Below are 115,343 nucleotides of genomic sequence, written 5' to 3'. Positions count from 1 at the left end.
CGTCAGGATTTACGGCGTTATAATGGAACGGATTAAATTGGTCGAAACTTTATTATTAGATAATCCGGCTATTGCCTCTCCGTTCCAAAGTAGAATTTGCCTTGTTTACGAATTAGCTTTCTGGTGATTAAACCTTCGGCTATGATTAGCAATCCATGTGCGGCCGCGTGTTTCTTTTCAACAGGCATATCTTGCTGCTTCGTCATAAGTTCGTGGACAAAAGCTCTCCTTTTCGGTTCCAATACCCCGAGCATCGAACCGCAAACTTTTTTGTCTCCGACCATAAAAGCCAAAGCCAATGTTTGAGGCGGAGTCTCGTTACAAAGATAATGAAGCGCTAAGTTATCGAAAAAAGATAACTCTTCGAATGATTTGAGAGTTAGTTCCTCGTCTTCTTCCTGGCTCATATGTTACTCCTGTTCCGATATCTTCGAAGAAAGATAATCGACTAAATATTTTGCGTTTGGACTTTCACCAGTCGCTTGAACGACGATTTCATCTGCTTGAAATTTTCTGCCTTTCAGATGAACATTTTCGCGTAACCATCGAAGTAGAGTCGTAGTGTTTCCCGCCCGCAATTCACTTAGAAAATCAGGATGCTTGGATAGGAAACCGGAATAAAGCTGAGCTGCATAGATATTTCCTAACGTATAGGTAGGGAAGTATCCAAAAGCGCCGCCGCTCCAATGGACGTCTTGAAGATAACCTTGGCTATCATTCGGTACTTCTATTCCGAGCAACTCCTTCATGCCGGCATTCCAAGCACCCGACAGATCCTTGAGCTTTAATTCGCGGCGTAGCAGCGCGCGCTCTAATCGGAATCTCAGAATTATATGGAGATTATAGGTGATTTGATCCGCTTCAACTCTAATCAGCGAGGGCTTTGCCCTATTAACGAATTTAAATAACTTAGCGAAAGGAAGATCTTTTTCAGAGATATTCAAGCCGCCGATAAACTCGGGATATACTGCCTCCCAAAACTCTTTAGATCGCCCTACTTGGTTCTCCCAGAGTCTGCTTTGTGATTCGTGAAGTCCGAGAGAAGCGGAATCCTTTAATGGAGAATAAGCTCCTTGGATCGACGAAATTCCCGTTTCATAAAGCGCATGGCCTGTTTCATGTAAGACGGAGTATACCGAGGATAAAGGATCGTCTTCGTCATACCTTGTAGTTATTCGTTTATCAAAGGAACCTAGCGAAGTGGAAAAAGGATGTGTACTTGCATCCAATCGGGAAATATTCTTGGGTAAACCGAGTAGTTCGGGCAATCGTTCATTAAAGGATTTCTGCGAGGAACCGGGGAATTTTCCTGTAAATGGAGAACTTGCATCCTTGGATTTTTTAACGAGCGGAACAAGAGATTTGCGAAGACTTTCAAACAAACTCTCTAAGGACTCAGCCGTTGCTCCTGCTTCGTAATCCTCTAATAAAGAATCGTAAGCTTCGGTTTCATAACCGAGATAATCCGTTTTTTGAAGAGTTAAATCCAGTAACTCCTGGAGGATTTTTATAAAAGCCGTTGAGTCATTTTTTTTTCGCGCATCGGCCCAGATGGAATGCGCTTGGCTAGTCAGCTTTGCAAACTTTTCCACCCACGAACCGGGTACGGAAGAAGCACGTTTTAGATCTCTGAACAAAAGCTCTAATTCCCGGCTTCGCAGTTCCTTTCCGGGAAGATTTTGCTTATTGTTTTCTTCGAAAGCTTTCTCAGCCGAAACTTTAAAAGTATCGATTGTAAAGGCTTCGTGTGCAATTCCCGAGAGCAATCCGATCTGCTCTGCTCGTTCTTCTTGTCCGGCTTCCGGTAAAGTGACTTCCATGTCCCAATGGAGAACGCTCAAAATATTTCGAAGGTGACTGATTCGTTCGAACTCTTTTCGATACTTCCAAAAAGCGGGGAGATCCTTCTCCCAATTCTTCAACTCAATTTCCCACATACAAAAATCACTCTTTTCGATTGACATCCTCCTAACCAACAAAAAACTATCCCTATCTTATCGCGGGCATGGTGTAATGGCTAGCACCGTAGCCTTCCAAGCTTCTAGTGAGGGTTCGAGTCCCTCTGCCCGCAAGTTTTTAGCGTCGACCTAGATCCTAAAATTCTCCCTTTAAAATCCGGGCATTACAGTGCTCTTTTGCAAACGCTGCCCTTAAATCGTTTAAACTTCGACCGGTTTTAAATACTTTATAAAATAAACTTTAATGCGTGATCTCCGCTCAAAAATTGCGGGTCGCGCCAATCCCAAACTCGGGAAGGATTTTCATCGACGCTTTGAGGACTTCGATTCCAGATAGTCGGGCCTAAATCAGCCGAAGCTCGAAAATGAAAAATGAAACTTAGTAAACACGCAATAAACCATAGAGTTCGGAAGGTTTTGCGCGATCGAATTTGTTGAGAAAGTTGTAATATGCCTTTTACAGTAAACCATAGAAAGAACGGAATCGTTTCGGTTAACAATCTCGGCCCGATGGAATGACCTCCCCACCACATATCGAAGCTGGCAAGAAGAATCAAATGTAGCCCTATGCAGATCAGAAACAGGATTGAAATAGGTAAATCCCGATCTTTATTCAATCGAAAAATCCCTACGAGAGATAAAACCAGGAAAGGGGACCAGATAAATAAGCCTCGGCCGGGACTAAAAAGCAATCCGGCAAAAGCTTCTCCGAATTTTTCGAATTGGAAAATTCGACCGGAATGATTCGAATAATAAGCCGGTAAAAAACTTCCATACATATAAAAAGTATAATACATGAAGAGGAGGAGGACGGGGGTTGCGGTAACTAATGTCCAAACCGCCTTTACTCTCTCTTTTGATAATAGAAAGAAGAATGTCGGAATGGAAACCAAAAGGGTCGTTGGGCGAACCCAAATTGCAAAACCGCAGATCAATCCGATCCAGAGAAGTTCTTTCTTTCCATAAATTCCCCGGATTAGAATATACATTAGTGCCGTATTCAATAGAAGGGCGCCGCTTTGTTGCCAGATGGCTCGACCGCCCGTCGATAATGCTGACGTTGCAAATGCAAAAAGAATGGAGAAATAAAACGCTTTTTGATAGCCGAACTTCTGCTTAAAACCCAAAAAGATGAACACCGTAGCCAAAGCCATCCATCCGGCCGCTACGAACTTACCCGCTTCGATAGAGTGGTTTAATATTTCCTTCGATCCGTTTATTTGGGTCATTAGAAATAATTGCGGAATTGCAAGAATCGAGACTCCGATCGGGAAAATATTATATTCTTTGCCTTTGAGGTTTATTAAGCCGTAATCCGTGAATTCTTTACGCAAGTCTTGGAACTCATCCAAATTCGTATCTCCGTGCAGAAGAATGCTCATCCCGGTAGGGATGTTCCAAATCGCATCCGAGCGAGGCGTAACCGGCAAGAGCACGTTTACGAAGAAAACGATAAAAAAGAGAAACGGAATACTATTTTTTTTCATTTAAGACTTTAGCGTTCTTTCATTCAATTAGAGATATTTTAAATTTAAATCGGCTACGAAGCTTCCTTTTCCAGTCTATCCGCTGCAAATGCTTCTTCCAATTGCTTGACAGCATTCTTAGAAAATGCGATGAGCTCTTTTTCATTATGGCGAACTTTGTATTGGCCTAATAGCATATCTTCGTCATACGCTCTGAATTTCTGAAGAATCGCCTCCACCTCGGACGGTAAGAAACCGAGTTCAATGAGAGCTTCTCCCCCTATCTCGAGTGACGAAGCAAAAGTGTCCCTGCGAATCGTCTCCACTCCCAGATCCATTAGATTAAAATAATGTGCTCTGTTTCTGGCGCGAGCAATGATCTGGAGATTCGGGAAGTTTTTCTTCACAAGTTCCGCAATTTTTAGGGATAATTCCATATCCTGTACCGCTAAGATCAGAATGTCGGCCTGAGCAGCTCCGGCTGAAACTAGCAAATCCAAACGACTCGCATCCCCATAATAGATCTTGTGACCGAATTTACGTGCGGCGCTAACTTGCTCGGCATTATGTTCCAACGCGGTGAATCCGATTTTATGTACGTAAAGCATTCTGCCGATGATTTGTCCGACGCGACCGAACCCGGCAATGATGACCCGATTTCTCTCGTCAATTACGTCTGCCGGTATTTCCTCTTCTTCGTTGAAATATGGGTCCAATAGTTTTTCTTTTAAAATCGTAAAGAAGGGGGTTAAAAGCATCGATATCGTAACGACTACGATCGAATATTCCGATATTTGTTTTTCAAGAATTCCGAATTGAACCGCTACATTCAGAATAACGAAAGCGAATTCTCCACCTTGGGAAATATTTAACGATAAGTTGATTGCTGATTCGTTATTTAAATTATTGAATCTACCGATGGCGTAAAGAACCAAGCCTTTGACGAGCATTAGACCGATTGCAATCCCGATTACAAAAAAAGGATTCATCGATAATATGTCCACATTCATCGACATTCCTACAGCCAAGAAAAATAGACCAAGCAGCAGTCCCTTAAACGGTTCTAAGTTTGCCTCCAGTTCGTGACGATATTCGGAATCGGCGAGAAGTACGCCTCCTAAAAACGATCCAAGAGCCATCGACAGGCCGACCATCTCCATAGCTAAGGCAACGCCTAAAACTAGCAAAAGAGAAAGTGCTACGAAAATCTCATGATTTCCGGAGGAAGCGATAATCCGAAATAAGGGCCGTGTCAGGTAGCGACCTCCCAAAACGACTAACAGAATCGCAAGTAAAGCTAAACCGAATTTAGTCGAGTCGAAGGCGACTTGATGGTCGGTAACCGAATTATTAAGTGCAGCAAGGGGAAGGATTGCCATGACGGGAATTACGGCAAGATCCTGGAATAATAGAATGGCAAATGCAGATCGACCGTGAGCAGTAGTTAATTGGTTTTTTTCGGCCAAGGATTGGAGCGCAAATGCAGTAGAAGAAAGAGAAAGACTGAGGCCTAAAAGAGACGCGGCTATCCAACCGATATGAAACGTCCATTCTATCAAAAAAGTTAATATACAAGACGTAATCACGACCTGCGCAAAGCCCATCCCGAAAACAGGTTTTCGAAGGACCCAAAGCGTTTGAGGGCGAAGCTCCAAACCGATTAGAAAAAGAAGTAAAACTACTCCGAACTCCGCAAAATGAAGTATTTCCGCGCCTCCCGTCACTAATCTTATTCCGTACGGACCGATTAGAATTCCTCCGGCTACGTAGCCGATGATGGATCCGATTCCTAATTTCTTAAAGATAGGAACGCAAAAGACCGCTGTTGCCAATAAAATAATCGCCGTGATTAGAATGCTCTGCTGTTCCATTCGAAATTACCTCGTGATTTTTCTCATTTCTGCTTACGAAGACTTCCGATTGACAGGAAGCGGATTGTTCAATCTTCTAAAGTTTAGAATATTCAGGTTATACATAAAAGACTCTAATATCGTATCGATAAAATAGCAATACAGCATATCGATATTAAGTTTAAATTAAGATTCTTTCTTACAATAAAAATAAATAGACTTGGTCTATTTATGAATAATTCTCGGAAACTTAAATCCGAATGTCAGGCTGCAATCCTGCACCGAAGAATTATGAACAATTTAAAAGTATCCATTGCGATCTGCATCTTCGGATTTTTCGTTTTCGGTTCTCCCCTTTTTTCAGAGGAAAATCGGAAGACTATTTCTTCGCCGGACGTAAAAAATTCGGAGAAAAATGAGAATATCCCCCCTGAAACGAAGGAGGTCGATTCTAATTCCTCCAAAGAACTTGAAGTCGATACAGATTCTGGGAAGAAACCTTTTCTTACGGAAAAAGATATCACAAATTCGTCTCCATTGAAGTTAGGATTTTTCGTAGATAGTTACTACAATGCAAGCCTTAATCGGCCAAATTCCAAGGAGGCTTCGTACACTACGCAGGCGACGCGAACCAACGAATTCAATATCAATTTGGCGTATTTGGACGCTAATTTCGAAACAAATAAATATCGGGGTCGGTTTGCCGTGCAGTTCGGAACGTCCGTTGCGGCGAATTACGTGGGGGAAGGAACTACCGGGAAGACAAGTAACGAATTTTCCGTTCGCAATATGCAGGAAGCCTATGGAGGAATCAAACTTGGAAAATCCACATGGTTGGATATGGGTATTTATTTTGGTCATTTGGGATACGAATCCTGGGTATCTCATGACAACTTCGTTTATACGAGATCCCTTTCGTTAGATAACGTACCCTATTACGTTTCCGGTGTTCGTCTAAGCGGAAAAATAACCGATAAACTGAAGTATCAACTACACTTGGACAACGGCTATCAAGTTGTAACGGATAATAACAAGGATGTCTCCGGCGGGTTTCGATTGGAATGGACTCCGTTGAAAAGCCTTATGTTTCGATGGAATACGTTTATGGGAAACGAATTGCCGACGGCGATACCCAAAGAAGTCCGTTACTATAATAATTTTATCGCAGAATGGAAACCTTCCGATTCTTGGATTGTCGCATCTTCGTTCGACGTCGCATATCAACGTAGGGCGGACGATCGCGACTTAATATATCTTCCCAACGGGCCGGCCTACATAAATAGGGATAGTTCCGCTTATCGACAGCTATATGCCGGAAATCTTTGGGTAGCTTATCGGTTTTTACCTGAATGGAGAATCGGTTCCCGCTTCGAAAGATATGTGGACCGAGAGCAGATGATCGTTCAAACCGGAACTTTACACGGTTTTCAAACCGGCGGTGCGACGACGACTTTGGATTATATTCCGAACGAGTTCTTTTTGGTTCGATTTACGTATCAATATCGGCTTTCGAGAGACGTAATCTATCCGAGAGAGGCTAACATGTCGAGATTGGATCGACAATTTATATTCTCCCTATCCATAAAAATCTAATTTTCCCTAAATTGAATATCTACGCGTTTATTCACACCGAGCGACGAAAAGATAGATAAATTTTGTTCGAATTCGGTTTTTGAACTTCAGTCCAACAATTCATTTTTAATAATAGAATTATTAAAAGTTCCTCTTGCAAGAAAAAATAGATTGCAAAAAATTTAATTGTATACAATCTAAATATATAAATCTGGAGAAATTGCACAATGGCGCAGAATCTATACGAATTAACCGCTACTCTGAATAGCGGAAAAGAAAAGAAATTGGAAGATTACAAAGGAAAGGTGCTTCTTATCGTTAACACGGCGAGTGAATGCGCCTTTACCCCGCAGTATAAAGGTCTTCAGGAAATGTACGATAAGTATAAATCTGAAGGATTGGAAATTTTAGGTTTTCCTTGCGATCAATTCGGGCATCAAGAACCTGGAAGCGACGTTGAAATTCAAAATTTCTGTCAGGTTAATTTCGGAGTGCAATTTCCTCTTTTCAAAAAAATAGAAGTAAACGGCGATGGAGCGCATCCTGTTTTTAAATATCTGAAGAAAGAAGCTCCGGGGCTTTTAGGAAAATCCATCAAATGGAATTTTACTAAGTTTCTCGTAGATAAACAAGGCAATGTAATTAAGCGTTTTTCTCCGACTACACCGCCGGAAAAAATCGACGAGAAAGTGAAGGAACTCCTTAAAAAGTGAGAGAGAATTCGTTAAGTCTAGATCGGCAAATATGTTTTCCGCTCTATGCATCCTCTAGGGTGGTGACGGCCTTGTACCGTCCTATCTTGGAGGAATTCGATCTAACGTATCCGCAATATATAGTACTTTTGGTATTGTGGGAAGAGGATGGAATACCGCTAAAAGAAATCGGAGATAAATTATTTTTAGATTCCGGTACGTTAACTCCATTGCTAAAAAAAATGGAAACGCAAGGTCTATTGACAAGGGAACGTTCGAGCGAAGACGAGCGATCACTTGTCGTAAAATTGACCGTGAAAGGGCGAAATCTTCGAAAAAAAGCCGCTTGCATTCCCGAAAGACTTTTTGCAGAATCCGGGCTCACTCAGGAAAAAGTGACTAAATTAAAGCGAGAGCTAGATGAGTTTCTGATATTACTCACGAATAAGCTGGGAAATTCCGCGTGACAAATCCCTTTACTCGGTAAGAATTGATACGCTTTAAAGACCGCCTTGGAAAAGGCATAAAGGAGTGAAGAATGAAAAAAATTCTTTCCATGATCTTGTTTGTTTCAACAATTCTCTTTCTTGGAGATTGCTCTTCCGAGGCGAAAAAAAGCGAACCGGCTTATCAACCTAATTCGGATCTTCGCACAGTAGAAGCTAGCATGATTAAAGAAGGCGATAAAAGGTTGAAGGCCGAAGCATTATTGGGTACGCCGACTGTCGAGGAAAATACTCAAGACGGATCCTTGCTAGAATGGTATCTAGAATCGACTACTTATCAAAAGAATTCTTACAAGACTTTAGCCGAAAAACCTTCTAGAATCAACGATGATACCAAGTTCATTAGAGTTGTCGTCGATAAGAAAGGCGTTATTAAAAAATACGAATATAAACTTTAATTCGCATTTTATACGTTCTATTTTACGAAAGGCCGCTAAACTTTGCGGCCTTCTTTTATCAAATATCGTCTTCTAATATATCTAAACCCGTAAAGCCGATTAGAAAATCCAGCAACTCCGCCAAGTTAAATCCGATACGAATTCCATAGCGAGCCCCTATATAGAGTTCTAATTGAAATAGAAATGCCTTCGGATAATCGTCCTTATTAAGAGGGTTTTCCATTAAAAAGTTTTGAAGTGCTTCGTTCTTTTTATTCGGGTCTAGATTTTCAATATACTTTCGAAAGAAGGCCTCTTTCTTTTGTTTTCGCCTTTCTTCGACGGGAATATTATAGAACTTTAGATATCGTATGTCGAAGCTTTTCGCTTTTTGTCTTTCATCAAGATTGTCTATTTCCGAGTTCTCAGTATTATCATTTTCCTCTTCCGGGAGTTCCGGAAATAGTAATACGGGATTCGCGCTACTATCCTCGGTGGGTTGGACTTCCACATCGGGAGCTTTCGGAACTGGAGCAGCGGCTTTAACTCCTTTAGGAAGTGCATGAAATTTATCGCTTCCTAAGATTCCGAAGATGAGTTGTTGTGAGCGATAGGATCCAATGCTGCCTCCTCGGATTCCGTATCCAGCCCCTAAATTCTTCTTTCCAGGCTCCGTTTCCCCGCCTTGAAAAACGAATCCTGCGGCTAACGGGCCGATTCTAACTCCGAGACCATAACCGGGGTTCTCAATTCCGGCCGTAAATACGTCTTGAAGATCATTCTTTCTTTGTGACCAGTATGTCGCACAATTGAAACAGAAAACGAAACTCAATAAAATCGAAAATATTCGAAAAGGAATTTTCATGAAGTAGGGAGCGGAAAATGATAAGAAGGAAACTTCCCATTCAAAGTATGGCTCTCGAACAAAACTTGGGTCTAATCGCGGGAAGGCAACCTGAAAACTCAAAATTGATTTATTGGTTTTCTTCTCCGAATCTTAAATGAAACTATCCCGGAAGTTAGAATTTTGTTACGGAAAGAACCGATGAGCGAGATAGAAAATTCCGAAATCCTTTATCCAAATGTGGCTGTGTTTGGAGGAGGGCCGATGGGGGTTTTTCTGTCTACCGTCGTTTCTGCAAAGGCCGATCGGGTATTTTTGTGGTATGGGGATCGTAAAAAAGCCGAACGAATACAGAAGGATAGATCGGCGGAACTTCTGGATGATAATGTATCTCTCCCGCATAATGTGACCGTGGTTTATGATACCGATTTTCTATCAACCGAATCTTGGGTTATCGTTTCCGCTGTCCCGTCTAGATTAAAAGAAAACATAATCGACCGTATTTGCGCTTCCCTTTCTCCAAATGAAAATCATCTAATTCTTTCATTTACGAAAGGAATCGTTTCAAGTTCAACTCGACGGAAAACCGGAAGTATTACATTTTCCGATTATTTACTTTATACGAAAGATAGATTGAACATTTCCAATCTCGAATACGCGTCTATAGCGGGGCCCAATCTTCTTTCCGAAATGAGCAAGGATCAACATAGTTTTTTTTCCGTCGCTTCGACCGGAAAAAGAGCTTCTTTTGTCGTGGAAGAATTATTCTCCGGTTCGCATAATCATACGAAGACTTACGATGATATACGCGCGATTGAAATTATAGGCGTTTTAAAAAATCCTATAGCTATCGCTTGCGGTATTGCCAGCGGAATTCCCGAATGTGGGAGCAATTTTGAAGGCGAATTAATCCGTCTCGGATTTTCGGAAATTTTAGATTTACTGAAGGCTTTGGAACTTCCTACGAAATCCGCTATGGAGTTCGGACTTGCAGATCTGATCACGACTTCAACGTCTCGTTCGAGCAGAAACCGAGCGTACGGCCAAAGATTTGTACGTAAACTGATATCCGGGGAAGATGAGCCGAATCTATTGGAGCGGCTGGAGCTCTTTTTTAATCCAAAGGAATTCATTCAAAAAGAGGTGATTCAAAGCGAATCTCATGTAGAAGGAGCATATTCGCTATCGACGATTTTGGATTTAGCTCACGAAAAAAACGTTTCGCTTCCCCTATTCACTACGCTATTCGAAATTTTAACTAGAAAAGTTTCGCCGACACAGATCATTCGATTTGTATCAAAATCCGCTAGCGACGAGATCCGAACGATCTCAAAATTTGCCGGCAAGCGCTCCGGTTTATCTTTAGCTTCGGGGCAGGAGTTTCAATATGCTCTGAGACGAAGAGTTCTCAGACATATAAACTCGCAACCAGGAATGGCCGATCGTATTTTGAAGCAATCGGGCCTACAAATTAAGGCTTTAGAAAAGAGATACGAAGAGGCTATTGAAAATAAATCGGGTACCGATTTTGCGCAACTTCCGAAAGAAATCCAACTTTGGAAAGAGACCAATAGAGCCTACGAAACGAGAGGCGCTAGAGATTTAGAAAGGATCGTCGAATTTTACGTTTCTGAAATTGCGGATGACTATCGCCCATTTTTGCGGGAGTCGTTAATACATTTGGTGGCTCCCGCGCGCTTTGCAATCGGAGGCTTTAAACCGGGAGGAGGTCTTCCTAAGATCGGCGGGTGTGTGAAGGAGGTTAAATCTCTTGCCTCCCGATATGATATTCTCTATACGCCGACTCATAGGTCTCATTTAGATTCCATTGAAGTTGCATTCGGACTTCGATGGTTAGGGTTACCTGTTCCAAGATACGCGGCGGACAAAAAAGTTATGGGAACGCCCGGGTTAGCGAGAGTGCTAAAGGCTCTTGGCGCTTACATGGTAGATAGGAAGAGAAATCGGAACCTTCTATATTTGGATTGTTTGACCCAATATTCTACGATGATGCTGGAAGCTGGAATTCCAACATTGGTCTATCCCGAAGGAACTCGTTCTCGGACAGGCGGAATCATTCCGATAAAGACCGGAATTCTTTCCACTTCGGTGGAAGCATTTAAGCATACCGGTAGCGAAGTGCTAGTGGTTCCAATCGTATTGTCCTATGAGAATGTTCCGGAAGATATCGAATTTACCGGAAAAGAGGAGCATCTTTCGTTTAAGGATTTTTTGTTCAAGAGAACGGAAGTGTTTATGGATCTATGTGAACCGATTCCCGTTTCGAGATATATTCACGAAGACGATCCGACTTTATCCATATCGCTGGAAATAACTCGCTCATGGCAGGCGCATCATCGGATTCTACCGAATCAACTCGTCGCTAAATTAATTATGGAAGAGGGCGGAGAGATCGGTCTGAATGATTTAAGATCGCTCATTTCCGAGACGATTCTATCCCGTAAAGGAAACTATCTTACTAAGGAAGCGGATGAAATTCTAAATCGTGGAATTAAAGTCTTGAAAGGAAGAGGTTTTATACGCGTTGAACGGGATATCGTCGTAGCGAAGGATCGGGAACTCTTGGAATATTACGGGAATATGGTTCCCGATCCTACTTAATCTATTCCACTTTTATCTTGGAAGCGATTAAGATCGCCCTTTTCCTCAACGAAGATATGGATTCTTCTTTGCCCGAATAAGCCAAAGCCACTCCCATTCTCCTGTATTTTCTTGTTAACGGTTTGCCGAAGATTCTAAAATCAGAGTCGGGCATTTCGGAGGCTATATCCAATCCTTTAACTATAGGAACGCTACCATCCGTTTCGGAAAGAATTACTGCGCTTGCTCCTTTCCGAACTAAAGCGATCTCGGGAATCGGTAAACCGAGAATAGCTCTTAAATGCAATTCGAATTCGTTAAAGGTTTGTGTTCCCGCAAGAGTTACCATTCCTGTATCATGAGGACGCGGAGAAAGTTCTGAAAAATAGACTTCACTCCTTGTCAGAAAAAATTCCACACCCCAAATCCCGAAGCCGCCCAATTCTCTCGTGACTTTGTCGGCCATTTCTTGCGCTGCTTTCAATTGCGAATATGAGATTTCTGCGGGTTGCCAACTTTCTTGGTAATCACCCCTTTCTTGTCGATGGCCGATTGGAGGACAAAATAGAGTTTTTCCGGATTTTTGAGTTACCGTTAACAATGTTATTTCCGATTCGAAAGGAATAAATTCCTCCACAATGATTTCAGATGCTCCTGCCCTACCTTTCGTTTGAGACGCCGTCCAGGCATTTTCTATTTCTTGGACGGAGTGTATAACGGATTGTCCTTTTCCGGAAGAGGACATGAGAGGTTTGACTACGCAAGGAATTCCAAGATTCTGCACTGCTTGCTTCAGCTCATCTAGACTAGTTGCGTACGAGTATTTCGCTGTTCTTAAATTGAGGGATTTTGCCGCCAAATCGCGAATGGATTTTCGATTCATCGTAAAATTCGCCGCTTTAGCGCTCGGTACGACGTGATATCCTTTCGATTCATATTCGTACAAACGCTCAGTCCGAATCGCTTCGATTTCCGGAACGATGAGATCGGGTTTGTGTTTTGCGACGATGCGATCCAGCGCCGATCCGTCCAGCATATCGACGATTTCCCTTTCATGGGCGACTTGCATGGCTGGAGCTCCATCATAGCTATCCACTGCGATTACGTATTGCCCGAGTCTTTGGGCTGCGATGACGAATTCTTTTCCCAATTCGCCGGAACCGAGAAGGAGTATTTTCTTTTGCATAGGGTTTGAGGAAAGGATTTCCGAGAGGCGGTAGGAAAGGGAAGGAAAAAATCGGCTTGTTCCGCACAACAAACCGATCAGGATAGATTTGCTATCTGGGATTCTGAACTTTCTTCTTGGTGCTAATTTGAAAGTTTTTATATTCCACAAAATCTATATCCTTTTTATCCAATCGAAAAACCCCTTGCGGAGAGTGAAGGATAAGAGTATCTCCGATTTGGGTAACAATTGCCCCGTTCAATTGAGTTTTATCCGTTTTATGGACCCTTTCGAGGACGTTATAAAAATTATGAATTTCCATTTCCGATTCCAGATTTTTCGAAGCTGCTTCGGATTCAATTTTGGAAAAGGCGGAATTTAGCTTTTTCTCATGGTCTTTGCGAATCGAATCCGTCAACGATATTGATTCGTTTTTATTTTCGGAATTAAGAGTTTGATCGATGAATTCCTGGTCCACGCTTACTAGGGTTTCCAGTTCCGCTTTTTCTTGAGGGCTAATTTCGATAGAATTTTTCGAATAAGATTTCACATATTCTTTCTCATCGATTTCAAGAATCTCGTTTTTCCCTTTGTTCGATTCGATACGTGTCAACACGAGCTGGACTAAATCTTCGAATTTCGGCTTTACGGAAGCTTCTTCATTTTCCGCTATCACGACTTCGTTTTCGGATAGGAATTGCTGGAATTTTTGTAACGAAGGTTTTTGAGCGATCGCTTCTCCCGTTATTTCCTGGCTCATCGGAAGTTTTAGAGTCATTGCAACTAGGCCCTCGTATACTTTGATTTTCGGGAGTTCTCCCTCTCCGATTTCAAATGAAAATGCGGTTCCGCGAACCGCCGCGATTGCAGTCGGTGCGGAAATTCTAAAGCCTTCATTGTTTCTTAATTTTCCGGTCCGAATTAAGACCCCGCCGGCACGAAGCGCTAAGTTCACGTCACGAGATTCATTACTTTGAAATGAGTCCAATCTTAGTTTGCTGAATGGTCGAACGCGAATGATCTGTCCTTCTACGGTTTGAATATCAATCGATCCCGAATTTGTTATGATCTCATCCAGAGGTTGAAGAACCGAGCCGGTTTGCAACGGTAGTTGTTCGGCTTCTCGATAAGCTTGAACAGGGCCTGTATGGAATACTACTACGGCGCCCGACTTCGGGTTTCTTCCGGAGATCCAATTCCTTATTTTAGAACAAGATAATAGAATTCCGATTAGTAGCAAAGTAATCCAGAAGGGACGAACCGCAAAGTTCCAAATTTTCATTTCTTGCGCACCTTTATAACGTAATAAGTAACAACTGGCTCGAGTGTTCTTTTTAGATTTTCTTAGAAAACGGAACTTAACAATAAAAAATTGCCGAAATCGATTCCCGCCGTCTAAAGATGAAATGTCTTGTTTTCGCTCGGTTTATAAGTTATTCCTCGTATTGAGCTTCTTTCTTTGTCTTGCATCGGAAGGAATTGCTGATTCGACTCCTTCCCGAATCGTGCGCTTTTCCGGAACTGCCTACGAGTTGGAAACCGGAAAATTATTGTATAGGGATATGCATGAAGAGTTTTGGGAGAACGGGAAGCATACGCGCTCCGTTGTCCGATATGTAGATCCCGAAGGTAAGATATTTGCTACGAAGCGAATCTCATTCCTAAGAAATCGATCATTACCCGATTTTAATTTACAGGATTTAAGAGACGGCTATTTGGAAGGCGGAGAACTTGAATCAGGAACACGGGTTCGATTGTTTGCAAGACGTAAAAAGGAAGATCCTATTAAAGAGAAAGTTGTGGATGGCGGAGATTTATCCGCTCTCGATGGAGGGTTCGATTATTTTGTGGATGATCATTGGAACGAACTCTTGGCAGGGAAGAGAATTGCCTTTAGAATTTTTGTTCCGGTCGAATTGGATACGTTCCGATTCTACGTGGAAAAAACGAAATCCGAACCATATATGGGAAAGCCGGCGCTCTTCTTACGGATGAGAATCGAAAGCTCGATATTGTCGGTCTTTGTCAAACCGATAGACTTGATTTACGATATGGAAAGTAGACGAATTATGGAATATAAAGGAACTAGCAATATCAATAATGAGAAAGGAAAAAGTTATATTGTGAGAATCGTCTACGACTTTCGATGAGAGTAATTGTAATTCAGGGCTAAAATCCGAATCGCCAGTAAGCAATTCCCAATATTCCGATTTCACGACTTAGTTTAATCCAATCGGTCTCATCTAAAATCAAACTCGATACTTCGAATTCGTTCTCTATCATGTAAATGCCGTCCTCGTTCTGTCCTAACTTTGCCATTCTAATTGAATCCGTTTTTCGAGTTATTATATTCGGTTTTGATCTTCCTTTTTTCCAAGAATATCCGTAGAGAGGAAGACCAAGCCAAATTTGATTAGGGGCATACGTTTTTCTGAGTAAAACCGTATTTTCTTTAGCCCAGGACAATCGAGTGACGGGGCCCGGTTTTGTTCTAGGGGAATGAAAATCGTAAGCCATAAGAACGACTTCATCGACCAGGTTCGCATGAAAAACGCCTTGATGAAACTCAGCAAGGTCGGTCGGAAAATGAATTTGCGGAAACAGAGCGAGAGTCAGAAGCTTACCTTTCTTTCGTAAACTAGGCCGGAGTTCCTTTAGGAAATTCTTAAACTCATCGGATAGGGAAGAGGGTAATCCTTCCACATCTAAATGGATTCCTGCGTATGCCGGATGTTCGGAAAGAAATCGGAGTAAAGCTTCATGCATTTCATGTTTCTTTGCTGCGATCTTGAGCAGTGACGCACCGGTTTTAGGTTTGAATGTAATTAGGGGGATCCAGCGAACCCCTTTGGAAAGCCCTAAAGTTAATAGTTGCTTCGGGGGATTGCTATATCGTATTTTTCCGTCGCCTTGAATTACGGTACCTGTAAAACAAATAGTTACATCGGGGCGCAAATGCTCCTTCCAAAACGACAAATCTTTGCTTTCTAAATCTTCCTCCAGCACATAAAGCCAGATTGGCGAATGTCGTTCGGCTGATAAGGGACATAGAAAAAAGCATGAGACGACAAACAATAAAATATAAAAGAGAGAAAAGCGGATCATTTCTTCGTCCCGTAATATTAGGGAAACCTATTTAGGATTTTTCTTCAATCCTGATTGTCCGTCCTCCGATTTTATAAGAAGGACCGGAACGACGGGATTGGGAAGGATGCGAACGATGGCTCTCATAAACACAGGAACCGAGGAATTAATCCGAGACGGGTTAGAGAGACTCGGATTACTCTCCCCGTCTAAAAAGGCAGAAGTTTCATTTTATTCTTCTAGCCTCTTTGAGCTATATTCGGTCAAGTTACAAGACGGTTCCAGAATCGCGGTAAAAGTCATACCAAAAAAGGAAATGGCCGAAGCGGAAGCGGAAGGTCTTGAGCAACTTTGCAGACTAGGAGTTCGTGTTCCGGAATGTTTTGGAACGGTGAATTTAGGAAAAGTTTCCCTTCTTGCCATGGAATTTGTCGAAACCGGTTCCTCTGCTCGCTTTCGCGAGGATCTGATCGCAAGTCTTAAGAATTTATATCGCGGTGAATTCGGATCCTGGGGTTGGAAACGCGATAATTTTATAGGGTCCCTTCCGCAGCGGAACGGTTGGTTTTCAAGCTTCGAAGAATTTTTCTGGCAAGATCGCCTAAAACCTCAAATAGAATTAGCACAAACTAGAAAGCTCCTCACCGAGAAAGATATAATATCCATCCGAACGGTTTTCGATAAGTTTACCGACGAATGGGGATTAAATCGAATACAGCCGAGAATGATTCACGGAGACTTATGGTCCGGTAATGTATTACAGGGAAAGAATGGGCATGCGTACTTGATCGATCCGTCCGTTGCCTATTCCCACCCCGAACAAGATTTGGCAATGCTGCAGTTGTTCGGTAGCCCTATCAACATAGAAGATATGCAGGATATTATCTCCACTTGCGGATTGGATGATCCTATGCATCTTAAAGATAGAATTCAATTTTGGCAAATCTATCCCGTCTTAGTTCATGTGAATCTTTTCGGCGCATCTTACCTAACCAGCTTACGACATATTCTGCGGTACTACGGTACAATTTAATACTTTTCTTGAAGGATTCTTCCCGTCATAGTCTTTGGGAGGAAGCAATAGATTTTCGGAGAAGATCCGTTTGACCAAATCATTAAAACCTGGGAAGGCAGGGGAGCTTTCCTCTAAAGCAAAACCATCCGAGTTAGAACCGAGAAAGGCTCCCTCTCAAAAGCGCGCCATTCAACGCGTACAAAATATATTGGATGTCGTTGCTTCCCTTTTAGATGAAGTCGGAGCGGAAGCTATCACGACTAATCTGATCGCGCAAAAAGCCGAAATTCCCATCGGTTCCTTATACCAATATTTTCCGAATAAGCATGCGATTTTAAACGCCGTTGGTAAGCGACATCTTGAGCGGGTAAATGCCATGTTCATGGGTTTTCTTTCGGTCGAAGTGGATGATACCGGTTGGCCGGAACTGATTGATAATGTAATCGACGCGTTTGCTAATCTTTACTTAACCGAACCGGGATTCGTGCCTCTTTGGTCGAACATCAAAATGGATCCCGAGTTGGTCGAGATCGACCGAGAAAATAATCGTTACATCGCTTCCAGCGTTTCAAATTTATTTTCTCGGATCGTCCCAGGAATGAAGGAAAATCCGGAGGCAGAAATCATTTCTCGAATCATTGTGGAGGTAACCGATTCAGTTTTATCTCGTTGGTTGCGAGAAAAGGAAGATCCGGTTCTTGCCGAAAGCATTCTGCGAGAACTAAAGGTCATGTTGAAAGCGTATCTGACTCATTATATCGAAGGGAGAACACTGTGAGAGCGTTCATCTTCGAATTTCCGCTTACTGCGTTCTTTGTTTTACTTATTACAATTTCTCAAATCGTACTGAACGCTTTCGTTCCGAACGAAATGCTCGAAGCGTTCTTTATCAGTCGTCCGGGAGAATTCTATCCCTGGAAGTGGATCGGGATGGCGTTCCTTCACGCGGATTTCACCCATTTGTTCTGGAACATGCTTTTTCTTTTTTTCTTGGGAAGAATCGTTGAATATAAAGTGGGAAAAGCAAAGTGGCTTTTGTTTTTCTTTATGGGGGCTTTTATTTCCGGATTTTTAGATTCGTTAGTAAGAGGATTGTTTCTGGACGATTCCAGTCCTGCAATCGGGGCTTCCGGAGCCGTTTCAGGATTAGCCGCCGTTGCCGCTCTTTTGTCCCCCTTTTCTATGCGCATTCGAAAGCGAAACTATCCGTTTCCTATTTTTGCTCTCGCGTGGCTTATGGTATACTCGGATATAACAAACCTATTTGCGAGAGACCAGGTGGCTCATTGGGCCCATCTAGGCGGATTTTTATCAGTAGTATTCGCGGCCTATTTTTTGAATAATAAAGAAAGGCAGCAATTGCATACCGGATTCGTATTGAATCTAGTATTCGTAATCCTGCTTCTAATACTCGGATTTCTCGTAGGAGGCAGATAGTTGGAAATCGTGCAATTTTCAGCATTTGAATACAATCGGGACGATACTTTTTCGGTATCCGAATATCGCATGGAAGGGACGGAGACGGACGGTTGGAAGATTTTCCGCAATCAGGATCTTTACCTCTCTCTTGGGAAAGGATATAAACTTCTTAAAACGGAACTTTGCGGAATATGTTCGACCGATTTAGACCGGCGATTTCTTCCGTTCGCGCTACCGCAAGTCATAGGTCATGAAGTATTGGCTTCCGATCCGGCAACGGGAAAAAAATTCGCATTAGAAATTAATGATACGGTAGTTTCAAGGGGGGAGGAAGAGGATTCGTTTTGTAAGCGAGGTCTTTATACGCATAGTCCCAGTCGTCAAGTTTTAGGCATCGATCGGTTGCCCGGGGGGTTCGGAAAATTCGTATTGGCTCCCGTAGGGGCTTTGGTGGATGTCGAAACTCTTGACGATAGAGAGGCGATTCTACTGGAACCGTTTGCGGCCTCGTTGCATGGCGTGGAAGTTTCCTTGGAGAATGCCTCCGATAAACCGAAACGAATTGCCGTCATAGGCCCAAGACGATTGGGATCATTAGTATTGGCGGGACTCGAGTTATACAGAAAACAAAAAAATCTGGATTATAAAATCGTTGCCATCCTTCGCAGAAGCGAGCTGAAAGCGACGTCTTTTGGGGTCGGTGCGGACGAAGTGTTCGTCTTTCCGGGTTTGGATAGGAATTCGAGAGATTCGCTTAAAGGGGAACGTTATTATAAGGAGTCGTCTTCCAATCCGGAAGAAGTCTCTTGGAACAATCTACACGATACGTTCGATATCGTATTCGATACAACCGGGGCAATCGATGGTCTGGAACTTTGTATGGATTTAACTCGTAAGGAAATCCATCGCAAGACTACGAACGGACAAGCTTCCCTCGGAATTTCAAATTTGACGGAGCTCGTAGTCGATGAACTCTCGATTTTACCGCTACAAAAAGGATTTCAGAATCTTTCTTGGGGAATGAATTCCGCTCCGGAGACTTGGGTCTTTTTAGAGAAGGGAATTCGACTCTCCACCGAAGAACAGAAATGGATCGACGAGGCTCGTGAAGCCCATACCAAATTTTATTCCGGTTCGATCTTAGAAGGGGAATCTTTTTTAAAGTCTCAGGAATTTACCGGTGATCTGCACCGATTTGATTTTGCGATTTTGAAATCGGTTTCCTCATTGGACTTAGCAATCAGGCCCGGCGCTAAGGAAGCCTCTTCCTTGCTTAGGCCGAGAGGTTTTATTCTGATCCCCGTCGATTCGGGAATATCCGAATCCAATCCGTTTCTGCATTGGGTCGTTCGAGGGGGAGTCTTACGAACTAGCCGATGCGGGGATTTTCGCAAAACTCTTTCTTTTCTAGCTCAGGAAAAAGGTTTTTTAAAGAATGTTTCCGACCATCTGCTCGGCGGGGAGTTTTCCGCTTTGGATCTTCCGAAAGCTTATGAAGAGGCGAGAAAACCGACTAAGATAAAAGTGATTGTCAGACACGACCCATATTGATCGATTATCCGAGGTCCCCTTGGAGGGGAAATTTTTGAACAAGCACGGTTTTTTCCAAATTACGCAAAAGGTTTTTTTAAGAAGGGGATCCGAACTTCTGATCCTGAGAGACCGAAAATCGGGATACGGTGATTTGCCCGGCGGACGAATGAATGAGGACGAGTTCTATGGAGATTGGCAGGAAAGTCTTTCTCGGGAACTGGCGGAAGAAATGGGAAACCGATGTGAAATTAAAGTTCATCCGAGACCTCTCTTCGTGCACAAGCACAGAGTAAGTGAAGGCAATCATCCTTGTGTCATCATCGCCTACCATGCCGAGTTTATTGGAGGAGAAATCATGCTCTCGGACGAACATGATTTCATTTCTTGGGTCGATGCAAAAACCTACGATCCACGAGGATTGTTTTTCGAATATATGTTGGATGCGATTTTGTTGTACCAAAAGGAATATGTTCCTCTTTTGCCGAACGGAAAATTAGAATTAGGAGGACGAATCCTTTGAATCCATTTTGGAGAAATGCAATCGCTTCCCTTTTCTTAGTTCCGATTTTTTTCGGAATCGGTTGGCTCTTATCGGGAAAGACGATAGGAGATGAAGATTTTATATCCGGTTTGCCTCGGAATGAGATCCGGTTTTATTCTTCCGGGTATAACCGAAAATCCGGAAACATTCTCTTACTCCAACTGGAATTTAAGCCTGAATATTATTCGAAGGAAGATCGCTTACGGGACTGGCTTGAAAAACCCCTTATTATCGCAAAAGAAAAGGGATTGTTGGACAAATCGACGATCGTCGTTTATCCTCCGGAAATTGGAAATTATTTATTTCTAGTTGGGCAGCGTTCGGAAGTATTCCAAGCGGAATCCGAAATCGGATCCTGGAAGCGAGCGGTTTTTTTTACAAGAATCTCTTATAACGGATTGAGAAACGGTTTATTTTTCGAGGACGAGATCGCTAATTTTCTCGCCAAAACTTCGGTTGAAAGATATCAGCGGATTTTTGCCACGCTTTCGAAAACTTACGGAGTAAATATCCTTGCCGGTTCTATCGTACTTCCTTCCCCGAAGATAGCGGAAGATCTTATTTCGATTGCTCCCGGAAATTGGGAAGAACGAGCTTATCTTTTTACTCCGGAGGGAAAACTCCATAATGACTCCTTAAAAAGAACGAAATTTAAGGACGGTTCGTTATCGCTTTATTTAAATTCCCGATCGAATAAGATCGAGTTCGGAGTCTGGACGATTCCGTTCAATTTTGCCAAGCTGGGTTTTCTTTACGGCGAAGAATTCGGATCTCCGGAGATGGAAGATATCGTAAAGAAAACTTTCGTTTCCCGTTGGGTGGTCTTGGGAGCTCCCACGGAGGAAGGAAAATTTCGGGATTGGATTTCAAAATCAAATTTCGAAACAAGCTGCGAGATATCGTTCTCCGGTAATGCTTGGGATCGAAAACTGCCGGGAACAAGTTTCACAAAAACTAGATATGGTAATCCCGAGCCTAAAGAAAACGAAAGAGGAACGGTTCTTTTGAATATCTATCTTTAACGAATTTTATTTATTTCGAACTTCTTCGTAGAGTTTCAAAAGTGTCCAGTCGTCATCCGTAAATTCCAGGCCGGTCAGATAGAGCCCACCTACCTCCGTCTCACAAAGAATTTTCTCCGGATGAACGATCCAAGTTCTTTCGCATAGCAAGGGCAGCACTTGGCTTTTTCTTAATGGACCCCATAAATGCACTTTACCCGAGTAATTGGATAAGTACTCGTTCTTCGCGTTTAATTTCCACGGATTCGATTCTTTTCTACTTACGGTAAAGAGTTTCGTAACACTGGGTTTCCCTTTACCGTATTGAAGTCTTCTCAAATGGAGGCGGCCGATCGTTCCGCCTAAATAAAAGGCCGAATCACCGGGACCATAATAAAGCAGAGGGCTTATCACTTCTTGATCGAGCTTATCCGCACTTCTCTTATCAGGTTGAAAGTAATAGAGCGTATAGGATCCGGCGTTTCCGGAAAACAGCAGAAAATCCTTTCCAATCGGATATAAAAAGAATCGGGATTTTAGATTCGGAAACGGTGGAACTATTTTCTCCTTACTCAAAACAAGTTTCGGAGTTCTCGGTTCTATCGTCCGTTCTTCATACAATTGATTGTCTACGAAGTAAAAAATCTTAGATCCGTCGTCGGAGATTCCGCCTCGATTACGGCAGGAAATCTGGGCGCCGGATTCGTAAAGCAGGGAATTGTCCGTTAGAGAAATTGCAAATAGTCGGCAGCCGGTCGCCATCGGATATTCGGAAAGCGCAAACTTTGCATTCAGCGAAACCGCCATCGAAGCCGGAATTTCATCCAGTTTTTTAGTTTCCGTTCGTCCTTCTAATAGATCCTTGACGGTCAATTTATTATCTTCCACGTAAACCAAACGCTTTCTATCATGAGAAAGTTCCACGATCCGAACGGATTCGGGCTTTTCCTCCGATAGAATTTCATCGTCCGATTTCGGATGAAGGAGATAGTTCTTTAAGAGCTCGGTAGCTTTCTCGTACTTTTCCTCTTCCACAAGTCCTTGAATTTCTTCGATTAGACTTTCCTGTTTGCTTTTGCAATTCGTTAGAATGAAGAGGAGCAAAATAGGAAGGACAAAAATTCTCCGTAATGAATCGGAATTATTCATGCTGGTCAGGCTATTTCCTCCGCCCATGGTTCGTCAGAAGGAACTGAAATGATTTCTTTTGAAAATACGCTTTGCGCACGACTCGCGATTTTCCGGGTTTCACTGTAAGAGAGACCTCCTGAAACGGCGGAGCCAAGTATCGGGAGCCAAAAATTCTTCTTTTTAACCTTAGGCATTTTTGAGCTACTCAAGGCCTTTGCGACTCCGAGAATTCCTTGGCTGAGCAATTTCCATGTAGCAGGTCTAACTAGTATTCTCGCACCGACTTCTTTTAATAAATTCCTGAAAAAGGAGGTTTTATCTTTAAAGAGACAGTATGCCATCAGTTCGGAAGTAACTTGCGATTCTTTGCCGTATAATGCGGCTATATCTTTTACGAGTTTGCCTTGGATTCGAAGGACCAAAAAAATTTCCGGCGCCACCGTCACGGCTCCGATTCCACCTGTAGGTAACGAGAGAGCAGCGCTTGCAAGAGCAGTTTGGATCGAGGCCCTCTGGGTTAAGCTTTGTATAAAATCGGAGGGTTCGCCGATTGTCTTAGCGTACGGACTTCTATAGGAGTTTAACCCGGACAGAAGTGAGAGGATTCGGTCGGAAACCTCGGAAAGAAGCGAATTATAGTTTTCCATGGAAGAGAGTGGGGTATTAAGGCAATGGGAACCTGTTTCTATGTTAGATAGACTAGAAAAAATACAACAAAAATACCTGAAAATCTCGGATGAACTGACCACAGCGTCCAATCCTGACGATTTAAAGCGGCTTTATAAGGAACGGTCTCGTCTCACTCCTTTATTTGAAAAGATTTCAGAGTACCAAAAATTAATTCAAGATAGAAAAGACGCCGATGAGCTTCTCAAAACGGAAAAAGATGGGGAAATGCGTTCCATGTATGAAGAGGAGAAACGATCGGCTTCGGAACGAATCGAATTCCTTGAAAAAGAACTGGAAGTGATGTTGCTCCCTCCCGACCCAAATTCCGGCAAAAATATTTTGGTGGAAATACGTGCCGGAACCGGCGGTGACGAGGCGGGACTATTTGTAGCCGATTTATACCGGATGTATACCAAATACGCCGATAAACAGGGAATCAAACACGAAATTATCGACTCTTCCCCGACAGGAATCGGCGGGCTAAAAGAAATCGTTTTTGCTTTAGAGAACGAACGAGCCTACGATCTTTTTAAATTCGAAGCGGGAACTCACCGTGTCCAACGTATTCCTGCAACCGAATCAGGTGGACGAATCCATACGAGCGCCGTAACCGTCGCAGTTTTACCGGAAGCCGAAGAATCGGAAATTAATATCAACGAAAACGATCTGCGAATCGACGTTTATCGTTCCTCGGGATCAGGCGGACAGCACGTAAACACTACCGACTCGGCGGTGCGGATCACACATATCCCGACCGGTATCGCTGTCGCCTGCCAAGACGAGAAATCGCAGCATAAGAATAAAGCAAAAGCGATGCGAATTTTAAGCGCTCGTATCTTGGAAAAGCAGGCTGAAGAAAAGAAAGCGGCCGCAGATGCATTGAAAAAGCAAATGGTCGGAACCGGGGATCGTTCGGAAAGAATTCGGACATACAACTTTCCCCAGGGACGCTGCACTGATCATCGCATCGGCTTTACGAGTCATAACCTTTCTGGTATAATGGAAGGCGACTTAGATGATTTAATAGGTGCCTTAACGGAAGAAGATAGAGCCAAGCGACTGGCAGAATCCCAAGCTCATTAGGAAAAGCTTCGGTTTATTGGGTTGAAGTTTCCGGGTTCGGGTTTGCGATGGTAGACGGATCATGTTAAAGGAAGTTGAAGAGTCATTTCGAAGAATTTGCGGCGAAAGAATCCCGTTTTCCAATATTCACGCTGTATCGATGAGCCTTCCCCAGGTGCTAGACGTTGTAGGCTATGAAGAAAAGCGAGTCGAAACTCTTTCCCGTTTAAAGGCCGGTTATCCTAGATTCGTAGCTCATGCTTACGTCGAAAAAATCCTAGATTATAATCGGGAAACAAAAGGAGTCGAGGGTCCTCAATTCATCCTAAATTCTCGAAAAGCCGCCGAGCATATTATCGATCTTTTTAAGATAGAGAACGCTGTCATTTTCGAAGATGAGGGAATCGTTACATTAAAGATTCCCGCCGGGAAAGAGAAAGAGGGCGAGGTTCTCTCCTTTATACAACATACAGGATGTCTTGTCTCTTCTCGGAAGGCAGAGGATTATCTATTTAAGAAAGGACTTATCGATTCTATATATCCTGAAGAAACACGCACGCAGGATGCGGAGAGCCGGATCATTCGCGATCTTAAAGACTTATATCCTGGAAAAAATTTGGAAGTCTTTCTTACGAATTCCGGGATGAACGGAATTTATACCGCCTTCAAAGTTCTTGATGAGATTCGGGCTAAGGAGGGGAAAGATCTTTGGCTTAGACTCGGCTGGCTATATGTGGATAATATTAGAATATTGGAAAAGTATTCACGCGGCTCTCATATTTTTCACGAGGTTGGAGATCTTACCGAGTTAGAGGAATTCCTGGAAAAAGAAGGAGATCACGTCGCGGCGATTTTAACGGAGTCTCCAACTAATCCGCTAATACAAGTTCCGGATTATCCTAAACTTAAGGAATTGCTAGCGCGATACGGAATCCCCTTAGTAGCGGATATTTCAGTAGCCGGATCGGCTGTAGTTGATTTATCTCCGTTTGCCGACGTGATTGTCGAAAGCTTGACTAAGTTCGCGTGCGGGCACGCAGACGTGATGATGGGCGCTGTCTTTTTAAATCCTGCTTCGCGGTATTTTCATCAATTGAAGGATCGATGTCTTGATTTTACCGAGCGACCCTATGTTCGCGATATGCAACGTATGGCTTTCGAGGTGGAAGGATACCAGGAAAGAGTTAAAGCGATCGGTAAAAATGCCGCAATTCTCGCCGAGTTTTTCCAAAAGCATCCTAAAATCAAAGCAGTGCATTGGAGCGGCTCCGAAGAAAATCACGGAAATTTTTCTAAAATCGCCCGAGATAAAAATCTTCACTGCGGTGTGATCACGATAGAACCCGGTATTCCTCTAGAACAGTTTTATAACTCCCTGGAACTTTTAAAAGGTCCAAGCTTCGGCACCGAATTTACATTAAATATGCTTTATATGTATTTGGCGCATTATGAACTCGTCTCCACTGAAGCCGGACGAGGATTCTTGAAAGAAGTCGGACTAGATCCGAGTCTGGTGAGAATTTCGGTCGGGCGAGAAAATCCGGATCTTCTCATGGCCGAATATAAAAAAGCCCTAGGTGATTAAACTAAGGCTTAAATTTTTGAATTATTCTCGATTCAAAGGACTTAGAGAATAACGCTTACACGGCCGATCGGGCGAACGCTTGAGTCGTTCGTGTTTCCGATGGAAGTTGTAAAACCTTTTTGTATAAAAAAGGAAATATTCCGAACTTTCCGATCCCGAATATGTAGATCGCGATGACGGAAGACAGCACGCCGATAAACCAACCTAGCTGGTGAATGAGTAAACTAGAAACAATCGCAAAACCGAGCGAACCTACGAATACCGTCGCAAAGAAAGCGACTGTTGATCCTATCGCCGAAGGTGATGATACGATGGGAAGCTCAGGAGAAACGGAGGTCTCCCATCCTTCCCGTTCGATCTTTAGCAAGGATACGATCAAAGTCGGGATTAGGATAATTCCCATCGCATATAAGGTGATGGCAACGTCCGATAAAAGCCAATGTTGAGCGGTTAACCAAGTCCAATCGTTTTGAAAAGCATCCTTGGTCGGAGAGAAAAATCTCATATAACCGGATCCGTCCCACCCATGAACTAGCAGGAAAAACATTCCGAAATAACCGAGAGGAATTTGAAGATATGCCTGGAAGGCTTTTCCTGCTTTCAGGAGAGCCCAAACTACCCAGAAACCTAAAATTCCCTGTGAAATATTCGTTAAGCCGAATAGCGCTACAAGCCAGCCGGGCATTCCTTTATCGCCGGCATGCATCGTTTCCCAACTTGTAAACTGCCAAACAAGGTACAGACCTGATGGTGCGAATAGCAGCGATAAATACAGCAGATTCGCTATGAAATACGTATTCTTCCAAAAAGAAACCGGCTTTTGTTTTTGAGAAACCGAAGCCAGGCTTCCCGGAGCCGTTTCTCCTTCTTGTAATTTTCTGATTTGCCTGGCGGCTGCGATAGCGTAACCGGCTCCTAATCCGTACGACCAAAAAACGTCTACTTGAACCATTTCAATTATCTCCAAAAGGAATTGAATAAAGAATGACATGTCATTCAGTTTTGTCAATACGGAAATCGTAAAATTAGGGAGTTGGATTTGAAAAAGAGGAGATCCGAGTAAAATCGACTTTACCGAGTTTTCTTAAAAGTCTTAGATGTGGTCATTGGATGGGTTAACTTAGTTAATGAGGTAATCCTGTGAATCGAAAGAAAATATTCGAAATAAAGAGACTCTTCCTTACTTTTCTTTTGCTACTTGGTTCGTGTCGATTTTTGGGTGTGGGTTCCATTCCCTTGAATGAATTGAAATCTAAGTACGCGAATTCCGAATCGAAGTTTGTTCAAATCGACGATCTTAATATCCACTATAAGGATGTGGGAAGCGGCCCGGTAATCGTTTTGTTGCATGGAGTCTGCTCTTCTCTCCATACTTGGGACGCTTGGAGCGAGAAGTTAAAACATAAATACCGCGTCATAAGACTTGATTTACCGGGACACGGATTGACCGGACCTAATTCGGATATCAATAAACTGGATCTTGAGGAAGGAGTTCGAACTCTGAATAAGTTTTTGACCGCATTGAAGGTCGATAAGTTTTACTTGGTCGGTAATTCGATGGGCGGTTATATTTCCTGGAATTATACTCTTCAATTTCCCGGAAAAGTGCAGAAATTGGTCTTAATCGACGCAGTCGGATATGCGCAACCGTTACCGCCTATGATTGCGTTTGGAAGTCATCCGTTGGTAAGTCCTTTCGCAAAGTATGTTCTCCCGAAATTTCTGATAGATTCTAGCGTGGAGCAAGTATACGGAGAAAAGAGCAAGGTCACCCAGGAAATCAAAGACAGGTATTCGGACCTGTCTATGAGGGAAGGCAACCGTAAGGCGTACAATTATTTCTTCGTGCTTGCTCGAGAAAAATTTACGAATCCGAATTTGTCGGCAGGAATTAATCGAATAGCACGACCCATCATGGTAATGTGGGGAACGAAAGATGAATGGCTTACTTACGAATATTTCGGAAATTGGAAGCAGGATTTACCTAGAGCAAGATTCGAAGTATATGAAGGTGCAGGGCATATTCCTATGGAGGAGATTCCGGATAAGACCGTAAAGGATTTCGAGGATTTTATAGCTTCTAAATAAGAGACTGCCAGAACTATGAAGAAGTACCGGGCGAAAAATTCCCGTTCGGTACTTATTTTTTTTTCATCCCTTCCAGCATAAGTTTAGGCATCTCTTCCATCCAACGCCTTGCAAATTTAGGATCCTTACCGGATGAAACGCTGATTCGAATTCCTTCAAACATCATCGCATTAATTGCTTGGGACGCGATCCTCGTATCCAGATCTTTTCGGAGAAATTCTTTTCGAACTCCGTTCTTCAAATAAAGCTCGGTCAGTTTCGCGCTCTTATCGATCCCAAGTCGGACCTTTCTTTGAATCGCTTCGTCCAGGCCCATCGCGTCGAAAAAGACGATTTTTCCTTGTCGAGGATCATTACCGAAAAGCAGAAAAAATTTCTCGCCTATGTTGAGAATCTGTTGTCGATATTCCTCCAGACTATTGGATTTATCGGGACTTTCGTTTCGAACTACCTCGATCATTCCGAATAAAATTCTATCTACGATTGCGTGGAGAATATCGAGTTTATTTTTGAAATATCTATAGCAAGTCCCGTGACCGATGTTTAATTTTCCGGCTATATCGGCAATTCCCGCTTCATAATACCCCTTTTCGGAAAATACCTCTAAGGCAGCTTCTAATATTTGTTCCCTTCGCGCCTCTGCGCGATTTGCAATTGGACTAGGGGGCTTTGCTTTCATTGCAATCCTTACTCGTTCGAAAGTAGGTGGGGTGCAAGGACTTTTCTCTTTAAGGAAGTGCAAACCGAATTCTGAAACTCGTTCCTTTGCCTGCAGAACTCGAAAAGTCCAACTTTCCCTTTAGTTGACGGGTTAAAACCTGCACTAACGTCAATCCGAAAGACGGACTTTCGAAAGGATCTAGGTCGCTCGGTAAGCCGAATCCATTATCCGAAACTTCCAGAATTCCGATTTCCTTTTCTTTTCGGATTCTCACGATAACGATTCTTTCTCCCGATTCAGGCATGAATCCTGGGGGGAATGCGTATTTAAAACAATTCGTAAGAAGTTCATTTAACACTAATCCGAGCGGGATCGCGATACTTACTTCCAAGTTTAAGCATTCCATCTCCATTTTTAAGGTTACTTCGGGCTCGACCTTATAGGCTGAACGAATTTTTCCGGATAAGCGCTCCGCATACCCTGAAAATTCTATATCCCCTAAATCTTTAGATTGGTATAACTCGTCATGTATTAGCGCCATTGTTTGAATTCTATGCTGACTTTCCGCGAAGGCCTCGTGTATTTTCGGGTCGTTGACGTATTCCGCCTGGAGGCTGAACAGGCTTGAAATCGCTTGTAAGTTATTTTTTACCCTATGGTGAATTTCTTTTAGCATTACGTCTTTTTCCCGTAATGAGGCTTTTAGTTGGCGCTCTGCTTCCTTCTTCCCGGTGATTTCTTCCGCCGTTACGATTACGGACGAAAAAGTTTTTTCAAATTCCGGAGGGAGAGACCAACGCAAAGTCGCTTCGAATTTCGTTCCGTCGCAGGAAATCAAGAACGTATCATACTCGAAAATTCTGGATCCTTGTCGAATGCAGTATAGAAGTTTAATAAATTCCTTAGACTCTTCTATATTATAAATGCTTCTCGACGCGGAAAATGCTTCCTGTTTGGATTTTGCACGAAACATTTTTACCGATTCGCGATTTGCATCGATAACTCTGATGGATCGAGAACATTCCCTTACGAAAGATGGATTCCTGGCGAGAAATCGATAAAATTCTAATTTTCCCATGACTGGAAGAGAATCCAGGAGCGCCTTCACCTGACTGTAATCGCATTCGAAAATTGCGATAGGTACGTTTTCGAAAAGACCTTTATATCTCGCCTCGGTTTTTCCTAACGAGACGTTGGATTTACTCAATTCCTGTGTTCGGTCATTGATTAATTTCTCTAATTCCGCGTGAGAAAGAATTAGTTGTCGTTCAGCTTCTCTTCGCTCTCGGACCACCGATAAGACAAGTAAAGACGTAATGGAAAGTGCGGATAAAAAGCTTTGTAATAGAAGTAAAGATATTTCCCGGGATGAAGCTATAAATTGGGAAGAACCGTGAAAGGCACCAAAAATCGCCAGACCCGAAATTAAAGTAAGTGATAAAGAGGATTCGCGGATTCCGAATTGAAGAGAGGACCAAACGACCATGGTGACTAGCAGGTAAGAAATCGGAAAATCCACTTCCAGCGTGCGAACGCGGAAGACATTAAAAATCACGGCCGCGAATAAAAGTAATAGGAGTATGATCGGGAAAGTTTCCTTCAATACGCTTTTCTTTATATGGGATCGTTCCGGTCTCAGCCATGTCAAGAAGAACGGAAAGTATAAGAAAACACCTAGAGAATCACCCAACCACCAAAAGACCCAAGTCGAAGGAATTGCTATCGCGGGAATGATTCCCAGTAAATAGAGTCCTGCATTTGCGACCGAAGCGCTGACCGTGCAGACTATAGTTTCAAACCATAGAAACCGAATTACGAAGGACGTCTTTTGTGTTAGATCGATATTGGGTATAAATTTATGATAAAGAAGTGACCCTAAGAAAGCTTGCGTACCGCTCCCGATTCCGATAATTATGGCTCCCCAGAACTGCGGAGCGAAGGGCGCGGACAAAAGAATATCGGATTTGATTGAGATATTATAGAAAAAAGACCCGAGCATTACGCCGAATGCCGCTTTTCTTCCGAACAGTATGAGTGCAGCAAGCGCCCAACCGGAAGCCGGCCAGACGGGGGATGCATATCCCGAATAAGCGGCCGTATAAAAACCTATATGAGCGAGGAGGAAGTATATAAAGGCGGTAAGTAAGATTTTTGCTACCGATGAAAAGACCTTACTTTCTTTGTAGGATGTGAAAGGTTGAAGAGAAATCATTTCGCTTTATTTACCGGACTTCTTTCTAAAAAAGGGTATTTGACCTTCTCACTATGAATTGGCTCGAGCGTACTCATTTCCAACCTTTTGTATTTCTTGGGAAAGGCTTTTCTCCGTCGGAAAAACCTACTATAATTTTCCCGAGAGAAGTTCTTACTACTAATCGACGAAGTCAAGTTCGTAAAATCCTCCGAGAAATTGACTTAAAGGTCTTAAGCGGGTTGTATGCGGTAGGCTGGCTCTCTTACGAAGCCTCATCGGTCTTTTTGAACGATGATCAATGCGAGGTAGACGCGCCTTTCGACTCTCCACTTATATGGTTTGGAATCTTTGACGAATATCAGACCTTGGACGAGGAGGATTTGGTCGAATGGAAGGCTTCTTTTAATAAGGATGGTTACGTCCTAGACTTTGAATCATCTCTAGATTTCGACGAATTTGAAAATTCCGTTCTGAAGATAAAACAATTCCTTCAAAAGGGTGACGTATATCAAATTAATTACACTTTTCCCTTGAACCTTGCCCAATTGGGGTCACTTGGAAAGCTTTTCTTCGATCTCCGTAAAGCGCAACTCGTTCCGTACGAGGCATGGTTTCGTACTGGAGAATCAGGCTTAAATAATGCTCGGCGGGATATCTTATCTTTTTCTCCGGAACTTTTCTGGCGACGAACGGGACGGGAAATTCGGACTTTTCCGATGAAAGGCACGAGACCCAGAGGAAGGACAGAAGAAGAGGATCTTCGTTTAAGAAATGAGTTAGCTGATTCACCCAAAGATAGGGCTGAAAATTTAATGATCACGGATTTGCTTCGAAACGATTTGGGAAGAATTTCCGAATTCGGTTCGGTCGGAGTTCCTAGACTCTTTTCGATCAAAGAATATTTTACCGTTTTCCAAATGGTAAGCGAAGTTCAGTCGGTTCTGCGAAAAGAAATCGGCTTATCGGAAATTTTCGAAGCCCTTTTTCCGGGCGGTTCCATTACGGGAGCTCCTAAATTAAAGGCGGTCGAAATTATCGCGTCTTTGGAAGACGAGAGAGGTATTTATACCGGTGCGATTGCTTTGCTTTCGCCGAACGGAGAAACGGTTTCTATTCCCATTCGGACTTTGGAGTTTGTGGAACAAACTTCGGGAATACGAAAAGGGAGGTTAGGTGTAGGAGCCGGCATTACGATCGATTCCGAACCGTATGAAGAATGGAACGAATGCTGGGCCAAAGCAAGATTTATGACGGAATCCTTAAATTCTATCGGAGGAAATTTTTCGATTTTTACTTCGATGGTTGCTAAGAGGGGAACCATTTATTTTTTAGACGATCATAAGGAAAGAATGAGCCGATCCGCGCGAGAACTCGGATTTCCGTTTTCCGAAGAGCTTTGGAACGAGTCGATCTCGGAAATTAAAAAGAAAAGTGAAATGGAGAATAAAAAAAACTTCCGTATTCGAATGATCCTAGATTTCAGGGGCGCACTTTCGTCGGAAGTTGAGTTGTTTGTGGAAAATAAAAAAGAAGGACCGATTATAGTTTCGGGTAAAGCCTTGGAGTGCGGACCGTTGAGTAAACATAAAACGACCGTTCGGGAAATTTTCCGGAAGGAGAATTATAAGGCTTTCGAAGCGGGTTATCTGGACGCGGTTTTTCTAAACGATAAAAAGATTCTGCTGGAAGGATCGATACATTCCATTTTTTTAAGAATCGATGGAAAATGGTTCACACCGTCTTTAAAATCCGGTATTCTCCCCGGCGTTTATAGAAAGAAATTATTGAATAAGTTGTACGCTTCGGAAACGGATCTTTCACTCGAAGATTTAGATCGGGCGGATCAAGTTATCTTAACGAATGCCGTTAGAGGAATAAGAAGAGTGACGAGGATAGATCGGGAATGAGAATTTTTTTGGGTATTTCTCTTCCGGATCGGGTGCGGGAGGTCCTGGCCGGAATCTGCTACGGGCTGGAGGGAGCGAGATGGGTTTCCCCCGAAAATTTTCACATTACCCTCGTTTTTTTGGGGGAGATTTCCCCGGACAAGGTCGAACAAGTGCATGAAATTTGCGCGAGTATTGTAGTAAAACCCTTCTCGGTAAGTCTGAATGGGTTAGGTTGGTTTAGGCAAAAATCCCCGTCGATATTGTACGTGAGAGTCGATCGATCCGTAGAATTGCAGGAGTTACAAAAAACATTGGAATCGGGATGCCGACGCTTCGGATTTTCCGTTGAAAAAAGGGAGTATGTACCGCACGTAACGATCGGAAGATTAAGGGATGTAGCTCAAGGCAAAGCCATGGTGTATTTGGACGAATTTGAAAGTATTAATGCTCCAGCTTTCGAAGTGAACGAGTTTCACATTTATTCGAGTCGAAGTGGCGGTGAAGGACCCATCTATCGAATTGAGGATTCCTTTTCGTTGGGAGAATCGTGAGACATGGAATTTCCTCGGGAAGATTCCTATATTCCAAAAATTCGGGATTATTCTGATTTTTTTGCCAATCCTAGAGTCACGAAAGATGAAGTGGTCGGAATCGGCGGTGACTTAACTGTAGATCGTCTTTTATATGCCTACACGCATGGAATATTTCCGTGGGCTGATAAACCTCTTCTTTGGTTTTCCCTAGATCCCCGAGCCATTTTCGACCTTAACGTTCTCCACTTAAGTCGACGAGTTCATCGAAAAATTCGACAAAAAAAATACACTATTACGATCAATCGAGCCTTCGATCAAGTTATGCGATGCTGTTCCTATCGTCCTGAGGAGCAAACTTGGATTACCGATACGTTTCTTAATGGGTTCGCTAGATTTCATCGGGAAGGTTACGCGCATAGTTTGGAAGTATGGAGTGAAGACGGAAGATTGGGCGGCGGCATTTACGGTGTAGCGATTGGAAAATTCTTTGCCGGGGAATCGATGTTCTCTTTCGAACCGGATTTCGGAAAGATCGGACTCTATCATTTATTTCAGTTATTGAAAAAAGACGGCTTTATACTATTCGATACTCAGCAAATGAATCCCGTTACGTTAAATCTAGGAGCGTATGAAATACCTAAATCCAAATTTTTGGATCGTCTAACGGATGCCGTCGAGACTCCTTCAAAATGGCGACCCTCTCGCCTGGAAAATTAATTTTTTGCTAAATTCGATTTGATTTGCCTTCCATTATAATAAAAGTAAGGCATTAAAACCAACCTAAGCATAGGTAGACTACTATGACTCTATTTAAAAAAATTCTAGCTTCCCTTCTCGTTTCCGCGATCGCTCTTTTTGGCTTCAACGGACTTACTGCACAAGATGCAGCGGGTGACGAACCTGCCCAAACTCACGATTCCGGCGCTTCCAAATCCGAGCATAAAGGTAAAAAGGGTAAGAAAAAGAAATCTAAGAAGAAACATCACAAAAAGGCCAAAAAAGGAGCTAAAAAGGGTAAAGAAGAAGGAACTAAGTCTGAGACTACTCCTCCAGCTCACTCTACTACAGAACCTGCCGGCGAAGAACAATAATCTAACTGCTAACCAAATTCCGTCCGGCAATCGTCGGACGGAATTTCTATTCCTAACTTTTCCTCCGCAATTTTGCACCGCACCGTTTTCTTTCTTTTCTAAAATTTTCTTGACGCTTCGCCTTTGCGCAATAGCGTAAACGCTCTTTTTACCCAAGTTAGCAAAGGGTAATGTATCCCTTCTTCAAAAAGGAAGAATTCCAATGTATAAGAATTTAGCAGATATGTACCTCAAGGCGGCCCAAGCCTATGGGGACAGGCCAGCATTTTGGTCGAAAGATGAGACCAAAGAATATAGGGCAACGTCCTTTAAGCAGCTGGTTGATTTAGGCCTTAATTTAGCGGAAGCGCTCATTGACCTAGGTGTAAAGGCACGCGAGCATATAGGAGTCATTGCGGATAATCGTCTGGAATGGATTATCGTTGATGCGGCCGTATTGTTTACCGGCTCTGCCAACGTTCCTCGCGGTACTGACGTTACCGACGCGGAAATGGATCATATTCTAAACCATTCCGAAGCTGAGGTCGTTTTCTTAGAAACCGATAAAGTATATGAGAAATATTCGAAGAATAAATCCAAGCTGAAAGGCGTTAAGACTGTAATTATCATGGATAAAGACAGTAAGACAAAAGCAAAAGGGGTCTTACATCTTTATGATCTGATTGAAAAAGGTCGAGAACTTAGAGCTCACGGAGCAAAGAAGACGGAAAAAAGGATCGAGGCTATCAAGCCGGACGATTTATTCACTTTGATTTATACTTCGGGAACAACCGGCATGCCTAAAGGCGTTATGCTAATGCATTCGAATATGATTCATCAGATGGAACATGTAGTTCCTTTAATCTTGAAAAAATCCATGATCAAAGATGATGATAGTATGCTATCGATTCTTCCTGTTTGGCATATTTTCGAAAGAGTCGTTGAGTATTCTGCGATATCTCTCGGTATTGCTACCTTCTATACGAAGGTATCGGACTTACGGAACGACCTAGCGAAAGCGAAGCCTTCCTTTATGGCATCCGCCCCGAGAGTGTGGGAAAGTATTTATACCGGAATTTACAATCGGATTAACGATCCGAAACAGACTCCTCCAGTTAGAAAATTTCTTTTCAATACGGCATATCTGTTTTCCAAAAACTACCATGCGGCCGTTCGTTTCTTGAGTGGTCGAGAAGTCGATTACGAAGGAAGAAATATCATTCAATCCTTTGTTCTCGGAATTCAGGCAGTGATTCGGTTGATTTTGACCGGCCCATTTACCGTTTCCTTGCTCGCAGGCGCATCCTATTTCTACCTGAAAATGGCGCACCCAAATTTGCCGTTTGTTCCCGGTCTATTGTTAACTGTGGCTATCCTCGGCCTCATATTTAACTATAAAACCTTGGACGCGATCGTGCTTTCGAAAATTCGTCAGGCAACCGGCGGCCGTCTTAGAGGCACTCTTTCCGGTGGCGGGGCTCTTCAACGGCATGTCGATAATTTCTTTAACGATATCGGCCTATTGGTTCTTGAAGGTTACGGAATGACTGAAACGGCACCCGTAATTTCAGTTCGTCATTACGATTATCCGATTATCGGTTCGGTCGGATATATTGTCCCGAAAACGGAATTGCAGATTCGCGATGATAGCGGAAAGGTTCTCACTCACATTAATGATAACAAGGAAGTTCTTGCCGGAAAGATCGGATTGAAAGGCATCGTTCACATTAAAGGACCGCAAGTCATGAAAGGTTATTATAAAAACCCCGAAGCGACCAAAAAGACTATTTCGGACGGTTGGATCAATACCGGAGATATCGGTTTCATCAATTTCAAGAAGACTCTGACTTTGACGGGACGAGCGAAAGATACGGTAGTTCTCCTTGGTGGGGAGAATGTCGAGCCGGTTCCGATCGAGAACAAGATGGACGAGTCGCCTTTCATCAAACAATCAATGGTGTTCGGACAGGACCAAAAAGTATTAGGGGCGATCATTGTTCCGGATTTTGAAAATCTGAAACCTTGGTTGGAGGAGAACGGAATCACTGCCCATGATATTAAGGATTTAATCGATCATCCTAAAGTTCTGGAATTTTATAAGAAGGAAGTTCGCGAATATAACAGTACGAAAGAAGGGTTTAAATCGTTCGAGTTAGTGCAACATATCGTGATCGCGCCTAAACCGTTCGAAATCGGGGACGAGTTAACGAATTTACTTAAAATGAAGAGACACGTCATAACCGAAAAATATCAGAAAAAGATAGATAAGGTTTATAAATAATCCGTAATTTATCGGCTTTTGGATAATCGAGGCTTCGGGAAACCGAAGCCTTTTTTGTCAGTAGATTTTAAAAATTCGAGGGAAAACTTCCGGATTCTGTTCGAGGATAATCGGATCGTGAGAAGTAAAAATTTTCGTTCCCTGCTCGGCTAATAATTCGACGTAATGTAAAAATTCCCGATTGTTCCGGACGGAGCTAGCCGCCGAGTTTGGTAGTCCGGTCCCTTCAATACAATGCTCAATGAAATAACATTCGTCACCCGTGATTAACACACGATTTTTCGGGGCTCTTAACCATTCCACCGCGGAATGTCCGGGAGTATGGCCTCGAGTGAATATAATTCTAAAATTCGGGAATAATTCCGCGCTAGACTCGAGGAAAATCACTTTCCTCTCTTTTTCTCTTGCATATAGAGTTTTAGCCTGATTCGAAAACCAATTCGTTTTCTTTAACAGTTCCCATTCTTTAGGGTGAACGTAAATTCTCGCATTGCGAAATAAATCCAATCCCCCCGCATGATCGAAATGAAAATGAGTTAGAATAATATCCGTTATCATTGTCGGACGTATTCCTGCTTTTAGCAGAATTTTATCCGGAGAAACCCAATCTTGAATTCCGTACTTGCTTCGAGTCTCTTCGGAGGAGATTCCCGAATCCACTAGAATGATTCGTTTATTCAGTTTTACTAAGTAAAAAAAGAAAGCAAGTTCCTGTTCGCCGTCCGTTTCCCCTGAGTCCGTCAAATAATTCGGATACTTTCCTTTTCCGTATAATACCGCATACAATCCGTCTTCTAATCCTCGAAAAACCGGAATCGTCGCCGTCTTACTTTTAATTTCTTGTCGAAGATTTTCCTGCGTCGGCTTCAAAGCCGATTTACAGGAAATAAGATAGAGCAAGATAAAAAAAGTAAGAAAAGTTTTCACGGATGAGCTTCCCAAGGAGGAACCGAAAGCTTGGAAAACCCTTTTTCCACCGGTTCCCTATATTCCAGCATTTGAGTTATAAATAATCGTCTATCGAGTTCCATCCATAGACGGAAAGAAAGCAGCGGTTGGACGTTATAATGCAATGGAAATTTTGTAGGATACTTTTCGCCGTCGGGAAATCCATATACGTCCTTTGCCCGATTTTGTATCGTCCTTAATAGAATCCCTTTTTCATCAGTCGGAAGTGAAAGGATATTTTCGCGAAAGTCTCGAGGATAGGAAAAGTATTCCTCGGCGTTTGATAAATATACGACTCGAAACGGAAGACCTACCTTGTTCATTGCCTCGGAAATTTCTCGAATGGTCCCGTTGGCATTTAAGTCGGCTTTACGAATTCTAATTCTTCCGTTAAGGACCATGTTTCGAAGATAATCGTAATCATTCTTATCGTGAAGAAACGTTTGCCATCCGAATTTTTCTTTGCTACGTTCCAGTTCAAGCCAACGAGTCGGAACGTCCGCTTTTCCTCGAAAGGCAACTTTCCAGGCTTCGTCATACCATTTCCAATCCGTAGACTCGCCAAACTCCGCTTTTAAAATCCTTAATGAAGAAGCGAAGTTTTTTCTTTCCCATAACTCTTTATAGGCTTCGGGAGTTTCGCTCTTCTTTAGGAAAAATAAATGAATTCGATTGATGTAACAAACGACGGGGTCGAAATCCACTAACCAAGCCATTTCGCTCTTTGCCCAAGCTATAAAAGTAAGATTTTGATCGGTTCCGACTCCAAGATAGGCGCCTCTAAGATTCTCGATGGAATTCTTAAAAAGATCGATCCTAAGTTCGTTAGAGGCGGGATAATGACGGCCGTTTAAATTCTTTTCCTCGAAACTTTCCTCTTTTACCGAATCTAGAATTTTTGATTCTCGAAGCCCGAGCGGACGAACTACGATTACATCCGATTTTGAAAGTGCCCGACAGGCAATTTGGCCGGTTAGGAAAAGAAGTGTCAGGAAGATTAACGATAGAGAACGAGTTTGCATAAGAAAGTGAACGTTCCTTTACGTTCACTTTCGATTTTTGTACCAATTCAACCACTCGTTTTTAGAAAAGAACTTCTCTCCGGTAATGGCGCGAAGAGCTGCGGTCACCATTTTTCGGTTTCGTGGAGTCTCGTTATCCTCTAATAGAGAAATTAGAACCGGGATACTTTTCGGGTCTTTCCGAGCTCCTAATTGACTGACTGCAACTTGGTGAAGATTCCAGTTTTTATGCTGGGCATATTTTTCGAGAATTTTTTCAGCTTCTTCTCCTCGAATCGAAGCGACCGCTCCTAACGTACTCGGAGCAAGGTCGGGAAATTGCTCGGTCTTGCGATCCAATAGTGTTAACGATCGGGGGGACGCGATCATACCCAAGCTTTCGGAAGCGATTCGGGCGAGTTTGAGATCTTTAGAATCGGCCGCTTCTTCCAAGAACGGTAATGCTTCTGAATTTCCGATCCCTCCAAGAGCCCAGGCAGCTCCGTATCTCGCTTCACCTGAGGATTCTTTTAAGACCTTTGATAAGGCAGGAATACTTCTTTTATCTCCCATGTATCCTAGAGACTGAGCTATGATTTCGCGGTCAGGTATCGAACTGTCGTTTAAAACTCGCTCGATCAACTCCCGGGCAGGAAGATATTTAAGACGACCTAATACATGGGAAGCCGGCCCTTTCGCTTCGGGCACGCCATTACGGAGCACATCAGACAGACTTTGACCTGTCATTGGAATCGGAATCCCAATTAAGACGTCCGCAGCTCTGTATCGAATTTCCCTGTTTGAATTGCCGATTAACGGTAGGACTAACGGCACGGCGGAAGGATCATGTATATCGATTAGCGCTTGAGTCGAATTTTCCCGGCCTTTATCGAAATCCCCTTTTAACGCCGACACCAATAACGGAACTGCCTTTTTGCTTCCGATTCTGCCTAAAGCAAGATAGGCAGCGGCTAAGCTAGGACTCGGCTCGATCGTATCGGCGAGTCGAAGGAGAAATGGTTCCCCTTCTTTTATCCGTAATTTCCCGATCGCCATCGCATACGTTTTTGCTTTTTCAACATTACTATTCTTGACTGCGGCGCTTAGAAGGGAAGGGCCTACGCTATTTGCTTTTATCCGCACTAAGGTTTCTACCGTTAATAAGCGAATTGTAGAATCCTCGCTTTCCAGTAGCGGAAGTAAATTCGAACCGACACTCGGATCCTCCATTCTCGCTAAAGCCTCAAGTACGGTATCTTGGCCGACGCCGGAATTCGCATTTAGAAAATATAATATATTCGGAATTGAGGGACGGTCTTTATAGATACCGAGGGCAAGCACTGACGGTCCTTGTAAAGTTCGATCGGGGCCGCTCAACAATCGTCTAATTTCGAGAATGTACTGTCGTTCATTTCGATCCGCGAGTTCTAAAATTGCTTGAGCTTTCCGTTGCGAATTCCCCGATCTTAAATCGACTTCGAGTTGCTTCAAACTAGCAGGTTCTGCTTCTTGAACATCCGGATACTGATCGGGTTTGGGAGGACCGCTACACTGCAGATCGAATAGAATAAGTAGAAGTACGGTATAAATAGGAACGTATAAAAGTCGCATCATATTATGAAGAAGGAACCGTATCCAAGGTTTGTCGCAATTGTTGCAATTGGTTTTTCCAAGTCGAAATGTCCTGGTTGGCTTCCTGAATTTGCGAAGGATCCAATTTGCCTTGTTGAATGGAATATTCTACGAGTTGAATTCTTGATTCCAATTCTTGGATTTTATAATCGAAATACGCTTTTTGCTGTTGAGGGGTTACCTGCGGATCCGTGACTTGAGACGGGGAAACTCCGGGCTCGGCAAATTTTCCCGCATTACGCGAAATTGCAAATTGGGATTCGGCTGCCGTCACTAAATCCAAACGTTCTTTCGCTTTTCTTTCTTCGTCTTGCGTTAAAGGAGTTCGAAATTCTGCAGGAATATAAATGTTCTTCGGATATTTGAATGCGAACTCCACCCACTCCTCGCGAATTCGTTCTCTATCGGCATCCGTTTTTTTGGGGCCAAATGCGTGAGGCCAGAGCCGCTTTGCCTGACCTTCTAATTCCGGATCTTCCGTAAATGGATGCGGAGCATCGGGAAATTCGATTCCCGAAGTTAAATTCCTTCGTCGTTCCAATACTGATTCCGTTTCTTGACTAACGGATTTTATCTTCTCTGCCTTATCCGGCCAAAAGATGAAAATTAAAAGAAGTAAAAGGACGATCCCTGCGACGATCCAGGGCGCATATTTTCTATAGGGAATCATATTATTATGATGGCACCTTGTTCAAACTAAGGAAAGATTATTTTATTGAAGATTATAAGATAAATCCCGGGCCGTTTAAGCCCGGGATTCGATAGAGGCTTAGACAAATATGCCGATCACCCAAGAAATAAACTGCCCGAAGATTGTTTCGGTTAGGAATTTTTTCAAGTCGATCGGATTTCGATTAAGACTATCGTGAAACCAAGCATTGTACTCGCTGACTAAAGGAATCGAATATCCGTATTTAGAATTGATCACTTTAATTAACTCATTAGCAAAGAGAGAATGTCCGTATTGATTCGGATGAACTCCATCTAAACCAAAGACGCCCGGTTGACCTGGGAGAGGCCAGTTCGCTCTTGCATAACCCGGACTCCATCCTGATGGGCTACTGATCAAACGGCCGTTTTCTTTTAGATCATCGAAAACGACTTTCAAATCGGCGACTGCGAATCCCATCGCTACCGCTTGCGCTTTAACTTCGTTATTCAGCATCGTTAAAAAGCTTGTGATAGTGTTCACTTCACCCGCATCCAGTACTTGCGAAGGATCGGATACGGAAGATCGGAAAAAGGCTTTTAGGCCGGTATAATTCGCTCTTCCTTGAGGGTCCTTATACGATTCCAAAAATGCGATTGAGGTTACATTAGGAATTGTGAAAAGAACACCGCCTTTGATCGAGCCGATTGCAGCCATTCTACGCATCGTTTCCCGAATATCACGTTTATAGCGAGTTTCATCCAGACAAGCCGTAGAAGTACTCAATGCCGTACAAAGGACGTGGTTTGCGGCCGCTGTTCCGAACAAAAACGACGGTCTCACCTTTTCCATAATTTGCATTTGAGTCCCGGCATTGCCTAATCCGAAACGATGAAATTTATCGGGAGTCTGACAATCGGCGACTTCAACCCAACGATAGGTAAACCAATACCAAGTTGCCCAGTACCATTGTCTTGCCCATTTAGTCGCATTGATATCTTCGCATTGGCCTGATGTTTTTAATACTGTCGTATAATCGGCTCCGGTAATCCCGGCATGAGTCGGTAGGCTAACCGTGGAATCGTTTCCACCGATGACGCTAGCGGCGATGCAGAAAATACCGCAATTACCTTTGAGAACATCTTCAAAGTTAAGATACGGGCCTTTCAGAACGTTGTAGCTTACGCCCGAACCGGCTTGCTTTGAAACTAAGACAGGGAATGCCCAGTCTTGAGTTTTCTTTTCGACGGTTGCACCGAAGAAGCCTTGGCTTAAGGAATCTCCGATAACACCGGGCTTTGCAAATATTTGTGATTGACTTTGTGCGGAAATAGAAATCGAGCAAATGCTAATCCCTATCGACGCAATTATTTTCCAAATGGTGAGTTTTCCCATTCTATTTTTTATCCTCATGCGGATTAACTTTCTAAAAAAAGAAAGCGATCCAATTCTCTTGTCGTCATTGTAGCAGTTAGTCGGTAAAAAGTCAATGTCACTTGAGAAACATTAGTTCTATATAAAACATTCGGTATGTTATAAATTATCTATAAAAATTTTTATTTGTAATCAAACTTTCGAAAAAGCGTTCTTAGTTTATCTTCATTGACGCTTAAGAATTATCTAAACTCTGTTAGTTATATTTTTTCTATTTTTATTTTTGAAAGAATGGGAAGTAGAAGTGACGCGTTTTCAAGAATCGACTCGATAAATAAATCCGGATTTTGTTCGCCTTTTACAGCAATTTCGAGAGGGATAACGCCGGAAAAACATCTTGAATTCTAAGAACCATTCTTGACTTTGGATGTCTAACTTATAACAACGGGGACGAATTTGGTTTCGACTATTGTAGTTTAAGTGTGGTGGCATGTAGGGGTGAGGGACCTCTTAAAAACCTTCAAAACAATAAACGCTAACAACGAATTAGCACTAGCAGCTTAATCTCTGCTACGGATGAAAGGCTTACTCTTCCGGTGGCTTTTCTTCTGACGTAAACGGAAGACGTGATTCATCGGTGGCCGGTTCTCGATGAATGATGTATATGAATCGGATTGGAAAAACACACCTGCTTGTGGGTTAAGGTTTTCTGAAATTTTAAATCACAAGACAAACATGTAGAGGCCCCATCGAGGCACAATAGGACCCGGGTTCGAACCCCGGCGTCTCCATAAGTAATCTTAAAATATCTTAGATTAAGGGTTCGAATGCGAACTCGAGTTAGCGATGATAGCTCCTTTAAGGGGCGTAATCATCGCGACCGAGCTACAGGAAGTAGCGAGGCTCGAGAGAGACGCCGCAGAGCTTGATCGGAAACGATGTCCGATCGCGACGCGGCGAACCCCGGCGTCTCCATAAGTAATATTTAAAAGGGTTTCTTTTATGGAATCCTATCAATCTAGGCCCGTAACAAGTTTATATACCTGGATTTCTTCATCGATCCAGCTTTGATGAAAGGAAACTTTTTTCACTTTCCAGCTTCTTTCTTTCATCAACTCTCTAATTTCTTTGTCTCGGAATATTCCTTCGGAAAAAACAATCTCTCCTTCGTCGGTTACTCCCTGGAGTTTCGCGGCGAAGTTTACGGTATTTCCGAAATAATCGATATTGCTATTTAGGTTTACCGCCAGGCAAGGTCCGGAATGCAGACTGACTCGAATTCTAATCGGGGTTTCAGCGGTCTTATCCGAAAAATACTCCTGCAATTCCGTTGCGGCGATCAGCGCGTCTACCGGAGAGGTAAAAGAAGCCATTACTGCATCGCCGATCGTCTTTACAACGGCACCTTGGTGTTCTCTAACGATTTTGTATACTTCCACAAAATGTTGTCGAACTTCCGCAAACGCACCCGTATCTCCTTTTTGATGATAGAAGCGAGTGGATCCTACTATGTCCGTAAAAAGAATCGTCTGAATTCCGATATCCAACTGTAAATCGGTGGAAAGAGCCTCTTGTGAAAATAGTTCTCGGAAATTTTGAAAATTAAAAAGATCGGAAGGCCTTAAGCTATCCTGATCTTCTTTCCTTTCTTCGATTATGAATCCTATCCTTTCAGATGTCGTATTCTTAAATACGAACGTCGGCTCGTCTCCGATTTCAAGCTCGTCCGGTAGGGTCGACGGCGCCCATTCCAATTTATCGTTATTACGATTCCCATTTACGTCCAATAAGGAATATTTCTTTTCACCGTTGATCCTTAAACGATACGTTCCCGGATGAAGTAGAAGATTGGACTGATATGATTCGTTAGGTTGCAAATATTTTTGAAATCGTATATGAGATTTTGTCGCCGGTTCGGCTGCACAGAAAAATCTTTTCTGTATTTCTCGTACGGATGGATGAACGTGAAAAGTAATCTCTACTGAATTTATTTGATTTACGTCGAATTGGATTTCGCATACGTCGCATGAGTCGCGAGTGGGAAGGTCTCCTAAATGCAGGGCTTCCGTTCTAACGCCTCTACAATGAGGACAAATAATATCCCAGGAAAGCGTAAATAGGCCGAGCCGACATCCATGCAAAAAAATTAATAGTAAGTCCTTAAAGGGAACGTCCCAAGCCTTCGCCAGGGACTTTACGCGAATTCGATAGAGATCATTTTCATCCGCGTCGAAAATATAACTTAATACTTTATTGACGAGTTCCCTAGGTTGGCCTTCCCGTATGAAACCCACTCGAATTTGTTGAACTCGAGCCGGAAAAATCGGATCCTTTTGGGACTGCGACTCCTTCAATAGCCGTAAAGACGTCGGACCGGCCCAACCGCGATTCCGGACTTTTTTAAGATCTTCCACTACTCCCGCCAGCCCGTTAAAATATGATTTCTCCAATTGTTTCATTCCGATCGGAAGAAGATTTTTTCCGATAAAACCTTTCGGTATCCATCCAAAATAAACGAACAATCGACTTTGATCTTCTCCTAACGGATATAGCAAATATCTCGTTCTTACGTAATGTGCAAAGCCTTTAGAATATATACGGGCATTATTCAATTGTTTGCAGTATTCCCACTCCCAGGGGACCTCTTCCCATTCCATCGGGATTCCGGCATTTTTGGAGGTGCCGAAAAGTTTTCCGCTCACTTCTCGAAATTTCATCTCCGGAACACCGATGCGTTTGTTAAAAGATGAAGTATCTACAAGCCAGGGCCAAAGTTCTGCAGGTGTCGCATTTAGATCAAACTTCCAGAGGCGATCGATCGGATCGGACAGCGATGTCCATTTACTATCCCAAGGGAAAGCCTCCAAGAATGCGGCAAGATCCATATTTTGGGGATCTAGGGTTTCCCAAACTGCGGAAGGTATGCGAGTCTGCATGAATTTCTCCGAAGGTTCATTTGGACGAATCGTAGAAAATTTTCGCCACTGAACTTAGATTATCTTTCCTGAACTTCGGTGGAAAGAAAAGTGGAATCTATCTATGGACCGGAAATTCTACACATCTAAGTTCGGGGCGAAATTTAGACTGCAGACAGGGATCGGTCAGCTAATGGAAGATTTGGGGAACCCAGGTCCGGGAGTTAGTATGCTCGGGGGCGGCAGTCCTGCCTTAATTCCTGAGGTCGAAGAGGCTTGGAAAGAGATTCTTTCTAAGCTGACATCCAGCGGTAGCTGGGAATCCATTCTTGGAAAATATGAATCTCCCTCAGGTAAGGAAGAAACTTTAGAGGCCTTCGCGGAACTTCTTCAAAAAGAATCCGGGATGAAAATATCTAAGGAAGAGATTGCCATCACGAACGGGTCTCAAAATGCGTTCTATTTACTTTTGAATTTCTTTTCGGGAACATTTCCGGACGGTTCTAAGCGGAAGGCACTTTTTCCGACAGTTCCCGAATATATCGGATACATCGATCAGCCGATTGAGGAAAACTCCATCCATTCGCTTCCGGCCATATATAGGGAAACGGGAATCGATTCGTTTCGTTACGAGCTAGATGAGGAATCACTTTCTAAATTACAAGAATCGAATGATCCATTGGGTTGCACAGTTTTGTCCAGACCGACAAATCCGACTGGACGGGTTGCTACCGAGGAGGAGGTCGAAAAACTCCTCAGTTTTTCTCGAAAAAAAAACATTCCTCTTTTACTAGATAACGCGTACGGGTTTCCGTTTCCGGGTATCATTTATGGACCTGGAAAATGGTTTCATGGAGAGGGATTGATCCAAGGCTTTAGCCTTTCAAAGATAGGTCTGCCAGGGGTAAGAACGGGGTTCGTCTTGGCCGATCGGGAAATTATTGCTTCCTTGAACAAAGCGAATGCGGTTCTGAATTTAACGAGCGGAAGTCTTGGACAATACGTAGGTCTGGAGTTTCTGAAATCCGGCGTCTGGCATTCTTTAAGTAAAAATGTTGTTCTTCCGTATTATGCCAAAAAACGATCACTCGCTTTAACCACAATCCGCCAGGAATGGGCAGGAAAATTTGACTATCGAATTCATGAGAGCGAGGGAGCATTTTTTCTTTGGGTAAGAGTAAAAGGTTTAGCCAAATCGTTAACCGAGCTCTATCCGATTTTGAAACAAGAAGGCGTTATAATAGTCCCAGGTCGGTATTTTTTTCCCGTTGGAGGTCCTGTCGATTCTTCTTCGGAAGAATGCGCTCGTATCAGCTTCGCTAGAGATGACGGAGAATTGCAAGAAGGTCTCCGAAAAATTAGCAACGTCTTCCAGAAGTTCACAAAATAATCACTTCCGCGTATTCGTTACATAGCCGTTAGTTTTCTCGCAATAAAAGAGTTTCAATCTCCTTTTGAATTCCGGAAGCTGGTCCAGGAATATACTGAAATTTCCTATCTTGGATTGTTATTTCTTACGGGCGCATTTATGGAAACCTTGGAGCAAGACATCTCCTTCGAGGAATTATCCTCGAGCCAATCAAAAGCCCCCGATGTCGAGGGTTTGCAGCCGGACTATATTTTCTTAAATGACGGCGCAGTAGGTTTATCTACAACAGCGCGTTGCATCCTTGACGAGTTACGCGATTGGCATAAGAAAACCGAAAAGCACGGATCCAAAAGCGTCCATCCTTCCTACCTTCTGACCTTGGATAAGTTAGGAGAACTTCTGAATAAATATCGGAATTTGAGCGAACAAGCCAAATCTCCTCAATCCGTAGATCAAGCATTGCGTCAGATTCTGGATTTTGAAAAGAAAGGCCGAAATAAATCGGCGCTAATGTACCCTTTTTTAATTCGTAACGGAAATAAAGTTCAGGCTCGAATCGCACTAGCTTCTCCGCAAAAGGAAGCAAAGACGGACGTTACACCTTATAGGCAGGCCTGCTTTCAATTTTCGGAAGAAACGATCGATTTAATTTTATCCAATCGAGCCAAAAAACCGAGAATTTTGGAAGAAGATCGACCGGGCGCTATCATATTACATAAAAATAAATCGGGTCAACTTTGGCTGTATCCTAAGCTGGCTTCCATAGAGTCGGAAATGGCTAGCCTGTTGCGACGGGGTTTTCATCCGTACCATTATATTCCGATGATCGACTTCTTAAACGATTTTGTCAGTTATGCAAATGCAAAGAATTCTCTGACGCAAATTCTTCCCGATTATCATATTATTATAGACGACCTCCAATTGAACGCGGACGGAACATACTTGCATCAACCCGAAGTGATTGCTCATTATAGGGCCCAAGCCGACGGTTTGGAAGTTTTTGCATTAACATATCTAAAGCAGCTTTCGGAAAGAGCGGGGTACACACTCTTTCGGTCCCGTATTCAGGATTTTGAATCTACGCATGGAATGGCGGAGCCGGGCAGAAAGCAGAACAGCGAGAAAGTGGATGCGTTAATTCAATTGGTCGAGGATTTTCCTTTCGATCGGGAAAAGGATGATTTAGGGAAACGGGTTCGTGAAACTTGTATTCTTTCCATTCAAATCTTAAGGAAATTGATCGAAGAAAAATCTCGTTTGAGTGAACGAAAAATCGACGGAGCCTTTAAGAGCTTACTTCATAGAATTCAAATTCAGATTAAAGAACACACTCAAGGCAATCTAACTTTATACAAATTCAGTCCGGAAAAAAGGTTGGAGGCCGTAGGAATTGTCGGCTCGGAGCAAGTCGCAAACTATTCTGAGGCGTTAAAGAAAGAACTTACCGGTGCCTTCGGCTGGAAGGAAATAAAGAAAGATGACGGCACCGCGGATGTTTACGCGGTAGACCCGGGCTATATGGCGGCAGTGATTCATAAACTTACCGCCGAGGCCAAAACAAGTCCTTCCTACCAAAGAGAATTAGGTATAGCAAAAGATATCAATGCGGCGCTCTCTAATCCTAGGCATCCGGAATTGAATTCAAAATTGAAAGGCGATCATATCGTAAAACTTCAGCAAGATTCCTTCTTAATGGAAAGAGAAGTCGAAGAGAGAGAACGAACCGAAGCGCTCGCCAAGAAATTTAATTTATCGATGGGATTATTAGGCTTTGTCGGAACAATGCTGTTTTTTCTGATCGCCTCGGTTCATTTTAATACGGTCGGAATTATTTTTGTCGGAATTCCAGTTTCTCTTGTAATCGGCGTGATGCTTGCACTCTTTTTTCGAGAACGGGAGAAGGTGGATCTAAATACGGGGAATGCTAAATCTTTCAGCTCCGGATTTAAAGGAGAATACGCTAGTCCTTCTTCGAATGAGGAGTATTTCGCCGGGGATGCGGATGATTCCGACGAACATTTTGGAAAAGGTGAGACGCCTAAGGAAAAAAAAGTAAGCTTGATCGCAAAGGGTGCAGAGAGGTTTGTTTTCCCGAATCGGTTCACTAAGATTCAGGATAAAATCCATGACGCTAAATCTCTCCGTAAGAAAATTTGGGATAATCTTGATAATATCCGCCAAAGCGTAACACATCTAAAGTCGGAACCGGACGACGATAAGGTCGCTTCCACCGTCGAGTATGCCTTACTTCAAAATGCAGCTATGATTGCGATTCCCGACGAGATAGTTCCTCCCGGTATGCCGAGTTCGATAATTCTCAGTCATTCCGATTTAAAGGCGCCGTTGATCCGCGATCAAATCTCGGAATTTCTCCGGAATGAAGCTCAAAAGAAGAAGTATGATAAGAAGCTAGTAAAATACTACACTTTCCTGATCAATACGATAGAAGTAGAGTATTACAAATACTTACCGAGTCGGAAAAAGAGATAGAAACATTTTCTTGACGAACTCGACTCAACGAGCTTCAATTTCGTATGCCCGAATTGCCGGACCTTGTAATTATTCGTGAACGCCTATCGCCTAAGCTGGCTGATCGAAAAATGGAAGCGATCGAGATTATCGAGCCGGTGGTAGTCAGAAATCTACTCGGGGTTCCCGTTGAAGAAGCATTTATCGGTTTAACATTTCGTAATTTGGAACAACATGGTCCGTTTCTAAATTTCGATTTCGGGAAAAAACAACTAATCATTCACCCGATGCTTGCGGGCAGATTTTCATTAGATTCCGAATATAAAAGGAAAGATTTATGCATTCGCTTTTCCTTTAACGGATTAGTCTTAAATTACGCGGACGACGTGAAGATGGGTAAAGTTTATTTCGCCGATCCGGATCAGATATCCCAGATACCGAAATATTCGGATCAAGGAATAGATCTACTTTCTGCGGAATTTACGGAAGATAAATTTCTAAGTTTGATCGATAAAAGTCGACAGCAAGTTCGGGTTTTTTTGATGGATCAAACGAAGTTAAGCGCGCTCGGCAACGCATACTCGGATGAAATTTTGTTTGCGGCAGGAATTCATCCCAAAACCAAATGCTATCAACTATCGATCGAAGATAAGAAAAGGCTTTATCCGAGTATTAAAGAAGTTCTCAACTATTCTATCGATTATATTCGTAAAAAAGAAGCTCCTCTGGACTTTAAAGTAAGGGATCATGTAAAAGTCCGTAATCGAAAGAACGAGCCTTGTCCGCGTTGCGGAGCGAAAATTCGGCGAGCCAATGTTTTGGGTTATGACTCATTTTTCTGTCCCGTATGCCAACCCCTGGACGGAGAGCAGTTTATCAATTGGAAGCCTATCGAATAATCGGGATTTTCCTTTTTTGGACAGGTTGACGATGTATAGAATTTTGTGGATTTTTCGTTGACTCCAGAGGTGGTACTTGCACCTTGGCAAAAGATTCTCGGTGATTATAGAGAGAGGGTCACACCCGTTCCCATCCCGAACACGGAAGTTAAGCCTCTCATCGCTGATGGTACTGCATGGTTCGCTGTGTGGGAGAGTAGGACGTCGCCGGGTTTTTCTTTTTTTTTCCCCTCCCTCGACTTGAATAAGACCGAAACTCCCTAGGGGAAACGGGTTGACTACCCGATTTAGGTGGAAAATTCTACCTGAAGGGGATAAATCCCCGGGTCACAAATCGCAATTGTAGATATTACACAGGGATTTATATGAGAAGAACTTACCAACCCAGCCGGATCAAACGCGCCCGTACTCACGGTTTTCGCGCCAGAATGGCGACTCCCGGTGGCAGAAAAACTCTCTCCCGTAGAAGGGCAAAAGGCCGTTATAAACTGACCGTTTCCGACGAAAGAGTTGGAAAGAAGTTCTAACGAAGTAAAATCGAAGAGACACTTACATCCAGGAAAGATATACGAGACCTTTTTCAATTGGGGAAGCGAATCTCAAAATCACCGCTTACTCTGATTTATAAAGCGAATAACGTGGGTTACAACAGATACCTTTACTGTCCCGAGAGGTCGGTAGGTTCGGCAGTCCGAAGAAATCGGATTAAGCGAAGGTTGAGGGCTGCGATCGCGGAACAAGCCAAAGGTTTTTCCAAGGGATTGGATATAGCAATACTTGCAAAGCCTTCGCTTTTCGAACTTAGCCATATCGAACTTCTTTCCTGTCTTGGACATCTCATGAGTCGAATTTAATGAATCGGTTAGTTATTTTTCTGATTAAGTTTTATAAACGTTGGATATCACCTATTCTTCCGGCAGCATGCAGATTTACTCCGAGCTGTTCGGAATATTCGCTTCAAGCTTTTACTGAGTACGGTTTTTTTGACGCATCTTATCTCTCAATGAAACGTATTCTTCGTTGCAATCCTTTATTCGCCGCCGGCGAAGACCCCTTACCCCCTAACCCTAGAAGGAAATAGGAATGGAAGACAGACAAAACAGGCTTTTTATCGCGTTAATGCTCAGTTTAGGAATTTGGTTCATAGCGAACTATTTTCTAAATCCCGATCTTGGAAAACCGAAACCACAAATCGCAAATCAATCCGCCGAACAGAAACAAGAATCGGCTAAAACGGTAAAAGAGACTGAAAAAACGATCAGTCAGGTAACCGGTCCGAAAGTCGATGCCAAAGAAATTCGCAGATTTACGGTTAAAACCGATTCGCAAATCATCGTTCTTTCCAGTTTGGGAGCGAGAATCGAAAAGCTATACGTAAAAGATTACACTAGCGTCGAAGGGAAAGAAGTTAAAGTAGCTAGAGCGGATTACGATGAAATCGAAGTCGACGGCGTTAAATACAAAGCTATCGAACTTTCCCGAGGAAAAGGATTCGATTTCAATTTCTCACACAGTAAAGAATCGGTTGCTTCTTCCGAATGGAACCTGATCAACTTCCGCGCCGAAGAGGATAAAGCAAATCTTACTTTGGTATTCTCCGGAATTAAAGATAACATTATATTAAAGAAAACTTATAGATTTTTTCCCAAGGAAAATTATTTCAAAACCGAAATTTCCATCAAAAATTCCGGTAAGGAAAAATTGGTTTTCTCGCAACGTGAAAAGCCCGCATATTTGAGAACTTTCGGCAGCCTCGGCCCCATACCGCATGCGAGAGAAGCAAACGATCAAGAATTATCCAAGTTCTTCCGCGTCTATCGCATGGATGGAAGCATGAAAGACTTCGTGGATGGCGGCTCTGCTTGGGGGTTTTTCGAAGGAATCAGAAACTTCTTCACAGGCGTTCCGGGCGGCGACGATCGATTTAAAGACGAATGGAGTACCGGCGAAGGAGTCGATTTCGTCGGTACCGGTAGTCGTTACTTTCTTGCCGTTTCCGATCCATTGAATCACCCGGCGGAAGGGATTCTCTTAGACAATCGGAAGAAGAACGAGTCGGGAGTAATTTTGGCTTACGCCGATATTTCTATCGAGCCCGGCAAGGAAGAAGTTCTGGATTTTGCGAACTACGTGGGCGTTCGAGAATGGGACGGGATGCTTTTCAGGGACGCGAAATTGGATCCGTTCCGTAATCCTAAATCCACGTTTGCGGGAATAAGCTCCGATCTGAATAAATCCTTCAATCAAGGAATTTTTACTCCGATCCGTAACGGAATCGTTTGGTTCTTACAGCAATCCTATCATTATACGATACCGAATTACGGTTTTGGCATCATTCTATTCGCTCTTCTGTTTAAACTGGTTTTTTATCCTCTGAACCAAAAACAAGCAGAGTCGATGAAAAAGATGAGCGCTCTATCTCCCGAACTGAAAAAAATCAATGAGAAGTACGCGAAGGATCCGGAAAAGCGCCAACAGAAGATGATGGAGCTTTATAAAAAGCATAATATGAATCCGCTCTCTCAATTGGGAGGGTGTTTGCCGATGTTAATTCAGCTTCCGATTTTCTTCGCTTTATACGTTGCATTTGCGGATACGATCGATCTTTGGAAGTCTCCGTTTCTCTGGATTAAGGATTTGAGCGAGCCGGATTTCGTATGGACTTCCCCCGCGATTCCGTTTTTGACAAAAGACGGTCTCTCATTGAATCTCTTAGTATTGTTGATGGTCGGAACTCAATTCGTATCGATGCGGTTAACTACCGTTCCGACCGATCCGAACCAAAAAATGATGATGTACGTAATGCCTTTAATCATGGTGTTCTTCTTATGGAGTATGCCTTCCGGCCTTACACTTTACTGGACTGTCACTAACTTGCTTTCGATCGCACAACAGTGGGTTACAAACCTTCGTAAGAAGGATGAGACCCCGGCGAAAGCCTGAACTCATATATCGAGGAAAACGATATGGAAAACTACATTTTCGAAGCCGAAGGAAAAACAAAAGCCGAGGCTGAAGAATTCACACTTTCTACTCTGAGATTAGAACCAGGGGATGTTAGATTCGAGACCGTAGAATCCGGTAAATCCGGATTCTTAGGACTAACCCAAAAGAAACCGGCCGTTGTACGTGCATTCGTTTCGAACGTCGACTTACCTGCCGAAAAGATCATTCACGGTGTGGTTATCACTCTTCTCCGTAAGATGGGAATCGAATCGGAAGTGGTGGGAATGGGCGATGTGGACGGAAAGATTTACATCGAAGTAACGAGTCGGGAATCCGGATTGATTATCGGGAAACGAGGTGCGACGCTAGATGCACTTCAATTTCTTGTGAACTTAATGGTGGATTCGAAGATCCGCCACGGTCGCAAGATAGTGCTGGATACCGAATCATATCGAGACAAGAGAGAGCTTTCTCTGATTCGCCTAAGCAAATCGGTCGCGTCCTCAGTTGCTAAATCCGGAAAATCCAAGTTATTAGAACCGATGAATCCGTTTGAACGTAGAATTGTTCATATGGCATTGCAGGAGAACGAAAAAGTTTTTACCCGTTCCGAAGGAAATGGGACTTACAAAAAAGTCCGCATTATTCCGATGAAAGATCGTCACAAATACAAAGACGTTGTTGATAAAAGCCCGAACGGCGATCTCCTCGAAGAAGTAAACGACTACTGAAACGGTAGTGACGGATACAATTGCCGCAATTTCAACTGCCTCCGGGGCCGGAGCTATCGGAATTCTAAGAGTTTCCGGACCGGATGCGTTGAATATTTCACTTCTCCATTTATCTCAAAATGGAAAACATATCGATCGAGCTGCGATTCAAGCTAGGCACGCTTATACTTGCGAATTTATAAACGAAACCAAAAAGCTAGACCAGGTCGTCTTTTTATACTTTGCGGGTCCGAATTCTTTTACCGGCGAAGATCTTTGTGAAATTCACACTCATGGAAATCCGATTTTGTTGCGAGAGGCTTTGGAATGTCTTTTGGAGTCGGGAGCTAGACCTGCGAAGCAGGGGGAGTTTACCAAGAGAGCGTTTCTGAACGGAAAATTAGACTTAAACGAAGCCGAGGCAATCGGTCGTATCATCGGAGCACGCTCACGATTCGAATTAGAGTTAGCCCAAAAGAATGCTTTCGGAGAAATTTCCAGGCTGGCTTCGAATCTCCGCAGCCAATTGATATCGCTCAAAGCGGAATGTGAAGCCGAAATCGATTTCTCCACGGAAGATCTTACTTTCGAATCCTTGACGGTGCGCAAAGAGAGAATCGCAAAGGTGCAAAAAATTTGCGAAGACCTGTTAAGAAGATCGGGCCAAGCAGAGACTCTTCTTGAAAGGAGTCGCGTAGTCTTATATGGAGAACCCAATACGGGAAAATCCAGCCTAATGAATTTGATTCTCGGCCGAGAGCGCTCGATCATCTCCGATATCCCGGGAACCACGCGAGATTACGTGAGCGAGGAGTTTCTTCTTGCGGGCATTCCTATCCGTCTTACCGATACGGCCGGTATTCGAGAAACGGGTGATTCGATCGAAAAGATGGGGATCGAGAGAAGCGAAAAAGAATTCTCGTCGGCGGACGTACGCGTATTCGTAATTGATATTTCTGCCGAGCAGGACTGGAAAAAATTCGTTCAAGAAAATCGTTCTAAATTAGTAGGAGCGGTGATCGCCGCAAATAAATTCGATATCAAGCATTCCTCATGGGACCCGCAAATTCTCCGCGACGAGAATTTGTCGGGAGCGATCCTCTGCGAAGTTTCTTGTAAAACGAAATCGGGAATTGAAGAACTCATCCTAGAAATTTCCAAAAAGTTGCAAACCTTAGAGAGTTCCGAAGATTATGTCCTGTTAGAAGAAAGAAATCGCTATCATTTTCTCGCAATAGTAAGATCTCTAAATGCATGTCTCGCTTTAATCGATAGCAACGCGCCTGCAGAAATTTACATTAAAGAAATAGATTCGGCTCTTTCTGAAATCGGCGAAGTGAACGGTCGAGTGGATACGGAAGAAGTGCTAGGAAGAATTTTCAGTAAATTCTGCGTGGGTAAATGACTTTGGAATTCAACGACACAAACTTAAACTTGCTATTCATCGCGAGCCTGGCGAGTAAAAAGGCAAGGAATCTTCCGCCGCGCCGAATTAAGATAGAATCTAGGCCTATTTCCCAAAAAAATGGTTTAATCGTATGAGAGAAAAATCCCTCGAATATCATTCCGTTCATCCCAAAGGTAAAATTCAAGTTGTCCCGACGAAGCCGACTAAGGATTCCTTTGATTTATCTTTGGCTTATTCACCGGGGGTTGCTTACCCTTGTTTGGAAATTAAAGATAACCCGGAACTCGTGTACGAATATACCAATAAGGGAAACCTTGTCGGAATCATAACGAATGGAACTGCGATTTTAGGTCTCGGTAATATCGGCCCGGCCGCCGGAAAGCCGGTGATGGAAGGGAAAGCGGTCCTATTTAAGAAATTCGCGGGAATAGACGTTTTTGATATCGAGATCGATGCTAACGATCCCGAAGAATTCGTAAAAGCTGTAAAGATGCTCGAGCCGACTTTCGGCGGTATCAACTTGGAAGATATTAAGGCGCCTGAAAGTTTTTATATCGAAGAGCAACTCATCGAGCGGATGAATATTCCGGTTTTCCACGACGATCAGCACGGGACTGCTATTATAACCGTTGCCGGACTTTTAAATGCATTCGAATTAAACTCGAAACGTCCGAGTGAAGTGAAAATGGTGATTTGTGGAGCGGGTGCGGCAGGAATCGCAATCGCAGAACTAGTTCAGCATATCGGAATACGGAAGGAACATATTTTTCTAGTGGATACGAAAGGTGTGATCCATCATGAACGATCCGATCTAAACGAATCGAAGAAAAAATACGTTCAAAAAACTTCCGATCGAACTTTGGCGGATGTCATGAAGAATGCTGACGTTTTTGTAGGCGTGTCCGTCGCAAATATGGTCGATGAGGCGATGGTTCGTTCTATGGCGAAAGATCCCGTAATTTTTGCATTAGCAAATCCGGACCCTGAAATTCCGTATGCAGTTGCGAAAAAAGTCCGGCCGGATATCATCATGGGCACGGGAAGAAGCGATAACCCGAATCAGGTGAATAACGTTTTAGGATTCCCGTTTATTTTTAGGGGTGCGTTGGACGTTCGGGCTCGTCATATTACTTTAGAGATGAAATTGGCGGCAGCGCGAGCGCTAGCCGAATTGGCGCGATTAAAAGTTCCGGAAGCAGTCAGCCTTGCGTACGGCGGAGAAAAATTCTCATTCGGTCCGGATTATTTGATCCCAAAACCGTTCGATCAGCGGGTATTGTATCATGTTGCTCCTGCAGTTGCGGAAGCAGCAGTTCAAAGTGGGACTGCTCGAAAGCCCTATCCTGGAAGGGAAAGCTACATTGCTTTCTTAGAAGGTCTAATGCGGGCTTGACGTACCCCTGTTTCGCATAATAATAAGGGAAACGAATTCGAACGATCGAAGTGCGCTCAAGAAAGAAGATGGCGGTTCCGAAAATATACTAAATAGGCCGAACCGCCATGGATCATCCGGGGCCGAAGAGGGGAAAGCGAATGCCCGAAGCGGACAATAATCCAAGACCTTCCCCAAATTCATCCCTACCGGCCCTCGATTTAGGTATTATTCCTCCGGAAAGAATCGATTTAATTCCTGAAGAAGAGCTTCGAAATCTTTTACTTCAAACGACCCCGAAAGCGATGCGCGATCTTGATTTAATCGAGAAAGGCGTAGAGAATTTCTTCCTATTTAATTACTCCCCGTTTGCACTTGCAAAGTTCGAACAGTTGCAATTTCTGAAGCCCGCAGATCTGACATATTTTGAAGGAAAAAACGGTTTCGTACTATACCAATATTTATTCGTTTCGGAAGACACAAAAGAATTAGGTCTTTCTAATATTGTTCTAAGGCCCGCTTCTCGAAAAGCCGAGCAGGTTCAGAAAATAAAACTTGCTTGCTTGGCTCAGAGCGTAGCCGCGTTCCTTCAGTTTGTTCATCGCCGCGATTTTATTCTTGGAGAAAAGAAAAGCGCGGGTGAACTCCTTGAATGGGTGCAAAGACAATATATAAATACGGACGATAAGGGAAATATTCTCGATTTCCAGGATTCGAAGAACTTACCCGTTTCCATGAGAAACTTAATTACGTTTTCCGTAGAATCCTTTCTGCAACGAAACTTGAAGTTGAAAGACGAGATACTAACCTCGTTCATCACTATATTATCGAAAAAGCCCGGCGAAATCTTGGAATTCATTAGCCAGGTAAAAACCGAAAACGAAGCTTTGATTGCATTGGAAAAGCGGGGAAATCGCCCCCCTTTGTTGCAGCTTCATCCCGATTTTCACGTAATACAACCTTCCCTAGACGAACTAATCACCGAAGCTTCTATCGATCCGAAAATCGTGGCAAAAAACGAAGAAACGGAATTGGAAATTGTTTATGAGTTTTTTATTTCTCTTGCAAGACGAATCTTAACTCACCTACTTCCTGCAGAACAATCAGGATGGATCCAACCTGCGGGAACGGAGCAGGGTTCGGAATTCATTCAAGAATTGCGCCGACATCCTGCTTTCACTTCAGGAAAGCATTGGGAAGGTTCAGATTTATTCTTACAGGCCTTCGAAGTATTAACTCAATCGATGGGTTCTCTTTCCTTGCTGAGAAAAGAATCCTTGGTGAATGTTGCCTTTACGGATATCGTAATCCGAATTCGGGAAACCAAGGAGCCGTTGGTAGTAGATCAATCCTCCATTAAATTAAAAGATGCGGCTATTCAAGCGGCTGGACTTTCTAAATCGGAGGTTCTTGATCAGGTTTTAGAGAGATTAAAGGCGCGAAACGATATTCTTAAAAGGGATAAATCGATAGGGACTTCTCCCGGCGTCCTGGTTCTCGCCGTCGAAAACGTACTGCCTGCATTCTTATATAATAAGGAGAAACGAACTTCGGTTCATAATCTCATTAGAAAAAGCGGGCAACCGAAAGGTATTTTCGCCTTTCTGCGCGAAGTTTCGGAAGGAATAGATTCGGAAGTCGCGATCGACGAGCAAATTCGCTTATCAAAAGCCATTTCCGAATGGGAAAAAGAAAACGAAAAGTTAAAGAGAAAGGCCGAACAGGATTCTAAGTCCATACTAGTAAGACTAATCGAATGGATTCTGGGTCTCTTTGGAATTAATGTATCAGCCGGAGATAAAAAGGATTTCGAAATATTAGAAGAAACCCCTTCTCAGACTAAGAGTTCTTCGAAACAATCGACCCCGAAAACGGAAGAGCCGGATCAGTCGACGAAAAAGAAAAAATCTTTGGGGGTCCTATTAGGTCCCAAGGAAAAGTCCCTTCTGATTCCTCCAAAACTCCAGAAAGTAATCGACTATGTTGATCGAAAGAACAACGGGATTATTTGGCTGGACGAGGTGGTGAGCACGAGCGCTTCTCCCGAATTCGGAAAAGACAAAGTTGCCGACCTCATGTATTATGACCAGAAGCGGAGATATATCGAGATTCGCTCAATGAATTCCATTCGACATGTATTTATTCGGAAGGAATTGGAATTCGATTCCGCCTGGTTGGACTCAACCCTGGAATATCTTGAGAACGTCACGGCAAAAAAACCCGAGTTTGCTGCTTTGGCGGATACTCTCCGCAAATTTCGGGACGAATAGCTGACTGTTCACGTTCGACAAAAATCATAATTTACCAAGCAACGGAGGGTTCATGAAAACTAGGATCGAAACCGACTCCATGGGAGAAATCGAAGTAGACGATTCGAAATACTGGGGAGCGCAAACCCAGAGATCATTGCATCATTTTCATATCGGCAATGATCGATTTCCAAGGGAAATGATACGCGCGTTAGGCATCCTGAAGAAATCAGCGGCCATCGTTAATGCGAGCCTCGGTTTACTTCCGGAAGATAAAAAGAAACTGATCGTTCAGGCGGCGGACGAAGTCATCGAGGGAAAACTCGATGAACATTTTCCATTAAGCGTTTGGCAGACAGGCTCGGGTACCCAGACCAATATGAATGCGAACGAAGTAATATCCAATCGTGCGATTGAAATTGCAGGAGGGGTAAAAGGTTCAAAAAAACCGATCCACCCGAACGACGACGTAAATAAAGCGCAGTCATCGAACGATACTTTCCCGACTGCGATGCATATTGCGGCCGCAGAACAGCTCGTACGTAGGCTTATTCCCGCTTTGGAACAATTGAAAGACACTCTGCGAAAAAAAACGATCGAGTTTAAGGATATTATTAAAATTGGAAGAACTCATTTGCAGGACGCGACACCATTAACCTTGGGTCAGGAATTTTCCGGTTATGTTAAACAACTCGAATATAATATAGAGAGAGTAAAGTCCGTCCTTCCGTCCGTCTATCGATTAGCCTTGGGCGGAACTGCGGTCGGTACCGGCTTAAATACGCATCCTGAGTTCGCTTTGCGAGCAGCGGCGCAAATTGCCAAGGAAACTGGTTTACCATTTGTCTCGGCCGAAAATAAATTCGAAGCGCTTGCGGCGCACGATTCTCTTGTTGAAACACACGGCGTTTTAAAGACGATTGCCGCTTCCTTTATGAAGATCGCGAACGACGTGCGATGGCTTTCTTCCGGGCCTCGCTGCGGAATCGGTGAAATTTCGATTCCGGAAAACGAACCGGGTTCTTCCATCATGCCTGGTAAAGTGAACCCAACTCAATCCGAACAAATGACGATGGTATCCGCGCAGGTAATCGCAAACGATGTTGCGGTAAATATCGGCGGCGCCTCGGGAAATTTCGAATTAAACGTTTTTAAACCGTTAATTATCCATAATGTTCTAAATTCGATTCGATTACTATCTGATTCGGCTATTTCCTTCGAAGAGCACTGTGCTCGCGGGATTTTACCTAATAAAGAAAGAATATCGGAACATTTACGAAATAGCCTCATGCTTGTAACGGCATTGAACCCGCATATAGGGTACGATAATGCCGCTAAAATTGCTAAGAATGCTCACAAGAAAGGAACTAGTTTAAAGGAATCCGGAATTGAATTAGGGCTCTTGACAAGCGATCAGTTTGACCAATGGGTGCTTCCGGAGAAGATGATTTCCCCGGGTGTAGACTGAATTCCTTTATACGATTTCAGCTATGGATAAAAAAAGGACGATCATAATGATCGTCCTTTTTTATTATAGGGAATCCCTATGTTCTATTTATTGTTGCGGAGCAGGAGGGTTACTCGGAGCCGGAGCGGGTTCAGCAGGGGCGCTGCTTTCTACGAAACTAAAAGTAACTCGGCGATTTTTAGGATCTTTCGCATCTAAGCCGGAAACCGGAGAAGAGGAACCTGCGCTTTTTGTTACGATTCGATTTGCAGGCAGACCTTGTTTGACCAGCGCTTGCTTAACTGCTTTGGCACGGATATCCCCGTAGAAAACGTTTCCTTTTTTATCACCTTCCGCTTCTTCTGGACCTACTTGATCAGTATGTCCGGTGATTTCTAAAGCCCAAGAATCGGGGAGTTTGCTAATAGCGTCTTTCAAAACGGCAATATTAACTTTGGCCCATTCGCTAAAGTCTCCAGCGCTTACGTCGGCTTTTTTGTAGCTAAAACCGGGGCGTGTAATTCCATCGGGATAGCGGAAATCTTTAAGTTTCTCGTTAAAGGTACTTGCGATCCCTGCTGGAGAATTCATATCAACGCTGCGAGATGCAGCAGCGTTTTCTTGCGACTGCGTTTGCGCCTGTGGTTCTGGTGCGGGCTGTTCTTTCGTTTCTGAAGAAGCACAAAACGAAATTGAAAAAGCCGTTGCACCGACTAACAGGAGGTTGAGAATTTTTTTAGCCATATTGTATCCGTCCTTTGATGGGTGAGGGTAAGTTTACGATGAATTTATCCAAAATATATGAATTCTGAGAAAATGGGAAATCTTTTTTACCGATTACGTAAGAATGAAATTCTTGATAATGGTCGTTCAATTTAAGGAGAGACATTGATGAATCTAGAGCTACGTGCTCAAGCGGATCCGGAGTGGGAAGGGTCGAGAATCGATAAATTCTTGAAAGCGACTCTCGGAGATGAGATATCTCGTGCCTCTGTGCAGCATTGGATCGACTCCGGATGGGTAAAGGAGAATTCGGGAAGAATTATCGATAAATCTTCCTATAAAGTAACTTCGGGAGAAATTTTCGAAATTTCGGTTCCACCCAAACCTCCATTAAATCTGGAACCGATTCAAATGGATTTGGAGGTGTTGAAAGAAACGACCAACTATATGATTATTCGAAAACCGGCTGGAATTGCTTCTCATAGTGGACCCGGTGATCGTTCCGCGACCCTAGTTAACGGACTTTTATATAAATTTAAGGAATTATCTCAGCTAGGCGGGGAAGCAAGACCGGGAATTGTTCACCGTTTGGATAAACCGACGGAAGGGTTAATGCTTATTGCTAAGAATGATTTTGCACACGCAAAATTGTCCGAGCTTTTTAGAAAAAGGGAAATTACCAAGAAATACTTAGCTTGGACCCAAGGATCTCTTCCGGAAGGAGAGGGAACGATCGATCTACCGATAGGCCGACATCCGACCGAGAGACTTAAGATGACGGTTACTCCCAAAGGTCGCCCATCCGTGACGCATTATAAAGTTCTAAAAACGCTAGTATCCAAAAGCGGCCGAAAATTCTCACTTGTAGAGGCACTTTTGGAAACCGGAAGGACCCATCAAATTAGGGTTCATATGCAAAGTCAAAGATCTCCCGTAATCGGAGATTTGCTTTATTCCAGAAATGCCCCTATTTTCGAATCTTTTGGACTATTATTAGTTTCTTATCATTTGGAATTCATGGACCCCTTTTCCGGTGAAGAGGTGAAAATTATACTTCCTGTTCCTGAGCGTTTCATTCGATTTGAGACGAGCACGGATCGTTTTTAATATTTACGATCGACTCATTCAAAACGAGTCGCTCGCCTGTCTCTAAATAAAGTTATTTTAAAGATCGGGATCGATTTCATCGGTCTCGTAACGAATTTTTTATCGCAATCCTCACGATCAAAGTGGCGGCTTTCGAAACACAAATTGAATCGAAAAAATTTACTCATTAATTTACGAATTCGACCTCGTTAAAGAGTTAAGATTAATTCCGTTTTTTGATTGGCTCTTCCGGAAATCGATCGTAATCTTAGAGATGAATGGATGAAAATAGGATTGAAAAAGTTAAGCGGGGATTTTGGCCGAAGGTTAAGAAAGTTGCCGGTAAAGTTCCCTTTTTACCGGATGCGATCTCGTTATATTTTGCTATGTTGGATCCGGAAACACCTCTAAAAGCGAAATTAACCATCGCCGGCGCCTTAGCCTACTTTCTGACGCCTTTTGATGCCATTCCGGATATCCTTATCGGGGCCGGTTATCTAGATGATGCGGCCGTCATTGCGGCGGTTATAAGTGCGGCGACGATCTATGTAAAGGAAGGACATAGAAAAAAAGCGGATGATTTTCTAGATTCGGAATCGAAACGGAATTAAGTCAATGTTCGTCTCTTGTAACTTCCTTTACTAAATACAGCCTTCGGTCAGCTTGAACGAAAACGTGAAAGTCCTTTTTCAATGAGCTACGAAAACGAAATAAAAATTCGATACCAGCATTTCTTAAACTTTGCGCCGAAGGTTATGGATTTTCTAATTCATACTCATCGAGACGAGGACCTTTCGATTTCTTACAAAGGAAATATAGAATCGGATCTGGTTACCAAAGCCGATAAAGGTTCGGAAAATCTGATTGTAGACGAGATTCGAAATGTATTTCCTCAAGATCATATTTTGGGTGAAGAAGGTTCCTCGTATGAAGGAACCACATCATTTAAATGGATTATAGATCCGTTGGACGGAACGGTGAACTACTCGCATAGAGTTCCACTCTACTGTAGCTGCATTGGCTTAGAGGATATCGAGAGAAGAACGCCCGTCATGGGAATCGTGCCGCTACCTGCAATGGGACAGATTTATCATGCGATGGAAGGCGGAGGTGCCTTCAGGGATAAGTCGAGAATTTCGGTGTCTAAAACGAAGGAAATAAAACACGCTCTTTTATGTACAGGTTTTCCGTATGATCGCGAAGATCGAATTGATCGACTCGTTTTCAATCTTCGAAATTTCTTGCTAAAGTCGAGAGGCGTTCGTCGCACAGGCTCTGCAGGCTTGGATATATGTTGGGTTGCCGATGGAAAATTTGACGCGTTTTGGGAAGAAGATTTAAAACCTTGGGATATGACTGCCGCTGCGGCTATTCTACTTGAAGCCGGAGGAAAGCTCAGCACGTATGATAATAACGACTTTCATCCTTACGTCTCAAACCTAGTGGCTTCAAACGGAAAACTTCACGATAGAATGATTGAGATTTTGGAAGAATTTCTGAATAAACCGTAAGGTTTCTCGTTTCGTAATAAAACTGCGGAATTCTCGATTTTTTTCTTAGAAAGCGAATCGTTCGTTATTTTTGTTGAGTCTAATGGTTAAGTTACTTAATTATTAAGTAGGTGAATTAAATGGCTCGCGCCAAAACAGACAAACTCCAGGAATTATCGGAAAGGTTTAGAACCTTTTCCAGAGACTTGAAGAAAGAATTCGGCCAGGTAATTTCGCAAGAAGGCTATACGATGAACGAATTTATCGTGCTTCGAAACCTTTTTCTGAATCGACTTCGGTCAGCGGACCTTGCGCGTGAATTGGATGTTAGTCCCGCTTATATAACCGTTTTGATCGAGAAATTAAGGGCAAAAGGACTTTTAGATGCAATTCGAAACGAAGGTGATCGAAGGGCCTGGGATTTGGAACTAACTTCAACCGGGAAGAAAATCTTTCAGAAATTGGATTCGAAAATCACGGATTGCGTGAGTGAGCGCTTTCAAATGTTGGACGCGGCAGAAATCGAATCCTTAAACAAGATGATGATTCGTTTGTCGGAAAGAAAGGATTGATGATATTTGTAGTCGCTACGTCCGCTGAGACTTTCGGCCGGTCGACATAAAGTATGTAAGAAACGTTTTATTCGCGTTGTTGCTCCGGGAATTCTAATTGCAGTTCTTGCACATATACTTCTAACGGTTTCCCCATCGGTTTTCTTGCCGGGTAAGACGCGAAAATAGTTCTTCCAGATAAAAGCGACTAACGGAACCTGGACTTCTTATGAACTGGATATCGTTAATTATTGCAGGTCTTTTCGAAGTAGGTTTTACTACCTGCATGAAGCTTTCTAACGGATTCAGAGATTGGAAATACGCTGTAGCGTTTCTGTTCTTCGCATGTTTAAGTTTCTTTTTTCTGAATCGATCCACTCAGACGATTTCGTTAGGGACCGCATATGCAGTCTGGACGGGAATCGGTGCGGCAGGAACCGTACTTATAGGAATTTTCTTTTTCGGGGAGTCGGCCGGGGCTTGGCGAATATTCTTCTTATCGACGTTGATTGCTTCCGTCGTCGGACTAAAATTCGTGGCGATAGAGTAGGTTGCCGAATTATTCCGAATATCTTCGGCGGATCGTTCGCTCGACTATATTAATCAATTTCTTTTCGACAATGTTCGGATTAAAATTCGACTGAACATATCTTTTTCCGTTGATTCCCATAATCTCCCTTTCTTTCGGGTGAGAAACAAGATAATCCGCTACTGCGGCAAAACTCTGCTTATCAATGTAATACAGACCGCCGTTACTTCTTAGACAATGACCCTTTAATACTTCCGACTTTCCGTTCACTAATACCGCAGTTCCCCGTATCCATGCTTCCATTAAAATTATAGAAAAACTTTCCATCGGAGAAGGATTGATGAGTACGTCCGCTTCTAAAATGCGGCGAGCCTTCTCGGATTCTTCCACGAATCCTAGGACTTGAAGGAACGGATGCTTCGTAAGCTTGTGGAGCAATTTAAGGTCGCCCTTACCGGCTAATAAAAGTTTATCCTGCCTTCCGGTTCTTCGTTGCCAGTCCGCGAAAAAATCCACAAGCTCTGAAACTCCTTTGCCTTCGTCGATTCTACCGACGTAAAGAAAATCGAAGAAATCCGTTTCTTTCTTTAAAGGTTTGCGTTCGAGCATTTCCGGTTCCGGCGTCTCAAGGTGCATACCGATTACGTTTTCTAAAGACGGAGAAAAACCGTAAATATTCTGAAATAGAGTTCTTTCCTCGGGAGTATTGAAGCTATACGCGGAATCGTCTTTGAAAAGATTTCGATAGATGGAAAGTCTTGCAGGAGGTTCGTCGTGCAGAGTGGGAATTACCAAAGATTTTTTGGCGACCAATGGAAGTCCATAAACCATCGGATAATACAAATAAGAAACGAAAACGAAAACATCGTAGTCTCTTTCATTTGTTTCGATATATTGTATAAGGTCGGGGCAGTAAGGCCCTTGCATTTCCACCCAAATTCGTTCTCGATCTTCCTCTGATTTGAAAGCGTTCTTAGAAAAGGGACCGTATGAGCGATCGTTTAAAATCCGATCGGAATATTTATTGAATTTTTGAATTTGTCGCTCTTTCTCGACTGAAAAGCGAAGTATTCGGATTCGATCTTCGCTATTTGTTTCCAACCATTCGGAGGAAATCCTTTTTTCTATATCCGGTCCCAATTGAACGGGGGTAATTTCTTTGACAGGAATCTGATTTTTCCAGCTTATATAATCCAACGACCGTGTGGATAAAACCGTTACCTCGTAGAACTTGGAAAGCATCAAAGTATAAAGATAAATTAATCTTTCCGAGCCACCGGAAACTCTCCCTGAAAAAATCGGAGTTACAATAGCTAAGCGTCTACGAGAATTCTGCAAGGATCGGCCTCAAAATGGATTCAGGACGGACTGTGGAAAAGTTTTGGATTCTTTTTTCTTGAGTATCAAGGACGGCTCTATTTAGTTTCGGGTCCGTCACTATCTTATTGGCTAATTCGGCGAGAAAATCCATTTTCTTTTCTTTAAATAAGACTCCGGCGCCGGATAAAGTTTCGCTGACTGCACCGGCATCGAAAGCCATTACCGGAATTCCGTGAACCATGGCTTCCAGTAAAGGGACGCAAAATCCCTCATGCTCGCTCATCGAAATGAACAAATCACATTCGCGATACATCTTCTGCAAGCCTTCGTCCGTTAAAAAATCGGTGATAATGACGTTCCTGCGTAATTTATAAAAATCTAACATTCTCTCCAATTCTTCCCTGTATAGATAAAGCTCTTTCGAGCTGAAACCGACCAAGAAGAGTTGAAAATCATCGCCGAAAGTATTTAAATAATAGTATGCGAAACGGATTAAGTCGTCCTGTCTTTTATTCGGAGAAATCCTGCCTACAAAAAGAAATCGAGGTCCTCTTGCTTGCAATTCGGCTATTCTTGGCCCGAAGAAGATAGGCTTTGCGGGAATTTGATAAGTGATCGGTAAAAGTCTAACGTTTTCGTAACCGAGTTCCTCTAATTCCTTCTTATTAAATTCCGAGACGGCAAACGATGATGAAAATTCGTCTTTGATTTGCGTTAGTTCCTCTCTACCTTTGCGCAGAAGATAGGTTAATTTTAAATCATATTTTTCAAAATAGGACGGAGGCGTCACATTATGATAAACGAGAATCTTGGGCTGCTTTGTTTTTTGAATAAAGTCCAAGACATTCGAATGTATCGAGTGGTGATAAAATAAAATATCTCTTCCTTTCGGTCTAAAATATTTATATTTTCTAACGTAAGTGGCCGTTCCCGGACCCATGTTCTCGGCAAATATTTCGGAAGAATACCCTAGCTTTCGAAATACCGATCTAAGGGAGGACATTTCGTTGGAAATGGCGTCGCCTAAATTAAAACCGGCTGCAAACTGATGAATTCCCTGCTTTCCCATTTCAGTGCACGGACGAGCTCGTTTCTCTAACGGTCAGCAGTTGTTTAAAAAAGCGGTCAAAAGGAATCGAGTTATACTCCTCCACGACTTCCCTACGTTTGACGGAAGCTTCTTCTCCGGGTAAAGGTCTTCCTGAGCCTTCCGTTTGTAAAACCAGATGAATCCATTCAGCCAGTTTTCGAAGACTGTTTAAGTCTTTATTCCTAAAAAGAAATCCCGCTCCCCGCAGAGTTTCCGAAACGGACGTGCAGGAATAAGCGAATACGGGAAGATCTTTGCTTAATGCTTCCACGAGGGGAATGCCGAAGCCTTCATGCTCGCTCATGCTTATGTAAGCGTCCATTTCATCCCAAAATCTGCCCATCTCCTGGTCGGTCGGACTCATTCTAAATTGAATGTTTTCCCCTAAGCCTAAATCCCAGGCCATTCGTTTTAAATGAGAGAAATATTTACCGAATATAACCGGAACGGATCCGCAAATTAGAATCCTGTATTTACTATTGATTCGCTTAAGAAAATACACTAACAGTAATAGATCTTCGATTTTTTTATTAGGCGCTATTCTTCCCACGAATCCGAGGGTATAACCGTTTTTTTTTCGATCGTTTCGTCCCGACCACTGGTATTTGCGGACGATTGGTAAAACCTTCGAATTCATTATGTTCAAATCTTCCAGATTGGAAGCGCTATATTTGGAACTCGAAATGAAGGCCTCAACGGAGCGACTGAGTTTATGAAGTTCCAAAATCGAACGTTTAAACTCGAGAGAGAATAGATGAAATAAATCTTCCTCTACAAACGGTTTAAAGAAAATGGGGGGTGTCACGTTTTGGAATCGAATGAATTTCTTTCCCGGTAAAGCCAAAAATTCGTCCAACGGATAACCCGGTCCGCCGTATTGAAGAATATGAGTTTGATTTCTATTCTCGTATTCCCGCCAATTTTCGTCCCAAAAATTTCGGATCACAAAATCTTCGGTGCTAAAATTGGAAAGACAGACGATTTCGGACGGAATTTGTATCGCGTCTAAAGTCGCAGATATTCCTTTCATATCGTTTCCGATTCCATCATAATCACGGAATTCGGTGACATGCTGATAGACTTTCATTTTCTAAAACTAAGTACGGCAAAGCCGTCGCCGACTTTCGTTTCCACGACGTTCTTAAATCCCAATTTTCTAAGAAACTCTCTGAGAGAAGATTCTCCGACCTGTGTTAAAAGAACGGGTTGAAAGGGAGAAGCGAATCGGTTCGAAAAATTTGAATATCTAAATAAAAATTCGGTACCTGGGGCGGCCTTTTGGGCTAAGGTTCTAAATAATTTTTCTAGAACCCAATTCGGCAAAAGACATAGATTCGACGGTAAAACGATTTTAGAAGGAAGCGGAGGTTGAGGTATCAGCTCATCGAAGGAAAGCAATTCGACCGAATTGAAAACCTGATCTTTTATGAAATTATGATGATTCGCGTTCCAGGTCACGCAGCGAAACTCGATTTGAGCCTTCAGTAGATGCTTTAGGAATTTTCCCCATTCAGGATTGAGAACTAAGACCGAATTTCCGGGTGAGATCAACGATAGTAGTAGCTTCTCACTTTCTTCCAGCGTTTCTTCTTCGTAAAGAAATTCGCTGGACCAAAGAAATTCCGGTTTAATTTCCCTACGTAGCGAATAGTTCAATTCAATAAATTCGTTATAGAATCGCTCGAACTTACGCTTCAGTTTTTCATGATCGCCCCGCAGAAGGATCAATTCGTTTAATACACTGTAAAAAGCTCTAGTTCGGTTTTCAGAAAGTTTCTTATCTAAGAACGCGTAAAATTCTACGAGGCTGATAAAGATCCATCGAAGCGGACCTCGAATGAATCGGAATTTGGGGTTCGTAAATTTGGGAGGGGCAATCCCTTTTTCGAATAAGTGCGCGGTTTCTGCGGCATCAAACTCTCGATATCCTTCCGGGGACTCGGGAGAAAACTTCCATCGGGAAAGTTTTTCAAGTTCTTCTTTCGTGACAGGGCGTCGGGCCAATCTTGACTCGATTTCTTCCATCAACTCCCGGACATTCACGGAAGTGTCTTTGATTTCAATAATATCGGGAGATCTTTCTTCCATAGAACCCGGGACTTTTATTCGATTGTTTTTTTCTCTATCGACAAAACAATCGTATTTTTGTTCGGTTTTTGCCGATCATTCGTTCCATGAAATGTCTCGTAACCGGTGCGGAGGGATTTGTAGGGACATATCTGGTCCGCGAACTCCTAAAACGGTCCGGATATGATGTCCTTGGTTTGGGGGTTCGGGATCAAAGCCGGGACCTGCCATTCCCTTTCCGTGTCTGCGACTTGCGGGATTATAATAATCTTTCAAATTTGTTACGGGATTTTGTTCCAGACTTAGTATTTCATCTGGCTGGTCAGGCATTCGTTCCTAGAGCCATCGAAGACCCGTATGAAACGCTGGAAATTAATGTCGGTGGAACTCTTAATCTTCTAGAATTATTGCGACGTTCGAATCGGAAAGTAAGGTTTTTGTACGTGTCTTCCGCCGATGTCTACGGAAATCTTACTTCGGAAAATCTTCCGGTCCGGGAAGAAACCCTACCTAAACCTCTCAATCCGTATTCATCTTCGAAAGTTGCCGCCGAAACATATTGCCTTCAATACGCGAGATATAATCAGGGTCTGGAAACGATCGTATCTAGACCCTTTAATCATATCGGCGTAGGACAAAATTCCAAATTTGTGGTTCCGAATTTTTGCAGACAAATTTTAGAAGTCGCGAACGCGGAAAATACGAAATTTCCGAAAGAAATTTTAGTCGGAGATTTAAATCCTACGAGAGATTTTTTACATGTGCAAGATGTGATAGAAGCGTATATCTTGCTCGCCGAGCGCGGAATGACGGGAGAAATTTATAATATATGCTCCGGTACGGAAACCAAGATATCCGAAGTGCTAAATTGGATGATAGAATTTAGCAAAGTTTCTATTACTCCAAAAATCGATCCGGCAAGAATACGTGCGGCGGAAATGCTTCGCTCTGTAGGAGATAATTCTAAATTAAAATCTCTAGGATGGAAGCCTAAGATTGCGATTAAGGATGCCGTTCGCGAAATTTTCGAACATATTCAATTATCCGAATTTAGTTAGTTATTAAAGAACAGAACCTTTCCAGGTTTTCGTTCCGCTTCCATCGATCGGGAAAGGGTTTCCCAAATATTTGGGTGCGGTATTTGTCAGGTTCATATCGATCCAAGCAAGTGTTCTTGCAAAGAATTCTCTGAAACGACTAAAGGGACCGCTGACATACGGTCTTCGATCCGATTCATAGGATTGGAATTCTAGTCCGATTTTTTTCGCAATGAACGCCGCCCGAGGCTGGTGGAATTTCTGGCTCACAAAAATCGCATCCTTAACTTGGAAGATCTCCTTGGCGCGAACTAATGTGTCGAGTGTTCGGAATCCTGCATGGTCGACAAAAACATCGCGCTGATTTACATTTCTTTCTAAAACGTAAATCAACATCGGCTTCACTTCATTGTAGTAACTACTACCGTTGTCTCCCGATAATAGAATTTTTCGAACCTTCCCATGGCGATATAGCTCCAAAGCGCAATCTAAACGATCTTTCAATACAGGGGACGGTGCGTTTCTATAAACGGAAGCGCCCGGGACGATTGCGACTGTAGCCGGTTTTAAAGATCGATAATTTCCCGCATGAGGAGTTCTTAGTTCGTATTCCCGTTCAATGGATAGATCGATCGAGGCAGGGACGCCGAAACAGAGCGCGAGTATAAAGATTGCAGCGAGCCTCTTTTTACCGTTCCAAAAAGCTCTTTTTTCAGGATGAGATTCGAAGGTCAAAAGGAAGGGAGGCATGCGTAAAAGGATTTAGATTTTGAAAGTAGGGGAAAGGATTTTTCCTAATTCTCGCGCCAGCCCCAAAGAATTATGTTCTCTAATCCGCTAACGGCTCCGTTTTTTTCAAAAAACCATATTTTCGGGTCGATCAGAGGAAACGGACTTTGTAAAATGGGGTCTCAGGATTAGAAGACTATGGACAGAATCGGGCTTATGTTTCTATCGAATTCATTTGTCAGAGTCGTTCTAACCGCTAGCTTCATTACCCCAGCCGCACTTTTCGCCGAAGAGCCTCCTCGCGCTAAAATTATCCATGCAAATCAATATCGCGGTACTTCTTCCGTGTATCGGACGGAGAGAGCGGCCGGTGTGGTTTTCGGAGATATAGAATCATTAAGAAATCGTTATACTTTAACCGAGCCACAGCTCGAGCAAATAGCGAGAATAAACCGTAGGTACAAGAAGGAGCACGAAAAATGGCTGCGCCTTCTTTCTCCAAAGCAAGTCGAATTGGAACTTTTGCTTATGGAAGAAAATCCGGATCTGATAAAAGTCCGGGTTCTTGTACAGTCGATCGGGAAATATACATCCGAAATTCGGATGAACCAGATCGCACATCGGCTCGCTATCGAAAGGGTTTTAACTTTCGAACAAAGAAAGCGGGGGAAGGAAAAGGAATCCGTTACCCTACCCGAGGAGCATAGGGAAGCTCCCGGGTTCCCCTTGAACTTATTCGTTCCCGAAAGAATTGTGCTGCCCTTACCGGGCATCCTTCACTGAGGAAAAGAGACAATGGAACAGAAAGAATTTGCGATCCTAATCGATTCAACTAAGCACATCGTGCTTTCCGCTATTAAAAAGAACTTATACGAGGAGTTTTACGATTCGATCGACGACGTAGCTCAAGAAACGTATATTCGAGCTTATAAGAGTTTGGCCGCCAACAAGTTTAGAGGGGACTCTTCTCATAGCACATGGCTTTATACGATTGCAAGGAATGAATCCCTTCGTATGAACCAAAAGCGGATGCGCCAAGCAAATCTTGCGACGAAACTCAAGGAAAAAGTGGTGCAAGATTCCATTTTGAATCCGAGAGACGAAATGGATGACAGCGGAGCCGAATTGGAACTCAAGGATTTGATTTCAAATCTGCCTTGGAAATATAAATCCGTCTTGGCTCTCGTTTCGGAAGGATATAAGGAGCAACAAATTGCGCAAAAGTTGGGTATTCCCGAAGGAACGGTAAAATCTCGATCCTTTAGAGGAAAGCAAATGCTGAAAAAACTATTTTTCCCGGAAAGCTGAGGAAATAGGAGTTAATTAGGCAAAAATGAAAGGGAACAAGAAAGACAAACTCGAAGAAGAGATTTCTCGTCGCCTTGATAGCCATACTTGGAACGACCAGATTTCGAATTTGGTTTTTCAGCAACGAAAAACGTCCCGCATTCGATGGATTGCGGGAATTACGATGAGCGGATTTACTATCGGAGCAATTGCTTTCTCTTCCTTGATGGTTCATCAACCGGGCGAATCCACCCAACCGAATTGGCAGGTTTGGGTGGAAGAGCAGATAGAAGGAACCTATGAGGATGCTGAAACTAGTATGCAAACCTCCGATCTTAGCAACGAGGAATTGCAGGATAAACAACTCCCGAATTCCCCGTTGATGGATGTGGAAACGCTTATCGAAACTTCTTTCGAGCAAAGGTAGAACAATCAGTATTGATTTTTTTCCTTTTGGAAAAACTACGCTTGATATTGTAACAAACACTATACACTCTTAAGAGCGGATTGGTTGGGTGACAAATCCGAGTTAGAAATATCCCGTGATAAATATTAAAGGGATATAGGGAGTAAGATCCAGTGTTTTCACTAAAAGAAACAAATCCGAGCCGCCCAGTTCCAAACCTTCCACCGGGAACTTTCGGGTTCCCGGCATTAAGATACCTACCGTTTTTAAGTAGAGATACGATCGGATTTTTCCGAATGCTTCATACGAAGTACGGTAAGACTGTCCGATTCGGAATTAGAAAAATCGTAATTCATTTAATTACTCAACCGGAGGACATCAAGCGAGTTCTTCAAGAAAATAGTCAGAATTATCACAAGGGCATTTTTTATAAAGAACTCGGAAGAATTCTAGGGAGAGGTCTCCTGAATAGCGAGGGCGAGTTTTGGAAGAAACAAAGAAAGTTGATCCAACCTTCCTTTCATCGTCAAAGAATCTCCGAGTTCGTGGAAGTTATGGCAAACGAGACGGACAAAATGCTCGAGACTTGGAAAACTAAGTCCACTCTCGACGTTTCGAAGGAGATGATGCATTTAACGTTCGCGATTGTAGGAAGAACTCTTTTTAAAACCGAAGTCACGAGTTATGCAAATCGGATTGAGTCGGCTTTAACGATTGCTCTGGAAATAACGACAAAGCGAATTAAGAAATTGGTTCCACCGCCGTTTCACTGGCCGACTCCGGGAAACATAAAATTGAAAAAAGCTGTGAAAGAAATGCATTCGGTCGTGGAGGAGTTGATTGAGGAAAGAAAGAAAACTCCGTCAAACGATATCATATCTATGTTGCTTGAGGTCAAGGATGAGGAGACCGGCGAGAGAATGAGTGAAACTCAAGTAAGAGACGAAGCTATCACTTTACTTTTAGCCGGGCATGAAACGACTGCGAACGCACTTTCTTGGGCCTTTTATTTACTAACTCAAAATCCTGACGCTTATGAAAAAATAAGACAAGAATCGATAAACGTATTAGGAGATCGTAATCCTACATTGGACGATATTCAAAATCTAACTTATACGAGGAAGGTTTTGGATGAAACTCTTAGATTGTACCCTCCTGCATGGGTGATCGAACGCAGATCGATGGGCTGGGATACGCTAGGCGGGTACGATGTTCCTCCGGGAACGAATATATCGATCTGTATTTTTAACGTGCATCGAAATCCGGATTTTTGGGAAGACCCCGATAAATTCGATCCGGATCGATTTGACGAAGAAAGGTCCAAGGACAGACCTAAAAACGCTTATATTCCTTTCGGCGGAGGTCCTAGGGTATGCATCGGTAATATTTTTGCGATAACAGAGGCAGTGCTTGTGCTGGCCCTTGTCGCCAAAAAATTTCGATTTCGATTGAGAACGGAAAAACCTGTCGTTTTGGAACCTTTAGTCACATTAAGACCTAAATATGGAATTCATCTAGATCTAGTTTCCACTTGACCGATCCTTCCAGGTCGAAATCCTTCTTTTGAGAGGATTTCGACCATGGAAAAGATGATTAAAAAGCGCATCGACCAGGTTAAGGAAAAGGGTCACCAGAGGTTAACCGTTCTCCTGATCCCTCACGGATTTGATAAATCTTTCCATTTCCAAATATCCATATTCACCATTTTCTTTTTAGTCGGTCTTTTATTTTCGATCGTAGGTATTGCCGTCCTAGGAATCGTAAAATACAATAATACTCGTATTCAGATCAATGCACTCGCCTCCGTTTACGGAAAGTATTTCGACGAATATATCGAATATAGCGCAAAGCTAGACGATATTCAGGATGATTTCTTAACGTTAACCGAAAATCTTCAAGAAATCCATTCGCTGACCGATGGACAAGCGGAAGAACTACTGAAACTCCCTGATGATTCGGATATCGACGGGGTTGCTTTTAACGAATTGAAGACTGAAGAAACGGCGGATAAAGATTTGATGCTAGGTCGATCGTATCTTTCCGAAATATACGGGTATCGTACCGTTCGAGTCTCTATGGAAAAAAATCGGGCGCTCGTTGATTCGGTTTACGACTTTTTGGATACCCGCTACGGGATCATGAATGCACTCCCGTTCGGAGAGCCGCTGACATCGTATAATCTTACTTCATATTACGGAATGCGACGTTCTCCGACCTTCGGATATATGGAATTTCATGACGGAGTCGATTTGGCAAATGTCCCGAATACTCCTATCTATTCTACCGGGGACGGAAGAGTGTATCGTGCGATTCATTCTCCGAGGGGATACGGAAATCATATCGTAATACAGCATGCGAACGGCTATTATAGTCTATACGGCCATTGCACCCGCCTTCTAGTGAAGGAAGGGGATACGGTTTACAAAGGGCAATTGATTGCAACCGTAGGTTCCACCGGAAATGTTACCGGACCTCATGTCCATTACGAAGTTTGGATAGGGGAATCAAATCGTACGGATCCGATGGATTATATGAAAGTCGGAATCGGTCAATATTAAAATAATATAATTTAGTATGCCTAGAAAACTTTCCGTCGAAGAAAAAAAAGCTACTAGTAAAAATTCCTCCAAGAAACCCGATGCAAAAAAGGTTAAGGCTGACGACGCCATTCCTTCTCCTAAAAACGCTGAAAAAGAAATGCGCGTTTTGGAAAAGGAAATTCGCCATCATCAGTATCTCTATTATGTAAGAAATAAGCCTATTATATCCGATTTTGAATTCGATAAAAAGTTTAAACGATTACAGAGCCTAGAGCAAACATATCCGAAGCTGATGGATCCTGCCAGTCCAACGTTAACGGTCGGCTCGGATCTGGATAAGGATTTTCAGAAATTCACCCATAAGTTACCGGTTCTTTCTCTTGAGAATACGTATAGTGAAGAAGATCTTTTGGATTGGATTCAAAAAACGGATCCGAACGGTCTTTACTCCGTGGAGTGGAAAATAGACGGAGCGTCTTTAATGCTCTATTATGAAAATGGAGTGTTAGCAAACGGAGTGACTCGAGGAACCGGAGGAATCGGAGACGATGTCACGGATAATATCAGGACAATTCGAAGCATTCCGTTGCGATTGGAAGAGAACTTATCCGTATATCTCCGCGGAGAAGTCTATATGACTTATAAGGACTTCGAGGAGTTCAATGAATCCTACGAAGGTAAATTCGCAAATCCTAGAAATCTCGCTTCAGGCTCTCTCAAACAGAAAAATTCAATGGAAGTCGCTAAAAGACCGCTTCGCATTTTCACATACGATGCATTCTTTCCCGATACGAAGTTGAAATTTAAAACCCACGAAGAGGTAATGAAAAAGGCGGAAGACTTGAAGTTTCCGCTCCCTCCCGATACGAAATTAATTCCCGGCACCGAAGTCGCCGCAGCGATTCGCGAGTTCAAAAAGAAAAAGGAAAAATTGGGTTTTCCGACGGACGGCTTGGTGATTAAGTTAAACGATTTGGCGCAAAGACAGGCTTTAGGTTATACGTCTCATTCTCCGCGTTGGGCGAGAGCTTATAAATTCGATTCCCTCATGAAGGAGAGCAAGATCGTGGGCATCGATTATGCCGTAGGTCGAACCGGAAAAATAACGCCGCGCGCGGAAATCGAACCTATCAATCTAGCCGGTACTACTGTGACATTCGCCACTTTGCACAATCAGGATTATATCGATGAACTCGGAATCGGTATCGGCGCTACGGTCAGAGTTTCAAAGCGGGGTGAAATTATTCCAGCCGTAGAGGAAGTAGTCGTACCTGGCAAAAAAGTTTTTAAAATTCCAAATATCTGTCCTTCGTGCGGATCGGAAACGAATAAGCGAGAGGATTCGGTAGATCAATTTTGCCCGAACCCGGAATGTCCGGATAGGGTTAAAAACGGAATCATTTTCTTTTGCTCTCGAAAGCAAATGGATATTGAAGGATTGGGCGAAAAGCAGGTCGAATTTTTATATGACCAAGGTTACATTAAAGATCTTGCAGATTTATATAAACTCGGCAAGCATAAAGATAAGCTTTTAGAGGAAGACGGATACGGAGAAAAAAGCGTAAGCTTGATTCTTAATGGAATAGAGGAATCCAAAAGGAAGGATTTTAGATTCGTACTTTCATCTCTTGGACTTCGCGAAATCGGTCCTAAGGTAGCCGAACTTTTGATAGAGCACGGATATGAATCGATGGACTCGATTATAGAAGCTGCAAATAGTTCGAGTAAGTCGGAATCCTTATTGGAAATACCGGGGATCGGGCCATCCACCGTCGAAGCGATCGTAGAAAGCTTTACGGATAAGAGAATCTTAAAGTTAGTCGATCGGTTAAAAAAAGCCGGGATCAAAATGAAGGCCGACCCGATCGCAAAGGCGGATAAGCAACCGTTTGCGGGTCAAACATGGTGCGTTTCAGGTTCTTTCGAAAACTTCCAGCCTAGAGAAAAGGCGATCGACCTCGTGGTCTTTTACGGAGGCAAAAAGGTCGGATCTGTCTCTTCAAAAACGACACATTTATTGGCGGGCCCCGGAGCAGGATCTAAGTTGGAGAAAGCGAAGGAATTGGGAATCACGGTCGTATCGGAAGCGGAATTCTTGGACCTACTGCGCCAAAACGATATCGCATTTTCTTAAAAGAATGACTAGCAAAAGATGCGCAAAATGTTCCAGTTTCTTTGATTGCCGGGTCGATAGCGGCGGTTGTTGGTGTGAAACTTTGATCCTTAATCCTGAAGTCTTGAAGGACTTACGCGACTTATATTCTAATTGTTTATGCCCTATTTGTTTGAGGGAATATGAGTCTTCTCAGGAAGCACCATAGAATTCTTTAACCCTTTCTATTATATGATCACCGTTCATTGAACGATTGTTCACAAATGATTCGGATTTTTTAATTTCACGAAAAATGGATTGAACCAAGCGTTGTCAAAAGTAGAGTTTCCGTCCTAAACGGTCGCTGTACTCGGTTAAAACCGTTTTGAGGGGAATTTGGAAAACAATCGAAAGTATTTTTATGACATGCTGGAAAAGGCAGCATCTCGATTTCCAGCAAAGGAAAGCTTTTCTAAAAGAACGAAAGCAGGCATACAAGGGCGAACCTTTTCGCAATTGAAGACGTTAACGGATCATCTCATCGGAGGATTGATTCAAGCAGAAGTTCTAAAAGACGATAAAATACTCTATCTTTGCGATGCTAGCAGCAATTGGATTTTAGGCGATATCGCCATTATTAGCGCAGGTGCGATCTCGGTCCCAAGGGGCACCGACGTTGTGGACGAGGATATTCTTTATATCGTAAACCATTCCGAAAGTAAATATGCTCTGGTTCAGAAGGAGAAAGATAAACAACGCATTCTTAATTTATCCTCTAAGCTTCCTTCCTTGAAAAAGATATATGTGTTAGAGGATGATATAGGAGAACTAAAAACCGGACCTGAGAGCGTAGGCGAATTGATTGAAAAAGGAAAAGCCTATATATCTCAAAATTCGGATTGTATTAAGAAAAGATTAAAGGAAAAAAGTCCCGACGAATTAGCGACCCTCATCTACACTTCGGGAACGACGGGAGCTCCAAAAGGAGTCATGTTAACTCAAACAGGATGGATTTCCGCAGTCGAAAAGGTGATAGGGTTCGTGGGACTTAAATCTTCGGATTCGGGAATCAGCCTTTTACCGCCCTGGCACGCTTTTGAGCGAGCGATCGAATACTGCATTATAGAACTAGGTGCGGAATTTCTAGTATCTAACATTAATAATTTAAAGGAAGACTTAAAAGAATTTAAACCTACCCTGTTTCCTTCCGTCCCTAGAATTTGGGAATCTCTATATAATGGAATCATGAATAAGGTCGCCAAAGAATCTTCTGTCAAGAGGTCTTTATTCAATTTTTTTCTGAAAGTCGGAATGAGTTGGGCTGAGAAAAAATCCGTTCTATTCGATTATGATTTCAGAATCATGAAACCCAACTCAATACTGCGATTGCTGCAGAAACTCGAAGCCTTCTTCGGTCTGATTTTTTTATCACCGCTTAAGCTCGGTGCAATTCTGATTTTTAGAGGGGTTCATCAAGCTCTCGGAGGCAGATTGCGGGTATCCGTCTCTGCCGGCAGCGCCTTACCCTCCGTAGTCGATAAGTTTCTTTCAGGAATCGGTTTAATCGTTCTCGAAGGATACGGAATGACGGAAACTTCCGCAGTACTTTCCATTCGAAAATCGAACCGGCCTTCGCCCGGCACAGTGGGAACTCCTATAGCCGGATATGAATGCGTCATTAAGGACGAAGCCGGAAATCCGGTGATTCAAGGAAAAAAAGGAAATCTCTGGATAAAATCTAAACAGGTTCTTATAGGTTATTATAAGCGTCCCGAACTCAATGCTACCGTTTTCGACAAGGATGGTTTCTTCGATACCGGAGATATAATGCGGTTCAATTATAGAAACGAATTGGTTTTTACCGGTCGTGCGAAGGATACTATCGTCCTTGCAGGCGGGGAAAATGTGGAACCGGTTCCCGTTGAGGATCAGTTATTGAATTCGCCTTATATAAATCAAGTTATGGTAACGGGCCATGATGCTAAGCATCTCGTTGCATTAATCGTTCCGGATTTCGAAAAGCTGCGAGCGGAATTTCACGACCTGCCTGAAGATCCGGTTGCTTGGAACGATCACCCGAAAGTTAGGGAAATTTTCAAATCAGAAGTTTCGACTCGAATTTCCCGAAAAAATGGGTTTAAATCGTTTGAAGTAGTTCCGCAAAACGCCTTCTATATCGTGCCGAGGCCTTTCGACCCGGATAAAGAGATGACGCGAACTCTTAAAATGAAACGAAACGAAATCTTAGATAGCTTCAAAAAAGAAATAGATGCGCTTACTAAACCGTAATATACATTAGGAGATTATTATGTTCTTAAATCCATATTTGAATTCATCAGACCTTGAGTTTTACGAAATGGTAAAAAAATTTTCCAAGGAAAAGGTATTTCCGAGCGTAGAGGAACGGGATGAGCATGGGACCTGGGGGGACGAAATTTGGAAAGAAATGGGTAGTATGGGCCTCCTGGGTATGGCTGTTCCCGAGGAATATGGAGGGCAAGGCGGCACCTGTTTACAATGCTGTATCGCTCAAGAGTCCTTTAATGCAGGGAGTCTGGATGGAGGCTTCGGTTTGTCTTGGGGCGCGCATATGATTATCGGTACTCTACCGATTTTGTTTCAAGGAACCGAAGAACAGAAACGCAAATATTTACCTAAGTTGGCAACGGGGGAGTGGATTGCAGGTCTAGGTTTGACCGAACCTGATTCCGGATCCGACGCGGCGGGAATGTTAACGTTCGCTCAAAAAGTCGACGGTGGATTCATTTTGAATGGAAGTAAAATGTACATCACGAACGGACCGATCGGTCAGGTATTCATAATCATGGCTCGGACCACCAAGTCAAGAGGGCCGATGGGAGTTTCCGCCTTTATTGTAGAATCTCATATGAAAGGTTTTTACGTCAGTAAGGTATTGAAAAAACTCGGACACAATACTTCTACTACTGCCGAACTTTCCTTCCAAGATTTATTTGTTCCCGAAGAAAATCTGCTCGGTCCGTTAAATTCAGGATTCTTGCGGATCGGAAAGGCGACTTTGGAATGGGAACGTACAGTTTTAGTCGCAGCCGTGCCAGGTGGAATGGAATTTTCACTCGAAGCCGGAATCGAATACGCGTGGAAGCGACATCAATTCGGTAAACCCATTTTATCTTTTTACGGTATTCAAGAAAAATTGGCGAGGAATTGGATCTATCTCTGCGCCTCCCGCAGATTAATCTACTTTGTCGCTAATAAAAAAGACAGCGATCCTTCGTCAAGTTTGCCCTTGGAAAGTTCCGCTTTAAAAGTTTTCGTTACTGAAACTGCCGAAGAATTAGCAAGCGAAGCGGTTCAGCTCTTTGGCGGAATGGGTTATATGCGTGAGTGTCCGGCAAGTAGATTGTATCGGGATGTCAAGTTAGGTACGATTGGAGGAGGGACTTCCGAAATTCAAAGAAGTATAATATCTTCTACGTTTAGCGGATATGAAAAATTTTTCGGCGTTTTGGAACATTCCTACTCCGAAGACGTTCGTCAAAAGGCCGAAAAAGAATTAGCGGATTCTCCTCAAGGTAAATTCCTCGCTTCGGCAAAAAGATTGGTTCGATCCATCGGACAAAATCCGGAAAGAAAGAAAAAGCAGGTTTGGGAATTCGCATTCGCCGATCTCCTCGTTCTTACTGCGGTTCTTCAACTCGGATTCTGGGACGCGGTTCAATCGACTTCCGAATACGAATCGAAGGATCGTATTCGAGATCTTAGGCTTCTGACTTTCTTTGCCGGAACTCGTTTTTTGAAAAACGCTTCCTTTCTCAAAGACTTAGATTCACAAGGAACGAAATTTCTTTTGCAGGAATTTTACGAGTTAGATACGGTAGATAAGGACGTCGCAGATTGTATCGAATTCTTAAAAGCCGGGATTTTGGGTGGGGTCGTCGTATAGACACTCCATGTAAAGAGTTTCATAAGGAAAATTGAATGTATCAAAAAGGAAAGACCTTCGATGAAATTTCAATCGGAGATTCGGCGAGTTTTACTAAGACAATTACTGAAACCGATATTTATTTATTTGCCGGAATCAGCGGCGATTTTAACCCGTTGCATGTCGATGAAGAATACGCGAAAACGACTCCTTTCGGAACGAGGATTGCACACGGCGGTCTAGCCGCGTCTCTACTTGCTCCGGTCCTCGGCATGAAGCTTCCCGGGTTGGGAACGATCGCATTAGAGACGGTAACAAAATTTCGAAAACCCGTTTTTCCGGGAGATACGATCACCTGCAAAGTCGAAGTGAAAGAAAAAATTCCGCGTCTTAAGGCAGTTGCGATGAATATCGAGTGGAAGAATCAAAAGGGCGAAATCATCGGCAAAGGGGAATGCAAAGTTATTCCTCCGGGTCCGTCCGCCGAATAAAATTAGGAGAGCATAGTGAATTATCCCGTACTTTTAGGCGTTGCCGATAGCACGACCGATGATTTTTCCGAATCGGAATACAAAGATTGGAACAGTGATCGGAAAGTCTTTCATCATTATCAGAAATCCATAACGGACTTACTCCATTTTTTGGAATTGAAACAAACGATTATAGCTCGAGAGATGACCGACTTTGTCAGTATTGAGCCTTCTTCACTCGGAAAACAGGGATATGGGCATAGTGTTCGAATCGCAAATGAATTAGGTTTTACCGGAATGCGCACGCATTTGATAGACCTAGGAGGCGCTAGCGTGACAGGCGCGATCGGACAGGCGCGATCTATACTTCTTTCCGATCCCGAATCCGTAATATTGATTGCAGCGGCGGATATTCCTAAATCCGCATTTAAGTTGGTTTCGGATTTAAAGAGAGTTAACGAAACGGTTTGTCATCCGGAATTCGAATTGGATAACGGGGCGACTTTGATTTCTATGTACGGTCTCTTGATGAAACGGATGATGTTCGAAGACGGGATAACTCAAGACGATTTAATCGAAATTACGAAACAGTTTAGAACAAATGCGATTGCGAATCCGCGAGCTTACCAGTATAAACAGGAAATTACCGAAAAGCAAATTTCTCGAGCCATTGCCGATCCGTATCCTTCTCCTATGATAGCAATCGTAACGGATCATGGGTTTGCAACGTTGCTAATGAGCGAAAAGAAAGCGGATGAGTGGAAAACAAAAGGTTGGATTCGGAAAGACCTTGCACCCGTTTATCTTGCCGGTGCGACGCATACCGCTCACAGCGAATATTTTATTTTGAAAGGAGGGTTCAAGACACCTGCGACGAATTCGGGAGAAAAATTATTTGCCCAGTCCGGCTATGAACGGGATGAACTGGATTATGCTTGGATTTACGATTGCTTTACCGGAATGATAATCCTACAGTCGGCGGAATATTTTCAACTTTCGAAAAAGAAAGTGACCGAATCTTTAAAGACCGGAAAAATTTCTTTCAAGAACGGAAAGACGATCCCGATAAATTTATTAGGCGGGATTCTAAATTATCAAGCCGCAATGTCGGTTTCCGCAGCGACGGGACTCGTGGATATTGCAAGTCAATATGGACTTTATGCAAAACCCGATCTACTCGGCAAACAAGATCCTTTCTATCCGAAACTTTCCCTTCTCGGCGGAAACGGCGGAGTCGATAGCATCAACTCGGTAGCTTTATTTTCTTCGAAACGTCCGGGAAAAAAACACGTTGAAAGAAAACCTAATCTGAAACCTCTCACTCTGAACAAGCTAGGCGCCGATGAGGGAGAAGCTGGAATCGTATGGTCCTCCACGACAGTGAATATGAATCCTGGTTTTCCTTGGAAACCTCCGTACTCGCTGGTTATAGTAAAATTAGGAATCAATCGATTCATTCTTGCTAATTTACATGAAAAAAATGGAAACTTAGTAAAGACGGGCGATCAATTGGAATACGATAAAACAAAAGTAACTATCACTCGGGAAGGCAGACGTTGGAAGGCGATTCTTTCTTAAATCGATCGTTCGTCTTGCAAAAATTGAGTGATTAAAAAAACAGAATATTCAGAAAAATTTCAAAATATCCGAAATTTAAGGAAAAAGAATTCAGTCCTATCCTTTTTCTAGTGAAGGGAAAATTCGAATTGGAATAAAACTCTAATATAGCATAAAAACTATTTTCAGAATGATGAGTCTAAGCAGTACTGATTCGGATTTGTTCTGGAACATAATTTTAAAAATCAAAGCGAGAACCGTTTCCGGAAAATTTCACCTGTAAAGGGAGACGAGTTCCTTGTTCATTACCGCGGAAAATATACGCACGGGCGAGATTAGAACCTTTCTAGGAAAGGAAAGAATACTCGTACCTAATAGCAAACAACTGACGCCATCGCCTTCCGTTTCCGCACATTGGGAAAAGGTGGAAGATTGTCTGGACCTACGGAAATATTCTAGATTCTTTTATGTTTCCGAATCGGACGGAGTTTGGAAAAAAGGGGAGGATGTTCGAATCCCCATGGCCGAACCGGACAGCAAAGAAACACAGAACATGGAATTACCCGCCGCGAATATAGAGAGCTATAGAGTATTGGGAATTTTTTTAGATCGGGAATAAAATCCTGCTGGAAGGGGAATAGGGAGAAACTAAGATACGAACCCGCATCTATTAGATATCGTTATGACCCTAAAGAAACCCAAAAAGAAGGCAGTTAAGAAGGCCGTAAAAAAGAAAAGCCCGAGTCAAGGTACAAAGAAAACTTCCTTCTCCATTCCTCGTGAAAACGACGTTAAAATGACTGAAATGGTGGATCTCGCAGCCGAGATGTTTGTGCATACTTTGGAGGCCTCCTCTCGAATTCCGGATCGTATGAAAAGTCGTTTATTAAAAGCGATTAAGGAAGCTGCAAAAGAAGCGCTTTCATAGATAGCGCAGGTCGTAATCCAAACGGGTTATTTTTCCGTTTTTCATGATTCTACTTCAGTTAATTTGTTATTCATAAAATCGAAATCCTGTGAAATTTTTTTCCAAAAACTAAATTGTTCTAAGTAAGATTCCGATGACACTCGCCGTCGAAATTGTACATGGAAACGATCTTTTTAACGGCAGCTCTCTCGCTGATCCTTTTTGAACAATACAAAGAAAGGAAAAATCGCGAAAGAGTATTCGTAGAGCCACTCAGCAACTTCTTCCACCGTTAATTTACGGTAGAAGGGCCGGGCGAATGGATGCCCCGGCTTATTCCTTTTTTCCACTCAATTACACGAAGTAACCGGCTTGAATCTTCTCTTCTTTTAGGAAGAATGGTCCTATACCCGAGGTTGCCTACCGTGAAGAATCAGATCTTAACCCCCATCAAGGCAGTTGACACGTTTATCAAATGTAAAAAGGATAATGCTCCAATTCCTTTTACGGTTTGGGATACTCTCAAGACATACTCCACTTGGAATCAGGTCGAATTGACCGGGCTGATAAACGCCAGTGCATATTTTCCGGATATTCTTTTCGAGAAAGGCATGGAGTCAAAAATCCAGTCGATCCTCGATCGATTTAATAAACGAATAGTGGAAATCCCGATCAGATGAAGGAAGTCTTAGAACCTAAAATCGTATACCAAGAAGCCAATCCGTATGGCTCCTTTACCGCGTATTTGGAAGATGACGGACAAACTGTTTATCTTTACTTGCAGGCGGAAGAGAATCCGGAATTTTCGATGAAATCAGTTTGGGTATGTAATCGAGTGCAGGCTCCGAAGAATCGTACCGAAGAGGACCTCCGTTCAGGCCTAGCCCCTCTACTTATCGAGGAGGAGGTAACGGATCCATCTCCAATTCCCGCTTTTGACCAAGAGGATATTCACTTTATTTGGACTGAAGAAGGAACCGGAGTCTCTTTTTTTTATAAGGAAGAACTCATCGCCTATCTTCCGCCTTGGTCGGGGGTAAAAGACTTCCACGGGTATTCAATCTACGCAAAAATTGATGCGATTACTGCATATCCGCTGGGAAATGCAGAGTTTGGAATCATCCCGGATCGAATACGACGGGACCGTAATCATTGGGAATCACGAGCCTCTAACGGTAGTTGGAAACGAATCCAAGAGCTTCGTCTCGGTTTTTTAGAAAACGTTTTCGGGAAGCATGAAAAGTATTGGTCGGCCGACGGCGGTAAGTTTCCCCAACTCGGTATAGCTCGATTCCGATGGGATTTACTTCCGGACGTTTACATTTATGCGACTGTCGGTATGAGTGCGCAAAATATGCCGGGTGTCGAACTTTATCGAAAAGATTATGAAGACTATTCTAGAGTCGAGCTATTATTTGCCGCGAAAATTTCGGATGAAGATCGTTCGGAAAGTTGGATTCCGCATCAAATAGGAGAGATTATCCGATTTCCATGGAGCATGGGTAAGTGGTTCGGTCACGGTCATACGATCTCAATGAGTCGAAGAGATCCGGAAGCTTTATATGTTACTTTTACTTCACTTTTAATAAAGGAATTGGATAATCGGAATGGACATCCTCCACTTTCAGGCTTACTCGCTGAAAACGGCAAACCCATTCGGTTTCTATCGTTGCTACCTATTTCGGAAGAAGAAAAGGAAGTCATTCAGGGTCGCGGCGCGAACGAATTTCTTTCACTTTGGGAAAAAGATAATCTTGTTTGGATCCATGATCCAGAGAGAACGTCAGTAATTTGAAGCCGAATAGTCCTCAAATGCGTAAGGCTATAAACGTATGAACGTTTTTATTTCGGAAAAAAAGATCGGAGAAACATCTAGATGGAGAAGTTTAAGCTTATCTTTGGCGCTTCTTTTCACTTTGTTAGCGTTGGCGGGTAGTCCTTGGGATCTTTTACCGGAAGATTCTGCAAAGAATACGGCGAGCATCGATAAAATTTGGGAAAATATCTACTCCGAAGACTATATTTCCGCTAAAAAACTAGTTCAAAAGGAATTACAAAACGGGAAATCCGATTCTTTGCCTCTCCTATCTCTTCTAGAAATCTGTTTGAACGGGTTAGCTAGACCTAAACAAGCCGATGAAACTAGAAAAAAGATCCTTCAGTTATGGGAAAAAAATTATAAACGATCCTTCGTCGAGGAAAACTACCCTTTGAATCTCGCTACTTGGACTAGAATGGCGGTCGTTACGCCGAATATTCTAGTCTTAGGAGCCGAATATTATATTCCGTATCCGATAAATCCCAAGAAAGACGGGTTCTACTATCATAAATTCACCGCTTATAACCGCTTTACTAAGCGCGCGACCAAGTTTTTCAAGCTAGAGAAGTCATCCAATACTGAAAACGAGTATCGATTGTATGAAATTTCATCCGAAGGCGAGGCAATTTCGGTAAAGAATTACGGTAATTCGATCCCTGATTTGCGCGATGAGATGAAAGACGTAATTCGACACCTTAAGTTATAATCAAAACCGGCTCTTCTACTAGAACAGCGGGCAAAAATATTCGGTCTCTCTCTATAAATCGATCCTGTTGTTGCATTTTTACAACATCGAGAGGTTTGTTTTTGTCTTTTAACGGAAAATATTCAGCGGAGTGGCCTTAGAAAGAAAAAACCCGCTTACTGGAAGCGGGTTTTAAGCTCCATTCCTTCTATAAAGTGTATAGAAGGAGATGTTATTGAAGTTGGTTATTTCTTTTTCGCAACTTTCTTCTTAGCAGCTTTTTTCTTTGCTACTTTCTTTTTAGCTGCTTTCTTGACTGCTTTCTTTTTTGCAACCATTGACGTCCTCCATTGTTTTGAACTTTTCAGACCTCCGTTATTTGCGAGAGATCAAGAAAGCCCTTGGATAGGGACATAATTAAGCAATTAACTTTTCATTGTAAAGTATTTTAATTAATTTCATGAAAAATTTTTTAAAGAAGTTGATTTGGAAGAAAACAATACTTAATCGAACACTTCCAAACATATAAACGAAACATCATCACTAGGTTCTTTATTATTTCTGTACTCTTCAAGAGTCTTTCTTACTAGATCAGCTAGTTCTTGCGCACCTAAATGATGATTCGAAGACAATAAACGTTGAAGATTTTCTTCTCCGAAGATCTCTTCGTTATCATTAAAGGTCTCCGTTACTCCATCTGTGAAGAGTACTAACTTATCTCCGGGATTTAAATGTATGGTAAGAAGCTTATAATCGGTAGGAAGAACACCTAAAACTCTTTGAGTTTCGTTTCGAAGCTCTACTCTTCCTCCCTTTCGAATGCAAATCGGCGGAGTATGACCGGCATTAACGAATGAAAATGCACCATCGGAAGAATTATATACGCCTGCAATGGAAGTCATGAACTCGCTTCCTCTATATCTTTCGATCAAGAAGAGGTTGATCGCACGAAAAATCTGCGGTAATGAAGATGAATCGCCCAAGTATCGGCGGATAATTCCTCTTACTGCGGAAACTAGATAGCCTGAACCTAATCCATGGCCTGATACGTCTCCAAGAATCAATAATTGCCGTTTAGGATCTATTCGCAAAATATCTAAGTAATCACCCGAGATTCCCACTGCAGGAATGGAAAAATAACCTACATTAGTTTCCGGAATCGTTTCCAATTCGGGTAAATGAAGCGTTTTATCCAGGATGGAAGCCATATTCAAATCCCTGACGATCCGTTTTTTTTCCACTTCGTCGACGAGCAGGCTGTAATTTCGAATCAGAAGAGATGCTAAGCGAGTGCATTCCTTAAGGAAACGCAGCTCCCCAAGAGTAAAATTCCTGCGATTTCGCTTTTCACCGACTAAAAATACGGCGATAACTTCCTTTCCACGTTCGAAATTAAAGAGCGGGTAGGCTAATTGGACTTCCATTTGATGTAAGAACTTGAATACGGATTCGCGGATTCCTAAGCCGTAAGCTAAGTGCGAGGTCACGGTGACTTCGGTATGATCTTCGAAATACTTCCAAATCTCGGATCCGAAAGGTATCCGCACAAAATTCATATTCCGAAGGTCGGTTCGCGGGAATTTATCAGCCGGAATTAAAACCTGCAGTTTATATACTTCGAGCGCCTCCTCTAATCGACGTATAAGATTATTAATGGTCGCACGCATTGAAATCGGCGCACCGATCATCACCGAAAGTTCTTCCAACGCCGTATGAAGTCTCGGATTATTTCGAAAACTCCAATAATCGATCCATGAGTATAATTTATTATTCAGGGGACTAAGGAAATACGCGGATAAAATGACATAGAACAAATTCCATTCCGTTTGATGGGCGCCTAAAAATTCGGGATTCCAACGCACGAAAAATTCCAAACCGAAAAGATATCCCAAAGTGAGAATCAAAATGGAATAAATTGAAGTCAAAGACGAACTGAATGCAATCTGAACCGGAACTAGCGAGTATGTATAGGTTCCGTAAATGACTAACGGTGGGAACAGGAGAAATGCGACGATCAAATAAGGACGAATCATCAGCGGAACTTGAGCGGATCCGAGTCTCGTCATGAAAAAAGGTACGATCGTCGCTAAGAAGAAGGCTAGTACGAGACAAAGCTTTTTAAATACAGCTTGGAATTGGGTCGGGTTTCGAAACGTATGAAAGATCAGCTGAAGAATGCAGATCGCTGCCGCACCCGCGTTAAAGTGAATCCCAGCGTTGGAAAGAAATTGAAATAGATCGGGATTTGCTTTTTGCGATGCTCCAACGTAGGACGCAACAATCGAGAAGATCACTTGGGGTGCAAACCAACGAGAAGGGATTTCCTTACCTCGAAGTCTGTAAGAGACATCCAAAATTAAAAAACCGCTAAAGTAGAGAAAGAAAAAGAACGGGAAAACGAAATCCTGGAATGCTAAGAGGAAAAAGTTAAATAGAAATAAGGAAGAAAAGGATCCGAAAAGGAGAAAGATAAACAAATCCCTGGTGTAAAAGAAAAACCATATCGCGACCGAGAAATAAAGGAGCGAAAGGCCGATATCCCAGGAAAAATCTCGTAAGACGTCGAAGGCCGAACGGAAAATGAACGATACGTCTCTCGAAACACTTCGATCTTTTCCATAGAAATGAAACGTTCGATTCGTCTCGGCATTATCCTCCCCTAATTTACGCGATATTTCATATTCCAAAAGATCGATTTTTAAACCGATGAGATCCGTGTATTCTCCGACGGATAGCGCGATCATTCCGTTTGGATAAAAATAGAAAGGTAGTCTGGATTCTTTCGAAGATGATTTTAATAATCCGGCAAACAGAATTACGCCGAACAAAATGACGGAAACGAAAACAAGAAGGATATTTCTCAAGAAGGTATCCCTATCTCCTGAAAAGAAAGGATCTTGCGTTCGTTCCAGCTCAAAAAGAGCGGATCTTTTTCGGAGACCTGGACGTTTTCCCAACCGACTGAGGCAAGATTTCGATCGGGATTGGACGACTTAAACATTCTGAAATGTTTTCCCGAAAATCTAACTAAAATTTTATTATCCGATTTACTAACTTTTCCAACTGCGAGATCGTATTTTTCCATCCAGGAAATTTCCCGGAGATTCTCTTCGATCAACGTTTTCAACTGAATTAAATCGTTTGTCTCACCCCGAAGGCGAGAGGCATACAGAGTTCCAAGAATATAACAGAGTGCAAGTACTGAAACCGCATTCGTAACGCTTAGTCTAAGGAATACGAAGTAGAAGTCGCCTGTCTGAGACTGAAAGAATTCCAGTAATTCCCCGGGTTCGCGCGAGAGTAAGTCGATCTTCGTATTTCCAACCAAGGGAGGTTCGGCAGGTTCTAAAAATCTACGTATCTTACCTGCGTTTTCGAATTCCTTTCTATATTTTTTATTTTCCGCAATTTGCGACGAGAGTATATGATTGTGGACCGCTAATGCGCATTTTCCGGCAAGAAATCCCAATTCATGCCGTACATCATCCTTCGGGATGTTTGAAACGGCCAGGAAGCCGAATAACTTCTCCCTAAACACGAACGGAAGAATGAAATTGGCGCGAAGACTTACGAAATCCTCGTTAATGACTTTGTTCTGATCCGGCTCCCCTATGGTCGCTCCCGATCTTTTATTGAGAATGTATTTCAGAAGCGGTGAGTGAGGATTGATTCCGTCTAGAGTGTTTACTTTTCTTTGTTTTTTATGAGCATAAGTATAAAGATCGTAATAGGTAAGATCATTTCTAAGAATCGCCAATTTACCGAAATTGCTATTCGTCAGTCGCACTAATTCCGGGAAGACATTCTTTATTAAGCCTTCCGAATCGAAGCGACGATGTGCCATTCTTGACGAACCGGGATCGTTACTCAAATATTCCGAAACGAATGTCGCTTTTAAAAACCCTCCGATTTTCTCCTGAATCGGCAAAACCGCAAAAACTCCGAACATTAAGCTAGTCAATACTCCGATTTCGCTTACGAATTCTATTTCTCGGGGAAGGAAGTTAATGCAGACTTCGTAAATACTTAGAACTGCGAGTACGCCAAAAATTCTCACCGAAAGAGTGATTATGGCGGAGGAGATTCTGTGATCCGAAAAAAAAGATTTCACGGTTTTGGAGAAACAGGATGATTTAGGTTACGTCGTATAGTAGGCGTTTTCTTTAACGTAACCTTCGGTAAGGTCACAACCCCAAAATTTCATTCCGTAATTTCCAGTATTCAATACCACATCTACCTGGATCTCGGAATTCTTTTTCAAATATTCCGATAATTTTTTGAGCGTATCGGGGCCGGCGCCTTTGACCGCTAATCCGCCAAAATAGATCTCTAAACCGTCGAAGGGGATCGGTTCGTCAAAAACTTTCCCGATCGCCATGACCAATCTTCCCCAATTCGGGTCTCCTCCATAAATAGCCGTTTTGATCAAAGGAGAATTCAAAATCGATTTTCCGATTTTACGAGCTTGCTCGGCAGTTTTCGCCTTTTCGACTCGAACTTCGACTAACTTCGTAGCGCCTTCGCCGTCTTTCGCAATTTCTTTCGTTAGATCAATGCAGATTTCGAGTAATGCGGCCCTAAATTCTTCCGGATCGGCTTTCCCAGCAAGACCGTTACAAAGCAAAGCAACCGTATCCGAAGTGGAAGTATCGGAATCGATGGAAAGGCAATTAAAACTCTTATCCACGCAATCCTTTAGAATTTCATAAAGTTCGCTTTCGATTTGAGCGTCGGTAACAATGTAAGAAAGCATAGTTGCCATGTTCGGCTCGATCATTCCCGCGCCCTTGGCCATTCCATATACGGTAGCATGTCCTTTGTCGGTTTTGATCGTTCGGAAGGATACTTTTCTCCTGGTATCCGTTGTCATTATCGCTTCCGCGACCTCTTCCAAATTGCCGGGTTTTAGTAGCGATTTTACTTTCGCACAAGCGGGTAATATTAATTCCATCGGTAACGGGACGCCGATGACGCCGGTAGAGGAGGGAAGAACGAAAGTTTCCGGAATGCCCAACGAAGCTCCGATCTCTCGACAAATAGCGCGAGAATTTGCGACTCCTACGGAGCCGGTCGCGACGTTGGAATTTTTCGAATTAATAACGATTGCTTGAAGAAGTCCGGACTTTATATGTTCGCGACCGACGATTACCGGTGCGCCTGGAAAATTATTCTTGGTAAAAACCGCAGTCGCTTTACAAGGAACTTCAGAATAAATTACGCCGAAGTCCTTCGTTTTATCTTTAATGCCGATATTAGTTCCGAAAGAAAAGAAACCTTTTGGATGCGTCATTATCCATCCTCAACTTAATGTTAGTGCGGGAATTTCAATCTTCCCTCCGGGTGATTTTTAGAAAAGCGGAATACGGGAAATAGGTCGGTTTTCGAAGCTTAAGAATCTATTCGGTCCGAATAAATGATAGGAATAGTCACCGAAAAGATGGTCCCGCCTTCAGGATTGTCAAAGACCTTCACCGTTCCGTGATGCAATCGGACAATATGTTTTACGATCGAGAGACCCAATCCGGTTCCGCCTTCCTTGCGAGATCTGTTTTTATCGACACGGAAAAAGCGTTCGAATATGCGCTCCTTATCTTCGTCCTTTATTCCGATCCCTTGGTCCTTAACTTGGAAATTAACCAAGTCGGAGCCCAATTTAGCTACTTTGAGGGTGATCGTTTTTCCATCGGGCGAATAGGAAGACGCATTGGAGATTAAATTTAAAAGCATATGCTCCAAAAGAATCCAATCCGCCGAAACAGTTATGGGTTCGTTCATCTCCACCACGAATTTTTGTTCCTTTGGGGAAACGACTCCGTCGACAGTAAACGATAGATTATCCACCAAAGATTTAAGCGTAAATTCTTCTCCTCTCGCAATCGCAGTCTGATTTTCGATTCGTGTGATCGTAAGCATGTCTTCCACGATACGAACCATTCTATCCGTGTTTCTAGAGATCGCATCCAGAAACTTTTTTTCATGGCTGTCTTCTTGTAATTTTAAACGACCTAAGAGTGTCTCGGTATATCCTTTGATGGAAGTGATCGGCGTCTTCAGTTCGTGAGAAGCATTTTGAACGAATTGTTCCCGAATAATATGCGATTGTTTTTCCTCGGTAATATTTCTGATAACCACAATAAACATCAAAACATTCCCGTTAGTGCGTAACGGATACATTTTAATCGCATAAAAATTCTGACTTAAATCCAATTCCGTTTTAGGTTCTCCTTTACCGGAAAGATTCCGTTGGATAAAATCCAACAGTCGTTCGTCCTTGATCGCATCTGCAATTTTGCGTGAAGCGGAATTCGGTTCGATTAAAGAATTCGGGATACTTTTATTTTGAAACAGAATGGATCCCTCTAGATCGACGGAGAAAACTCCCTCTTTCAAATTCTGAAGAACCGAATCGAACTTTTCCTTTTCGATCGTCAAATCTACGAATTGGTGCTTGAGACGTCCTGACATTCGATTGATGGAAACCGCAAGATCGGCCAATTCTCGAATATCAGGAAGACTGAGCTCGGAACCGAAATCACCCGCATTAATTTCGCCCGTTTTTTTTTCGATTTGATTGAGCGTTTGAGTGACGCTTCGGGCTATCGAGTAGGAAACGTAGAACGTTCCAAACATAGCGAGCAGAATGTAAAAGGAAAATAGGAGAATTTTAAGATCGGGATGAATAATATCCTCTAAGAAGAGGACGATTCCCGCGACCGACATTAGGATAATGAGTAGAAGCCAGTTACTTAAGAGAAGTTTCGAAAATAAGCTACGCCTCATTGAATCTGTAACCGATCCCGCGGATAGTTTCCAATCTCTCCTTCTCGTCACCGAGTTTGTCTCTTAGGCGCTTGATATTTACGTCGACTGCGCGATCCGTAACATAAATATCCTTTCCCCAAACTTTATCCAGTAGTTTATCTCTGGTGAATGCTACGCCGGTATTAGTCATAAATAGATAAAGAATTTTATATTCTATTAAAGTTAGATCTATTTCGGTTCCGTCGATAAATACTTTATGGGCCTTAGGATTTAAGAAGATTTTACCGACGCTGATGTTTCCTTCAAATTCCTGTTCTTCTTCCCCTTCTCCGGAACGGCGTAAAACCGAGCGAACTCGCGCCACCAATTCTCGAGTCGAAAAAGGTTTACGAACATAATCGTCCGCGCCTAGCTCTAAGCCCAAGACTGCGTCAGTTTCTCCTGATTTAGCCGTAACCATGATGATTGGCAGTGCGTATTTTTCTTTAATACGTTTGCAGAGATCCATTCCGCCGATTCCCGGAAGCATTAAATCCAAAACGACTAAATCCGGTAGGTTCTTTTCGATTCTTGGTAGGACCTCGAGTCCATTCTGACATGTATCGACTTGATAGCCGTTTTCTTCTAAGTGGAATTTGATAAGGTCGGCAATATCCTCTTCGTCATCTACTACGAGGATTTTTTGGCTGGGGCTGCCTGAAGCATTTTTCATAAATTCGCTGAAGCTCTTTTTCCTGCGCTTTTGGGGAACGTTACCCTGATCACGGGAAGAGGGTCCTTGTACTTGGATCGGTTCCATATTTCCACAATGTCTGAAAATGGTTACAAAAAGTTTACGCTACGGTTACGATCCTCGGAAAAAGAATATTATGACACACACTCTTATGACAACCAGTAAACAAATCGGAAACCGATTTCAAATCGAATTCGGATGGTTGGAACGTAAAATTAATAGTAATCGGTAAATCGGGTTTTGAAAGCCGAAATTAACGGTTTTTTAGAAGTTCATTCAGTTCCTGAACTAACTTTCTTTGGCGATAAAGCACGTAACCTACGAATCCTCCGAATAGGGCTAAACCAAGAATATACACCCATATCAATCCTTTGAGTCTGGATTGCTCCTCTTCGATGGCGCTGATGGTAGAAAGGTGACTAACCAGAAAATAGAACTGATCCGCCTGAGACCAATTCTTACGAGCTTCTTCTCGAATTTGGGAAATAAGGACGTCGGCTTCCTTCTTTTTTAAATCCTTGATTAACGGGAAAACGGAATCCAAATCTTTCGATAAGAATTCTTTCGCAGTTAGAGGACTCTTTTGTTCTTCTGCGTTAATCGGGAGAAACTGTAAAATTAAAACTATGGCTGCCGCGACGGTAAGAACATTTTTCATTCATCGAATCCTAACTTATTTTTCCATTCCTTAGTATAAGGGCTCCTGTTTTGGACAAGATAAATCCCGATTAAGATTGCGAAAAGGAGGAAGAGCAATCCGCTAGTTGCCAAAATTCCATGAAGAATCCCCGTTTCAAATAAGAAATTCCAGTCCATAAAAAGGAGTACGGTTAACGGTGAAAAAGCCAGGAGGAGAGTAGTTATCAGAATTATTCGTATGTGTTTTAAATGAATTAAATGCAACATCACTCTTTTTTTAAGTTCCGGCGGAACCGAAGCTTGATCGGAGTTTAAAGTCGGAGGATCTACGAATAAATCCAGTCTCTCTTTGAGATCTGGAGGAATATTAATCTTTTCCGGTTTCATTTTCCTTTTTCAACCATTCACGGAGTATTTCCTTCCCTCGAAAAATATAACTCTTTAAAGTATTCATTTTCAAGTTCAAATTTTCTGAAATGTCTTTATAGGACATATTCTCGAAGTAATGCAGCGATATCGGTTTACGGTATAATTCCGGAAGTTTCTCGACCAAGGATCTGATTTTTTCCTTAGTCTCTTTTTCCAGTAGATGCGATTCCTGTGAGGAGGATTTTTCGGAGCTCAGTTCGGTGGAAACTTCCTCAAAAAGCGGTGTATCCACTTCAGGGTGGTCCTTACGGTATCGACGTATGATCTCATTACGTGCGATGGAAAAAATCCAGGTGGAGAATTTAGCGCGCCCTTTAAAAGTGGATAACCCTTCAAACGCTTTTAGAAAGACGTCTTGCGTAAAATCTTCGGCTTCGGACTCGTTTCGAAACGCTTTCCGTGCTTGGGAATAAACGAGGGATTCATAGCGTAAAACGAGCTCTTCGAACGAATCGTAATCGCCGGCCAAGACTTTTTGTATGCAAGCCCAGTCCGCCGGATCGCAAAGAATAGGCTCCTCTTGTTTCATGAAAAAGTTTACTCACCTCAGCTGCGGGGGAGAGTTCGGCCTGGGGTTTTCAAGCTTTCGGCGACCATTTATAATAGCATAGCAGTCCAAGGCCGGTTCCGAGCGGAACAAGTCCGCCAAGCATAGCGAGAGATTTTCCCAATACGAGTAAAAATGAAATCGATAGGGCAATTCCGACGAAGGTTAAAACTAAACCGAGGAAAAAAGAATATAGTCGGAGATCGAAAGGCTCTTTTTTATAGAGTCCGGCTTTGATGATCGCCATTCTTTGACGATACCACCAGAAGAATAAAAAGAAAAGCAGAATGCAACCGAAGATAATCCCGACGATCGGGATTGAGTAGAGGACGATTTTGTATTCTCCGCCGGATTGATGGCCGCTTTGTAATGTGAGGAGAATTTGCTCCAAACTTCTAAAAAGCGTTTCCTTTTCTTCGGGTGTCATCTGCTAAAAACTGGTTCCTGATGAAGATTGGAAATTTCTTCCTTACGAAAGAATGGAATCTTTTTTTCGATTCCGGGACGATCCGCGAGAGACGCGTACCAATCTTCCTCTTTCCAACTTTCTTTTAGGTAACTGGCACGAATGGTGGGATCGAATAAATACTTAAATTTGCTCACTTTAGATTCTCCTAATCATAGAATAGTATGACCGACTTTTATATTCTTTCGCATTTAGAGAATCTTTCGAATTCCCCGGTTTTAGTTATGTCGTATTAGATATCGTCCTATTTAGGCGAAGTCTAAATACCAAAAACAATCTTCGAACTACATTTTTTACAGACGAATTGCTTAGAAGAAAAAATGGTCTTTATCGAAAAAAAAAGAAACCGGTCGATTCGATTCCTATTATCAAATATCAATCTTTTCCAGGATCCAGAAACGGAGCCGAGAGCAAATTCGGTTTACGTATGATCGGCTCGCGCTGAAAGTCGGCGTGCTCTCTTAGAAAATCCACAAGAATCCGAGCAGTAGCGCCCCATAAAAGGCCTTCTTTCAAATCAAAATAGTATATTTCCAATAAGGGTCCTTCCGGGTTCCGTTTTACTTTAATACTGTAAAAAGGCGCTTGGTATAGTCTGTCTAATTCCAATCGAATGATTTGTTCCACTTCCTCCGGATTAAAGGAAAACTTGAAATCACCTTTATAGAGAGAAAGGAATGGAGTGATATGATATCCTGTGTTCGTGAACATCCCCTTGTAATTTCCGATCACTTCCAGATGATCCGAAGGAACTCCCATTTCTTCCTGCCATTCACGGAGCGCAGTCTCCAATAGATTTTTATCTTCCGGGTCTTTTACTCCGCCTGGAAAGGCAATCTGCCCGGGATGGGCGATTAAATTGGGATTTCTTTTTTGGAGTAAAAATCCGTCTCCTTCCGCGGTTTGAAAGATCGGCATTATTACGGAAGAGGGCGCTATATTCTCCGGAAGATTTTCTTTCCCCTCCGGTTCGAGAGTGAGGCGTCGTTTTAGTTCTTCAAGATCGAGTTTAATCAAATTTCTTTTTAATCGGCACTAAATTCGTCAATGTTGTTTCGTACGGTTTGGATTGAAGTGCGTTCAATATGGAAGGTCCGTAATTTTGAACTTTCCATTCCGAAAAAATTCCCAATTCCCTGAGTTCTTCGATTCCCTTCGGGTTTCTTTTTGCGATTTCAGCGATATTCTTATTAGACGGCATTAAATTGTGGCCCATCCGTCGAATCGACATAATCGTTTCTCTCCATTGTCGAAGTCGCTTAAAACGATCGGCGTCTTCGCCTGTGAGATCCTCTGTGGCTCGCTTAAATAGATCGTTTTTTTGAATCGGTGGTCCGCTCGGAGTATTGTAGATTTGAAGTAAATGATCTGCGTCTTTCTTTCCCACGAACTCGATTAATTTATTCAAATCTCGGCGGAATTTTACCAATTCCAATACCTTATCGTTATTCCAGACGCGGAAAGGCGCTTTGTTTGCGCGTTTCGCTTTTTCATCTCTGAATACCATGGTATCATATAGGGCGCGACGTTCATCCGAGCTCAAGTCCAAAACATTCGGAAATTTTTCGAGCGTAATGGAAAAGCCTTCGAAGGGCTCCGGCTCTTCTTCCGCGAGTTTTTGAAATTCGGACACCGCTTCCTCTAACAATTTCCGTTTTGCGAGTTCTTCCCGCATCTTTTCCCAAATCGATTCTAGATAAACCGTGTCTAAGGCCGCGTATTGAAGTTGGCTTTTATCTAAAGGACGTTTTTCCCAATTTGATTTTTGCTCTTTTTTGGATAATTTTACTTTGTGATAATGCTCCACTAAATAGAGCAAAGAGTTTTGCTCTAAGTCTAATAAACGAGAGCTAAACATCGTATCCGCGATATTTATGAACTTGAACGAGAAATCTCGCTTAAGTGCCTTGATATCGTCGGATGCAGAATGAAATATCTTTAAAATTGCGGGATTTTCGAATAAAGGTCCTAACCCGGATACGTCGGCAAGACGGATAGGATCAAAGATATAGTTCTTTCCTTTAGATGAAATTTGAATTAAACAAACTTTTGAATAGTAAGTATAATAGCCCGAGGATTCTGTATCTATCGAAATACAATCCGACTGGGCTAAAGTGATTAAAGCCAATTGAAGACTTCGGATATTATCGACTACGATATAATCGGATTGTATTTGCATCTAAACCGCGACCTGGGAGACTAGCGTCGGAAGGGGGACCATGAGCTCGATTCCCAATAAGTCCAATCTACGGACCCTAGTCCGAGATGACAAACCAAAAGAAGAATGCGCTATTTTCGGGATTTTTAATTCCTCAGAAGCAGCAAACTTCACTTACCTCGGTCTTTATTCTATGCAGCATAGAGGCCAAGAATCCAGCGGAATCGTTTCCTCCGACGGCGAACATCTTTACCGTTATGCAGGAATGGGTTTAGTCGCGAATATTTTTACCGAAGGTAAAATCCGAGAACTTGTGGGTTATTCCGCAATCGGTCATAATCGCTATTCAACTACGGGCGCTAGTTTTCTTAGAAATGCTCAACCGCTTCGCGTCGAATCGCATCTCGGACCCATCTCGCTTGCTCATAACGGAAATCTAGTCAATTCCTGGGAGGTCAGATCCCAACTTGAAAAAGACGGATCGATTTTTCAGACGACTATCGATTCGGAAGTCATCGTGCATTTGATGGCAAGGTCTGGTGAAACGGATCTTCTATCCGCTCTTTCCTCCGCACTCAAGAAAGTTCGCGGAGCTTACTCTTTAGTCGTACTTACTAAGACTCAACTTATCGCTGTGAGAGATCCGAACGGCTTCAGACCTTTAGTCATGGGAAGGCGAGACGACGGATCGTATGTGTTTGCGTCCGAAACTTGCGCCTTTGATATCACGGATACCACGTATGAAAGAGACGTTGAACCCGGAGAGATGATCGTAGTCGATAGAACGGGAGCGCGATCTTTTTATCCGTTTCCACAGGCAAAGCCGGCTCTCTGTATCTTCGAATATATCTACTTCGCTCGTCCTGATTCCAATATTTTCGGCGAATCCGTATACAAAGTTCGGAAAGCTTTAGGGAACCAGCTCGCCCAAGAACTTCCGGTAGAAGCTGATGTCGTAATCCCTGTTCCTGATTCCGCCAATATTGCCGCTTTAGGGTATGCGGAAGCTTCCGGAATTCCTTTTCAATCCGGCTTGATTCGCTCACATTACGTTGGTAGAACATTTATCGAACCTGACCAGAAAATCCGGGATTTTGGCGCCAAGATCAAATATAACGTGGTTAAGAACGTTGTGGACGGAAAGCGGGTCGTAATTGTGGATGATTCCATTATGCGAGGCACGACGAGCCGTAAGATAATCAAAATGCTGCGCAATGCGGGAGCCACTGAAATACATTTAAGAGTCTCCGCTCCACCTACGATTTCTCCCTGCTATTATGGGATCGATATTCCGACCCATAAAGAATTAATCGCAGCCACGCACACGATCGAGGAAATTCGAAAGTATTTGAGAGTCGATTCCATAGCTTATCTTTCCGTTGAGTCGATGCACAAAGCTGTGTCAGATCATAAAGGCGGCGGGTTTTGCAACGCCTGCTTTACTGCGGAATATCCGGTGGATTTTCAAAGCGATATGGGAAATCAGAAAAGTCTTTTTAGAGAATACGAAGTGGAAGAGAGAGTTTAACGACGGGAAAAATCTCGCCGAAAATCTCCATCTCCTCTAATATACGCGCTTAAAAGATCCTTTTCGGAAGAACTAAGATGTCCGTTTTCTTGCAGCATGGAAAGGATTTCTAGGGCGGCGTCCTTATCCAAAGAATGCAGATAATCTAAAACCGCTTGGTGCGCATTTTTGTTTTCTTTATCCTCGAGAAGCTTAAGGATCGAATTACCGGCGTTTATCAATACCTTCTTTCGATCCACTAGAGCTTCCATTGTCGATAGTATCAAAGAAATCTCAGGATCGTCCGTAAACATTTGCAATAGAAGCGGATAGATCTCAGGAACATGAATCGGAAATTCATAAATTCCTTCTTCTAGACCTGCAAAGAGTTTTCTTTCTTCAAGTTCCGTTAATCCGGTCTTTTTCTTTAAATCCAGCAAAAAGTCGGCCGACAAAAGGTGTAGAAATTGAGCGGCAAATTGAGAATCGTTTCTCTCCCTAACACAATAAACAATGAAGTCCGATATTCGGTCTGGCGGTAAGCTTTTCCAATACTGAACCATTTTCGAATCTAGAAAGTTTACGATAGCCTTAGCCACTCTTCTTTCTTTCTTGAAATCTAAAAATAATTTAAATTCTTCCTTTACGATTCTGTAAAGTAATGGATTGCTCATTTCGAGAACGGTGGCTTGCACCTGTTCAGGAGAGGAGATCAGCAGAAAATATCCTACTAATTCGAATCCGATTTCCGATTCCGAAGAGAATCTTTCCAGTATTTCAGACGGAGCCTGATGGAAAGCCGAAGCTCCCACAGTAAGGGAGTTTTTTCCTTCGAGAAACTGTTCTAGCTTTTCGTAGGCCGTACATCTTACTTTGGAATGAATGCCGGAGATATTCTTTCGAAGATTCGTTCTACAATTAGCCGGACAGGGCTTTGATATGGGAATACCGACTTCGCAGGAACTTGCCGTTGTTTCTGTGGTATTCATGATCATTGGAATCTAAACTATCCGACGAATTGCGATTTCAATATTTATGTTATTAAAATGTGATATATATCCATTTGAAGGCATCGGTTCTTATGGTATTAAATCTCCGCAATCCCTCATTTCCGGGGCATATGGATTTCGAATCTTTTTACCGGAAGCGACCCAAGTCTTTTTTACCATTGGGCAATAAAAGCGATTCCTTCCGTAATCAAGACCTCTAGCTTTCATGGTAGTCGCAAGTATCTCGCTAAAGGCGGAATAGGCGAGGAAAGCGCCCTCCACGTCGGAAGTCTTATGGTCGGTTAACGCTTTTTTCATCTCTATCGCGGACTCGGCCAGGCCGCCGTTTGCTTTAATCAAAATATCGAGGGCTTTTTCTAATTCCTTAATGTCGGGGGCTTGGTTTTCCGATTTTAGAAGGCCTTCGACTATGGTCTCGTTTTGCTCTATAAGCGCTTCAAATAGAGGTTTTTCCGACTCCAAGATCGGTTTTACTTCCTTCTTCCCGCATGTAGCGGTTAAAACAATAAGACAAAATACCGGAACAAAACTGAATTTCATAAATGACCTCGGAATATGAGCTACGATTCGGTTTTTTGCCCGTGAGTACAGAAAACAAATCTTTATTCCTTTAATTGGTTGGAATTCCGAACAAAAAGGGAAGGGAAAAAAAGGATTCATTCCCTAAGATATATTGGAAAGTAGGGAGAATCGGATGTTCCAATTAAATGGGAACTTTTTTCGATTTTGAAACATGTATTATAAAAAACACGTCTTCGTTTGTGACAATGTAAGGGAGGAAGGTGAACGTCCTTCTTGCGGTCGGGCAGGCTCGGCGTTATTAATCGCCCACATGAAAAAAAGACTAAAAGAATTGGGTTTAAAGGATCGAATCCGAATTCAAAGAGCGGGATGCTTGGATCGTTGCGAACTCGGTCCGGTTCAGGTAAGTTATCCGGAAGGGTTATGGTTTTCGATAAAGACCGAAGCGGATGCGGAAGCATTCATCAGGAATTATATAGTGAGCGAGAATTTGGACTCTATCGCCGACCTTCTTTTAACGGAAGAAAATTAAATAAAGGAAAGAAATATGTCTAAAAAATTGGAAGTACCGAAAACGTACTTAGCCTACGAGTTGCAAGAGTATACGGATCAGCCCGGCAGGGCAAAAGTCGTGGAAAAGGAAGTAAAGCTTTTAAAGAAAGGCGATGTATTGATCAAGATTCATTCAGGGTCCATCAATCCTTCCGATTTGATGTTCATGCGCGGTCTGTACGGCATTAAAAAGAAACTTCCGGTCGTTCCCGGTTTTGAAGGCAGCGGGATCGTCGTCGCTAGCGGCGGGGGTTGGAGAGCGAACTCCTTAGTCGGCAAAGCGGTCGCATGTACGGCTCCAGGTAAAGGTGACGGAACGTACGCCGAATATATGATTACCGACGGCTTCTCTTGTATTCCGTTGAATAAGGATACAACCCTAGAGCAAGGCGCCTGCCTATTTGTGAATCCCATTACTGCGCTCGCTCTTACGGAACAAATTGTTCGCGAAAAAAATAAAGCCTTCGTTCAAACCGCTGCCGCATCGGCGTTAGGAAGAATGGTTCTCAGGCTTTCCATTAAGAAAGGAATTCAAGGGATACATATCGTTCGCAGAAAAGAGCAGATGGAGCTTTTGAAATCACTCGGCGCGGAACATATTCTTGATTCTTCCTCATCCTCATTTGAGCGGGAGCTTAGAGTCCTGTCCGGGAAATTGGGGGCCACAATTTTGCTGGATGCGGTTGCCGGGGAATTGACCGGAAAGATATTAGCGGCAATGCCTTACGGAAGTAAGTGTGTTGTTTATGGAGCCCTTTCGGAAGAGCCAATTTCATTTCATGCCGGATTGGGAATATTTCAAGATAAGAAAATTGAAGGATTCTGGCTATCTTCTTGGTTGCCTGCCCAGAGCCTTTGGAGACTCTGGAAAATTACTTCGGAAGTCCGGTCTTTGTTAGGAAAAGAATTTCAAACCGATATCGCGGCCAGAATTCCTTTAAAGGATGCGGATAAAGCGATCGAAGAGTATGCTCAAAACATGACGCGAGGAAAGGTGCTAATCCAAAACGGATGGAATCCTTAATAAGAAAGAATTTATTAAAGTACGTCGCCCCGATATCTTTTAAGATTATCGGCGCGGTACTTTGCCTATCCTTGCTGGGACTTTCTTGTCTGGAGCTTAGGCAGAACGTTAAAAAGTTAGAATCCTGTAAATTTCAGGTAGTTGATATTAAGGCGGAAAAGGTGGAATTCATATCGTTTCCTCCGGTTCCAAAGATTTCCTTACTGGCGGATTTGGAGATCGAAAACCCGAATGACTCGGCAGTTACTTTGTATCGCTTTGATTTATCGGTGACCGCGCTAGGACAAAATGGAGAGGAAACCGAGCTTGCTCGGGTCGTATCCAATGACGAGACCGTCGTTGCTCCATTTTCGAAGAAAAATATAGGCCTGAGCATCGAAACGCGGTTTGAAAAAAGAATGAATCAAAACCTTCTCTTGATTGCCGCAGTTTTGGCCCGTGATATTCTTTCCGGAAAAGATCCGAATATGAGAATTAAAGGAACCGTAAAATACAAATCTATTTTTGGGGAAGTGGATTTACCTGTGGATGAAAAAGTAAAATTACAGCCCAAAAATAAGAGTTAGTCCGCTTGAGTCAGAAACTTTTCCCTCTATTTTTAATATGTTTTATAATCGTCGCATGCGCCAAACCTGACGACGATTTTTATTCCTTTGAAGAATCCGCTTCAAAATTGCTTTTCGCTTACGGTGCAAAGGATGCGGAATGCGGTTCCGCTCGAGGAATAACTCATCTTGTTCCGGGACGATCGAGAAAGAAGGACGTAGACAATTGCATTCTTTCGGTGGCGGCCGAGGAGTGTAGTTTTTGGATTCAAGCCGGAGATCCCGTACCTTTTACTTGTAAGGCGATCGAATATCGACTTAAATAGACGCGATGGGCTGGTTTTCTCGCCATTTTGAATTCCTAATTTTCGGAGCAATTTTTCTCTCCGGAATCTTCTACCTTTACATATTATTGACTCGAGGACGAAAGCCTTCGAACAAATCGCTCGTTCAATACAATATCGAACCCGATGGTTACAACGGTCCGGATTCGGATCCAAAGCCTAAGAAAAAAGAACCGAAAGTAAATGTGCTCGAAGTTTTCGATTATAACGGAATTAAGATTATGCACGAGAACGGTCTTTATACCGTAAATCATGCCGGCGAGATTCAGGTTTACGGTTCTTGGGCTGCCCTTCCCCTCAGATACCAAGCCATGGTTAAAGAAATGGACAAGTCGGCGCTTGGTCAAAAGAAGCAGGGAAATTATTATATGGAAGTCTTGAATGGAACGTACTATGTAGTCTTTCCGGACGGTAAAAAACATAAGTACCCTAAGTTCGAAGACATTCCCGAGAAGATCCGTAAAGCATTAGGATACTAACGGTGGTGGATAAGGAATTTCTGCTAAAGGCCTACGCAGAAACCGAGTATATTCTTTATGACTTCCCTGTCGTGATAGCCGTGAATCAAATTAATCTCGATTTAGATTTGCTACTTACTAAAAAAGGTGCTTCGTCTTGGGCTTTTCTAACTGCCTGGAATCCGGAAAGCCGAATTTTTTCCCGAGAGGAAAATCGGAGCCGGAATCAATCGCTTAAAAACGAATTGGGAGATTTTATTTTGTTAGATGGAGAGGGTAGACTTGGCGATTGGGTCGAGGAAAGTTTTTTAGTCTTAGATCTGTCTTCCGACGCTGCCCTCAAACTAGCGGAAAGCTACGAACAAAACGCTGTTCTCGTCGGGAGTGTGGGACAAAACTCTCGTCTTTTATTCACCTCCCGTTTCAGGTAAGAAAAGATTTCCGTAAAATGGGAAAAAAATTTCTTCCCCACGATTCCTCGATCGTATAAAAAGATTCATCCGAGATGTATTTTGCAAGATCTCAGCTAATTCTCGTTCCATTTATTCTTAGCTTATCAAGCTGTAATTTCTTATGGGATTCTAAAGTAGATCCGATGGTTGCAAGAATTCCTTCGGACGGAAAAACGATAGCAGTGCTTAGAATTTTGAATCCGTTATTTGGAACTAGAGATTCCTTCGACATAAGTACACAAGCAGACTGGCCGGCTACGATTTCTTCGCGAGAAGTGACAAATTCAGGGGAGATTCTTCGGATTCGTTCCGGACCTGTTCCAGCAAAATTTCAAATTCGCACAACTTTGGGAAAATCGGTCGATATCGAGCTCTTCAGTTTAGAAGGAGACTGGGATGACGATGGATTTCCGGATTCGGCAGAACTGAAATCGGAAACCGATCGGCAAGCCTTTCGAGATTGGTTTACAAGGATTGCACTGTCCCAATACCTAAAGGAAAATCCGTACTGGAATAGCGCGGAGCGAGATTGCAGCGGTCTCATCCGGTTCGCTTATAAAGAAACTTTAAAAGAACACGATTTGAATTGGCAGCAGAAGGTTGGAATCCAGCTGGATAAAAATTTACCCGACATTCGTGAATTTCATTATCCTGACATTCCAGTCGTCGGATCAAAGATATTCAGAACCGGGAATGGGAAGTTTAGCGCTTTCTCAGATGCCGAGAGCCTAGAGAAATTTCATACAAGTTTCGTCTCAAGAGAGATTTCTCAAGGATTACCTGCCGACATTTTATTCTTTCGGCACGATAACGGAATCCGTACGAATTTTCATTCAATGATTTTGATCGACGGAGATCGGGAAAATCCGCTTCTCCTTTATCATACCGGATCGGATCGGGGAATTAAATTAATTAGAGCGCTTGAATTAAATAAAAGTGATACGTTTTTTCCCGGATCAAAGAATCGGTCATTTTTAGGCGTATATCGATTCCGCATTTTAGAATAAGGTGAGTAGAATGAAAGGGTTTAAATATTTTTTTCCCGCGTTTGTAATTATTGCGTCGGTAGCGACTTATATTACCCTGCGCGCTCCGATATTCGGAAATCCGACGTTTTATCTGGGAACGGATCGAAGTTTCGGCGCAGGCGAAAATGCATACGTAAATCTGGAAGGAAACGGGCGCATTAGTTATGAATTTCGAGTGTATAAGATTGCGGACCCGAAGACATTCCTGACGAAGAAAGTTAAGGAACGATTGGTCCAGGAAGATAACGAGAATGCGTTCGGAAATCCTCTCGCGTTATTTTCCCGGACTCTCCGAAAATTTCAGAACGAATTTAGAAGCGTGGCGAGACGCGAATTTAATTCGAATACACGTTCGGAACTGAAGAAAGTATTCGGAGTAGATTACGAAGCTGCATATGAACAAAAACCGATAGCAGTTCCCGCGATCTTAAGCGACCAGGAATTGATTTCCTCATTCTCCGTGCCGACTGTTCCCTCATCTTGGGCTTACAGAAGAATTCCTGTACCTGTTCGAGACAACGGTGTCTATCTTGTGGAAGGAGTATCAGGTTCCAATCTTGCCTACACGATTCTCATAAAATCCGGAATCAATTTTTTGGTTAAGCAATCGGATTCGGAAACCTTATTATTCGTTGGACGTAAGGACACGGGTGAGCCCATACCCAATGCGGATCTGACTCTTTTCAGTTTGGAAACAGGAACTCCTTATCAAACTGCGAAAACCGATTCAGATGGGATTTATTTTTATAAAGGCAAAAGTCCAGTTAAGAGTCTCGTTCTTGCTTACAGGAACGGAGAGTTTGCCGTTTCGGATCCGGAATTTTATTCTAGTTCATTTTATGGAGAAGGAGGGGCCAGGGCGTTCTTGTACACCGATAGACCCGTATATCGACCCGGCGATAAGGTTTCTTTCAAAGGCATTTTACGAAATTTTACTTCCGATCAATACCGGACGTTATCGGGGACCGGGACTGTTTCAGTTAGATCGGGGCAAGGCGACGTACCCGTTCCAGCTATACCGGTTTCAATTTCCGCGGATTCGGGAACGTTTTCCGGAGAATTTCAGCTTCCCGAATCGGAGAATGTATTCCTAGGCAATTATTCGTTAATCTTACGATTTAAAGAAAAATCATTCCAAACGGAATTTTCCGTAGAGGCGTATAAAAAACCGACATTCCTTGTTACGGTAGCCGTTCCAAAATCCAATTATCTTCAAAAGGAAGAAATCGTCGCAAACGTTAAGGCTCGGTATTATTACGGGCAGGCGTTAACGGGAAAAGACGTTTCGTATCGCGTATTTCGTCGTCCTAAGTTCGATTACTCGCCGGTAGGAAAATTGAATTTTGACGCATCTGCAGATTACTTAGAGCAAGCCGGGCAAAGCGATCGTCAAGAACTGGTCTTGAATGGAAAAGGAAAGTTAGATTCTCAAGGCGGTTATCAAATAACATTTAAACCCGGTAAAATCGATAACGATTTTACATATTCGATTATAGCTTCCGTTCAATCCGAGGATATGACTTTAGATGGAGCGACGTCTTTTTCCGTTAATCGAAGCGCATTTTTTCTACGCATCGGTAAAGACAACTCCGTTTATGAACCGGGTAAGGAGGCCAAGCTACTTGTTAGTTTGATTCCCTTTGATAGATCGCTTGCGGATGAAAATAAAAAATCGGTCGTAGGCGGTAAGAAAATAGAACTTACTCTTTACAATCGGGAGATTCGTTTCTCGGCCGAGGGTGGTCGTACGAAAATTTCCAAGCGATCCGTAACGACGTCCCAATTGGGAATTGCGGAAACGACGTTTGTAATCCCCCAAAGAGGACAATACATCGTTGCCGCAGAAAGCACCGATATCGACGGAAATATTACAAAATCGGAAACTTTCTTTTGGGCTTCTTCCGTTTCCGATTCGATAGAAATTCCGTTTAAAGATATTACCCTAAAACCGGGAAAGGATCTTTATTCAACGGGCGAAACGGCAGAAATTCTGGTGCTGACGCCGATCTCGAACGGCCACATAGTTTTAACTGTCGAGGGCAATCGGATTTTCAAAAAAGACGTGATCCGAATGAAAGGAAACGCCTTAAAGTATTCGGTGAAAATAACATCCGATATGAGCCCGAACTTTACGTTGTCTGCCGTTCAGTTTTCCGGAAACGATGTTTATAAAAGTCAAGTTCGGGTTGCCGCGCCTCCCGAGGAAAAATTTCTAAAAGTCGAACTTTCCACCGGAAGCAAGGTTTATCGTCCCGGGGATAAGGCTGAAATCCGAATAAAAACGACCGCCCTAGGTGGAAGAGGAGTTCCTGCTGAGCTTTCTATTGCAGTGGTAGACGAAGCGATTTATCAGATTAAAGAGGAAAAAACGCCGAATATCGGGACGTTCTTCTATCATCCGAGAAGAAATAACGTTCAAACTTCCCTAGCTTCGTCCTATAAATTTTTCGGATACTCGGAGAACAAGAGGCTGAAGTTGGCGCTTGGAAAGAAAGGAGAATCAGGATATTCCTCCATTAAGAACGAAGAGCAGGTAAGGGATAAATTTAAAGATACAGGTTTTTGGAACGCCAAAGTCCGAACCGCATCCGATGGTACCGCGATCGTAACGTTTGTTCTTCCGGATAACTTAACTTCATGGCGAATTACTGCGATTGCAGTCACCCCCGATACAAAAGTCGGTAGAGGTCAAACCGGCTTTGTTACCAGAAAAGATCTAATGCTCTTGAGCGGTATGCCGCGCTATATTTTAAAAGGAGAAACTCAAAAAGTTTCCGCGACTGTCTCGAATCAATCCGGCAAGAAACTTCCGATTAAGGTTTCGGTTAAAACCGAGGGAGCAAAAATCATCGGATCCTCGGAAACCGATATTACTCTTGAACCGAGGCAAAATCGATCTGTCCAATTTCAGTTACAAGCATTACAAGATCCTAAAATAAAATCCGCAAAAATCATTCTGACAGCTGTAGGGGGCGGGTATTCGGATTCCCTTCGATCCGAAATTCAACTAAAAACATGGGGCCTACGGAGAACAGTATCGGACTCTCTTGGAATGTCCGAAGGAGACGGCACAGGTTCGTTGAAGGTAGAGGCTCCGAAAGAGCTGGCGGATCCAAGATTAGAAGTTCGCGTAAGTCCCGCTGTCTTACCTGCGTTGCGACAGTCCTTGGAATACTTGGCCGACTATCCTTACGGATGCGTAGAACAAACGATGAGCCGTTTTTACCCCCTACTATCCGTTCAAAAAGCAGGGTTTATCAATGAACGATTACGACGAGAATTACCTAAAATGCTGGAAGCCGGCTTGAAGAGAGTGGGGGAACTCCAGAGAACCGACGGTGGATTCGGCTGGTTTGAAGGAATGGAAGAAAGCGATATTCGAATGTCCGCGTACGTTTATCGCGGCTTAGCGATTAGTCAAAAGAATGGAACTAAAATTCAAACGAGCATTCTTTATAGGGCCAAAAATTTCCTTTATGCTGCTCTGGATAGCGGTTCTTTGAATCCGAATGTAAAAGCCTATGTTATCGCATCCCTTAGCGAAACGGGCAATTTGGAAGATTCCATTGTGGACGGACTATTAAAATCCGCCGCTCAACTTAACGCTTATGGAAAAGCGAATCTTGCCTTAACCCTAGTTAATAAAGGTAGAAAGGCGGAGGCATCTAATTGGTATAAGAAAGCCATAGAAGAAAGCGGATTTGCGAAGAAGCCTTTCGTTAAATTTACTTCCTATGGACGCGAGCCTAATTGGGAATCGGACAGAATCGAGACAATTGCGACTCTTTTAAGAGTTGGACTTTTACTGGGCGAATCTTCCGAATCGACAGCCAACTTGGCTTCTTCCCTCTTGTCTAATCGAATCGATTTGGCTTGGAATAATTCTAGAGATACGTCTGCAGCCGTTTTGGCCCTTTCGGAATTTATGGCTTCCGTTCGCGATTCCGAATCTCCAGCAACGCTGGAAATTATTATGAACGGGGCTTCTTTGAAAACTTTCAGTGTGTCTGCAAAGGCCGATGCAACAGAGGCTTTTCGAATTCCGATCGCTCCGGAGCTCGTTCGTTCCGGGGAAAACAGAATCGAAATTAAGAAGAAAGACGGGCCGGTTCTCTACGCTACCGCCTCCCTGTATTTTACCGATCGATCCAAAAAGATCTCGTCTTATTCGAACGGGATCAAAGTAAAGAGAAACTATCTTAAAGTTACGCCGGATTCGGGAGGGAAAGGGATCGCAGTTTCCGACACGAGAAATTTTCAGCCCGGCGATTTAGTTTTAGTAGAGCTAAAGGTGGAAAAGGAAGGAAACGCTGATTCTTATTTTTTGGTGGAGGACGTCCTGCTACCGGGATTTTCGTTTTTGCAAAGGGACGCCGAATATTTGTCCGGCGATAGAAAAGTCGAATACCAAGGCAGACAAATTTACGACGACAGGGCGGTCTTTTTTGTAGCCGGTCCTAAACGAGAATTCACGGTTCGATATTTTCTTCGAGCCGAAGTTGAAGGAAAATACAAGACCATTCCCGCTCGCGCCTCTTTAATGTATTATCCTGAAGTAATGGGAGCGACTTCCGACGATGAAATTACAGTTCGCTAATATAATTGCCGTTCCCATTCTTCTCTTTGTCGGAGTCCATTTCCTATCCGCGGAATCGGTAAGTATAGAATCTCCGAATGGAGGTTTCACGACCGAACGGATCCAAAAAATTTCGGGGTCGGTCGCCGGAACTTCCGCGGATAGAGGAACGTTAGTTTTGAACGGAATTCCCCAAACAATTCGTTTAACCGGTGGACGATTTTCATTAAACGCCGTTGTTGCTCCGGGAAATAATTTAATCGAAGTAAAAGTCGGTAAAGCTTCGGATAAGGTATCCTTCTTTGCCAAAGTACCTTCGCGAGATATCAAAGTTGTTTTAACTTGGGACACTCAAACCGATGTGGATTTGTGGGTGATCGATCCTACCGGGGAGAAGTGTTTTTTTTCCCATCCTTCCACAAAATCCGGCGGTAATTTAGATGTGGACGTCGTGGATGGTTTTGGTCCCGAAACTTTCACTATGTCCAAGGCGCTACCGGGAAATTACTCGGTTCAAGTTCAGTATTACAGCGCTTATGATAAACCTGTCACGAGAGTCAACGTCTATGTAGTTCTCTATGAAGGAAAGCCTAATGAAAAGAGAATGCAATATCAGTTCGTCATGACTCGGTCCCAACAGGTGTACCATCTGACGAACTTTGAGATCGAGCCGGAGCCGTAAATTGCCGAATTTAGTCAATTATACCGAAAGAAAAATCGGCCGTTTCGGAATGGCTCTTTGGATCGTACTCGTCATCTGCCCTGGAAAGGATTTTTTCGCTTCGGCACAATCCGCACCGAGAACTCCTTTCCATTTTTTGAATGAAGATGTTCGAGATTTTGAATCCTCCAACGGAACGACAGCCGTTTTGATCGCCGAAATGGAAACCGGAAAGTTAATTTATTTTTATCGACCGGAAATCGCTATAGAACGAAAATTTCCGCCGGGGTCTCTGGTTAAGACTTTTTCTGCGCTCGTTTTTTTAAAATACAAAGAACGTTTTTCCTTTCTCCCGCAAAAAACGATTTCTTGCAACGGCCGTTTTTATCCAACCGGAGTTTTCGCTCCGAATAAATTCGATCTTAAAACATTAAATTTACCTAAAGATGATTCCGGAAAGGAATATATAAGATGTTCGATCGCTAACGGTCACGGAGAAGTCGATCTTGAAAAGGGGTTAGTGCAATCCTGTAATGTCTATTTCCTTGCGAATGCGGCTAAGGATCCCGATTTTCTTTATTCTAAGCTTCAAGAAGACTGGGGTTTAAGTGAATCTGCGAAAGCAAGGTTGGAACCGTATATAGAGCCTATCGGTAAATTGGAATCGAGTCCGAGTCCTTTACGAAAAATTCTAACCTCCATCGGAGAAGGGGGGATTGCAGTCTCTCCTCTTAAAGTCAGTCAATTATATTCAGCTATATGGTCCAAAGGCCCGATCTTATCCCCGTTTTGGAGAACAGAACAGTCGATCGTTAAAATTATGGATAATCGATTTGCCCCGAAAGATTTGCGATTAATCGGAACCTTACTTTCGAACGTTCCCGAATCGGGTACTTTGAAGGGTTTGAAAATGGATGGGAAATCCGATTTGGAAATTATAGGGGCGAAGACCGGCTCGGGAACGAAATACGGTCATAAATTCGAGACCCACGGCTGGATTACTCTGGCATTTAAATGGAAAGGGAAAGCGTACATTCTCACCGCCTTTGTGGAAAAAGGTTCGGGTGGAAAGCAGGCTAAGATTCTAGTGCAAAATCTATTAAATAAAATCGGAAGAAAAGAAATAAGTCCGACTGAACGAAACGAAATCTTTCGGAGGAAAATATGAAGAAACTTCTGAGTAAATGTGCGGCAATCGTTCGAGATTCATTTCGAAAATTTTCTTATCCGCAAACATCGGCTGTTTCATGGAAATGGAAAATTTTCGGCGATCCTTTCGTAGGAATTCCTGCCGTAATCGGAATTTGCCTACTGACATTCGGCGCATATATGACGATGAAAGGAAGACATTCTATTGATTCTTCAATCAATGATCCTGCATTTTTAATCTCAAAAGATGCAGATTTGATCATAGAAGTTTTTCGACCAGAAACGGTTATGAACGAGATTGCTCAAACGAATTTAGGAAAGCAATTTTCGGAAGACGGAACATTCCAAAAAATATTAACGCTTCCCGAACTCAGAAAAGTAAGCTCAGTGCTTTATTTATTGGAGGCAAAAACGGGAGTTTTAACGGAGCCTTCCCGACTAGCCTCTCTTTTTGACGGTCCTTTAGCGGTCGCACTGTTTCCAAAATCAAAATGGTTGTTAATAGGCAAGGCTAGTTTAAAATCCAAATTGGGAGTCAGTTTACTCACTGCGTTTAACGGTGAGACGATCGTTTCCTCCGGGAAACCGGACAAGGAAGAAATAAAAGCGAATGAAACTCAAGGGGAGGAATCCTCTTACGGTTACGCCGGAGGAAGTCAAGTCACGCATTCCGCCGACGATTTCGTCGACCAGTTTGCCGCCGGTTCGGAAACATTCGGAAATATTGAAGCGTTTCGATATGAGTTCGGAACCGGGAAGGTTTACGTCGCGATTTTGGGCGACTTTATTATTCTTACGAATTCGGATGATGTGCTCGATGAATCCTTGAGTCTAGCCGGCTCCGCGAAAAACTCTTCGATCGTCAACGCCAAGGGCTTTAGAGCCCTGCGAGAGGAATCCGGAAAAACTGAAGATAACAAAATTCTCCTTTATATCGGTCCGAATTCCATGTTCGCACCTTTGACCCGGCCTTTCTTTAATGATTCCGGCGCGGGTTTATTACTCGGATGGAAAGACGGACAAAATTTGGCGGGAAGCTTATATCGCATCGGCGGTAATCAATCGGTTTCAAAAGACCGGAAAATCGCAAATCCGAGTCTGGGAAAAATTCTCCCAAAAGACGCGAATCTCGTTTTATATTCGGACGAGTTGAAATCTTCGGATCTATGGACGTCTCTATCGTCACTCAACGAGGACTGGGCGGACTTTAGCCAGGCTTGGGAAGGATTTGCAAAGAAGGCCGATATACAAGCTGCGAAATTTTTCGGCGAGTCTCCGGGTATCTCTATAAGCTTTCATGGCTTTGAGAATCATCAGGGAATGATTTATCCTAGATTCGGAATCGGACTGCCTGGGACAATTAAAGACGATCGTCTTTTAAGAGCTTTCTTTAAAGTCGGAAATCTTTCGAAATCGAATTTTCAAGAAGTGCCTTTGGAATCCTATTCCATTAAGAACGGTGGATTTTATAATCCTACTACAGCTAAACTAGGAAATTGGACTTTTTTTGCTTCGGATCGAAGAAGCGTAGAAGAAGCGATTTCTTCATCGAAGGGCAATCGGCCTAACCAAACGGACGTACTTTCCGTTACCGAAACAGAAGAATTGAAGGAATATCCGCATCATCTAACGATCAACGTCCCGGCCATTCTTACAGATTTACGGACCTTCTACGTGTACGGCTCGAAAGACGCTTCGGAATATTCGATTAAAACCGTTGATCGGGACATTCAACCGTTTCTGGATAAATTTTCCGTGTTTGATAGGGTGATTCTCTCTTTCGGGAATGGGCCGGAGGACGGTTCTTGGGGAAAAATGAAAGTGTTAAATCGTTAGATTTAAGTCTCGAAACGAATTCTACGGAGAATATTCTTTCCTATTCATTAAGAATATTGCATATACTTTTTCCCACTTTCCATCGGGGGTTTCGATTTCCAGGAGTTTTCGAAAGCCCTTTTCCGTTTCTTTTTTTAATAGCCAGGCGCCCCACCGGCGCGCTTTCTGATAAGCAATTTTTCTGTCCTTTATAGAGCCTTGAGTTAAGGATTTATTCAGTTCTTTTTGAAATATCCTCCATCTTTCCGGAAAAACTAGATTCGATGGAGCTGATCGCTCGCTATTTATGGGGTAAAGTGTTTCACAATACGATTCTTCCAACCAGTGAGAATCGTTTTTCCCGCTGACGGGCAGGAGAAAATGGCAAATCTCATGTTGAATCGTCTTTTCTAAAATTCCTCGGCCATCCAATAGGTTCGGTCTCTGAAAATAAAGTATCCGGCGATCTTGTGAACAATAGCCGGCAGAATACTTTGGCTGCCCCGAATAAACTTGAAAAATTGTAGGGGTTCCGGCGACGAAAATCGAAGCTTCATTCGGCCTTCTAACATTCAGACGATCCAATTCTTTACGAAGAGTTTCCATAAATAATTCCGAAAATTTCCGCAATACGCTTCCCGCTTCTCTATTATCGATCGAACTGTCCCCAGTTAGGTAGATGAAAGTAAACTCTTCGCTGCGTATACGGATCGGTTCGGTTAGGATCGGATAGGAACAGATTAGTAAAATCAATAACAGAATGGTAAATCGTTTTTCGCCGGCGTTCACTGGAGGATCTCCAACTGCGTCCCTGGATAATAAAAATTTAATATCTCTTGAGACGTAGCCCCTTTCATAGCCATTTCTCTCGCTCCGTATTGACAGAGTCCGAGACCGTGACCCAACCCTTTCCCACGAAATAAAAACCCGTTCGGACTTGAATCGATGATAAACGAATTACTCTTAATACGATTCCATCCAAAACGTTTCCCTGCACGGGATAAGAATTCGGAAACTTCGATTTTATGATTTCCATGATTGTCTATATAACTTAGTTCTGAAATTCTACTTTCCATCGGGACTATTTCCACCGATTGCAAGTCCTTACTATCGAGCAATTTCGCTAAGTCGGCTCGTTGAATGACGGTTTCCCAACGAAAATGCGGGGAGTTCCTGCATAGATCCTCCGATCCTCTCCAACGATCAGGACCCGACCTATAAAAGTGATTCCTCTTCGGGAAATCTTTCCAAAGGACTGAAGGATGTGTGAGATTACCTCCGCAGGTCGAATGGAAAAAAGCTTCTAGCGGTTTATCAACTGCAATCTTCAAAAGTAATCGCTCCTTGGAGCGATTTAAATTAGTGGATTGCGCGGATCCTGAAAAATGTAAACAGTGCGTAAGGTCGCAAAGATCGAAGGCCTCTCGCCTATGTCTTCCTAAATTCGCTACGGCATAGGAGCGAATCACGGTTTCAGCGACTCGAGTATATTCGGTTTTCCA

The 115,343-nt window shown here is 42.9% G+C and carries 107 protein-coding genes, 1 tRNA gene, 1 rRNA gene and 1 other RNA gene (1 of these 110 only partly in view); 69 read left to right on the top strand and 41 right to left on the bottom strand.

Annotated features, from left to right (window positions below; all coding sequences use genetic code 11):
- Positions 1 to 68 precede the first annotated feature (68 nt).
- Together LEP1GSC058_RS13455 and LEP1GSC058_RS13450 are read right to left on the bottom strand one after the other, a co-directional pair.
- The gene (locus tag LEP1GSC058_RS13455) at positions 69 to 407 is read right to left on the bottom strand and encodes a hypothetical protein (protein WP_016550219.1); all 339 of its coding nucleotides are present in this window, start codon (positions 405 to 407) and stop codon (positions 69 to 71) included.
- A gap of 3 nt (positions 408 to 410) precedes the next feature.
- Positions 411 to 1,937, bottom strand: coding sequence for a carboxypeptidase M32 (locus LEP1GSC058_RS13450; protein ID WP_039948387.1), 1,527 nt, complete (start codon positions 1,935 to 1,937; stop codon positions 411 to 413).
- A gap of 62 nt (positions 1,938 to 1,999) precedes the next feature.
- On the opposite strand from LEP1GSC058_RS13450, the gene LEP1GSC058_RS13445 reads away from it, so the two are divergent.
- A tRNA-Gly gene (locus LEP1GSC058_RS13445) sits at positions 2,000 to 2,071 on the top strand.
- A 114-nt stretch (positions 2,072 to 2,185) separates the two neighbouring features.
- On the opposite strand, the gene LEP1GSC058_RS13440 is transcribed toward LEP1GSC058_RS13445, so the two are convergent.
- Complete coding sequence (locus tag LEP1GSC058_RS13440; protein WP_016550345.1) at positions 2,186 to 3,445, bottom strand: glycosyltransferase family 39 protein; 1,260 nt, start codon at positions 3,443 to 3,445, stop codon at positions 2,186 to 2,188.
- Between the two features lie 53 nt (positions 3,446 to 3,498).
- Positions 3,499 to 5,295, bottom strand: coding sequence for a monovalent cation:proton antiporter-2 (CPA2) family protein (locus LEP1GSC058_RS13435; RefSeq protein ID WP_016549599.1), 1,797 nt, complete (start codon positions 5,293 to 5,295; stop codon positions 3,499 to 3,501).
- Positions 5,296 to 5,565: 270 nt separating this feature from the next.
- Here LEP1GSC058_RS13435 and LEP1GSC058_RS13430 point away from each other — a divergent pair, with 270 nt between their 5' ends.
- From LEP1GSC058_RS13430 to LEP1GSC058_RS13415, 4 genes are all read left to right on the top strand, one after another.
- Positions 5,566 to 6,867 (top strand): porin, encoded by a 1,302-nt coding sequence (locus LEP1GSC058_RS13430; protein WP_039948386.1) that lies wholly within the window; start codon positions 5,566 to 5,568, stop codon positions 6,865 to 6,867.
- 206 nt (positions 6,868 to 7,073) lie between these two features.
- On the top strand, positions 7,074 to 7,559 hold the full coding sequence (locus LEP1GSC058_RS13425) for a glutathione peroxidase (protein ID WP_016549902.1): 486 nt from the start codon (positions 7,074 to 7,076) through the stop codon (positions 7,557 to 7,559).
- Complete coding sequence (locus LEP1GSC058_RS13420; RefSeq protein WP_039948385.1) at positions 7,556 to 8,005, top strand: MarR family winged helix-turn-helix transcriptional regulator; 450 nt, start codon at positions 7,556 to 7,558, stop codon at positions 8,003 to 8,005. The genes LEP1GSC058_RS13425 and LEP1GSC058_RS13420 overlap by 4 nt, the downstream gene beginning before the upstream one ends.
- A gap of 71 nt (positions 8,006 to 8,076) precedes the next feature.
- The gene (locus tag LEP1GSC058_RS13415) at positions 8,077 to 8,442 is read left to right on the top strand and encodes an LIC13410 family lipoprotein (RefSeq protein ID WP_016549849.1); all 366 of its coding nucleotides are present in this window, start codon (positions 8,077 to 8,079) and stop codon (positions 8,440 to 8,442) included.
- Between the two features lie 58 nt (positions 8,443 to 8,500).
- Here LEP1GSC058_RS13415 and LEP1GSC058_RS13410 read toward each other — a convergent pair whose 3' ends face one another.
- Positions 8,501 to 9,286 (bottom strand): LIC13411 family adhesin, encoded by a 786-nt coding sequence (locus LEP1GSC058_RS13410; protein ID WP_016550624.1) that lies wholly within the window; start codon positions 9,284 to 9,286, stop codon positions 8,501 to 8,503.
- A gap of 180 nt (positions 9,287 to 9,466) precedes the next feature.
- Here LEP1GSC058_RS13410 and LEP1GSC058_RS13405 point away from each other — a divergent pair, with 180 nt between their 5' ends.
- Positions 9,467 to 11,887 (top strand): 1-acyl-sn-glycerol-3-phosphate acyltransferase, encoded by a 2,421-nt coding sequence (locus LEP1GSC058_RS13405; protein WP_039948384.1) that lies wholly within the window; start codon positions 9,467 to 9,469, stop codon positions 11,885 to 11,887.
- 1 nt (position 11,888) lies between these two features.
- On the opposite strand, the gene purT is transcribed toward LEP1GSC058_RS13405, so the two are convergent.
- Together purT and LEP1GSC058_RS13395 are read right to left on the bottom strand one after the other, a co-directional pair.
- The gene (gene purT, locus LEP1GSC058_RS13400) at positions 11,889 to 13,052 is read right to left on the bottom strand and encodes a formate-dependent phosphoribosylglycinamide formyltransferase (RefSeq protein WP_039948383.1); all 1,164 of its coding nucleotides are present in this window, start codon (positions 13,050 to 13,052) and stop codon (positions 11,889 to 11,891) included.
- 91 nt (positions 13,053 to 13,143) lie between these two features.
- Positions 13,144 to 14,313 carry a FecR family protein gene (locus LEP1GSC058_RS13395; RefSeq protein ID WP_016549754.1) on the bottom strand — a complete coding sequence of 390 codons (1,170 nt, stop codon included), beginning with the start codon at positions 14,311 to 14,313 and terminating at the stop codon, positions 13,144 to 13,146.
- A 124-nt stretch (positions 14,314 to 14,437) separates the two neighbouring features.
- Here LEP1GSC058_RS13395 and LEP1GSC058_RS13390 point away from each other — a divergent pair, with 124 nt between their 5' ends.
- On the top strand, positions 14,438 to 15,181 hold the full coding sequence (locus LEP1GSC058_RS13390; RefSeq protein ID WP_039948382.1) for a hypothetical protein: 744 nt from the start codon (positions 14,438 to 14,440) through the stop codon (positions 15,179 to 15,181).
- A gap of 19 nt (positions 15,182 to 15,200) precedes the next feature.
- On the opposite strand, the gene LEP1GSC058_RS13385 is transcribed toward LEP1GSC058_RS13390, so the two are convergent.
- A complete protein-coding gene (locus LEP1GSC058_RS13385; protein ID WP_016550118.1) occupies positions 15,201 to 16,136 on the bottom strand; it encodes a glycosyl hydrolase family 18 protein in 936 nt (311 codons plus the stop codon).
- A gap of 115 nt (positions 16,137 to 16,251) precedes the next feature.
- Between LEP1GSC058_RS13385 and LEP1GSC058_RS13380 the strand changes: the two genes are divergently transcribed.
- From LEP1GSC058_RS13380 to LEP1GSC058_RS13355, 6 genes are all read left to right on the top strand, one after another.
- Positions 16,252 to 17,148: a fructosamine kinase family protein gene (locus tag LEP1GSC058_RS13380; protein WP_016550312.1), complete on the top strand. Its 897-nt coding sequence runs from the start codon at positions 16,252 to 16,254 to the stop codon at positions 17,146 to 17,148.
- Between the two features lie 70 nt (positions 17,149 to 17,218).
- Positions 17,219 to 17,908: a TetR/AcrR family transcriptional regulator gene (locus LEP1GSC058_RS13375; protein ID WP_016549545.1), complete on the top strand. Its 690-nt coding sequence runs from the start codon at positions 17,219 to 17,221 to the stop codon at positions 17,906 to 17,908.
- Entirely contained in the window at positions 17,905 to 18,567 is a 663-nt protein-coding gene (locus tag LEP1GSC058_RS13370) for a rhomboid family intramembrane serine protease (RefSeq protein WP_016550574.1), read from the top strand. The genes LEP1GSC058_RS13375 and LEP1GSC058_RS13370 overlap by 4 nt, the downstream gene beginning before the upstream one ends.
- Positions 18,568 to 20,100: an alcohol dehydrogenase catalytic domain-containing protein gene (locus tag LEP1GSC058_RS13365; RefSeq protein ID WP_016549722.1), complete on the top strand. Its 1,533-nt coding sequence runs from the start codon at positions 18,568 to 18,570 to the stop codon at positions 20,098 to 20,100.
- 34 nt (positions 20,101 to 20,134) lie between these two features.
- Positions 20,135 to 20,602, top strand: coding sequence for an NUDIX domain-containing protein (locus LEP1GSC058_RS13360; protein ID WP_039948644.1), 468 nt, complete (start codon positions 20,135 to 20,137; stop codon positions 20,600 to 20,602).
- Positions 20,599 to 21,645 (top strand): hypothetical protein, encoded by a 1,047-nt coding sequence (locus LEP1GSC058_RS13355; protein ID WP_016550852.1) that lies wholly within the window; start codon positions 20,599 to 20,601, stop codon positions 21,643 to 21,645. The genes LEP1GSC058_RS13360 and LEP1GSC058_RS13355 overlap by 4 nt, the downstream gene beginning before the upstream one ends.
- A 6-nt stretch (positions 21,646 to 21,651) precedes the next feature.
- On the opposite strand, the gene LEP1GSC058_RS13350 is transcribed toward LEP1GSC058_RS13355, so the two are convergent.
- Both LEP1GSC058_RS13350 and LEP1GSC058_RS13345 read right to left on the bottom strand, forming a co-directional pair.
- Complete coding sequence (locus LEP1GSC058_RS13350) at positions 21,652 to 22,773, bottom strand: hypothetical protein (protein WP_016549859.1); 1,122 nt, start codon at positions 22,771 to 22,773, stop codon at positions 21,652 to 21,654.
- A gap of 5 nt (positions 22,774 to 22,778) precedes the next feature.
- The gene (locus LEP1GSC058_RS13345; RefSeq protein WP_016550615.1) at positions 22,779 to 23,402 is read right to left on the bottom strand and encodes a hypothetical protein; all 624 of its coding nucleotides are present in this window, start codon (positions 23,400 to 23,402) and stop codon (positions 22,779 to 22,781) included.
- Between the two features lie 40 nt (positions 23,403 to 23,442).
- Here LEP1GSC058_RS13345 and prfA point away from each other — a divergent pair, with 40 nt between their 5' ends.
- Both prfA and LEP1GSC058_RS13335 read left to right on the top strand, forming a co-directional pair.
- The gene (gene prfA / locus LEP1GSC058_RS13340) at positions 23,443 to 24,507 is read left to right on the top strand and encodes a peptide chain release factor 1 (RefSeq protein ID WP_016550121.1); all 1,065 of its coding nucleotides are present in this window, start codon (positions 23,443 to 23,445) and stop codon (positions 24,505 to 24,507) included.
- Between the two features lie 61 nt (positions 24,508 to 24,568).
- Positions 24,569 to 26,071 (top strand): PLP-dependent transferase, encoded by a 1,503-nt coding sequence (locus LEP1GSC058_RS13335; RefSeq protein ID WP_016550854.1) that lies wholly within the window; start codon positions 24,569 to 24,571, stop codon positions 26,069 to 26,071.
- Positions 26,072 to 26,126: 55 nt separating this feature from the next.
- On the opposite strand, the gene LEP1GSC058_RS13330 is transcribed toward LEP1GSC058_RS13335, so the two are convergent.
- Positions 26,127 to 27,023, bottom strand: coding sequence for a hypothetical protein (locus LEP1GSC058_RS13330; protein ID WP_016549918.1), 897 nt, complete (start codon positions 27,021 to 27,023; stop codon positions 26,127 to 26,129).
- A 284-nt stretch (positions 27,024 to 27,307) separates the two neighbouring features.
- Between LEP1GSC058_RS13330 and LEP1GSC058_RS13325 the strand changes: the two genes are divergently transcribed.
- Entirely contained in the window at positions 27,308 to 28,159 is an 852-nt protein-coding gene (locus tag LEP1GSC058_RS13325; RefSeq protein ID WP_232224693.1) for an alpha/beta fold hydrolase, read from the top strand.
- Between the two features lie 52 nt (positions 28,160 to 28,211).
- Here the strand turns inward: LEP1GSC058_RS13325 and LEP1GSC058_RS13320 are convergent, their stop codons facing one another.
- Positions 28,212 to 28,838, bottom strand: coding sequence for a TetR/AcrR family transcriptional regulator (locus LEP1GSC058_RS13320; protein WP_016550688.1), 627 nt, complete (start codon positions 28,836 to 28,838; stop codon positions 28,212 to 28,214).
- A 49-nt stretch (positions 28,839 to 28,887) separates the two neighbouring features.
- The gene (locus LEP1GSC058_RS13315; RefSeq protein ID WP_016549937.1) at positions 28,888 to 31,032 is read right to left on the bottom strand and encodes an MASE1 domain-containing protein; all 2,145 of its coding nucleotides are present in this window, start codon (positions 31,030 to 31,032) and stop codon (positions 28,888 to 28,890) included.
- Positions 31,033 to 31,085: 53 nt separating this feature from the next.
- Between LEP1GSC058_RS13315 and LEP1GSC058_RS13310 the strand changes: the two genes are divergently transcribed.
- From LEP1GSC058_RS13310 to LEP1GSC058_RS13290, 5 genes are all read left to right on the top strand, one after another.
- Complete coding sequence (locus LEP1GSC058_RS13310) at positions 31,086 to 32,921, top strand: bifunctional chorismate-binding protein/class IV aminotransferase (protein ID WP_016549829.1); 1,836 nt, start codon at positions 31,086 to 31,088, stop codon at positions 32,919 to 32,921.
- A complete protein-coding gene (gene thpR, locus LEP1GSC058_RS13305; protein WP_016550091.1) occupies positions 32,918 to 33,454 on the top strand; it encodes an RNA 2',3'-cyclic phosphodiesterase in 537 nt (178 codons plus the stop codon). Before LEP1GSC058_RS13310 ends, thpR begins: the two co-directional genes overlap by 4 nt.
- Positions 33,455 to 33,493: 39 nt before the next feature.
- On the top strand, positions 33,494 to 34,153 hold the full coding sequence (gene aat, locus LEP1GSC058_RS13300) for a leucyl/phenylalanyl-tRNA--protein transferase (protein ID WP_039948642.1): 660 nt from the start codon (positions 33,494 to 33,496) through the stop codon (positions 34,151 to 34,153).
- Positions 34,154 to 34,236: 83 nt separating this feature from the next.
- Positions 34,237 to 34,527 (top strand): hypothetical protein, encoded by a 291-nt coding sequence (locus tag LEP1GSC058_RS13295; RefSeq protein WP_016550456.1) that lies wholly within the window; start codon positions 34,237 to 34,239, stop codon positions 34,525 to 34,527.
- A gap of 202 nt (positions 34,528 to 34,729) precedes the next feature.
- Positions 34,730 to 36,787 carry an AMP-dependent synthetase/ligase gene (locus LEP1GSC058_RS13290; RefSeq protein ID WP_016549372.1) on the top strand — a complete coding sequence of 686 codons (2,058 nt, stop codon included), beginning with the start codon at positions 34,730 to 34,732 and terminating at the stop codon, positions 36,785 to 36,787.
- Between the two features lie 57 nt (positions 36,788 to 36,844).
- Here the strand turns inward: LEP1GSC058_RS13290 and LEP1GSC058_RS13285 are convergent, their stop codons facing one another.
- The 5 genes from LEP1GSC058_RS13285 to LEP1GSC058_RS13265 all read right to left on the bottom strand — a co-directional run bounded on the left by LEP1GSC058_RS13285 (position 36,845) and on the right by LEP1GSC058_RS13265 (position 42,412).
- On the bottom strand, positions 36,845 to 37,714 hold the full coding sequence (locus LEP1GSC058_RS13285; protein ID WP_016550371.1) for an N-acyl homoserine lactonase family protein: 870 nt from the start codon (positions 37,712 to 37,714) through the stop codon (positions 36,845 to 36,847).
- Entirely contained in the window at positions 37,711 to 38,757 is a 1,047-nt protein-coding gene (locus LEP1GSC058_RS13280; protein ID WP_016550875.1) for an LIC_10091 family lipoprotein, read from the bottom strand. Before LEP1GSC058_RS13280 ends, LEP1GSC058_RS13285 begins: the two co-directional genes overlap by 4 nt.
- Positions 38,758 to 38,781: 24 nt before the next feature.
- The gene (locus LEP1GSC058_RS13275; RefSeq protein WP_016550111.1) at positions 38,782 to 40,350 is read right to left on the bottom strand and encodes a HEAT repeat domain-containing protein; all 1,569 of its coding nucleotides are present in this window, start codon (positions 40,348 to 40,350) and stop codon (positions 38,782 to 38,784) included.
- Position 40,351: 1 nt separating this feature from the next.
- The gene (locus LEP1GSC058_RS13270; RefSeq protein WP_016549730.1) at positions 40,352 to 41,038 is read right to left on the bottom strand and encodes a hypothetical protein; all 687 of its coding nucleotides are present in this window, start codon (positions 41,036 to 41,038) and stop codon (positions 40,352 to 40,354) included.
- 99 nt (positions 41,039 to 41,137) lie between these two features.
- Positions 41,138 to 42,412 carry a hypothetical protein gene (locus tag LEP1GSC058_RS13265; protein ID WP_016550664.1) on the bottom strand — a complete coding sequence of 425 codons (1,275 nt, stop codon included), beginning with the start codon at positions 42,410 to 42,412 and terminating at the stop codon, positions 41,138 to 41,140.
- A gap of 425 nt (positions 42,413 to 42,837) precedes the next feature.
- On the opposite strand from LEP1GSC058_RS13265, the gene ssrA reads away from it, so the two are divergent.
- Positions 42,838 to 43,185: a transfer-messenger RNA gene (gene ssrA / locus LEP1GSC058_RS20045) on the top strand.
- A 219-nt stretch (positions 43,186 to 43,404) separates the two neighbouring features.
- On the opposite strand, the gene LEP1GSC058_RS13255 is transcribed toward ssrA, so the two are convergent.
- Positions 43,405 to 45,327, bottom strand: coding sequence for an adenylate/guanylate cyclase domain-containing protein (locus LEP1GSC058_RS13255; protein ID WP_016550413.1), 1,923 nt, complete (start codon positions 45,325 to 45,327; stop codon positions 43,405 to 43,407).
- A gap of 103 nt (positions 45,328 to 45,430) precedes the next feature.
- On the opposite strand from LEP1GSC058_RS13255, the gene LEP1GSC058_RS13250 reads away from it, so the two are divergent.
- The 13 genes from LEP1GSC058_RS13250 to fumC all read left to right on the top strand — a co-directional run bounded on the left by LEP1GSC058_RS13250 (position 45,431) and on the right by fumC (position 60,196).
- Positions 45,431 to 46,696: a pyridoxal phosphate-dependent aminotransferase gene (locus tag LEP1GSC058_RS13250; RefSeq protein WP_016549617.1), complete on the top strand. Its 1,266-nt coding sequence runs from the start codon at positions 45,431 to 45,433 to the stop codon at positions 46,694 to 46,696.
- Between the two features lie 138 nt (positions 46,697 to 46,834).
- Positions 46,835 to 49,165, top strand: coding sequence for a hypothetical protein (locus tag LEP1GSC058_RS13245; RefSeq protein WP_039948639.1), 2,331 nt, complete (start codon positions 46,835 to 46,837; stop codon positions 49,163 to 49,165).
- A gap of 44 nt (positions 49,166 to 49,209) precedes the next feature.
- Complete coding sequence (locus LEP1GSC058_RS13240; RefSeq protein ID WP_016549396.1) at positions 49,210 to 50,043, top strand: Fpg/Nei family DNA glycosylase; 834 nt, start codon at positions 49,210 to 49,212, stop codon at positions 50,041 to 50,043.
- A 96-nt stretch (positions 50,044 to 50,139) separates the two neighbouring features.
- A 5S ribosomal RNA gene (gene rrf, locus LEP1GSC058_RS13235) occupies positions 50,140 to 50,256 on the top strand.
- A 152-nt stretch (positions 50,257 to 50,408) separates the two neighbouring features.
- Complete coding sequence (rpmH, locus tag LEP1GSC058_RS13230; protein WP_010416069.1) at positions 50,409 to 50,570, top strand: 50S ribosomal protein L34; 162 nt, start codon at positions 50,409 to 50,411, stop codon at positions 50,568 to 50,570.
- 9 nt (positions 50,571 to 50,579) lie between these two features.
- Entirely contained in the window at positions 50,580 to 50,897 is a 318-nt protein-coding gene (gene rnpA / locus LEP1GSC058_RS20040; protein ID WP_084680410.1) for a ribonuclease P protein component, read from the top strand.
- Positions 50,897 to 51,124: a membrane protein insertion efficiency factor YidD gene (yidD, locus tag LEP1GSC058_RS13220; RefSeq protein ID WP_010571362.1), complete on the top strand. Its 228-nt coding sequence runs from the start codon at positions 50,897 to 50,899 to the stop codon at positions 51,122 to 51,124. The genes rnpA and yidD overlap by 1 nt, the downstream gene beginning before the upstream one ends.
- A 2-nt stretch (positions 51,125 to 51,126) precedes the next feature.
- Entirely contained in the window at positions 51,127 to 52,986 is a 1,860-nt protein-coding gene (yidC, locus tag LEP1GSC058_RS13215) for a membrane protein insertase YidC (RefSeq protein WP_016549584.1), read from the top strand.
- 23 nt (positions 52,987 to 53,009) lie between these two features.
- The gene (gene jag, locus LEP1GSC058_RS13210; protein WP_016550911.1) at positions 53,010 to 53,720 is read left to right on the top strand and encodes an RNA-binding cell elongation regulator Jag/EloR; all 711 of its coding nucleotides are present in this window, start codon (positions 53,010 to 53,012) and stop codon (positions 53,718 to 53,720) included.
- A gap of 7 nt (positions 53,721 to 53,727) precedes the next feature.
- Positions 53,728 to 55,104, top strand: coding sequence for a tRNA uridine-5-carboxymethylaminomethyl(34) synthesis GTPase MnmE (gene mnmE / locus LEP1GSC058_RS13205; protein WP_016550538.1), 1,377 nt, complete (start codon positions 53,728 to 53,730; stop codon positions 55,102 to 55,104).
- A 133-nt stretch (positions 55,105 to 55,237) separates the two neighbouring features.
- Complete coding sequence (locus LEP1GSC058_RS13200; RefSeq protein WP_016550823.1) at positions 55,238 to 56,500, top strand: malic enzyme-like NAD(P)-binding protein; 1,263 nt, start codon at positions 55,238 to 55,240, stop codon at positions 56,498 to 56,500.
- Between the two features lie 140 nt (positions 56,501 to 56,640).
- Complete coding sequence (locus LEP1GSC058_RS13195) at positions 56,641 to 58,749, top strand: hypothetical protein (protein WP_016549544.1); 2,109 nt, start codon at positions 56,641 to 56,643, stop codon at positions 58,747 to 58,749.
- 52 nt (positions 58,750 to 58,801) lie between these two features.
- Positions 58,802 to 60,196, top strand: a complete 1,395-nt coding sequence (fumC, locus tag LEP1GSC058_RS13190; protein WP_016550061.1) for a class II fumarate hydratase — start codon at positions 58,802 to 58,804, stop codon at positions 60,194 to 60,196.
- A gap of 87 nt (positions 60,197 to 60,283) precedes the next feature.
- Here the strand turns inward: fumC and loa22 are convergent, their stop codons facing one another.
- Positions 60,284 to 60,919 carry an OmpA family outer membrane lipoprotein Loa22 gene (gene loa22 / locus LEP1GSC058_RS13185; RefSeq protein ID WP_016551060.1) on the bottom strand — a complete coding sequence of 212 codons (636 nt, stop codon included), beginning with the start codon at positions 60,917 to 60,919 and terminating at the stop codon, positions 60,284 to 60,286.
- A gap of 147 nt (positions 60,920 to 61,066) precedes the next feature.
- Between loa22 and LEP1GSC058_RS13180 the strand changes: the two genes are divergently transcribed.
- From LEP1GSC058_RS13180 to LEP1GSC058_RS13160, 5 genes are all read left to right on the top strand, one after another.
- Entirely contained in the window at positions 61,067 to 62,005 is a 939-nt protein-coding gene (locus tag LEP1GSC058_RS13180; RefSeq protein WP_016550342.1) for an RluA family pseudouridine synthase, read from the top strand.
- Between the two features lie 257 nt (positions 62,006 to 62,262).
- Positions 62,263 to 62,595, top strand: a complete 333-nt coding sequence (locus LEP1GSC058_RS13175) for a YkvA family protein (RefSeq protein WP_016549429.1) — start codon at positions 62,263 to 62,265, stop codon at positions 62,593 to 62,595.
- 81 nt (positions 62,596 to 62,676) lie between these two features.
- Complete coding sequence (locus LEP1GSC058_RS13170) at positions 62,677 to 63,495, top strand: inositol monophosphatase family protein (protein WP_016550572.1); 819 nt, start codon at positions 62,677 to 62,679, stop codon at positions 63,493 to 63,495.
- A gap of 119 nt (positions 63,496 to 63,614) precedes the next feature.
- On the top strand, positions 63,615 to 64,046 hold the full coding sequence (locus LEP1GSC058_RS13165; protein WP_016549787.1) for a MarR family winged helix-turn-helix transcriptional regulator: 432 nt from the start codon (positions 63,615 to 63,617) through the stop codon (positions 64,044 to 64,046).
- A gap of 208 nt (positions 64,047 to 64,254) precedes the next feature.
- The gene (locus tag LEP1GSC058_RS13160) at positions 64,255 to 64,575 is read left to right on the top strand and encodes a DMT family transporter (protein ID WP_039948379.1); all 321 of its coding nucleotides are present in this window, start codon (positions 64,255 to 64,257) and stop codon (positions 64,573 to 64,575) included.
- 9 nt (positions 64,576 to 64,584) lie between these two features.
- Here LEP1GSC058_RS13160 and LEP1GSC058_RS13155 read toward each other — a convergent pair whose 3' ends face one another.
- The 4 genes from LEP1GSC058_RS13155 to LEP1GSC058_RS13140 are packed head-to-tail and all read right to left on the bottom strand — an operon-like array spanning position 64,585 to position 69,052.
- Positions 64,585 to 65,892, bottom strand: a complete 1,308-nt coding sequence (locus tag LEP1GSC058_RS13155) for a glycosyltransferase family 4 protein (RefSeq protein WP_016550407.1) — start codon at positions 65,890 to 65,892, stop codon at positions 64,585 to 64,587.
- Complete coding sequence (locus LEP1GSC058_RS13150) at positions 65,876 to 66,943, bottom strand: glycosyltransferase family 4 protein (protein WP_016549871.1); 1,068 nt, start codon at positions 66,941 to 66,943, stop codon at positions 65,876 to 65,878. Before LEP1GSC058_RS13150 ends, LEP1GSC058_RS13155 begins: the two co-directional genes overlap by 17 nt.
- A gap of 1 nt (position 66,944) precedes the next feature.
- Entirely contained in the window at positions 66,945 to 68,051 is a 1,107-nt protein-coding gene (locus LEP1GSC058_RS13145) for a glycosyltransferase family 4 protein (RefSeq protein ID WP_039948378.1), read from the bottom strand.
- Positions 68,048 to 69,052, bottom strand: coding sequence for an LIC_10202 family protein (locus LEP1GSC058_RS13140; protein WP_016550871.1), 1,005 nt, complete (start codon positions 69,050 to 69,052; stop codon positions 68,048 to 68,050). Before LEP1GSC058_RS13140 ends, LEP1GSC058_RS13145 begins: the two co-directional genes overlap by 4 nt.
- A gap of 86 nt (positions 69,053 to 69,138) precedes the next feature.
- Here LEP1GSC058_RS13140 and LEP1GSC058_RS13135 point away from each other — a divergent pair, with 86 nt between their 5' ends.
- Positions 69,139 to 70,089 carry a GDP-mannose 4,6-dehydratase gene (locus tag LEP1GSC058_RS13135; RefSeq protein ID WP_039948377.1) on the top strand — a complete coding sequence of 317 codons (951 nt, stop codon included), beginning with the start codon at positions 69,139 to 69,141 and terminating at the stop codon, positions 70,087 to 70,089.
- Between the two features lie 3 nt (positions 70,090 to 70,092).
- Here LEP1GSC058_RS13135 and LEP1GSC058_RS13130 read toward each other — a convergent pair whose 3' ends face one another.
- Complete coding sequence (locus tag LEP1GSC058_RS13130) at positions 70,093 to 70,818, bottom strand: SanA/YdcF family protein (protein WP_016550614.1); 726 nt, start codon at positions 70,816 to 70,818, stop codon at positions 70,093 to 70,095.
- 177 nt (positions 70,819 to 70,995) lie between these two features.
- On the opposite strand from LEP1GSC058_RS13130, the gene LEP1GSC058_RS13125 reads away from it, so the two are divergent.
- The 16 genes from LEP1GSC058_RS13125 (at position 70,996) to LEP1GSC058_RS13055 (ending at position 86,485) form a co-directional block, all read left to right on the top strand.
- On the top strand, positions 70,996 to 71,580 hold the full coding sequence (locus tag LEP1GSC058_RS13125; RefSeq protein WP_016550660.1) for a hypothetical protein: 585 nt from the start codon (positions 70,996 to 70,998) through the stop codon (positions 71,578 to 71,580).
- A gap of 12 nt (positions 71,581 to 71,592) precedes the next feature.
- Complete coding sequence (locus tag LEP1GSC058_RS13120; protein WP_016549720.1) at positions 71,593 to 72,105, top strand: RNA polymerase sigma factor; 513 nt, start codon at positions 71,593 to 71,595, stop codon at positions 72,103 to 72,105.
- Between the two features lie 25 nt (positions 72,106 to 72,130).
- Complete coding sequence (locus tag LEP1GSC058_RS13115) at positions 72,131 to 72,511, top strand: hypothetical protein (RefSeq protein ID WP_016550438.1); 381 nt, start codon at positions 72,131 to 72,133, stop codon at positions 72,509 to 72,511.
- Between the two features lie 152 nt (positions 72,512 to 72,663).
- Entirely contained in the window at positions 72,664 to 74,025 is a 1,362-nt protein-coding gene (locus tag LEP1GSC058_RS13110) for a cytochrome P450 (protein ID WP_039948376.1), read from the top strand.
- A 45-nt stretch (positions 74,026 to 74,070) separates the two neighbouring features.
- Positions 74,071 to 75,048 carry a M23 family metallopeptidase gene (locus LEP1GSC058_RS13105; RefSeq protein ID WP_016550301.1) on the top strand — a complete coding sequence of 326 codons (978 nt, stop codon included), beginning with the start codon at positions 74,071 to 74,073 and terminating at the stop codon, positions 75,046 to 75,048.
- A 139-nt stretch (positions 75,049 to 75,187) separates the two neighbouring features.
- Positions 75,188 to 77,164: an NAD-dependent DNA ligase LigA gene (gene ligA / locus LEP1GSC058_RS13100; protein WP_051133828.1), complete on the top strand. Its 1,977-nt coding sequence runs from the start codon at positions 75,188 to 75,190 to the stop codon at positions 77,162 to 77,164.
- A gap of 4 nt (positions 77,165 to 77,168) precedes the next feature.
- Positions 77,169 to 77,351 (top strand): cysteine-rich CWC family protein, encoded by a 183-nt coding sequence (locus LEP1GSC058_RS20630; protein ID WP_084680409.1) that lies wholly within the window; start codon positions 77,169 to 77,171, stop codon positions 77,349 to 77,351.
- A gap of 167 nt (positions 77,352 to 77,518) precedes the next feature.
- Positions 77,519 to 79,411, top strand: a complete 1,893-nt coding sequence (locus tag LEP1GSC058_RS13095) for an AMP-dependent synthetase/ligase (protein WP_039948375.1) — start codon at positions 77,519 to 77,521, stop codon at positions 79,409 to 79,411.
- Positions 79,412 to 79,427: 16 nt separating this feature from the next.
- Positions 79,428 to 81,047, top strand: coding sequence for an acyl-CoA dehydrogenase family protein (locus LEP1GSC058_RS13090; RefSeq protein ID WP_198014419.1), 1,620 nt, complete (start codon positions 79,428 to 79,430; stop codon positions 81,045 to 81,047).
- A 35-nt stretch (positions 81,048 to 81,082) separates the two neighbouring features.
- Entirely contained in the window at positions 81,083 to 81,517 is a 435-nt protein-coding gene (locus tag LEP1GSC058_RS13085; protein WP_016550870.1) for a MaoC family dehydratase, read from the top strand.
- Positions 81,518 to 81,532: 15 nt separating this feature from the next.
- Positions 81,533 to 83,074 carry a thiolase family protein gene (locus LEP1GSC058_RS13080; RefSeq protein WP_016550311.1) on the top strand — a complete coding sequence of 514 codons (1,542 nt, stop codon included), beginning with the start codon at positions 81,533 to 81,535 and terminating at the stop codon, positions 83,072 to 83,074.
- Between the two features lie 277 nt (positions 83,075 to 83,351).
- Positions 83,352 to 83,672 (top strand): hypothetical protein, encoded by a 321-nt coding sequence (locus tag LEP1GSC058_RS13075; RefSeq protein ID WP_016550474.1) that lies wholly within the window; start codon positions 83,352 to 83,354, stop codon positions 83,670 to 83,672.
- A gap of 63 nt (positions 83,673 to 83,735) precedes the next feature.
- Positions 83,736 to 83,981, top strand: coding sequence for a hypothetical protein (locus LEP1GSC058_RS13070; RefSeq protein WP_016549861.1), 246 nt, complete (start codon positions 83,736 to 83,738; stop codon positions 83,979 to 83,981).
- Between the two features lie 377 nt (positions 83,982 to 84,358).
- Positions 84,359 to 84,640 carry a hypothetical protein gene (locus LEP1GSC058_RS13065; protein ID WP_051133798.1) on the top strand — a complete coding sequence of 94 codons (282 nt, stop codon included), beginning with the start codon at positions 84,359 to 84,361 and terminating at the stop codon, positions 84,638 to 84,640.
- Entirely contained in the window at positions 84,637 to 85,755 is a 1,119-nt protein-coding gene (locus tag LEP1GSC058_RS13060) for a suppressor of fused domain protein (protein WP_016550153.1), read from the top strand. Before LEP1GSC058_RS13065 ends, LEP1GSC058_RS13060 begins: the two co-directional genes overlap by 4 nt.
- Positions 85,756 to 85,792: 37 nt before the next feature.
- Complete coding sequence (locus LEP1GSC058_RS13055; protein ID WP_016550906.1) at positions 85,793 to 86,485, top strand: hypothetical protein; 693 nt, start codon at positions 85,793 to 85,795, stop codon at positions 86,483 to 86,485.
- Between the two features lie 482 nt (positions 86,486 to 86,967).
- On the opposite strand, the gene LEP1GSC058_RS13045 is transcribed toward LEP1GSC058_RS13055, so the two are convergent.
- The 12 genes from LEP1GSC058_RS13045 to LEP1GSC058_RS12990 form a co-directional block, all read right to left on the bottom strand.
- On the bottom strand, positions 86,968 to 89,328 hold the full coding sequence (locus LEP1GSC058_RS13045) for a PP2C family protein-serine/threonine phosphatase (protein ID WP_016549856.1): 2,361 nt from the start codon (positions 89,326 to 89,328) through the stop codon (positions 86,968 to 86,970).
- Positions 89,325 to 90,575, bottom strand: coding sequence for a hypothetical protein (locus tag LEP1GSC058_RS13040; RefSeq protein ID WP_016550645.1), 1,251 nt, complete (start codon positions 90,573 to 90,575; stop codon positions 89,325 to 89,327). Before LEP1GSC058_RS13040 ends, LEP1GSC058_RS13045 begins: the two co-directional genes overlap by 4 nt.
- A gap of 27 nt (positions 90,576 to 90,602) precedes the next feature.
- The gene (gene argJ, locus LEP1GSC058_RS13035) at positions 90,603 to 91,754 is read right to left on the bottom strand and encodes a bifunctional glutamate N-acetyltransferase/amino-acid acetyltransferase ArgJ (protein WP_016549340.1); all 1,152 of its coding nucleotides are present in this window, start codon (positions 91,752 to 91,754) and stop codon (positions 90,603 to 90,605) included.
- A gap of 98 nt (positions 91,755 to 91,852) precedes the next feature.
- Positions 91,853 to 93,244: a HAMP domain-containing sensor histidine kinase gene (locus tag LEP1GSC058_RS13030; protein WP_039948374.1), complete on the bottom strand. Its 1,392-nt coding sequence runs from the start codon at positions 93,242 to 93,244 to the stop codon at positions 91,853 to 91,855.
- Positions 93,234 to 93,938, bottom strand: a complete 705-nt coding sequence (locus LEP1GSC058_RS13025; protein WP_039935809.1) for a response regulator — start codon at positions 93,936 to 93,938, stop codon at positions 93,234 to 93,236. The genes LEP1GSC058_RS13030 and LEP1GSC058_RS13025 overlap by 11 nt, the downstream gene beginning before the upstream one ends.
- A 274-nt stretch (positions 93,939 to 94,212) precedes the next feature.
- Positions 94,213 to 94,617: a hypothetical protein gene (locus LEP1GSC058_RS13020; protein WP_016550132.1), complete on the bottom strand. Its 405-nt coding sequence runs from the start codon at positions 94,615 to 94,617 to the stop codon at positions 94,213 to 94,215.
- Positions 94,614 to 94,985 carry a hypothetical protein gene (locus tag LEP1GSC058_RS13015; RefSeq protein ID WP_016550922.1) on the bottom strand — a complete coding sequence of 124 codons (372 nt, stop codon included), beginning with the start codon at positions 94,983 to 94,985 and terminating at the stop codon, positions 94,614 to 94,616. Before LEP1GSC058_RS13015 ends, LEP1GSC058_RS13020 begins: the two co-directional genes overlap by 4 nt.
- Positions 94,966 to 95,556 (bottom strand): RNA polymerase sigma factor, encoded by a 591-nt coding sequence (locus LEP1GSC058_RS13010; protein WP_016550488.1) that lies wholly within the window; start codon positions 95,554 to 95,556, stop codon positions 94,966 to 94,968. The genes LEP1GSC058_RS13015 and LEP1GSC058_RS13010 overlap by 20 nt, the downstream gene beginning before the upstream one ends.
- A gap of 49 nt (positions 95,557 to 95,605) precedes the next feature.
- Complete coding sequence (locus tag LEP1GSC058_RS13005; protein ID WP_016549935.1) at positions 95,606 to 96,001, bottom strand: hypothetical protein; 396 nt, start codon at positions 95,999 to 96,001, stop codon at positions 95,606 to 95,608.
- Positions 95,998 to 96,177, bottom strand: coding sequence for an LIMLP_16695 family PerRB-regulated protein (locus LEP1GSC058_RS13000; protein WP_016550305.1), 180 nt, complete (start codon positions 96,175 to 96,177; stop codon positions 95,998 to 96,000). The genes LEP1GSC058_RS13005 and LEP1GSC058_RS13000 overlap by 4 nt, the downstream gene beginning before the upstream one ends.
- A gap of 238 nt (positions 96,178 to 96,415) precedes the next feature.
- A complete protein-coding gene (locus LEP1GSC058_RS12995; protein ID WP_039948636.1) occupies positions 96,416 to 97,054 on the bottom strand; it encodes an NUDIX hydrolase in 639 nt (212 codons plus the stop codon).
- The gene (locus LEP1GSC058_RS12990) at positions 97,050 to 98,219 is read right to left on the bottom strand and encodes a ribonuclease D (protein WP_016550360.1); all 1,170 of its coding nucleotides are present in this window, start codon (positions 98,217 to 98,219) and stop codon (positions 97,050 to 97,052) included. The genes LEP1GSC058_RS12995 and LEP1GSC058_RS12990 overlap by 5 nt, the downstream gene beginning before the upstream one ends.
- A gap of 40 nt (positions 98,220 to 98,259) precedes the next feature.
- Here LEP1GSC058_RS12990 and purF point away from each other — a divergent pair, with 40 nt between their 5' ends.
- Positions 98,260 to 99,726, top strand: coding sequence for an amidophosphoribosyltransferase (purF, locus tag LEP1GSC058_RS12985; RefSeq protein ID WP_016550336.1), 1,467 nt, complete (start codon positions 98,260 to 98,262; stop codon positions 99,724 to 99,726).
- Here purF and LEP1GSC058_RS12980 read toward each other — a convergent pair.
- Both LEP1GSC058_RS12980 and LEP1GSC058_RS12975 read right to left on the bottom strand, forming a co-directional pair.
- Positions 99,723 to 100,694: a hypothetical protein gene (locus LEP1GSC058_RS12980; RefSeq protein WP_039948635.1), complete on the bottom strand. Its 972-nt coding sequence runs from the start codon at positions 100,692 to 100,694 to the stop codon at positions 99,723 to 99,725. The two genes, purF and LEP1GSC058_RS12980, sit on opposite strands and share 4 nt — an antisense overlap.
- 90 nt (positions 100,695 to 100,784) lie before the next feature.
- Positions 100,785 to 101,255 carry an LIC13259/LIC11441 family protein gene (locus LEP1GSC058_RS12975; RefSeq protein ID WP_016550558.1) on the bottom strand — a complete coding sequence of 157 codons (471 nt, stop codon included), beginning with the start codon at positions 101,253 to 101,255 and terminating at the stop codon, positions 100,785 to 100,787.
- Between the two features lie 193 nt (positions 101,256 to 101,448).
- On the opposite strand from LEP1GSC058_RS12975, the gene LEP1GSC058_RS12970 reads away from it, so the two are divergent.
- From LEP1GSC058_RS12970 to LEP1GSC058_RS12920, 11 genes are all read left to right on the top strand, one after another.
- Entirely contained in the window at positions 101,449 to 101,769 is a 321-nt protein-coding gene (locus LEP1GSC058_RS12970) for a (2Fe-2S) ferredoxin domain-containing protein (RefSeq protein ID WP_016549808.1), read from the top strand.
- Between the two features lie 27 nt (positions 101,770 to 101,796).
- Positions 101,797 to 102,813 (top strand): zinc-binding dehydrogenase, encoded by a 1,017-nt coding sequence (locus tag LEP1GSC058_RS12965; protein ID WP_039948634.1) that lies wholly within the window; start codon positions 101,797 to 101,799, stop codon positions 102,811 to 102,813.
- On the top strand, positions 102,801 to 103,379 hold the full coding sequence (locus LEP1GSC058_RS12960) for an NDR1/HIN1-like protein (protein ID WP_016550041.1): 579 nt from the start codon (positions 102,801 to 102,803) through the stop codon (positions 103,377 to 103,379). The genes LEP1GSC058_RS12965 and LEP1GSC058_RS12960 overlap by 13 nt, the downstream gene beginning before the upstream one ends.
- A 5-nt stretch (positions 103,380 to 103,384) precedes the next feature.
- Positions 103,385 to 103,684 (top strand): LIC13255 family lipoprotein, encoded by a 300-nt coding sequence (locus LEP1GSC058_RS12955; protein ID WP_016551059.1) that lies wholly within the window; start codon positions 103,385 to 103,387, stop codon positions 103,682 to 103,684.
- A gap of 5 nt (positions 103,685 to 103,689) precedes the next feature.
- Positions 103,690 to 104,181 (top strand): hypothetical protein, encoded by a 492-nt coding sequence (locus LEP1GSC058_RS12950; protein ID WP_016550269.1) that lies wholly within the window; start codon positions 103,690 to 103,692, stop codon positions 104,179 to 104,181.
- A gap of 2 nt (positions 104,182 to 104,183) precedes the next feature.
- Positions 104,184 to 104,591: a DUF3293 domain-containing protein gene (locus tag LEP1GSC058_RS12945; protein WP_016550211.1), complete on the top strand. Its 408-nt coding sequence runs from the start codon at positions 104,184 to 104,186 to the stop codon at positions 104,589 to 104,591.
- A gap of 74 nt (positions 104,592 to 104,665) precedes the next feature.
- Positions 104,666 to 105,619, top strand: coding sequence for a DUF1175 family protein (locus LEP1GSC058_RS12940; RefSeq protein WP_051133797.1), 954 nt, complete (start codon positions 104,666 to 104,668; stop codon positions 105,617 to 105,619).
- Positions 105,620 to 105,629: 10 nt separating this feature from the next.
- Entirely contained in the window at positions 105,630 to 110,237 is a 4,608-nt protein-coding gene (locus LEP1GSC058_RS12935; protein ID WP_016550393.1) for an alpha-2-macroglobulin family protein, read from the top strand.
- Positions 110,218 to 110,898 (top strand): YfaP family protein, encoded by a 681-nt coding sequence (locus LEP1GSC058_RS12930; protein WP_016549886.1) that lies wholly within the window; start codon positions 110,218 to 110,220, stop codon positions 110,896 to 110,898. The genes LEP1GSC058_RS12935 and LEP1GSC058_RS12930 overlap by 20 nt, the downstream gene beginning before the upstream one ends.
- A 1-nt stretch (position 110,899) precedes the next feature.
- Complete coding sequence (locus tag LEP1GSC058_RS12925; protein ID WP_016550652.1) at positions 110,900 to 112,045, top strand: penicillin-binding transpeptidase domain-containing protein; 1,146 nt, start codon at positions 110,900 to 110,902, stop codon at positions 112,043 to 112,045.
- A complete protein-coding gene (locus LEP1GSC058_RS12920) occupies positions 112,042 to 113,862 on the top strand; it encodes a hypothetical protein (RefSeq protein ID WP_016549878.1) in 1,821 nt (606 codons plus the stop codon). The genes LEP1GSC058_RS12925 and LEP1GSC058_RS12920 overlap by 4 nt, the downstream gene beginning before the upstream one ends.
- A gap of 21 nt (positions 113,863 to 113,883) precedes the next feature.
- Here the strand turns inward: LEP1GSC058_RS12920 and LEP1GSC058_RS12915 are convergent, their stop codons facing one another.
- Together LEP1GSC058_RS12915 and LEP1GSC058_RS12910 are read right to left on the bottom strand one after the other, a co-directional pair.
- Complete coding sequence (locus LEP1GSC058_RS12915; RefSeq protein ID WP_016551007.1) at positions 113,884 to 114,630, bottom strand: hypothetical protein; 747 nt, start codon at positions 114,628 to 114,630, stop codon at positions 113,884 to 113,886.
- Positions 114,627 to 115,343, bottom strand: the 3' portion of a protein-coding gene (locus LEP1GSC058_RS12910; RefSeq protein ID WP_016549692.1) for a SpoIID/LytB domain-containing protein. The gene runs 456 nt beyond the window's last position; 717 of the gene's 1,173 nt are visible here — the last part of the coding sequence; its start codon lies beyond the right edge, outside the window — the gene reads right to left on this strand; the stop codon is at positions 114,627 to 114,629. Before LEP1GSC058_RS12910 ends, LEP1GSC058_RS12915 begins: the two co-directional genes overlap by 4 nt.

It is taken from the genome of Leptospira fainei serovar Hurstbridge str. BUT 6, assembly GCF_000306235.2.
In the GTDB taxonomy this organism is placed as follows: domain Bacteria; phylum Spirochaetota; class Leptospiria; order Leptospirales; family Leptospiraceae; genus Leptospira_B; species Leptospira_B fainei.
The sequence above is the reverse complement of the archived record's forward strand: the minus strand, read 5'-3'. Positions and strand labels throughout refer to the sequence as shown.

Coding starts and splice junctions, on each gene's coding strand:
- LEP1GSC058_RS13455 (WP_016550219.1), bottom strand. CDS start 407: ATGAGCCAGGAAGAAGACGAGGAACTAACTCTCAAATCATTCGAAGAG.
- LEP1GSC058_RS13450 (WP_039948387.1), bottom strand. CDS start 1,937: ATGTGGGAAATTGAGTTGAAGAATTGGGAGAAGGATCTCCCCGCTTTT.
- LEP1GSC058_RS13440 (WP_016550345.1), bottom strand. CDS start 3,445: ATGAAAAAAAATAGTATTCCGTTTCTCTTTTTTATCGTTTTCTTCGTA.
- LEP1GSC058_RS13435 (WP_016549599.1), bottom strand. CDS start 5,295: ATGGAACAGCAGAGCATTCTAATCACGGCGATTATTTTATTGGCAACA.
- LEP1GSC058_RS13430 (WP_039948386.1), top strand. CDS start 5,566: ATGAACAATTTAAAAGTATCCATTGCGATCTGCATCTTCGGATTTTTC.
- LEP1GSC058_RS13425 (WP_016549902.1), top strand. CDS start 7,074: ATGGCGCAGAATCTATACGAATTAACCGCTACTCTGAATAGCGGAAAA.
- LEP1GSC058_RS13415 (WP_016549849.1), top strand. CDS start 8,077: ATGAAAAAAATTCTTTCCATGATCTTGTTTGTTTCAACAATTCTCTTT.
- LEP1GSC058_RS13410 (WP_016550624.1), bottom strand. CDS start 9,286: ATGAAAATTCCTTTTCGAATATTTTCGATTTTATTGAGTTTCGTTTTC.
- LEP1GSC058_RS13405 (WP_039948384.1), top strand. CDS start 9,467: ATGAGCGAGATAGAAAATTCCGAAATCCTTTATCCAAATGTGGCTGTG.
- purT (WP_039948383.1), bottom strand. CDS start 13,052: ATGCAAAAGAAAATACTCCTTCTCGGTTCCGGCGAATTGGGAAAAGAA.
- LEP1GSC058_RS13395 (WP_016549754.1), bottom strand. CDS start 14,313: ATGAAAATTTGGAACTTTGCGGTTCGTCCCTTCTGGATTACTTTGCTA.
- LEP1GSC058_RS13390 (WP_039948382.1), top strand. CDS start 14,438: ATGTCTTGTTTTCGCTCGGTTTATAAGTTATTCCTCGTATTGAGCTTC.
- LEP1GSC058_RS13385 (WP_016550118.1), bottom strand. CDS start 16,136: ATGATCCGCTTTTCTCTCTTTTATATTTTATTGTTTGTCGTCTCATGC.
- LEP1GSC058_RS13380 (WP_016550312.1), top strand. CDS start 16,252: ATGGCTCTCATAAACACAGGAACCGAGGAATTAATCCGAGACGGGTTA.
- LEP1GSC058_RS13350 (WP_016549859.1), bottom strand. CDS start 22,773: ATGAATAATTCCGATTCATTACGGAGAATTTTTGTCCTTCCTATTTTG.
- LEP1GSC058_RS13345 (WP_016550615.1), bottom strand. CDS start 23,402: ATGGAAAACTATAATTCGCTTCTTTCCGAGGTTTCCGACCGAATCCTC.
- prfA (WP_016550121.1), top strand. CDS start 23,443: ATGTTAGATAGACTAGAAAAAATACAACAAAAATACCTGAAAATCTCG.
- LEP1GSC058_RS13335 (WP_016550854.1), top strand. CDS start 24,569: ATGTTAAAGGAAGTTGAAGAGTCATTTCGAAGAATTTGCGGCGAAAGA.
- LEP1GSC058_RS13330 (WP_016549918.1), bottom strand. CDS start 27,023: ATGGTTCAAGTAGACGTTTTTTGGTCGTACGGATTAGGAGCCGGTTAC.
- LEP1GSC058_RS13320 (WP_016550688.1), bottom strand. CDS start 28,838: ATGAAAGCAAAGCCCCCTAGTCCAATTGCAAATCGCGCAGAGGCGCGA.
- LEP1GSC058_RS13315 (WP_016549937.1), bottom strand. CDS start 31,032: ATGATTTCTCTTCAACCTTTCACATCCTACAAAGAAAGTAAGGTCTTT.
- LEP1GSC058_RS13310 (WP_016549829.1), top strand. CDS start 31,086: ATGAATTGGCTCGAGCGTACTCATTTCCAACCTTTTGTATTTCTTGGG.
- thpR (WP_016550091.1), top strand. CDS start 32,918: ATGAGAATTTTTTTGGGTATTTCTCTTCCGGATCGGGTGCGGGAGGTC.
- LEP1GSC058_RS13295 (WP_016550456.1), top strand. CDS start 34,237: ATGACTCTATTTAAAAAAATTCTAGCTTCCCTTCTCGTTTCCGCGATC.
- LEP1GSC058_RS13290 (WP_016549372.1), top strand. CDS start 34,730: ATGTATAAGAATTTAGCAGATATGTACCTCAAGGCGGCCCAAGCCTAT.
- LEP1GSC058_RS13280 (WP_016550875.1), bottom strand. CDS start 38,757: ATGCAAACTCGTTCTCTATCGTTAATCTTCCTGACACTTCTTTTCCTA.
- LEP1GSC058_RS13275 (WP_016550111.1), bottom strand. CDS start 40,350: ATGATGCGACTTTTATACGTTCCTATTTATACCGTACTTCTACTTATT.
- LEP1GSC058_RS13270 (WP_016549730.1), bottom strand. CDS start 41,038: ATGATTCCCTATAGAAAATATGCGCCCTGGATCGTCGCAGGGATCGTC.
- LEP1GSC058_RS13265 (WP_016550664.1), bottom strand. CDS start 42,412: ATGGGAAAACTCACCATTTGGAAAATAATTGCGTCGATAGGGATTAGC.
- LEP1GSC058_RS13255 (WP_016550413.1), bottom strand. CDS start 45,327: ATGCAGACTCGCATACCTTCCGCAGTTTGGGAAACCCTAGATCCCCAA.
- LEP1GSC058_RS13250 (WP_016549617.1), top strand. CDS start 45,431: ATGGACCGGAAATTCTACACATCTAAGTTCGGGGCGAAATTTAGACTG.
- LEP1GSC058_RS13245 (WP_039948639.1), top strand. CDS start 46,835: ATGGAAACCTTGGAGCAAGACATCTCCTTCGAGGAATTATCCTCGAGC.
- LEP1GSC058_RS13240 (WP_016549396.1), top strand. CDS start 49,210: ATGCCCGAATTGCCGGACCTTGTAATTATTCGTGAACGCCTATCGCCT.
- rpmH (WP_010416069.1), top strand. CDS start 50,409: ATGAGAAGAACTTACCAACCCAGCCGGATCAAACGCGCCCGTACTCAC.
- yidD (WP_010571362.1), top strand. CDS start 50,897: ATGAATCGGTTAGTTATTTTTCTGATTAAGTTTTATAAACGTTGGATA.
- yidC (WP_016549584.1), top strand. CDS start 51,127: ATGGAAGACAGACAAAACAGGCTTTTTATCGCGTTAATGCTCAGTTTA.
- jag (WP_016550911.1), top strand. CDS start 53,010: ATGGAAAACTACATTTTCGAAGCCGAAGGAAAAACAAAAGCCGAGGCT.
- LEP1GSC058_RS13200 (WP_016550823.1), top strand. CDS start 55,238: ATGAGAGAAAAATCCCTCGAATATCATTCCGTTCATCCCAAAGGTAAA.
- LEP1GSC058_RS13195 (WP_016549544.1), top strand. CDS start 56,641: ATGCCCGAAGCGGACAATAATCCAAGACCTTCCCCAAATTCATCCCTA.
- fumC (WP_016550061.1), top strand. CDS start 58,802: ATGAAAACTAGGATCGAAACCGACTCCATGGGAGAAATCGAAGTAGAC.
- loa22 (WP_016551060.1), bottom strand. CDS start 60,919: ATGGCTAAAAAAATTCTCAACCTCCTGTTAGTCGGTGCAACGGCTTTT.
- LEP1GSC058_RS13180 (WP_016550342.1), top strand. CDS start 61,067: ATGAATCTAGAGCTACGTGCTCAAGCGGATCCGGAGTGGGAAGGGTCG.
- LEP1GSC058_RS13175 (WP_016549429.1), top strand. CDS start 62,263: ATGGATGAAAATAGGATTGAAAAAGTTAAGCGGGGATTTTGGCCGAAG.
- LEP1GSC058_RS13170 (WP_016550572.1), top strand. CDS start 62,677: ATGAGCTACGAAAACGAAATAAAAATTCGATACCAGCATTTCTTAAAC.
- LEP1GSC058_RS13165 (WP_016549787.1), top strand. CDS start 63,615: ATGGCTCGCGCCAAAACAGACAAACTCCAGGAATTATCGGAAAGGTTT.
- LEP1GSC058_RS13160 (WP_039948379.1), top strand. CDS start 64,255: ATGAACTGGATATCGTTAATTATTGCAGGTCTTTTCGAAGTAGGTTTT.
- LEP1GSC058_RS13150 (WP_016549871.1), bottom strand. CDS start 66,943: ATGGGAAAGCAGGGAATTCATCAGTTTGCAGCCGGTTTTAATTTAGGC.
- LEP1GSC058_RS13145 (WP_039948378.1), bottom strand. CDS start 68,051: ATGAAAGTCTATCAGCATGTCACCGAATTCCGTGATTATGATGGAATC.
- LEP1GSC058_RS13140 (WP_016550871.1), bottom strand. CDS start 69,052: ATGGAAGAAAGATCTCCCGATATTATTGAAATCAAAGACACTTCCGTG.
- LEP1GSC058_RS13135 (WP_039948377.1), top strand. CDS start 69,139: ATGAAATGTCTCGTAACCGGTGCGGAGGGATTTGTAGGGACATATCTG.
- LEP1GSC058_RS13130 (WP_016550614.1), bottom strand. CDS start 70,818: ATGCCTCCCTTCCTTTTGACCTTCGAATCTCATCCTGAAAAAAGAGCT.
- LEP1GSC058_RS13125 (WP_016550660.1), top strand. CDS start 70,996: ATGGACAGAATCGGGCTTATGTTTCTATCGAATTCATTTGTCAGAGTC.
- LEP1GSC058_RS13120 (WP_016549720.1), top strand. CDS start 71,593: ATGGAACAGAAAGAATTTGCGATCCTAATCGATTCAACTAAGCACATC.
- LEP1GSC058_RS13115 (WP_016550438.1), top strand. CDS start 72,131: ATGAAAGGGAACAAGAAAGACAAACTCGAAGAAGAGATTTCTCGTCGC.
- LEP1GSC058_RS13105 (WP_016550301.1), top strand. CDS start 74,071: ATGGAAAAGATGATTAAAAAGCGCATCGACCAGGTTAAGGAAAAGGGT.
- ligA (WP_051133828.1), top strand. CDS start 75,188: ATGCGCGTTTTGGAAAAGGAAATTCGCCATCATCAGTATCTCTATTAT.
- LEP1GSC058_RS20630 (WP_084680409.1), top strand. CDS start 77,169: ATGACTAGCAAAAGATGCGCAAAATGTTCCAGTTTCTTTGATTGCCGG.
- LEP1GSC058_RS13085 (WP_016550870.1), top strand. CDS start 81,083: ATGTATCAAAAAGGAAAGACCTTCGATGAAATTTCAATCGGAGATTCG.
- LEP1GSC058_RS13070 (WP_016549861.1), top strand. CDS start 83,736: ATGACCCTAAAGAAACCCAAAAAGAAGGCAGTTAAGAAGGCCGTAAAA.
- LEP1GSC058_RS13065 (WP_051133798.1), top strand. CDS start 84,359: ATGGTCCTATACCCGAGGTTGCCTACCGTGAAGAATCAGATCTTAACC.
- LEP1GSC058_RS13060 (WP_016550153.1), top strand. CDS start 84,637: ATGAAGGAAGTCTTAGAACCTAAAATCGTATACCAAGAAGCCAATCCG.
- LEP1GSC058_RS13055 (WP_016550906.1), top strand. CDS start 85,793: ATGAACGTTTTTATTTCGGAAAAAAAGATCGGAGAAACATCTAGATGG.
- argJ (WP_016549340.1), bottom strand. CDS start 91,754: ATGACGCATCCAAAAGGTTTCTTTTCTTTCGGAACTAATATCGGCATT.
- LEP1GSC058_RS13030 (WP_039948374.1), bottom strand. CDS start 93,244: ATGAGGCGTAGCTTATTTTCGAAACTTCTCTTAAGTAACTGGCTTCTA.
- LEP1GSC058_RS13025 (WP_039935809.1), bottom strand. CDS start 93,938: ATGAAAAATGCTTCAGGCAGCCCCAGCCAAAAAATCCTCGTAGTAGAT.
- LEP1GSC058_RS13020 (WP_016550132.1), bottom strand. CDS start 94,617: ATGAAAAATGTTCTTACCGTCGCGGCAGCCATAGTTTTAATTTTACAG.
- LEP1GSC058_RS13015 (WP_016550922.1), bottom strand. CDS start 94,985: ATGAAACCGGAAAAGATTAATATTCCTCCAGATCTCAAAGAGAGACTG.
- LEP1GSC058_RS13010 (WP_016550488.1), bottom strand. CDS start 95,556: ATGAAACAAGAGGAGCCTATTCTTTGCGATCCGGCGGACTGGGCTTGC.
- LEP1GSC058_RS13005 (WP_016549935.1), bottom strand. CDS start 96,001: ATGACACCCGAAGAAAAGGAAACGCTTTTTAGAAGTTTGGAGCAAATT.
- LEP1GSC058_RS12990 (WP_016550360.1), bottom strand. CDS start 98,219: ATGCAAATACAATCCGATTATATCGTAGTCGATAATATCCGAAGTCTT.
- purF (WP_016550336.1), top strand. CDS start 98,260: ATGAGCTCGATTCCCAATAAGTCCAATCTACGGACCCTAGTCCGAGAT.
- LEP1GSC058_RS12980 (WP_039948635.1), bottom strand. CDS start 100,694: ATGAATACCACAGAAACAACGGCAAGTTCCTGCGAAGTCGGTATTCCC.
- LEP1GSC058_RS12975 (WP_016550558.1), bottom strand. CDS start 101,255: ATGAAATTCAGTTTTGTTCCGGTATTTTGTCTTATTGTTTTAACCGCT.
- LEP1GSC058_RS12970 (WP_016549808.1), top strand. CDS start 101,449: ATGTATTATAAAAAACACGTCTTCGTTTGTGACAATGTAAGGGAGGAA.
- LEP1GSC058_RS12960 (WP_016550041.1), top strand. CDS start 102,801: ATGGAATCCTTAATAAGAAAGAATTTATTAAAGTACGTCGCCCCGATA.
- LEP1GSC058_RS12950 (WP_016550269.1), top strand. CDS start 103,690: ATGGGCTGGTTTTCTCGCCATTTTGAATTCCTAATTTTCGGAGCAATT.
- LEP1GSC058_RS12940 (WP_051133797.1), top strand. CDS start 104,666: ATGTATTTTGCAAGATCTCAGCTAATTCTCGTTCCATTTATTCTTAGC.
- LEP1GSC058_RS12935 (WP_016550393.1), top strand. CDS start 105,630: ATGAAAGGGTTTAAATATTTTTTTCCCGCGTTTGTAATTATTGCGTCG.
- LEP1GSC058_RS12930 (WP_016549886.1), top strand. CDS start 110,218: ATGAAATTACAGTTCGCTAATATAATTGCCGTTCCCATTCTTCTCTTT.
- LEP1GSC058_RS12920 (WP_016549878.1), top strand. CDS start 112,042: ATGAAGAAACTTCTGAGTAAATGTGCGGCAATCGTTCGAGATTCATTT.